Origin of the sequence: Mangrovimonas futianensis, from assembly GCF_021245805.1 — a bacterium.
Classification (GTDB): domain Bacteria; phylum Bacteroidota; class Bacteroidia; order Flavobacteriales; family Flavobacteriaceae; genus Mangrovimonas; species Mangrovimonas futianensis.
In genome coordinates this window covers 1-115,343 of the sequence record NZ_JAJJNF010000009.1, presented here as the reverse complement: position 1 = coordinate 115,343, position 115,343 = coordinate 1, and the positions used below count along the sequence as shown (strand labels likewise).

Sequence of the window (115,343 nt, the reverse complement as noted above, 5' to 3'; positions counted from 1 at the left end):
CATTTAAGCTTCAGTTTTTTGAAAATGAAAACCCATTTGATACTATCCAACGTTTAAATCACTATTCCATTATATGGATAAAAGATGGAACAGGACATGTGCATGCCGATTTTTTAAACTATACCATAACATCAGACACCTTATATTCCTTTTCCCTTTACCAACCTTATCAATTTAACTCAGAAACCAATTTAAGTGGTGTGGCACTTTATTTTCATCCTGACTTTTTTTGTATTCATAAACATCACAAAGAAGTGGCATGTAATGGCGTTTTATTTAACAACATTTACAATTCACCGTCCATAAAAATAGACAGTAAAACAGAGTTAAATTTTAACATGCTTATCGAACAGCTAAAACTAGAAATGCACAATCCTGCATTAGCGCAATATGAGTTGTTGGTTTCGTATTTAAAAATCTTGTTAATTACTGCTTCACGATTAAAAACAGAACAGCAAGAGGCAGAAGAAAGTGAAACCAGTAAAAATGATGAGCCATTCATTTTACAAAACTTAAAAAACTTCATAGAAACGCATTATAAGACTAAACACACCGCTAGCGACTATGCAAACATGTTAGCTATAAGCCCAAAAGCACTCACCAAATTAACCAAAACCCATTTCAATAAAACCTTAACTGAATTGATTGCTGAACGAATTGTCATTGAAGCCAAAAGAGAGCTTTATTTAACAAACAAAACCATCAAAGAAATTGCCTATGAATTAGGTTATAACGATGAATATTATTTCAGCAGATTCTTTAAAAAGCAAACAGATATATCACCTCAACTATTCAGGGAAACAATTGGTTTTGATTTGGGCCAATCTGCTTAGTACATTTACTCCATGCTATCTAAAAAGTAAATCCTAAAGAAAATGTAAATCTGTTACCATCTGCTCCGTGATACAGTCCCAAATTACCCGATAGAGCATTAAAGCCATTAATAAAAATAGAGCCTCCATAGTTGTTATGCCACACCTGAGACTGGTCATCTTCGACCCAAATCCGACCATAATCAAAACCTGCAGTAACCCCCATTCTTATTGGAATAAAATTGGTTCTAAACTTGGCTATTCCCACTCTTAAATCTGTACTTTGGTAGAAGGCTGTCTTTCCATTAAAACGTTCGTTTCGATACCCTCTAAGGCTAAAATTTCCACCTAAGGTCGCACCGTGATAAAACTCATAATTATCACCAAATACCATCTGGCTGCCTATTTTCGTTGCTAACACGGCTATGCCACTTTCATGAATGGGATAGTCAATGGATAGCGAAGGTTTTAAATACAGGAATTCATTATTAAATTCATCTATATTGGTTTTGTAACCCGTAGCCAAGTCAAACTGAAAACCCCGTCTTACAAAGGCTAATTGATTGCCCTTGTTTTTATATTGGAAAGATATTTCACCTCCAGCATACATTTGACTTTCAAATACATCGTTTTCTGGGTTGAAAAATTCTCCTGTGGCTTCCTGGGCATTGTAATCTACCTTATGAGATTCAACTATCGGTTTTATAGTAAACTTCATACCGTGCTCGTTTCTATAAATGAGGGAAGGTGCTACATACCATTGGGCAATCCCAATTCGATTGTATTGTTTGTCTACGGCATTATCATCATACGCACTTTCATTTCCATAGCCAAAAAAGTTCATGGCATAATTGGGACTGGTAAATCCGGCTTCAATACCAAAATTCCAATTGTGGAACACATGTGCAAATTCTCCAGAATATGTGAACTCATATCCCGAGGTTGCTGAAAAATAGGCAGCTCCAAAAGTATGCTGTGATTTAAAAGGATTGTTTGCTAGTCCATAGGTTGTAAAAGTATCTGAAAATCCTACCTTAAAGCCAGCATCTGGATCCCACCCTATGGCAGGAAAAACCGTATTGGTTGTATACTTCTTCTTTTCAGAATTGTAATTGTTAATATCATAATCGTCTACCAACCATTTTTTACTATGTCCTATGATGGTATTCTTTTTACTTTTATAATCATAAAGTTTCGCCTTACGATTGTTTTCAAAATTATATGTGTCATTATTTTCTCCTCCCATCAGTTTCAGCTTGATTAAATGATCCCCTTCTCCTACTATTTGAAACTCGTCTTTACCATCCAAACCATATAGCCATATTTCTTTGGTAAGGCCTTTGTCATAGGTATGCTCAAAAACCAATTTATCATCACTTTCAATTGAAACCTTTGTTTTACCTTCTGGCAGCCGCGTAATTAAAAACATATCATCATCCTCTGTTCCCGTAATGATTTGAACCCGATTCAAATACTCATAATATGCACGTGCCGGCTCAGCCAATTCATCTCGACGCTTTTTTAAAGCTATTTTAATGTCCTCTGTGTATTGGTCCTGAACCGCATTGGGCAAAACCTTAAAAGAATCTTCAATAACCTGATCGCTTAATCTATTTTGGATCAATTCTACCTGTTTGTTCCAATCCTCCCATGAGAGATTCTTTATAAAAGCCTGATCTAATGAATACCCATCAAAATTGAGCCATTTTATGTTTTTATATCCTTTTTCAAAATCTTGCATTTTTCTGAAGTCAACAATCACCAACTTGAGCAATTTAAGTAGCAGGCCGTCATATCTTGGAAAAGCTTGATCACGATCACGACGTATGGGCCTATATAACTTGATATCATTTTCTTGTTCAAACTCTGAAAAACGCCATTGGTCAGAATGTCGGTCCCAATCGCCAATTAACATATCCACCAATCGGGCTTTTATCCATTCAGATTCCATAATCTGATATTCTTTGGATTCGCTCATATCCTTCAGCAAGTCTGAAGTCGATACGATATCATCGGGAGCTCCAAATTTGGGATTATCTTTATTCTCATCACCTGCATGGGTTTCCATCATGTAAAGCTTATCACCATAATCTTCATTAAAAATGTTCAGGTTTTTTTGTTTAGGCAAGTAATAAATTTCAGGTTCAGCATTATAAATGTTGAGAGTGTCTAGCATAGGGTTAAGTGCAAAAGGGGCATACGGATGGGCGGTGGTATAAAAATCCTGAACCAGTCTTTCGGCCACCGTATTATCCATATAATCTTCTACATAATGATCTGTCACCACCGATTGAATAAACCGCACCGCGCTTTTACGAAGCTCTCTTAAGGTATATTCATGATCCTCTTCATCTTTAATGCGAACTGAACGGGATTGATTTCCACCTCCTTCTGAAATAGCTACTGGATTACCCGGTAATTTACTTAAATCCAATACAGGGACTTCCACTTCTTTACTGTAAACCTCTCGATAATGGGTGCCCCAAAAGAAATTGTAAAGCAAACTTTTAGAGGTCTCCTCTGAAGTGTAAATCGATGCTTTTTTGGTTGCTGGCCAGTCACTAATATCGTGGAAGGACACCTCATCCATGGTAGTTTGTTGTCTTCTTATGATGTTACTGAATACCTTTTGAGTGGTCCCTTTTTCAACCGAATAAAATGCTACCTCTGAGCTGTTATCGTTATAAACAGTCAGTTTGGCAAAGCCATGATCATGAGAAGCAAATTGTCCATCTTCCTCATCAGCTTTAGCCTTTCTTGTTTTTTTCCCTCCTGTACCACTAATAATTTGTGGAATACCGTCATCTGAAAGATATTGAAGATTTTCATCACTGGCTGAAACAAAAATCACATCTGGAAACATACTGGCCATGGTTTCTAAAGCACCTCGTAGTTTTTTACGCTGCTGACTGTAATAATCTTCCTTTTTGACACCTCCAATTTTTTCAAGGAATCCGCGTCTGGTATTACTCAATATTGGATGATGGATGGCTACAATAACCGTTTTGTTTTGTTCATCCTTTAGGTCGTCTTTAAATTTTGAAAAAAATTGCTCTCTGGTTTTAATATCACATTTATTGTTGATGTACAATTGTTCATCCCAATCTTCCAAAAACCACTGGGAATCAATCATAAGAAGTTCCACATTATCGGTATCCAAATCTTCTATTTCTCTCACACAACCATCATTTGGCCAAAATTCAGCTTTGCTATTATCTTGAATAAAAGACTCCATATCATCTATATTCTCATGGCCATTCTTGTTCCATTCATTTTTCCCAGGGGTATAAATGACGCGTCCATTAAAATTTTGCATGGGTTCCATCAAGGTTTTCTGTAAGAGCTCTTCCGCTCTTTTCCGGGCTTTCTTTTTAGGAGGGAATCCATTTTTACCCGTTATATTACCTATAGCCACAAAGGTAGCTTTGTCATCAGCTTGAGACATCTGGGAAATGGCAGAAAGAACTTCTTGAGTATAATGAGATTCATCTACCCCTGTATTCCCAGTGAAATAGAAAACTTGAGAAATTTTCCTAACTCCTTCCTGTGCATGGGAATGTGTAAAACTGAAGATAAGGATGAGACAAAATGGGAAATAAATTTTATGAGTATTTAAAAGACTTTGCAAAAACGTAAAAATATTTACCATAGACATGCTTTAATTTAATGCTCAGGGGGAGCTTGTTAACAGGAAATTTCAACAAAAAAAAAGAGATATGCATAAATTTTAACTATCTATAACATTTTTAAGACCTAAAAACAGATGCAATAGGGAGTGAAACCAATTAATCAATTACTTTTTTATTTTAAACAGAAAACAGATACTGTCTCCAAACAGAATTCAACAAGCCCCTTTTATAAACCAAAAATCCTACTTTGAAATTTTAAATAGTTTTGGTTTCTTCGTTTTACTGACCGACAATAATAATTTAGCCGATTCCATGTTTTCAAATTCCATTTACTTGTAGGTATTTCTTTATATTTGGGTACACCTATCAGAGAATAAACACAGCCGTGGGATTATATTGTTTTTACTTGCAAGCTAAAAAATGACATTCGAAGATTTTAAAATATTGCATCAAAAATTCACTTCTGACTTAAATGCGAATGTGAAATGGAATGACCCTAATTATATTAGATATATCGAAGAGATTAACGATAATATAGAATTTCAAGAATGGACTTTAGAGGAAAAATTCCGCAAAAATAAATTTGATTCGGAATCCATATGTTGCTTAAAAATGGCAGACCAAATATTCGAAAGTTTAGACAAAAAAGGAAATATAAAATATGGAGATGTCGATGTTGTGATTAATAAATGGACCGATGGAACTTACGGAATTCCTATTCACGATGGAGGAACTTCTATAATTGAAATTAACTTTTGTCCTTGGTGTGGACAGAATTTAACCGACAAAGAAGCCAACTGATGAAACGGTATATTTAGTGCAGAAACCGAAAGTAAGATATATAACCAGCTTGATTTCTCTTCGGATAATCTTGCGGATGATTCCATACCGAAATCATTAGAGACAAACCATTAGCAACAATAATGAAAAACCAAATGCAGAAAATTAAAACATTTACATTATTAATCTCGATTGCGACAATCGTTTCTTGCCAATTTAACCAATCAGTAGAAAAAGATTTGACTACAGGAGCTTATTCCAGAGGTGATGGAATTGGAGTTGATGATATTATTATAGAAATTAACGGAGAAACTGACAATAGAAATGAATTTGTGTTTGGAGAAAAAGTTAACCTTATATTTAATAATGTTACTGGACTAACTTATTCTGATGGGAAAACCTATCCAGAATTATCAATGTACATTGTAAAAAATGAGAAAGACACTGTTTTATCTAATCCAAACCTATTAAAAAGCTTGAAGAACAGGACCGAACTTTCGCCACTCCAATTACAAGCAAATTTCATAACTGCTTTACCAAATTACGATAATGAAAAATACAAAGTCTATGTAGAAATTACCGATAAAAAAGGAAATGGAGCATTTAGTTATGAACTGCCATTTACAGTTAAGAAAAACGACCTATTAGATATCAAAAGCAACGGTATAGAATATTCTACAATTTATCTATGGAATGAAACTTTAAAACAACCTGTTTTTGACAATGAAGTAAGCTCGGAACATCTATTTATCTTAATTCTTAATGAAATAGAAGGTTTGGAACTAACTAATGACAAGGTATTTCCTATTTTCTCAATTGACTTAAAAGACAACAATGGTAATGAAATACTTTCCAACCCTAACCTATTAAGTGCCTACGAAGAAGAAGGAGTGAATTTTAAGGACGTGAAAAGTCAAGTTACAGCTAAACTTACTTTTGCAAAAGGTCAAATTAACAACCCTTGCAAATTGACTGCAAAACTAAAAGATAAAAATTCAGAAAAAGAGGTTAATATTTCAACTATATTGAATATAAATTAAAGTTACTACCAATAACTGTAAGTAATTAAGCGTTCTTGACTACTTATTACAAGCCAACGGGTTTTGAATCAAAAAACCGGATACATACCGTTTTTGTACTTGCTAAAAAATGAACTACGAAAAGAATAAAATAGAACTAGAAGAAAATGGATTTTCCGTTTTAGATAACTTGTATTCCGACCATGAGATATACGGAATTTTAGCTTGTATCGAAAATGCAGAACAAGACGGGAATTCGTTTATGAAAACAAAGGATTTATTTGCGATTAGGCAATTAATCAAAAATATACCTGAATTGAGTGACTTGCTATTTAACGAAAAGCTGATTGAATTAATTTCTGACCTTTCTGAATCTGAATATTTTCTGACCAAAGCAATCTATTTTGACAAACCAAGCAAATCGAATTGGTTTGTTGCTTATCATCAAGATTTGAGCATTTCGGTTGACCAAAAAATGGAATTGGAAAATTATACAAATTGGACTTTTAAAAAAGGACAATACGGTGTTCAACCACCAATTGAGGTTTTGGAAGACACCATAACAATCCGAATTCATTTAGACAAAACAAATAGAAATAATGGCGCTTTAAAGGTAATCCCTAAATCTCACCTAAATGGAATTATTCGTGCTGAATCAAAAGATTGGAATTTAGACAAAGAGTATGTTTGTGAGGTGGAAAAAGGTGGAGCCATGTTAATGAAACCTTTGACTTTACACGCTTCAAATAGAACCACAAACGGCATGAAAAGACGAGTAATACATTTAGAATTTAATAAACATAATCTGACTGAACCGCTTGCTTGGTTAGAACGCTATGGAATAAAAAAAACAAGTAAATAAGATTGTATCATACTAATTTTCTTAACCACTCCATTAGCTTTGGTAATTAGTTTGGACTAAATCTGAATCTATCAGGAATACAAAGATCTTTACCAAAACCAAATATGAATCTCAAAAGAGAAATAAATAAATTTTAAAATAATGAAAAGAAACTTTAATGATTTAGCACTGTTAATTTTAAGAGTTGGATTTGGGGGCTTTATGCTAACCCATGGAATACCGAAAATGGGTATGTTATCAAATCCCTCCGATTTTGGTGATCCAATGGGGGTTGGCTCAACAATATCTTTAATTTTAGCGCTTATTGGAGAAGTAGTTGCCCCTATTTTGTTGATTATAGGATTCAAAACGAAATGGGCTGCAATTCCTGCTGCAATTACCATGGCAGTTGCTGCATTTGTTGTACATGCCAAAGACGATCTAGCAACCAAAGAACATGCTTTATTGTTTTTAATTGCTTTTGTTGTGATATTTCTAACAGGAGCTGGAAAATATTCATTTGACAAAGGCTAATGAGGTTTGTTCCTTCCAAACTCTAAATTGGGATGAACAAAGATTTGGTATATAAATGACAGTGAAAATATAACCTGATGCTAACATTGCCTGTTAGTAATGTTTATATTCAAAAAATACTTTTGGTATTAACCTTAAGTAATGAAGGGAATGAACATTGCTTGGTGAAAATGGAATCATGTTCGTACTTGTTACTGGTGTCTTTGGAATTTATTTTTGGTGGAAAGCCATCAACGAAAAAATGTAAAGTGAGAAACAATTTTACCAAAGTTAGGTTCCTGATTTCTGCTTTTACTACGGAAAATCCTCACAATTTTCATATCTTCGGTTTGCTGCGAAATTCTTAACAGATTTTGCTTGCTTGAAGAACTTCATCGACCTTGAAAAGTCACTTTTAAAATACACTATGAATAAATTCTTGTTAATTTTTGTTCTACTACCTTTTACAATGCTATTTAGTCAGACATTGAGGTTTGATATGATGGTTACATATGCTATTGACTACAAAAACTCAAATTATGAGTATAGCACCTACGGAATATCCACAAATGATAATTATCTAATGAATATTCACAATAATCATGACGGAAGTCAAGATGCAAGTGTTTATGATTTTAAATCTATGAAAATACATCACTATAAAGTAGCCCATAATACATCCAATAAAGCAGATAATATTGATAATTTTGATTTTGTCTACTCTTTTACAAACTCATTTAGCGACTATTTCCCCAAACAATCCTATGATAACAATATTCATTTTGATTTTAAAAAAGTTGCCACTGAGGAAGATAAAGAAACCGTTGATTTGATTTTCTATAAAAACAAAGCCAAAACTAGGTCAAAAAGCAAGTTGGAGTTACAAATATTAAATTCAGAACTTAATTTATTTCCCCTATTTCGCTTTACCTGTTTACATCCTATGGAGTGTATTCAAGACCTTAATTATGACAAATCAGGGTTAGTCCTCTCTGCCATATCAGAAAATGAAACAGAAAAATATACTTTAAAATCCTTTAAGGAGACAAGTTTAGAAATAGTATTACCAAAACAATAAAGACATGCTTGGTTTAAGAACAACAATTTATAAAGTAGGTGACATTCAAAAAGCAACCGAATGGTATACCAAAGCTTTTGAAACTCCCCCCTACTTCAATGAACCCTATTATGTTGGTTTCAATATTGGTGGCTACGAATTGGGACTTCAACCCGAAGAAAACCCCACCACAGATAAAATTGAGAGCGTTGTTTCCTATTGGGGAGTTGACAAAATTGAGGAAGTTTATGATCGCCTCATTCAAATAGGAGCCACAGCACATGAAAAACCATATAATGTGGGAGGTGAATTAATGACGGCTACAGTGAAAGACCCTTTCGGAAATATCATTGGGCTTATTTATAATCCGTATTTTAAAATTTAGAAGATCAAGAACCTCAGACTGAAAATCACTCACTAAATGAAATCTTTTTACTCTCTTCTTATCGTTTGCATTTTTGGCCTTCCTATTAATGCCCAAAATAGCAGTGTCGATTTTTCCTATTTAGACCAAAATCTGTCTTTTGAAAAACGGGTGGATATTTTGGTAAACCAAATGACCAACGAAGAAAAAATTAGTCAATTAGTGAATGAAGCTGACGCTATTCCTAGATTAAAAGTACCCGCATATAATTGGTGGAACGAATGTTTACACGGGGTTGCCAGAGCTGGTTATGCCACGGTATTTCCTCAATCTATTTCTGTAGCAGCTTCGTTTAATAAGTCACTTTTAAAAGAAATTGGCGATGTGATATCTGATGAAGCCAGAGCCAAACATCACGAATTTGTTAGAAACAATAAACGAGGAATCTATACGGGTTTGGATTTTTGGTCACCCAATATCAACATATTTCGTGATCCTCGTTGGGGACGCGGACATGAAACCTATGGAGAGGATCCTTTTTTAACAGGAGAGTTAGCTTCTCAGTTTATTCTAGGACTTCAAGGTGAAGATTCTAAATATTTAAAAACAATCGCTACTTCAAAGCATTTTGCGGTTCACTCGGGGCCGGAAGCATTAAGACATTCTTTTGATGTGGATGTAAGTGACAGAGATTTATACGAAACCTATCTACCGGCTTTCAGAAAAACAGTTATTGATGCTAAGGTATACTCCATCATGGGGGCTTACAACCGATTTAGAGGTGAATCGTGTAGCGGCAGTGATTTCTTATTAAACAAGATATTAAGAGACGATTGGGGCTTTGATGGTTATGTTGTCTCCGATTGTGGTGCTATTCGAGATATTCATACAGGCCACCATATTGCAAAAACCGAAGCGGAAGCTGCCTCCATTGGACTAAAAGGAGGTTGTGACCTAAACTGCGGAAGTTACTATAACTATTTAACAGAAGCTTTAGAGGAAGGTTTAGTAAGTGAAGAAGACATCAATATTGCAGTAAAGCGCACTTTGCTAGCGCGATTTAAACTGGGGATGTTTGATAGTGAAAATGACGTTGAATTTTCAAAAATCCCATATAGCATTGTTTGTTCCTATGCGAACAACAGTTTAGCTAAAAAAGCGGCACTGGAAAGTATTATCCTTTTAAAAAACAGCGATAATTTATTGCCGTTAGACAAAAATAAACTTAACAAAATTGCCATTATTGGTCCCAACGCAGACAATTGGGAATCGCTTTTAGGTAACTACCACGGTACTCCTAAAAATCCGGTTACCTTTTTAACAGGATTAAAAAATAAAGTGGAGCCTGTTATTGAAATATCATATACTGAAGGCTGTCACCTTTCTGAAGAAAAATTAAACTTGAAGCCCATTCCTTCTGTGTTTTTTGAAACTCTTGACGGTAAACAAGGTTTAGAGGCTTCATATTTTAATAATGTCAAATGGGATGGCTCACCTGTTTTACAACGTATAGATGATAATATTGATTTTTCATGGCAAAACGATCCGATCTCTGTTGAATTAGACGATAACTTCTCGGTACTTTGGAAAGGTTACTTGGTGCCACAAACATCAGGTTCTTATGAACTAGCAATTTTATCAAAACGAGGAATGTCCTTAAAAATTGAAGGGCAAGAAATAACTAATGGTAAAGGTTCTGCGCATCATCCTAAATACGCTACAAGTATTTTAAATTTAGAAGTAGGAAAGAAATATGAAATTGAGGTTAGATATTTTAGTGATGAAACCAATGCTTTGGCACAAATGCTTTGGGCTAGAACAGATACGAATAAAATTCAAGAAGCTGTTGAAATAGCGAATAATGCGGACCTTTCTGTTGTCGTATTAGGATTATCACAGCGCCTAGAAGGCGAAGGGGGTGATAAAAAAGACTTAGATTTACCACTACAACAAACCGAACTGCTTAAAACCATAAAAGCCACTGGTAAGCCTGTGATTTTAGTTATTAATGCGGGAAGCGCACTGGCTATTAATTGGGCAAAGGAACACGTAGATGCCATTATTAACGTGGGATATCCTGGTGAAGAAGGCGGAAATGCCTTAGCCGATGTCATTTTTGGAGATTACAACCCTGCTGGAAGATTACCCATTACCTATTATAATTCACTGGACGATTTACCGCCTTTTGAAAATTACAACATGAAAGGGAGAACCTATCGTTATTTTGAAGGCGAGCCGCTTTATCCTTTCGGATATGGGTTAAGTTATACGACGTTTAAATATTCTGACTTAATATTTCCAAAGCAAATCAAAGCTGGAGAAAACCTTGACGTATCTGTTACCGTTACAAACTCAGGAAACCGCTCTGGTGATGAAGTCATTCAAGTATATTTAACCGACGAGAAAGCATCAACTCCAAGACCAATTAGACAGCTAGTAGCATTCGACCGTATCCACCTAAAACCAAACGAATCTAAATCCATTAGTTTTACAATAACTCCACGACAGCTTTCATTAATAAATAAACAAACAAAACGAGTTATTGAGTCTGGTGATTTCACCCTTTTTGTTGGTGGTGAACAACCAGGTTTTAAAGGAACAAACCACGCAACCTCTACCGAAGTAATTTCTGGAATGTTTAAAGTTAAAGGCACATTAGAAATAGAAGGACTTTAGAAAATGACCTATTGAAAAACCAAAAGAAAACCATAAGGTCTTTCCCTTTTTATTATCTTTATACTAATAATTTCAAAAGCTCCTTCTTGGATTATATCCATTCCCTAACTTAACCAATCAAGGTTTCAATGAATAAATTATTTCACATATTTAAGGTTGATGTTGAGGAAGCCAACAGAATTGCTGAATTATCTGAAGAGCCGCACAACCATGATTTCGAAGAATTATTAATCGGAATAAAAGGGGAACTAGAGCATTTTATAGATTTCAACACAACACAAACACAAGCCCCATTTGTGAGTTTTGTATCCAAAGGGAAAGTACATAAACTTCTCCCTAAACCACTAAACGGAGATTGCGAAATTTGGGGTATTCGATTTAAAAGTGAATTTATTCCTGAGACCACTTTTCAACTGTATTCACTTTATCACAATCAAGCCAACTTATCTCTGGAGGAAGGCTTCTGTTTTCAAAGATTGGTCACTTTATGCCAAATGATATTTGATGAAACCCAACAGGAAATGGTTGACTACGCCATTATTAGACAGTTGTTAGGGGTATTACTTACTATGATTGAGACAGAGCGAAAAAAATTGACACCACCTGATCAAACCATTCAAAAAACACAACACATATCCTTTGGAAACTTTTTGAACATCCTAGAAGAAAACTTTAGGAGACCAGTGGGAGTTGAATTCTATGCCGAAAAACTCTTTATGTCCTCAAGAAACCTCAACTTGATCTGCCACAATATTATGGAACAAAGTGTTTCTGAAATTATAGAAACCCGTAAGTTGATAGAAGCCAAAAACCTCCTTATTTCTACTGATAAGACCATCTCAGAAATAGCTTATGAGTTAGGCTACAACGAAAACTCCTATTTCTCAAAAGTCTTCAAAAAGAAAGCTGGTCAATCACCAAATGAGTTTCGTGAAGAAATGAAAAGCACCCTTATTTCCTAAAATTACCATTCGTTTACCGAATTGTGTAAGACCACAGGCGCCTGTTGTTTCCATCTTTGCATTGTCAATTTAAAACAAGTAAAAGATGAAAAAAACAATTCTAATTTTAGTAGCCGTATTTTTAATTAATAACCTAACTGCAACAGCACAGTCTGAAAAGCAAATTTGGTCCAATGATCCTCCACACTCCCAATTATATTTTACAGTAACACATTTAGGGTTTAACGATATCAGTGGGACTTTTGACAATGCAACCATTAAGGTTAGCGCGTCAAAACCTGATTTTAGCGATGCCACTTTTGAGTTAACCGCCCAAACAAATTCCATTAATACCTTAGTGGAAGCTAGAAACAACCACTTGAAAAGTGCTGATTTTTTTGATGTTGAAAAATTTCCCACATTGACCTTTAAAACCACTGAATTAAAAGCAAAAGGAAAAGGAAAATTCAAATTAACAGGGGACCTTACCATGCACGGAGTAACCAAATCAGTTACTCTTGAGCTTATCTACAGAGGTCAAACTACCAACCCTATGAGTTCTAAACTTACCACCTCGTTTCAGGTGACTGGTGTTATCAAACGTTCAGATTTCTCAGTGGGTGACAAATTCCCTGAGGTAATTGTAAGTGATGAAGTAAGAATCAAATTCTCAGGAGAATTTATTCAACCTGACAAACAATAAATCGTCATGCTAGATTATTTATTAGAGATCTTAAAAGTAAATCAGAGTGCTACAAATATTGATGTGGCACTCTTGATCTTGAGAGTAGCAATTGGAATATTAATGCTTCAACATGGGATTCCAAAAGTTAAAAAGCTCATGTCTGGAGAATCCATCCAATTTTTTGCAACCTTTGGTTTAAGTGAGCGTAACTCCCTTAAAATGGCAGCTTTCGTGGAAGTATTTTTCTCAATCTGTGTCATTTTAGGCCTAGGCACCACCATTACCGTGATTCCGTTATTGTTCACCATGATTATAGCCGCTTTTCACACATTGAAATCTCAACCTTTTGACAAAAAAGAAGTACCTATTTTATATCTGTTAGTTTATGTGGCCTTATGTCTTTCAGGAAGCGGTACATTCTCATTGGATTACCTACTATTCGGACTGAGTTAACTCTAATTTCCTAAAATTACCATTCATTTACCGAAAAGTATAAGACACTAAACACCTAATATTCTGACCTTTGTAACATCAATTTAAAACACATTAAAAATGAAATCAACCTTAAAAACCTTAAGCAAAATAGCAACAGTAGCTTTCGTCTTCATGACTTTTCTTGCTAGCTGTTCAAATGACAAAACCACCGAATTGGAAGAAAAAATAGCCACTTTGGAAGCAGAACTACAAACATATAAGGATGCCGAAGCTATAACCCAAGAACGTTTGGTAGCGTTTGATTCTTTGGATTTTGAATTTTATACCAACCAAAAATGGGAAAACTTTAGCCACAGCCATACCGATGATATCGTAGTTTACAATGCTGATGGAAGTATTTCAAAAGGACTGTATCCAAACCACATCAATGACTTAAAACCCATGTTTGTTTTCGCACCAGATACCAAAATAAAAACACATCCAGTAAAATTTGGAACAGGTGACTGGACTGCTGTTATTGGTGAATTAGAAGGGACTTTCACAGAACCTATGCCTATTGGTGATGGAAAAACAATTCCTCCAACTGGAAAAACATTCAAATTAAGAATGGCTACAATCGGACACTGGGACGGTTCAAAAATGTCCGAAGAATACCTGTTCTATGATAATCTATCCTTTATGAAACAAATAGGATTGGCTGAATAAATTAAAAATTAATAAAAACATCAAATCATGGCAAATACAACATGGGCAATCGACCCAACACATAGTGAAATAGGTTTTAAAGTAAAACACCTAATGATTTCTAATGTCAAAGGGTTCTTTACAAATTATCAAGCTTCCATTGAGGGAGAAGATTTAACAAAATCACCTGTAAATGTGCAAATTGAATCTAGCTCTATAAGTACAAACAATACAGATAGAGACAACCACTTGAAAAGTGCAGATTTCTTTGACACCGAAAACTTCCCCACTATTACCTTTAAAAGTCAATCATTTACAAAAATAGATGATGACACATACAAACTTTCGGGAATCCTAACCATTAAGGATGTGAGCAAGGAAATTGAATTGGATGTTGAGTATGGTGGAACCAACAAGGATCCTTGGGGTAATGAAAAACTAGCTTTGGAAGTGACTGGAAAAATAAACCGTAAAGACTTCGGACTAAATTGGAATGCAGCTTTGGAAACAGGAGGCGTTTTGGTTGGTGATGACGTGAAGCTTCATGCAGAAGTTCAATTTGTTAAACAATAAAACCGAATTAAAATGAAAGTAGGAATAACAGGAGCTTCTGGAAAGCTAGGACAATGGGTCATTACCAAACTTAAGGAAAGAATGGCTCCAGAAGACATTGTTGCTTTGGTTCGTACACCAGAAAAAATGGAAGGTGAAGGTATTGAAGCTAGAACTTTTGATTATAACGAACCTGATCAATTGGCAAAAGCCTTAACAGGTATAGATAAACTCCTATTAATTTCTGGAAATGAAATAGGAAAACGCTTTGAACAACATGCAGCCGTTATCAAGGCAGCCCAGGAAGCTGGCGTTAAACATCTTGTCTACACCAGTTTGTTAAGAGCAGACGCTTCTACCCTAGTTTTGGCTCCAGAACATTTGGAGACCGAAAAAGCTATTAAAGATTCGGGTATAGAATATACTATTCTGCGAAACGGTTGGTACAATGAAAATTACACAGAGGCGGTAAAAGACACCATTTCTCAAGGCACGTTATATGGTAGTTCGGGAGATGGTAAAATCTCATCAGCTGCACGTGAAGATTTCGCAGAAGCTGCTGCCATTGTATTAAGTGAGGATAGTCATAAAAATAAAACTTATGAGCTTTCTGGAGACCAATCCTATACGATGACTGACTATGCTTCAGAGATTTCAAAATTAGTGAAAACGGATATTCCTTATGTGAATTTACCGGAAGCTGAGTTTGCCAACGCTTTAGAGCAAGCTGGACTACCTACCCCAGTGGCAGCCTTTTTTGCTGGAACACATACCGCAACCTTAAATGGTGACTTGTATGATAATGATAACCAACTTAGTAAGTTAATAGGTAGACCCACTACCTCGATTTCCGAATCACTTGCTAAGGAATTGTCATAAATCAAAAATCAACTAGGAGACCTCAAATGAAAAGAAAGCAATTTTTAAAATCACTAGCTTTATTGCCTTTAATCGGTTCGACAATGCACTTAAGAGATTTAAATAAAATGACCTCCAACATGAGTAATACAGGCAAAATGCCTGTATTATTCCTGGGTCATGGCAGTCCGATGAATGCCATCGAGGAGAACGAGTTTGTAGAAGGATTTAGAACAATAGGAAGAAGTCTCCAAAAGCCCAACGCTATTCTTTGCGTATCCGCACATTGGGAAACCCGTGGTACCTTCGTAACAGCCATGAACAATCCGAAAACCATCCATGATTTTGGTGGCTTTCCACAGGCTTTGTTTGATGTAGAATATCCCGCTCCTGGAAGTCCAGATTTAGCTTTGGAAACACAAAAACTCATTACCAAAACCCATGTGGAATTAGACCATAAATGGGGTCTAGATCATGGCGCATGGAGTGTAATTAAACATCTGTATCCAAATGCTGATGTACCTGTTATTCAAATGAGTATTGATTATTCCAAGCCAGGTCGTCACCACTATGAATTAGCTCAAGAGTTAAACAGTCTACGCCACAAAGGAGTATTGATTATTGGAAGTGGGAATATGGTGCATAATTTGCGAAAAGTAGCTTGGAACAAACTTCATGAAAACTATGCTTTTGAATGGGCAACTGAAGCCAATGAAACCATGAAAAAGCACATTTTGAATGGGGACCATCAAAAGCTCATCGATTTTAAATCACAAGGTACCGCCTTTGATCTTGCTATTCCAACTCCAGAACATTACATCCCCATGCTTTATGCCTTAGGGTTAAAAGACGAAAACGAAACCGTCAGGCTTTTTAATGATAAAGCCGTGGGAGGTTCTTTAACCATGACTTCGTTTATTGCAGGATAATTTGTCAAATCGATACCGCACTCAATAAGAAATCAGGCTACCTTAAATTAGGTTTTATTGTGGCTGAGCTGTTCTAAAATTAAATTGAAAATCGTATATTTACGGTCAATATGACCATAAGTCGTATTGCACACAGCTCACACAATACTAATTTAATAGACACTTTCATGAAGCGGATCATTTTATCATGGTTACTAGGCCTCGTAGCCTTGACTTTTCAGGCGCAAAATCAGAATTACAGACAAGACAATCCCAAAGGCACTTACACCAATCCTATCTTTCCCGGAGACTATCCAGACCCCAGTATTTTAAGGGATGGTGAAGACTTTTATATGGTACACTCATCCTTTGAGTACTATCCGGGATTACTAATTTGGCATTCCACCGATTTAATTAATTGGGAGCCTATTACGAATGCCTTAAATACCTATGTGGGCTCTGTCTGGGCACCAGACTTGGTAAAATATGAAGACAAATACTATATCTATTTTCCTGCCAGTGACACCAATTACGTCATAGTAGCTGATGATATTAAAGGACCTTGGAGCAAACCCAAGGAACTTAAAATTACTATGATTGATCCAGGTCATATAACCGATAAAGAAGGTAACAGATTTCTATATTTTAGCAGCGGTAGCTACGTACCTTTATCTAAGGACGGTCTTACGGTAACAGGGGAACCCAAACATGTTTATGATGGTTGGGAAATTCCTCGAGAATGGAGTATTGAATGTTTTTGTATGGAAGGTCCCAAGCTATTTAAGCGCGGGGAGTATTACTATTTAACAGTTGCCGAAGGAGGAACTGCTGGTCCCGCTACAGGACATATGGTTATTTCAGCCCGTTCCAAATCACCTTTGGGACCTTGGGAAAATGCCCCACATAATCCTATTTTAAGAACCCAATCTGTAGATGAACCTTGGTGGTCTATGGGACACGCCACCATTTTTGATGATGGTCAAGATAACTGGTACATGCTATTCCATGGCTATGAAAAGGACTTTTATAATATGGGTAGACAAACCATGCTGGTTCCCGTAGAATGGACCAAAGATGGCTGGTACCGCATTCCTGATAATATTTCGGTTAATAAACCTATAAAACTACCTAATCTTGAAAATAAGCTTAAGTCTTCGTTTTCACTTAGTGATTCTTTCCAAGGTCCCGATTTAAATCCCCAATGGAGTTTCTTTAAAGAAAGTAATAAAGAACGTTTTCAGTTTGCCAACCAAGGACTTGAAATTCAAGGCAAAGGTAATAGTGTAGCTGGATGCTCCCCACTATTAACCATGCCTTCCAACCATTCCTACACGGCGGATGTAGAATTGGAAATTGAGGGTGATGCGACAGGTGGTTTGGTGTTATTTTATAACGAACGAGCCTTTTCTGGTATTCTTGCAGATAAAAGCAATGTCTTGGCCAACTTAAGGGGGTGGCAATTTACAACCGAGGCCAATGTTATTAAAAGACATGTTTATTTACGTCTTAAAAACACCAATAATTTGGTGGATATGTATTATAGTTTGAATGGTACCGATTGGGTGAAAATCGAAAATTCCTTTGATGCTTCGGCATACCATCACAACGTACTAAGTGGTTTTATGGCACTACGCATTGGACTTTGCTCTATGGGTGAAGGTCAAGTGAGGTTTAAGAATTTTGTGTACACGCCTTTAGATTAAAATATTATAAGAAAAGCGTTATGTAAGAACATGACGCTTTTTTATCTTCTCATCTTTAAAAATTGCAATCTTCTTAGCATTTTAAGATATTGCACTTATATATCACAAACTAATTAATTCTCCTACGATGTTAAATTCATCCTTCAAACTAGTGTTGTTATTAACCATAATGATATGGACATTGGTTCCTCAAGCTCAAAACACCTTTATTTCAAATACTGAAAACCGAACTTTCACCAATCTCAATGGAAAATGGAACTATGTATTAGATCCGTACATGACTGGTGGTATGGGAGGTAGAGCCATAATGGACAATTATGAACCCACAGATAAAACTGGAAGAGTGGAATATGGCTTTACACCAGACAGAACCTTATATGTTCCTGGAGGTTGGAATACACAAAAGCCGGAACTAGCTTATTTTGAAGCTGCTATTTGGTACCGTAAAACTTTTGACAAGCCAGATTTTGATGCGAGCAAACGCTATTTTGTTTATATAGGAGCCGCCAACCAAACAGCGACGGTCACCTTTAACGGAAAAGAATTAGGAAAACATGAGGGAGGCTACACGCCTTTTAGTTTTGAAGTAACCGACTTAATAAAGAAACAAGACAACTTCTTAATCATTGGTGTGAACAATCAAAGAGACGCCAGTGATATTCCAGCCAAAGTTCACGATTGGTACAACCATGGCGGTATAACAAGAGATGTCAGACTGATTGAAGTGCCAAAAAACTTTATAAACAATTACTTCCTTTCGCTAGATCGCGAATCGTTAAATAAAAAGACCAAAACGATTAAAGGAAAGCTGGAACTTGCAGGTAACTCACTGCCAGAAAACGCTCAAATATTAATTCCTGAATTACAAATTGAGCAGAACATTGCCGTAAAACCTAAAGGAGCCACTGCGTTTGAAGTGACTGTAAAAAACTTGAAATTATGGTCACCAGACAGTCCGAAATTATATGACATCATCATCAAAGCTGGCGATGATGAAATACGTGACCAAATTGGGTTTAGAACCGTTGAAACCAAAGGCAAAGAAATTCTACTTAATGGCGAACCTATCTTTTTAAAGGGGATTTGCTTACATGATGAAAACCCTTTAAGAAAAGACCGAGGAAACTCAATTGAAGATGCCCAATTGCTTTTGGGATGGGCCCAAGAATTAGGATGTAATTTTATACGTTTGGCTCATTATCCGCATCAAGAAAAGTTAGTCAGACTAGCAGATAAATTAGGCATTCTTCTCTGGGAAGAACTGCCTTTATACTGGGGCATTCAATGGGAAAACCCAGAGGTGTTAAAAAAGGCCAAAGAACAATATACTGAATTAATTTATCGAGACTATAACCGTGCTAGTTCCATAGTGTGGTCCATTGCAAACGAAACAGCTCCAATTCCTTCTCGAAATGAATTTTTATCTGAAATGGCAGATCATGTAAGGTCTTTAGATCCTACCAGATTAATTTCTGCTGCCATTAAAAAAGATCAAGAATTGGATGGGCATCCAGATAGTGTTTATACCTACAACGACCCCTTGATAGAGAAACTAGACATCTTAAGCATTAATGAATACTTGGGATGGTATGGTGGATTACCAGACCAATGCCGAACTAAATCCTTTACCTCTGGTTTTGAAAAGCCCATAATCATCAGTGAATTTGGTGGTGGTGCCTTACAAGGTTTTCATGGGGATAAATTGACCCGTTGGAGTGAAGAGTTTCAAGCCTATTTGTATGAGGAAAGCATTGCTATGTTTGACAAGATTGACGGTATGGTAGGAATGACTCCATGGATTTTGGTAGATTTTATGTCGCCCTTGCGTCAATTGCCAGGTGTGCAGGATGGCTGGAACCGCAAAGGTCTCATTTCTGAAAAAGGAGTTAAGAAAAAGGCCTTTTATGTTCTAAAGGATTATTACAGTAAGAAGTAGAAGACTTACCTCTATCTGTTTTTTGGCTTTCCAGTCAAATAACTAACAGCATGTAAGACTTTATCACAAACGGCATAACTTTGTTTTAGCTAACAAGTTTATGCCGTTTTTAATTATACCCTAATCAGATTATCAAGTTCTAAAAACTTTTCTTTCATGAGACTTAGTGCAAAGGCTGCGGCAGAGGCTGTATATACCGAATAATCAAAGGCTCCTTTTATACCAGATGAAAACGTCATGGACAAGGCAAAGATTAAAAGAAGGAATCCGCTCCATTTTGCTGTTTGTTCCGTTTTAAAGCCAATTATCAAGAGGATGGCGAATATAATTTCAGCTCCTGTAGCCAAGATTCCAATGGTTGGGATGAGGGCCTCTGGAAGCCACGGATTGATGTACTGGGTATATTCTAGAAAGCTATCCCAATTTCCCCAAACTGTGCCGTCCTTGCTCCACATTCCAAATCGGTCTGCCACTGCAGATAAAAAGGCAGTGGATAGGGCTAGTCGTAAAAAGAGCTTAATGATTTTAGAATTCATGGTTGTATATCGTTTTAAGTCAATCTAATCACTTAATTCAATCGAGTCTCCAGTACCTTCCTGACTTCTTCTGCTGTCGGGTCTTTAGCCAAAATAATCCCTTGTTCATCAACAAGGAACATACCTCCTCCACCTCCATCTACACCATATTTCTGCCATATACCATTCTTTCTATCAAGCTCAACAAGGTTAAGCCACTCCCATTTTTCTTTATCAAGGAACTTGATGAGATTATCTGTATTTCTGAATTCTCCAGCGACTCCCACAATAGTAAATCCTTTATCCTTATAATCATTATAAACCGGAACCATCGTTCTACTTTTAGCAATACATGGTCCACACCAAGTAGCCCACAAATCCAAAAGCGCTATCTTTCCGTTTATTTTATCAGAAAGATTTATCGCGTTTCCATTTAAGTCAGGGGCTGAAAAGTCGGTAAATTCCTTACCTATTTTCACATTTTCTATGGCATTAATTAAATTGGAAGCAAGTTCATTGTAAGGATGGTTTGGATTGGCTTTTGATAGAATATGATAGGATTTTTTAGCCTCTTGGATATCTATTGTTTCTTTGTCGAAAATCAGACTTTCCAATAAAAAAGAATAAGAAACCAAGGTTGGATTTTCTCTTATATAATTTTGCTGAAATACCTTTTGCTCTTCATAAATGGGTTTTATTTTATCCTCTAAAGCTTGGGCTTGAGGACTTAAATATTGTCTCGATCTTTGCAAACCATCAATTTTTCTATAAATAGGCACTTTTTCATCTTGACTTTTGGCCACCCTTAGTTCCTCAAAAAGTAATTTGGCCTGATCACTTATGTACTGATCTCTATCAGAAAGAGCCATTAAACTGTCTTGAAGTGGTTTTAAACGTTGCTCAAATTTTTCATCCAGACTTTGTTTATAGGCCTTATATTGTGCATTCAACTCACCTCCCTCTACGAGGTTTTTATCAAACTCGTCTTGATCGTAAATGGTAAGATTCATTTTTTCATTCTCAAGAAACAATGGCATAAATCTTCCCAAATCTTTGGTTAGAAATAAGCTCACTGCCTCAGGATGCTCTAGTTTGGATTTATAATGAAACTTTCCATCTATGACAGGTATCTCAATAATAGAATCGAATCTAGTATCTTGATTGGGTTTTAATAAAATAATGGATGTGGTTTCTGTACCGATTGTTTTACCATCAATTTCCAGAATATGCTCCTTTTCTTGGGAACAATTAAAGAAAACCATAAAGGTTAAGAACAAGGTTAGTTTAAGAGTCCATCTCATGTTATACTTGGGGTTTTATTTTGACCTAATTATTTTACATATCTAAAATACAGGTTTAATAATAGTTGCAATAGAAAAAGGAGATATTTTTCTTACCCTTTATTGCGTAAAAAGAGATTCAACTATTTCCAAGCCGCTTGAGCCGTTTGAAAGATTTACTATCAGGACACAAATTTAAAAGGAGTCACTTTTATATATTCTCGGTAAAAGTCAAATTCAATTACTTCCTACCTTTCTTATGCTTTTTAATCTCCTCCTCAGACAATCCCAAAAATTCTGCAGCATTATCATAAAAGATATCTTCTTTTTGATCTAGAGTCAGAAAATCGGCTGAGTTGATTGTTTCAATACCAACATCTATGGTTTGAGGCCAAACCATTTGGTCACTTCCATACATGATGCGATTGCCAAAACCTGCATCTATAAGATCCTCTAAAAATTTATAGCATTCCTTTTTAGGTAAAATCCAATTAATTACCGCAATATCCAAGTATAGATTAGGATGTGCATACATCATAGCCTTTACATCTTCAATGTATGGCCATCCCCCATGCATCATATACAGTTTCAAATTTGGAAATCTTACAAAAACCTCCTCCAATTGCAACGGATTTGCATTATAAACACGCATTCCACCAAGCATTTCCGGCATCAGGTGGAACCCATAATTAGGGCCGCCTGGAAGCACGTGAAACCCTACTGGAATATTTAACTTTTGAGCCAGTTCAAAATAGGGCATCTGAGTGGAATCGGATGCCTTCATTCCGGCATAGAAAGGAGCCATCTCTGCTATAACTTTTAACTTTCCATCTCTAAACTGTTTTTCTAATGAATCAATTGGTTTATTAGCACCTCCCACTAGAATTCTATCAGAATCATCATTTAACCAAACTTCGCCATTTCCCACTACTGCTTTAACGATATGGTATTTTTCAAACCTCTTTAGCACCTCTTGTTTTAGTTCTTCGACAGTTTTTACACCTTCAAAGGTTTGACCTCTTAAGGTTGGTGGATGTGTTTGACCGAATAGTGGATTTTCATCTTTATAAGCATGTAAGTGCATATCTATAATAGGACCATTATAGGCTTGGTTTAAGTTTGCATGCAACTCTTTCTCATGATTGGTTTGATTACAACCTAGCATGAGCAGTATTATCAATAAATAAAATATTCGTAGTTGTGATTTCATAACTGTTTAAATTTTTGAATTCATCTATAAGCTTTCATACGTCTACACAAGACGCATCCATGAGAACTTTTAAATGGAAACCCTATTACATTAAAGATAATAAATTTAAAACAAGTCATTAAAAATCAGTTAATTGAAGTCAATTAAAACAATAATCACTTTATTTATTTTCATAAATGTTTGCTCATCTTTTAATAGAGTTGATGTGATTTTCACCAAAGGTTATAGATGTTTCTTCACCTTCAAAAAATTCTTTTAGAGAGGATAAGTATGCCAATTAACCAATCTATCATTGGGCCAGTATGGTAGTAATTTCTTCCTGAATGCTTCGCCCTAGCTGGTTAATAATTTCTATGGAGCCAAGGCGGTCTTTGTGTTTGTCAATCATTTCATAAAGCTGGGGGTTTAGGCTTTTATTTTCTCTGAATGCCTTTAGGTCATATTCTGCCTCGTATCCTTCTTCTATAGCTCCCGAGAAATTGGATACGTTTTGAGATTCCAATTCATTTGAGGGAATAATGATATAGTATTGAGACAACTCCAAAATTAAATGGTCTATGGTGCGATTACCTTCATCTGAATAGGTTTTAAGAAACTCGATTTGCCCGTAGTAATCGTTTAAATTTTCCTTGAGCGATTCTGATCTCAGTGTATTTAAAAGGCCCGATGTGGTTAACTCTGTGTAGGCATTTTTAGAAAACTTTATTGCTGGAGTAAAGGCGGACAGCCTAAAGGCCATTCCCAACATGGAATCGTTTTCAACCACATAATCTGGATCGGCATGCACCTTGAACAACAACTCTGCAGCTGTCAAGAAGTTCTCTTTTTCTACCTTGTAGACATTGTTGAAATAGAAGTTATCCTGCTTTAATTCTTCTGATAAATTTTCAAGTAGCGAAATGGCGCGTAACCGGTCTTTTTTTAAATCATTTTGATTATTAATCCCTAAAGCAATCAAAATACCAATTACTACCAGAATGATTTCACCTATGGCATACAGCATGTATTTACCAAACCTGTTTGAATAGGCGGAGTTCTGTCTTAATTTTCTAAAGAATTTTATCATATGGTATCACGGTATAATATGATGATGTTTTTTAATGGGTTCCCACTTAATAGATTTATCCAAAACTTGCCAATAGGTAGTTTAAAATTTAAGTAGCTAGGGGATTTGATTTCAAGAGATTGTAATTTAACAATTTAAAGTTGGTTTTTAAAATTCATTTGAAGTTTTATCTAACCATGTTCTTTGCAACCAAAATGGACGTTCCTTTATCCTTTTTTATTAGTTTACTATAAAACTGAAACAGTTCTAAATTTTACAAAAAATAGAATCTTAATGAAATAGTCTTGAATATTTTACTCAAGATTTTTGTTGCTTTTTCTCCTATAAGCTTAACTTTGTAAGACCTATTATTTTCTAACACATTACCCTTGAAATCAATTAATATCCTCCCCGCTTTCGCAATCGTATGTTTGTTCTTACTAGCTCTCACTCCAAGTGCAGCACAAGTATCATTTGGCAATCCCGAGTTGATTAATAACTCTTGGTTGTTCCAATTGGGAGACATACCAGATGCCTCCTCCCATTCCCTTGATGATTCTAAATGGCAAGCTGTTGACCTTCCTCATGATTGGAGCGTTCAAGCGCCTTTAAGTCCTTCTTTGGCCAGTGCCACCGGATATTTACCAGGTGGAATAGGCTGGTATCGAAAACACTTAAGCATTCCTACTGAGAAAAGCGGTGACAAGGTGTATCTCTATTTTGAGGGGATTTACAATCGAAGCGAAATCTTTGTGAACGGACAATCCTTGGGAAAGCATCCCAATGGATATGTATCATTCCTTTTGGATGCAACGCCTTACATACGATACGGTCAAGACAATCTCATCTCAGTCAGGGTGGATCACAGCCAATCTGTTGATTCCAGATGGTATACAGGATCTGGTATTTACCGCGATGCATGGGTGGTATATGCCAATCCCATTCATATTGCCGAATGGGGTGTCTACGCTTATCCTGAAAAACAGAATAAGAACTACCAATTACAAGTAGAGGTTGCTCTAACCAATGATACCGATAACAATCAAGAGGTTCAGGTAGAACATGAGCTGCTATCCCCAGAAGGTTCAGTAGTTGCAACTTCCTCCAAATCTATGAGCGTAGAAGCTCATGCAAATAGTCAAATCCAAACGTCATTAAAAGTGAAACGTCCAGAGTTATGGTCTATAGATTCCCCAAATCTTTATACTTTAAGAACTCGAGTTTTAAAAGGTTCTGAAGTACTAGATGAAACTATCACTACTACTGGTTTTAGAGATTTTACCTTTGATGCCAACCGAGGTTTTGCACTTAATGGGGAATGGATGAAAATAAAAGGCGTTTGTCTACATCATGATGGTGGCGTTTTAGGAGCAGCTGTACCTAGAGCCGTATGGAAACGACGTTTGCTTACTCTAAAAGAACTAGGGGTTAATGCCATAAGAACAAGTCACAATCCACAAGCACCAGATTTGTATGAGTTATGTGATGAATTGGGCCTTTTGGTATTGGATGAAGCTTTTGACGAATGGGAATATCCAAAACGAAAGTGGATTGAAGGATGGAATGTAGGTACTCCAGGATACCAAGGTTCTTATGATTTCTTTGACGAATGGGCTGAGAAAGACCTAGCCAATATGATAAAACGGGATAGAAATCATCCTTCCATTTTTGCATGGAGTATTGGTAACGAGGTCGATTATCCAAACGATCCTTACTCCCATCCTGTTTTGGATGGTGGTGAAAAAACAGGTTTTACACAACCCATTTTTGGTGGTTATAAAAAAGATGCTCCCGATGCCAAACGTCTTGGTGATATTGCCAAACGCCTCGTTGAAGTAGTCAAAACCTATGACCGCTCCCGACCAACCACAGCCGGACTGGCTGGAGTGGCTATGTCTAATCAAACCGAGTACCCCTTTGCTCTGGATATCACAGGATATAATTATACCGAAAGCTTATATGACCATGACCATGAGGCATATCCTAATCGCGTGATTTTTGGCAGCGAAAATGGCCATGATTACAGTGCTTGGGAAGCGGTTACTTCTCGTGATTTTGTATTCGGTCAATTTCTTTGGACAGGGATTGATTACCTTGGGGAATCTGGTTCTTGGCCTTCCCGCGGTTTTTATTCTGGTCTTTTGGATTTTGGTGGTTTTATTAAACCTAGGGGCTTTTTTAGACAATCATTGTGGAGTGACCAACCGATGGCTTACTTGGGAACTTATCCAACTCCGGGTAAGGGCAGTAAAAATCAGGCCGAAGATGTTTGGTCTCAACTGGATGCCGACAATGAGGATTATGAAGAAACCACCCCGTCAAAGGATGCTTGGGCCATTTGGAACTATTCAGAAGGGCAACTTATCAGAGTTGTATGCTATACCAATGCCGCACAAGCTGAACTTTATCTCAATGATGAACTAGTTGGAGAACGTAAGTCCTACGACTCTACCAATGGTATTATTTATTGGGATATACCCTATACCAAGGGCAAGCTAGAAGTTCTAGGACTTGATCAAGAAGGGAATACCATAAGTCAAGATGCGATTGTTTCATCTGATAGACCAGAAGCCTTGAAAATTATTTCAGAAATACCTGATAACCTTGAGCCTGGTGATGTGGCTCAAATCATACTACAGGTTGTTGACAAAGACGGCGTACCAGTCATGCTATCTGATAACGAAGTGACCTGTTCTATAACGGGAGATGCCTTTTTATTAGGCTTGGAGGCTAGCAATAACAAAGACATGAGTGATTATACGGATAACAAACATCGTGTTTACCACGGTCGACTAATTGCTTATGTGAAATTAGGCAGTGATCCTAAAGATGTGATTGTAAGATTCTCGTCACCTTGGCTAAAGCCCACCGAAGTTAAAATAAAATAAAAAAATAAAAGGCGCAGAATGCATTCTGCGCCTCATTTAAACTCCCCTTTTAGAAGTTAAGCTATTAATCAGTTAAGGGAGTTCATATTTTATTATATGCCATTTTTTTTCGCTTTCTTTTTGATTGTGTGGTCACCAAATACACACCAACGACCACCAAAATAACCGCTAAAGGCTTGTCCCATGTAAAACGATCTTGGCCTACTAACATGGCCACTATTGAAGCAATTATTGGTTGTAAGTTCATAAAGATACTTACAGTACTTGCTTCTAATCTTTTTAAGGCATAAGGCATTAAGAAAAAGGCCAATGTTGTTGAAAACAACAAAGCAAATGCTAAGAAAGCATAAGCTAAAACCGTGCCCTCACCTGAATAAATTCTTTGATTCTCAAGCCCTGAAAAACTAAATGGAATAGCCACCAAAGCTGAAATCAAAAACATCCATTTGGCAATGGTGACTGGTTGGTATGTCATGGATACCTTTCTCGTCATCACTAAATATCCAGCATAGCAGAGTACACATAAAACAGAAAACAAGATTCCTAAAAACTGATTTCCTGCTATCTCATTTCCCGTATTACTCAGCACAATTATAAGAATGGCTCCAGAAATACTGATAGCAATACCGATAATCTTTCTCAAAGAAACTCTTTCCTTTAGAAATAGCGATGATAGTACCAAAACCACTACCGGTGTAAGTGCCATGAGTAAAGAAAAAATAACGGGCGAGGTATATTGTAATGCTTTTGAAAAAAGGAATTGGGTCCCAACAAAACCCATAACACCTCCTAAGAAAATGATAGGAAAATCTTTTTTATGGACTTGCTCCCTTTTTAAAAACGATGCTATGACCCAAAAGATAAAGACGCCAAAGAACATTCTAGTTACCGTATAGCCAATGGGGGTCATCCATGATTCCATGAGCGCTTTGGTTACCGGTATATTAAGTCCGAAAATGGTATTAGCACCTAAAATGGCCCACAACCCTTGTTGTTTTTCCTTCATATTTTATCGAACTAAAACACTTTAACTGTAGCTGCTTTAGATCTTTCACTAATCATGGATCCCAAATACGGACTCCCCGAATACTTTAGTTTATAGGCTTCATCAATTTGATCATTTACAGCTCCCGAAACAGGCTCAAATTTTACTGCTCTTTCCAAACCAGCAGCTTTAATTTTTCCAGCTTTTTGTTGTATAGCTGCTTCATACCATCTAGAACGTGTACCATTGTAAGCCCTCACATACAACTCTCCCTGGACCTCAACAACCCAAATCCAAGTTAAGGTACCATAGGTTTCTCCGTCTTCGCGAAAGGGTGCAATGTGAAAATCGTTGCGTTCAGCAATAGTAGTAACGTCCTCTTGCGTTAAATGATTTAATTCTTTACTCATAAGTTCCTTTACATTTGATATCCTGGCTTCTTAACCAAGATGGTTTCATCACCCATAATTTTATTAGGGTAAACGTCTTCTTTCCATTGATCTAAGGTAAATTCTTCAATGGATACCGAATAGGAATCATCTCCCATTCCAATCGTTTTTTGAGCTGCTTTAATAACTTCGGTTACTAATGCTTGTTTCTGCTCTTCTGTTTTGCCTTCTAACAGATTAATTTGAAAATGTGGCATATTTTTTTTGTTATGTTTTTATTCTCTACTGTATGCTTCAAAGACTGCGAGCAATCTTTCCTGAAAAGCTTCATTATCTATAAGGGAATTTGGTATTTGCTGCTTTTTATGATAGAAGTATTTTCCTGAAACCAAAACTTCTCGATCCTGGCCAGTTGCCAACCAAACTTGCGTTTCATAACCTTTCTTCAAATCGTCTGGCGCACCACTCCCTCCCATTTTTGTAGGTACCCAACCTGGATCTACTGCATTAATATACAGCTCTGGATTTTGCTGAGCGAACACTCGCATCAAAGTTGTGAGATACAATTTTGAATCGGAATAATTTACCTTTTGGAGGTTTAATTCGGATTCAAATGCGTTTCCGTCTCTATGCATGCTAGAACTTAAGTAAACGAGACGTTCGGGTTTTTCAACCAATTTAGTCAACATGTAAGGAGCCAAAACATTTACTGTAAAGATTACTTCAGAAGGTACCGAAATAACTCCTGCATTGTGAATAATGGCATCATACGGTCCAAAATCATTCAGCTCTCGAGCCAACCTCCTGATTTGATTTATATCAGAAAGGTCGGCCGTAAGAACTGGAGCTTCTTTTTCAAGTTTCTGTCTTAAATCACTGGCACGTTTATCATTTCGAGCATGGAGATGCACTTCATGCCCTTCTTTAAGCAATTGCTTAGCTGCTAAGAAGCCTATACCGTCTGTCGATCCCGTTATAAAAATTTTTGACATCTATATTTTCAGTTTTAACTGGATAAAATTATTGGTTAAGCCTCCTATACCTTAAAAAACGTTATACTTTAGTACCCTTATTTTGAGTATTGCTCTTCTGACACCTTTTCCATCCAAGTCACAACTTCCCCGTTCACTTCTTCTTGAATAGCAATGTGACTCATGGCTTTATTGGCCGAAGCACCATGCCAGTGTTTTTCATTAGGTTCGAAATAAACGATATCCCCAGGTCTAATTTCTTCGATGGGTCCACCTTCTTTTTGAATCCAACCCAATCCCGATTGCACAATTAACGTTTGTCCGGCAGGGTGTGTATGCCAAGCTGTTCTTGCTCCTGGAGCAAAGGTTACTAGAGCTGCAGCCCCTTTGGTTACATTTTCAATATTTTGATATAAAGGGTCTACAATAACATCTCCTGTAAACCATTCATCTGGTCCTTTCATGGATGGGATTTCCCCGTTTTTATAAATTTTCATTTCTATGTTTTTATAATTCTATTTTTAAACTTATTTCGCAAATACTGGAAAATTACTAGCCTCTCCGTAATCTTTAATCTCTTCCATGTTATTTAATGTTTCCATGTCCTCTGCTGAAATTTCAAAATCAACCTCTGCGTTAGACTTCATGTGCGCCGGTGTTTGGGTTTTAGGCAACGGAAGTAAGCCCAATTGCAAATCATATCTAATTGCCAATTGAGGTACAGATACCCCGTATTTATCTGCTATCGCCTTAACTTCTTCATTCTTGAATAATTCGCCATGTCCTAATGGTGAAAATGCTTCAATTAAAATGTCTTTAGATTTAGCATACGCGATCATATCTGTTGGCACGTTTGTGATGTGCGCCAAAATTTGATTGACTTGAGGCCTTACTTTTGCATTTTCTAAAATGTTATCTAAATCTTCTTTTTTGAAGTTTGAAACTCCGATAGCTTTTAGTTTTCCTGCTTCGTAAGCTTCTTCTAAAGCTTTCCAAGCTTCTAGGTTTCCTTCAAAATATCGGTCTTCGTTTTGAAATTCTTGCCAAGGTTTTGGACTATGAATAATCATCATATCTATATAGTCCAAGCCCATGGTTTTTAAAGATTCGTCTATTGATTTTACAGCTTCGTCATAAGATTTTACCTCCGCCGCTAATTTTGTTGTTACAAACAAATCTTCTCTTGCAACATCACTTTCTTTAATTGCTTTACCAACACCTTCTTCGTTTTGGTATGCTTGAGCTGTATCGATATGCGTGTAACCAACGTTAATTGCAGTTTTTACAGCATCGACAACAGCATCATTATCTATCATCCAAGTCCCATAACCTATTTTAGGAATTTCTACTCCATTATTTAATTTATATGTTTCTTGTAAAATCATTTTTTCTCTTTTTTTATTGTTAATTAAAATGTTGAAGCGTCGATAACATATCTGTATCTTGCTTCTTTGTTAACCACTTTATCCCAAGCATTGTTAATCTGGTTTGCATCAATAATCTCAATACTTGGCTTAATACCATTATCGGCACAATAGTGAACGACTTCTTGAGTTTCTGGAATACCTCCAATTAAAGATGAATTGAAATTAACTCTTGCAAATGCTAACATTAAGTTGTTGATTGTGATTTCTGATCCTTCTGGCATACCAACAAACGTGAATGTTCCACCAGGTTTTAAACACATGACGTAAGGCGTCACATTAAATTGATACGGAATGGTAGAAATCATATAATCTAAAGTTTTGTTGTAAGCTTGCATGTTTTTAAACTCGTCATCTACTACAATAACTTCTTTTACACCCCAAGATTTAATGTCTTCCACTTTATCTGGTGTTGTTGTAAACGCATAAACTTCTGCACCTTTAGACACTGCAATTTTAACAGCTAAATGTCCTAAACCACCAATACCTGCAACACCAACTTTGTCTCCTACTTTAAATTGAGCTCTCATTAATGGCGAGTAAGTTGTGATACCAGCACATAAAAGTGGCGCAGCTTCTTCAAAAGTGATATGATCTGGAATATGAACAGCAAAATGGTCTCTAACAACTAACTTGTCTGAATAACCACCTTGAGTAATTCCTGTTGGTTCTGCATCAGTTTTGTTTCCATATGTGAATAATGTTTGACCTCTATCGCAAAAATGTTCTTCACCATGTGTACAGCTTTCACACTCCATACAGCTATCTACCATACAGCCAACACCTGCTCTATCTCCTACTTTAAATTTAGTGACGTTTTTACCAACTGCTGTAACTACACCAACAATTTCGTGACCAGGGACCTGAGGGTACTGTTGCTTTCCCCAATGTCCTTTTTCTTGGTGAATATCAGAATGGCAGATACTTGCAAACTTGATATCAATCAAAATATCATCATCCCCTACTGGTCTTCTTTCAAATTCCCATGGACTTAATTTCCCAGATTCGTCTTTGGCTGCGTAGCCTTTTGTTTTTATATTTTTACTCATATCTATAATCGTGTTTGTATCGTTTGATGTATTGGTGTTAAAGGCATTTCCTAAAAAAGGCATAGATCCCATTAACATGGCCCCAGCTCCTACGGTGCCAGATTGTTTGATAAAATTTCTTCTAGATTGTCCTTTACCTTCAGGTTTGTTCTGATCTTTCATATTCAAAATTTTACAGGTTATTATATTGCTCATCGGTTACCGGCTCCATCCATTCTACCACACCTTTTTCGATATTAGGCACGATGTACATTTGCTGTAAACCAATCTCTTTACTTGCTCCATGCCAATGTCTGGTATCTGGTGGACATGTTACGGCATCACCCTTTTTAATAACCTCAATAGGTTGTCCTTCAATCTGATGATATCCTACCCCATCGGTTATGACTAAAATTTGGCCTGCTGGATGTTTATGCCAATTACTTCTTGCTCCCGGTTCGAAATACACATTACCAACGATGGTAGTTAAGGTTGTATCCATCACTATCCCATAATTGTATGCGTTGCCTGTAAAATTTTTATCAGGCCCCTTTTGACCCTTAGGAAAAATAAAATTCAAATCAGAAACAGCCTGATCTGTAGTTACTGGCTTCTCTTCTGTTTGATTTGTCAATTCTTCTTGCTTTTCAGGTGCTTGTTTACAACTTTGGAAAAGACCTAAAAATCCAATCGATATGACTAATAAGGAAAACTTGAAATACTTCATATTTTTTAATGTTTAGTGTTATTGATTTATTTTAAGGCTATCTTAACTCAATCTTATAATTAAATTAAGATTTAAGAACATTGAAATAGTTTTGGAGCAACTACCTAAATTCTTAAAATGATTTTAAGGGACTCTCAATTGGAAAAAGAATATTCAATTACCCGCTTAAAATCAGTTGATTACTCAACTAAAAATGATATTACTAAGGTACAACTTAAATCATCCGTGGTTTTAATAAATTCAAACCGATACTTACGAAATTCAAACCAAAGCTCATTTTATCTGCATTTTTGACCCTAATTTGGTCGAACGTAATAAAAATGGCACCTCTATTCTAACTGGCTTAAGGCTTCTTGAATACTCAATTCTCCTTCACTCATTTCTATTATCCTTTGGGAAACTCGTGGGGCATCCAAAACAGCCAAAACGGTTTCTGCCACAGCTTCTCTTGGAATTTCTTCATTCAAAGTGAAAGGGTTTGATGTCATCTTAACCTTTCCTGCTTTCTCATCATCAGTCAAACGAACAGGTCTTAGGATTGTATAGTCCAATCCACTTCTCATGAGCTCTTTATCTGCTAAATGTTTAGCTATATAGTATGGTTTCATTCCCGGTTGTTTCCAGTATTCGGGAACATCTGAAAACGCGGCCCCTACCATAACAAACCGCTTCACATGATTTTTTTTGGAAGCTTCTATGATTTTTACAGCACCATAAAGGTCAATTTCTATTGTTTTATCATAACCCGTAGAACCACCTGAACCTGCTGAAAAAATGACTGCGTCAAAGCCTTCAATCACTTTCGAAAGGTGCTCCTCAGAATTTTCCAAACTATCAATAAGAACTGGAATCCCCAAGTTTTCAAAATAAGCTTTCTGATCTTCATTTCTAATAAAAGCCGTAGGTTTAAAGAAATTAGATTGACTCATTTTCTTTGCTATGAGTCTTCCTACTTTACCATTTGCTCCTATAAGTATCACTTTCATAATCTTCTATTTTAAATTAATTTTATTTTGTTTTATTGTCTTATTCACCAACATGACTCCAACACATATTACAAACAATCCAAAGATTTGGAGTATTGATACAAGTTCGTTTCCAATCCAAGATCCAAAAAAAACTGCTACAAGAGGATTTACATAAGCATGTGTTCCCACTTCGGTTGCAGGTCTTTTATTTAATAACCATATATAAGCTGAATAAGCCAAAACAGATCCTAAAACAATTAGATAAACCAATGAGAACCATGAACTAACAGGAACATTTTGAAAGTCTATCGAAACTGTCTCTCTCCTTCCTAAACTAAAGATCCCAAACATGAGAGAGGCAAAAATCATTTGCCATGCTGTACCGGAAAAGCCTTTGCTCTTTTCCTCATTTGAAGTAACATATTTGGTAAACAAAGTCCCTAATGCCCAAGAAATACATCCAAAAATCAAAATCGCGATTCCATAATTATGGGACGAATCTAACTTGTGACTAACATACTGCTCCACATAAAGCAAAAGCACCCCTATAAATCCTAAACTTATTCCCAGAATTACCCAGGTATTTTTAAAATTATTTTTCCACATGGGTACATCAAGTAAGGTAATCCATATGGCTGTTGAGGCAGAAATAATGGCCACTAAACTACTAGTCACATACTGTTCTGAAAGCATGATGACCGTCATATCAACAAAGAGTAACATAAAACCACTAATGGCTGATCTTATAATGAGTTTTTTATCAAACAACGCTTCACCACGTTGGCAACACCACATAAGCATTATAATACCCGCTACAGAAAAACGAAGTGTACCTAATAAAAATATGGGAAAGCCCTTTAAAGCTACATCTATAAAAAAGTAGGTAGAACCCCATACCACATAAATGAGAAAATAAGCTAAAATAATATCTAACTTAATTCTCTTTCCCATTACATAGTTCCAAATACGTTAAAAAGCTTATCAAGTCCTTCCTCAAGAGAGGCTCTGGTACAGGCAATATTCAACCTTATAAATCCTTCACCTGCTTCCCCATAAAGCGTGCCCTCATTTATCCAAAGATTTGCCTTTTCCAGTAAGGTTGAAGTTATTTCCTTTGAAGTTAAATTAAGATTTCTAACGTCTACCCAAACTAGATAAGTTCCTTCCAATGGTAATACCTTAAATTGAGGCAACTTCTTTTCAAAGAACGTTTTTAGATATGTGTAATTTCCCCAGAGGTATTGTTTAAGTTGTTCCAGCCATTCTTCCCCCTCATTGTAAGCTGCTATAAGCCCTTCAACCGCAAAAGGATTAATTTCGCAAACCTCATTAATGTTCAAGGCTTTGTCTATTTTTGCTTTAAATGTATCATCAGCAGCCAGAATATTTGCTACTTGTAACCCTGCCAGATTAAAGGTTTTGCTAGGAGCTGTACAAGTTACTGAATGCATTAAGAATTCATCACTAATTGATGCAAAAGGAATATGCTTACGCCCTTGATATACCAAGTCACAATGTATTTCATCAGCCACTACAATTACTTCATTACGAATGCAGATTTCACCAATTTTCTCTAATTCCTCTTTCTTCCACACCCTTCCTACCGGATTGTGGGGACTACAAAGCAGCATTAACTTAGCTTTCGGGTTACTGGTCTTTTCTTCCAAATCCTCAAAATCAATACTGTACTTACCATTTTCATACACAAGATCATTTGACACCATTTCACAATCGTTATTTCTTATGGATGAAAAAAAGCAATTGTAAACAGGGCCCTGTACTATTACTTGATCTCCAGCATGCGTTAATGCTTTAATAACGGCAGACAATCCTGGCACCACTCCTGTAGTAAATAGTAAGGATTTTGCACTAAACTTAAAATCATGTCTTCTCTCAAACCAATTAGTAACTGCTTGAAAATAAGCATCAGGTACTTTTGTATAACCAAAAACTCCATGTTGCACTCGTTTAGCAAGGGCATCAATTATGGGCTGAGCAGTACGAAAATCCATATCTGCCACCCACATAGGCAACACCTCACCATGAGGTGCCGTATCCCATTTATAAGAATTGCTGTGTATTCTGTTTACCGGTTCGTCAAAATTATACGTCATTATTTATGCCTCTACCTCTTCAATAGTTTCAATTTTACATGCTCCAGGGTTCCTATAATTTTCATCCAAAATAACCTTCCCAATACTTTTTGCTTTTATATGACCTCCTAATGGATTTTTTACACTAACAACATGATTCACTATATCAGCATTTACGGTGCTATATTCAAAAGCGAGATCGCAATCGTCCAAAAACTCGCAGTTTTCCAAAATCAAATTATCTACATAACAGAGTGGTTGCGTTCCTCCTATTTTACAATTCACAAATTTTAGGTTCTTGGAATTCCAACCTAAATATTCTCCTATAATCACAGAATCGTAAACTGTTACATTTTCAGTTTTCCAAAACGCATCTTTGGAATCTAAATATGAATTTCTTATTTCAACATTTTTAGCATCCTGAAATGAATAATCACCTTGTAATTTTAAATTTTCAATTTTAAGGTTGCTACTATTCATAAATATATAAGGAGCCTGCTTAGCCTCCACGTTTTTCAACTCCAGATTTCTGCAATTCCAAAAGGTTTCCCCTGCCTCAGTAAATTTGACATTCTCTACATAAAGTCCATCAATTTCACGAAACATTTTAGGTGCTTCGACTAAAGTATCGAACATGCGTAAATTTTTGGAATACCAAATGGCAGCTCTTGAAAACACTGTAAAATGGCTGTTTCGTATTTCAGAATTATTAGTATGCCAAAACGGATATTTCCCCATAAAATAGCAGTCATCAGCAACAATATTTTGCGCTTCTTTTAAGGCTGATTCTCCTGGATATATTTTCACATTTTCTAGACGCAAATCCTTTGCCGCATACAACGGTCTTTCTCCTTCGTAAAATGTATCTCTAATTATTTCCATAGTTTTCAACAATATCTCCCATAGTTTAATCTGAGATTAATTTATGAGACATGTATATATTTATTCAAATGAATCTATAATAGCTTGATTTCTTTTGATATAGCCTAAATCTCCACGAGCACTTTTCTTTGCCAATGCTATGGATTTCTCGGCTACATCTATAGCCTCATTTTTTCTATTCATCTTTGCTAATATTTGTACTTTTAAGTACATGTACCAAAAGTGGGTATCATGACCTTCCATTTCCAGATAGGTATTCACCCAAGTAAGCGCTTGTTCCAAATCTTTATCATACTCTAAATAATACCTTGCCGCCTTAATATAATTAATAGGCTCTACTACTGTTTTGGCTGCAATATCATCCATAACAACATCATCAAATACAACTTGAAACGGCACCTTAAACCCTACGTTTGCCCATGCAAATTCAATATTAGCTGAAGTGTTATCATCACTAATATTACTTATTTGAAAGCTTAAAGACTGTACTTCCTCTTTTGTTTTATATGCAGTTACTTTGGTCTTAAATGCCACCTCTTCTTCCTTGAAATTCCCACTTAAATTAGCACCATCGATATTGAGGTCTTTATATAAAATAAAAGTCCAGTCTTTATCGTCAGGGATGGTCAATATTAAATACTTACCTGCCTTTATTGATTGGTTTTTCATGGTCACATCAGTGGAAAAAGTAACCACTGCCCCATCTCCAGCACCTGTACGCCATAAAGCGCCATAAGCCAAAAGTGCGGCATCATCCGATCCAAAAATCTTACGTCCCCTAACCTTAGGTCTAAAATAATCAATGGTAACATCTGTTAAACCAACTCGGGTATAAACTGAAGCTGCTGGACTTGGTGATGGTACAGTAATTTGCGCAAAACCAACAGTTCCAAGCATAAAAGCAAATATTAATAGTAATTGTATTCTTTTCATGTGTATTATTGTTAATTCAATTTTAGTACAAAATCCTCTTTAGGTGTTCTTACTTTTTTTTGATTTACCATCCAATCGCCCTCTGATTCTCGGTACCCAAGTGCTAATAAATAAACACTCTTGAGTCCTTTTTCATTTAACCCCAACATATCATCCAAAGCGAATTTGTCAAAGCCTCCCATGGGAGTAGCATCTACCTTAAGCTCAGCAGCCTGTGCAATGGCTAGGCCAAATGCAATACACGCTTGTCTTTCAGTATCCCGGATGGTTTCCTCTGTTGACATTTTATAATGGGAATTCGCAATGTTATCGGTATTAGAACCAAAAGCCGACCCTTGAGGGATTTCTCTTTCATTGGTGGTCACATCAAACATATTGGTTACCCGTTCGGGTGTATAATTATCCCATGCAGCAAAAACCAACACATGAGAACAATCTGCTATAATTCTTTGATTCCAAGCCACGGGTACCATATATTTTTTAATTTCTTGATTACTCACGCAAACTACCCTTACAGGCTGAATCCCGTATGAAGAAGGCGCTAATCTGGCGGCTTCAATAATTTTATCTATTTTTTCTTCTGACACCCTTTTTGAAGGGTTATATTTTTTAGTAGCATAACGCCATTTCAAATCATCTAATAAAGCCATGATTATTTGTTATTATTTTGAGCAGATTGTTTGATAAATTCAATAAGTTCATGCCATTTCAAACCATCACAAAAATTTGGAGCCTTATGAGATCCTGTTAAAATGTCTTCTGCAATACGCTTATAAATGTGCCCGATATTACGAGCTCCGGGAAATTTTGGCCAACCCTCGTAAACTGCGTCGGATGGATGCATTGGTTTTAGCCCCTTCTCATCGGTAGATTTCGCTCCAGAAATTTTCAATTGTGCCATTTGCCCATGGCCACTATCGGCAGTTATTTGAATATCTCCTTCGGTTCCGTTAATTTCCCATAACAAATTGGTTCCCTTGGATACCCCTCCCCTGTAGTGAACTGAGAGAGCTGCTCCACTTTTTAAACGACCTTGAAGCATGATTTGATCCTCGGTTGTTTTCGGTTTTACTTCTCCTGTTTCAGTAATTTTAACTTGGTCAAAATTACTGAACATGTTGGCGGAGACCTTATCAATTCCACCTAAGACCTCTGTTAGTCCAACTAATGTATGGGTTAAAGGAATTTCCAACATAGAAGCCCCATTCTCTTTATCAAACAAATAATAATATTCTGAGAGTGTTTCATTTGCCCAGTTGCCACCTGTACCTATAAGTGTTGTGGATAGTACTTTACCAACAAAACCATCCTCTAACAGTTGTTTTAAATAAGTAATTTCAGGAGCATAACGCATTTGAGTTCCAATAGCGGCCACAACACCTTTATCTTTCGCCAAAGCCTCTAACTTTTGCGCTTCTTCCAATCCATTACCCAATGGCCATTCCGAATAAACATGTTTACCTGCTTCTAAAGCAGCTTGAATTAACTCAAAATGATAAGGCACCTTTACAGTAACCACTACCAAATCAATGTCAGGTGATTGGACTAATTTTTCATAATTTTCAAAGGCATATTTTAAATTTAGTGCTTCTGCGGTACGCTCTGCACTTTCCAAACTACTATTAGCCACACCTACTACCTCAAATGTGTTTGACAAGGCTTTTAATGCAGGAAGATGAGCCGTCGCAGCCCAATGACTCCCAGGATTCAACCCAATAAATCCAACTTTAATTTTTGTTTTGCTCATTTGTATTATTTATTAATTTTTCACCAACTCAAAAGTTACGGGTTCCTTTCCCACCTTCTTTAGCAAGTCAATACCATTACCATCTATCGTTCCTAAGCTAATAAGACCGCTAGCAGGACCAAAATCCTTATAAAATATGGCCACATCGCCCCAAGGTGCATAATAGGTTATATCACCTTTTGAAGGTTGATAGCCATTTGGAGCTCCCTCAGACGTTAGTTTTCTTTCAGGATAGAATATTTTCTCAGTATTGGCATAATCTTCTAATTCTATGGTTAAGGGAAGTAACGAGACAAAATCCCTAGCTGTGGGATTATCGTAAATCGTGGCCGATAACTCCGTATCTGAAAAAGTAATTTTCAACTTCATATCTTGTATGTTTATGTAATGAAAAGATGTCTTCTCTACTGGTTTTGTTCTAAAAAACCAAAATCCCAAACACCCCAAAAGGAATAGGACTAAAATCGTCTTCATAATGTTATTGATTGCTGACATCTTTCAATAGATATTAGAAAAACAAAGCCCATATGGGCCTTGTCATTTTATTTTAGATTTTCGGTAAAAAAGGATTCCAACTTGTCAAATGGAATCACATCCAATTGATCATATAAATCGGTGTGAACTTTACCTGGAATAATCATAAGTTCCTTAGGTTCACTAGCTGCTTTGTAGGCATCTTCACTGAAATATCTGGAGTGTGCATTTTCACCGGCAATTATCAAAATTGGTCTGGGTGAAATCTCTTTGATGTAGGTCAAAATTGGCATATTCATAAGAGAAAACCCATTGGTTTTTGTCCAAGAACTATTTGAATTAATAGAGCGAGGGTGAAAACCTCTTTCAGTTTTGTAGTAATTAAAGTAACCTTGTACAAATTCTGGTTCTTCACCAGTTATTTTCTCTGGCAATCCTAAACCTGATAATTCCGATGTTCCATTCTCAGCATCCACCCAACGTTGTTGGCTCATTTGCTCCAACATTTGACTGCGTTGTTCTGGTGTCATGGAATCAAAATATCCTTGCGCTGTAACCCTTGACATATCATACATACTAGTTGTTGCCACGGCTTTAACACGCTTGTCTACTGCTGTTGCATTAAGCGCAAATCCTCCAAAACCGCATATCCCGATGATCCCTATTTTTTCTCTATCAACTTGGTTTTGCAATCCTAGAAAATCAATAGCAGCACTAAAATCTTCTGTATTAATATCAGGTGATGCCACGTGACGAGGCTCTCCGCCACTTTCACCCGTATAGGACGGATCGAAAGCAAGAACCACGAATCCACGTTCTGCCATTTGATTGGCATATAATCCTGAAGCTTGCTCTTTGACAGCTCCGTAAGGACCACTAATGGCTAGGGCAGCTAATTTCCCTTCACTATTTTTTGGTGTGTATAAATCACCAGCTAATGTAATCCCGTAGCGATTTTTAAATGTTACTTTCTCTCTGGTTACGTTATCACTTAACGTAAACGTATAATGTTCTGCTGTTGCACTCATGTTTTTTAATTTTTTATTTGTTTGACCTATGGTTCCCGTTAAGGAAAACATCATGGCCATAGTTATTAATATGATATTTCTCATTTTGATTTGTTTTAGATTGTTTTAATTACTTTGGCTGGAACACCCCCAACAACGGTACGACTTGGAACATCCTTGGAAACCACTGCCCCAGCAGCCACAACGGCATGCTCTCCTACGGTAACCCCTGGAAGAATGGTAGCGCCTGCACCTATCCAAGCATGCTTTTTTATATGAATGGGTTTGCCAATCAATGCCTCTCTTTGTTCCGGTTCGACAGGGTGAGTTTCAGAAAGTAGATTCACACGCGGACCTATCATAACATCATCTTCTATAGTAATTCCCCCTAAATCCAACATTTGGCAATTTTGGTTGATAAAAATATTTTTACCAAGTTTTAGATTCTTGCCGTAATTAATACTGAATGGGGTGTAAATGGTAGTCGTATCATCTACCTTGCTCTCTGTAAGTTCACTTAGATTCTTTCTGATATCGTCTAGTGTTTTGGAAGCATTAAGAGCTACCAATAACCCTATTGCTCGCTCTGACTGTAAAGCGAGTTTATAAAAATCGGGGTCTGTGTATGATACCACTTCCCCAGATTTTATTCTATCAAAAATATCTTGCTTGTTTTCCGTATTCAATTTGCTCATAATTTCTACTTAAAAACTATGATACAAAGGTACAGGCGTTAACCGCTTAAGAGATAACGAAAATCAAATCAAAAATTATAATATTCAAACCTAATCGACTCTAACGGTCTTAGGAGTCACTCCGGTTTGCTTTTTAAAGAAGTTGTTAAAATAGGTAGGATACTCAAAACCAAGCGCATAGCCCACTTCACTAACATTCCAATTGGTATATTGTAAAAGTGCTTTGGCCTCACTAACAATACGCTCTGTGATATGTGTAGAAGTAGATTTACCTGTTATAGACTTTACTGCACGATTTAAATAATTGACATGAACCGAAAGTCTATCTGCATACTGCTGAGCCGTAGTGAGCTTTAATGGAGCATCTGCAGTTTCTATGGGAAACTGTCTCTCAAGAAGTTCTAAAAACACGGAAGTTAATCTGGATGCAGCATTGCCATGTTGCTCATAGTTGTCTGATGGTTCCATTTTCATGGCCTCATGAAGCATCAATTGAATATAATTCCTCATTAAGTCATCCTTAAAGGCATATTCTCCCTCTTGTTCCTCCATCATTTTTAAGAAGATACTATTAAGAAACAAGCGTTGCTCCTCTGAAATTTTTAAAATGGGAGTACCTCCAATCTTAAACAAAGGCGATTGTTGCAAGCTCTCAGAACGTTCAGAAAGTTTTAAAAACTCCTCAGAAAAAAGACAAGTATACCCTTCATATTTAGTTGAAATGGTTTCCCATGAGTATGGAATATGTGGGTTTCCGAAGAACAGTATGGTTCCCTCATGCTCATAGCTTTTGTCTGCATAGTGAATGATACTTTTACCCGTAGAAAGACAAATTTTATAAAAGTCCTTACGACTGTAGATTTTAGTAGCACTACTATCCTCTGCTATACTAAAAACATTAAAACCCTTGAGCTTAAGCTCACTATTAAAAGGGGATACTGAACGTTGTGTTTTTACTTCCATCTCACAAAGTTAAGAAAATCAAACCTAACCCTCCTAGTCTCCTTAACGCTATTTTAACAATATTAAAGCAAAATATTTATTGTCCAACATGTATTGGAAACGGGTTGAATGATACCCCTATATTAAAATACCCTGTAACATCTTGATCGTTTCTATAAATATAATCTTCCGTTTGTGTCGTTTTCTCGGTCAATCTATTACTGATATAATTTCTTATTCCTCCTTTAAATGTAGTTATGACATTTTTGGCAACTTGATATTCATAAATGATACCTGTATCTACCTTTAATTGACTATAAGAATAAGTATCTGGCAAATACGTATAATCGGAATTGACATAAAAAGCATCTGCCCCAAATGTCCCCCCTAAAGACAATCTACTTTTAGCCCCTATAGGTCGTTTCATTAAAATGCGTTGGGGCAAAATAACATCCAACTCCCATTTCGAGTTTTTGAATTTATGAAAATAGCTAAAAAGAGGAGAAAACGGAATTTGTGCCGAAGGATCCAAAACTGCCAATAGACCCAAAGTAATAGTCGTTTGAGCATTCCTTTTTAAAACAATAGATCCACTCACAAATCCTTTAATGCGTTCGAAACCTTTATTGGAACCATCTGCAATGAGGCGCCCAACATAAATAAAAGGTTTGTTGAACAGTGAACTGTAGTAGGTTGAACTTACTCCAACCGAATAATAATTATAGTCTCTTGTATTGGAGCTAAATGCTATAGGGTAATTATCAGACATGGAAACCAAATCCTGAAATTCAAACTGGAAATGCTGATAGTTTCCAAAAGCTAAAACTTGCCATTTGTTCTTACTAAATACAGAGATATTTGCAGTAAAATTAACCGACTGTTGATTCACAATAGCTCCTTCAGTAAAATCTTCATCAGCAAATTCAGACTCAAAATCTCGAGAAAATGAATGGTCATATTCCAAATTAAAATTTCTAGTTCTAGGAAACTCTGCCTGTATGGCTCTATTTACTTTCTGTTTTAATGAATCCTCTTCCACTTGCGCTATCCCTAAAAGTGGCGTTAACATTAGAAGCCATACTTTTAGGAGCGCCCCTAAAGAAGTACCTACTTGTGCATTTGTTTTTTGTTGGCTGATTTCAATAAGAGAGTATAATTGGTTTACAAAATTGTTAGCATAAATTTTCATAGACTATATTTATTTTTTTAAAGTTTAGGTATTTAGATTATTGTTTTAACCCTGCTCGTTCCCATAAAATATCATGAAATAGTTCAACCATAGTAGGATTCATGTATGGTTTCACTTCGCTTTGTATATCAATATGCATACTTTCACGATTTTCTTGAGTGTAAACAGGCCATTCAGAATCGCTTCCCAAAGATGGCTTTCCTGTTTTTGCAAATTCCACCCAGGCACTTGAAACAGTTTTTGCCAATTCATTAGCTTCTTCACCTCCACCAGTCATGATTATTCCTGCTTCAGTCTTTACATTATCAAATACAAAAGGGATTTCTATGGTATGTGGAGAGTATAGTTTGCCATCAGAAATAGGTGTTTGCCAATTAAAACGATAGGCATAAACTGGAGCTGCATCAGCAACTGATCGTACATCCATTATTTCTGAACTTAAAGCCCCCATAGCATAGTCTGAAAAAATTCTAAACCATAAGGCTGATGGTGAATATTCAGGAAAGTCATTTTTATAAGCTTGCAAAATTTTTGAAGCTAACAGCTCTCCAAACATGTTAATAATACGCGTCTTCAAACCTGAATCATCAAGCTCATATGCCGCCTTATCCCTTAACATAAATAAAGTGAATTCGGTACCTGTTTGCCCAATAAGCAACGGAACATCCTTACCACTTGGAGCAGCTTCTTGATCGTAAACATGTTCAGTAATAATGTCTCCATCTATTACTGGCCAGAATCCCGTAGGAAATCCTGGAGCTTGAAAGGACATTGGCATCTTTTTCATTACAGCCGCCTCAGCCTTTAATACATCTTGAAAAGAAATACTATTTAATGCTTCTGCATTTCCGGGTTTTATTTGAAGTTCTTCCAGAACACTCTTGGCTATTTCATCGGCCTCTTCTGGGGTTAAAAAGCGAGTTAGAGGACCACTTTCAACAATAGCGCGATGGAATAACCCTTTTGCTGATGGGACTCCTAATAGGGTATTTACTTTCCATCCGCCTCCAGATTCTCCAAAAATCGTCACTAGATTCTCATCACCTCCAAAGGCTGCAATGTTATCTTTTACCCATTCTAAAGCAGCTATGATATCCCGAATCCCCAGATTGGAAGAATTTTCAAAATCGCCTCCTATTACTCTTGAGAAATCTGTTAATCCAGAAGCTCCCAATCTATGATTTATGGTTACCACTATAACGTCTCCTCTTTTGGCAAGGTTCTCCCCATCATATATTTTACATGAGCCACTCCCGCTGGTCCAGCCTCCACCATGAAGCCATACCATAACTGGTAATTTTTCTTTTATCTCAATTGGCTTCCATATGTTTAAGGCCAAACAATGATCTCCTATTTTCACATAATTAGGCGCTTCAAAAGCTGGTGTCACTGGAGAACCACTAGTGGGATCTGCTGCTTGTTGTGGTGCTGTATCCGCATATTGTTTAACCGATAGAACACCCTCCCAAGGCTTTATGCGCTTTGGAGGAGCAAATCGATTAGCTCCCGAAATCTCTTGAGCATATGGAATCCCTAAAAATCGGACCACCGATCCAAACCGCTCTCCTTCTATTACACCCAAACCGGTTTGTACCAATTCAGGGGATTTTGTTTCCAAACCGAGGTTTTTACGTTCTTGATTCTTAACTCCTGAATCACAACTAAACAATAGAACGCAAAACAAGGACCCCAAAAACAAAAAAGACATATGAAACAGGAAATAACCCAATTGAGCCTTTACTCTAAAAGAATCCAAAACTTGAATATTTGTAACTGACCTCATTTTTATTGATTTATTTTGACATTATTTTAAATCCGTATTATCAAACAGTTAAACGATTTCCAACCATTTCATTTTAATCACTGTAAATATCCAAGTAACTCTTATAAAAAAAAGACCCGCATTCCTGATTGACCTACCAGAATTACGGCTTATATACACATGTCATATTGGATTTAAAAAATTGTGCTTTAATTTGCAGTACAATTTTCTATTGATATGAACAAGATCTATCAAATAAATTCAGTGACCGAGTACAATCACATTCTCGGTATTGAAACACTACACCCCTTAATAAGCTTTATAGATTTTTCGCAATTACCTGTTTTTGATTATTCTAAAGTTGAGCCAAACCGCTATACCAAAGCACAAATGAACATGTTCGCCATCTTTTTAAAGGATGCCAAATGTGGTAATATTACTTATGGTGTCAATAACTACGATTATGAGGAAGGCTCTCTGATTTTTATGGCTCCAGGTCAAGCTTTCGGTATAGAGGGAAAAGGAGAAAAAAAAGGCGAAGGCTTTGCTTTGGTATTTCATCCAGATTTGATTCTGGGAACACCCTTAAGTGATCAAATTAATAGCTATACCTTTTTCTCCTATGAAGTAAATGAAGCTTTAAATTTATCTGCTCGAGAAAGGGATATTATCAATAATTGTTTTTCGAATATTCAATATGAACTTGAGCATGCTATTGATTCACACAGTAAAACCTTAATTGTTTCCTACATTGATTTATTTCTCAACTATAGCAAGCGGTTTTACGAACGTCAATTCAACACGCGAAGCCATGTCAATAAAGATATTTTAGCGCGCTTTGAAAAAATTATTAGAGATTATTTTCAGTCTGGAGCACCTTCTGAACATGGCTTACCTTCAGTAAGCTATTGCGCCGACATTTTATGTGTATCTCCAAACTATTTAGGTGATTTATTAAAGAAAGAGACTGGTAAATCGGCCCAGGAACATATTCAATTAAAACTAATAGAAGTAGCCAAAACCAAAATGTTCGGATCGGAAAAATCCATCAGCGAAATTGCTTTTGAGTTAGGTTTCAAACATCCGCAACACTTTACTCGAATGTTTAAAAAAAATATGGGAATTTCTCCTTTAGAATATCGAAATTTAAACTAATCTAAAGATTTAAATTCAATAGAAGCTCTTTTCATCACTTCAAGTCTTTCCACCAAGAAGAAAATACTTGGGTACTATCGTTTAAGCTTACCAACTCTCCTACCATAGGAGTTACCAAAGCTATTTCAGATTCTTTATTTTCTAAAGCCTCATTCAAAGGTTCATACCACGGGTGACCAGAAAGCGCAAACTTGGAATTGTGCACAGGAAATACGCGCTGTACATTTAAGTCTTCGGCCACCTGAAACAATTGCTTGGGCAACAAATGAATTTGGTTCCAGTCTTCACTATATTGTCCCTGTTCAATAATTGCCAGATCAAAAGGACCATACTTAGCTCCAATTTCTTTGTAAAAGGAATCATACCCACTATCACCACCGATATAGAAATTATAACTTGGGGTTTTTAGCACATATGAAGCCCATAGGGTTTTATTTCGACGCAGACCTCTACCTGAAAAATGACGCGCTGGTGTTGCCGTAAAATTTACATCTCCAAAGGAGATGCCTTCATACCAATCCAATTCATGTATCATGGTAGTTTCATACCCCCAATACTCCAAATGTTGTCCCACACCCAAAGCACAAACCACTTGTTTGACTTTAGGCTTCAACTGCAAAATGGTTTCATAATCCAAATGATCCCAATGATCATGTGATATGATTAAATAATCAATATTAGGCAAGTCATCCACATGGTAATTATTGGTTCCTTTATAGGCTTTATTCATAAAAGAAAAAGGCGCTGCATAACCACAAAATACAGGATCTACCAAATAAGTGCTTCCATCTATTCTCATAAAGTAAGAGGAGTGTCCGAACCATACCAATATGTCCTCTTCTTGATTGAGGTTCTTAAGATTGGTTTTAACAAAAGGTAAGGAATCGGTAGGTGTTACATCCACCTTTTTGGAAAGCATAAAATCCAACATGGTCCGAAAGGTCCCTTTATCGGAGGTCATCACCTTGGTATCGCTAAGGTTTTTAAAGGCACCATCTTGATAGTTAGCAGATTTTTTGATGCGCTCTAAACGCTCTCCTTTTGGGTGCTGTCCGAATTTAAACTGATTGAGTATCCCCATAGTAATTAAAGATAAAAATAAAATTAAGCCCAATAAGACTTTTAAAATGCGCTTCATGCCAATAACAATTAAATAACCTGATTCAGGAAAAGCCTTTATAATTTTCTAATTGCAGGCAAAGGTAAGCAGATGATTCACAAACCCACTTATCTTGATTACAGAGAATACTACCCAAATTACAGATTGTCCAGATAATTTAAGTTAAAAACCTATTTTCTATAACATTAACCTATACTCTCTTAAAAGAAGATTGCAGAAGCAGGTCAATCAGCATATTTACTCGTTTGCCATATTTATCGCTAATTTCCCCTTCCTCATTAAACAATTCATTTCTCTGGATGGGAATACTCAAAGGTGCCGTCCAGGCGCGTAAGGCCTTAGCCACTGAATCCATCGCGTTAATTCCCTGCATAGCCTGAACCCCATCAGCCCAACACATCAACCCTACCAACTTCCCCGTCAAATATGGTTTTGGCATATTGGCACTGTATTGCAACCAATCCAAACAATTCTTCATGACTCCTGTCATACTTCCATGATAAAGAGGCGTTATCCAAATGTGAACATCTGCATCACGAAAAATATGATTCATGAGTTCTACTGATTTAGGCGTGTTCTGTAAGGAAACATCAAAAAGAGGAATCCCAGAATCTGCCATTTTAAAGACGGTGACCACAACCCCTTGTTTTTGAAGTTGTTCATATAAGTAACGTGTTAACCGCTCGGATGTCGCATTTTCTCTACGTTCTAAAGCGCCGTTAAATATTAATACTTTCATTCTAATTTTTTATTTTTTAAAATCACTTTCGGCAATCCAGCTTCTCCATACATTAAAGTTCTCACCAATGGTTTTAATTTACTTGTAATGGCAATGTATAACTCTGGTGGCACATGTTGACTTTGTCTGACAACAACTTTTTGATGGGATAGATGATTAAAATCCGTAGACAAAATATTAGTCCTCCAAAGATCGATATCCAATTGCTCTGGGGTAGAATAATCAAAACCTGAAGCCACCTCGCTTAATTTATCGGCTATAACCATATAAGCCCACATAGGAACAATAGCATCACTTGTGCAACCAATAGCTACATATTTATCTCTAAAGATTTCCCAATTAATTTCAGATAAAAAGGTTCGAAACTCCTTTTCTTTGAGAAGCAATTCCATAAACAACCCCTCTTTAATATCGAAAAGCAAGCTTTTTTCCTTTGGTTTAAAGTCAAGCAAATCGACCGTAACCATATCGTTGCTGTTGATTTTATTGATGAAAATTTCTTGAGACATGATAAAAAAAAGGCAAGGTTAACTTTACGCACCTTGCCCTTTTACAATGTATTTTAGTTATTAAAATGCGGCAAGCACCTCTTCATATTTCTTCTCAACAGCCGACCAATCCAAAACAGACCAGAAAGCATCCAAATAATCAGCTCTCTTATTTTGGTATTTTAAATAATACGCATGTTCCCAAACATCTACTCCTAGAATTGGGAAACCTTGATCAGTTAGATTGGTATCCATTAAAGGGTTATCTTGATTTGCCGTTCCTGAAACAGCAAGCGTACCGTTATGCTTTACATATAACCAAGCCCAACCAGAACCAAATTGTTTTAACCCTGCTTGAGTTAACTGTTCTTTCAAGCCATCTAAGCCTCCAAAAAACTTATTAATTTCATCTGCTAAAGGACCTTCGGGAGCGGTTTTAGGAGATGGTGATAAAATACTCCAAAACAAAGAGTGGTTAAAGTGACCGCCTCCATTATTTCTTACAGCCGTACTGTATTTACTTACATTACGTAAAAGGTCTTCTAAAGTTTCACCTTCCAATCCGCCATCTTTAACGGCTTGATTTAAATTATTTACATAGCCTTGGTGGTGGCGTTGGTGATGAATAGTCATTGTTTCTTTATCAAAATAGTTATCCAATGCATCATAGGCATATGGCAACTCTGGCAATACAAAACTCATATTTTTAAATTTTAAGGTTAATACTGGTACAAAATTAAAGAGACATAAACAATAAAACAAGTTTTTACTTGTTTTATTTGAGTTAAAATATTCACAAAGACCATTAAATTATAATTCAATACCTTTGTAGGACAAATAAAACAATGATTTTATTGTAAAATGAAGAAAACAGCAACAGACAAAATATTATTGATTCTCAAAATGCAAGGAGAAGTATCTCTAAATTCCCTAGCCTCAGAGTTGGGAATTACTAAAGAAGGAGCTCGCTTGCATTTAGTAAAACTTATTGATAAGAAGCTGGTAGAAACCAATTCGAGAAAAGAAGGTGTGGGTCGACCAGTCACTTATTATTCCTTAAGTAAAGAAAGTGCTTCTGAATTTCCTGATTCCCATGCTCAGGTTACTGTAGAATTGTTACAATCTGTAAAAAAACTATTAGGAAATAATGCCTTGGAATTGCTTATTAATGACCGTGAATCAAAAATATACAGCCACTACCAAAAAGCTTTAGAACATAGCAACTCGATTGAATGTCGATTGGAACAATTGAGTCAAATACGTTCTAAAGAAGGCTATTTAGCCGAATGGAAAAAGGAAAATGACGCCTACTATTTAATAGAAAACCACTGCCCTATTTGTGCAGCAGCCACTGAATGCCAAGGTTTTTGTAAAAGTGAATTAAAAAATTTCCAACAGTTATTGGGTGATGAATTTATTGTAGAGCGTATGGAACATATGGTATCTGGCGGACAACGATGCACCTATAGAATAAGCGCAAAGCAATAAACACAATGGCTATAAAAACAAAGAAGTTGCCTCCGTTTCATCGGAAACAACTTCCTTATTATTTAAATAGGTATCCTAACCCTTTTCCTTTGGCTCCCAAATAAGCCTGATAAAGGAGCTTAAACGCTCTTCTTCTCTATTTATAGGAATTCCGCCAACAATACCTACCAGTAGGTTTTCGGCCACCCCTACCCGCATTTGCGGACGGATGGTCATATCAAAATCAGCTCCATCAAAGGTCTTATTAAATTCGACCCCAATAAAATTCCTCGTTCCAGAAATCATATAATGGAAACTGGTATTCACATCATAAGTGGTGTGAAAATCATTGGTTTCAAAATGCTGAGAAACCATGGGACCGGTATAAACTAACGAGTGAAAATGAGTGCCCCAACGTTTAGCCACAACCAAAAATGGATTGTAAACATTTCCGGTTATTAAAGGAGAGCCAAAACTTCTAAAATCTGACAATTCAAATTCGTTGATATATCCTATAGCCATGGAAGTAGCCATACGCTCATTTACAAAAAATGACCATTGAGTCGCAATCTTGATACTGTTTAAGCGGTTTGATGGAATAGTTACATTTTGAGTTCCATCCACATGTGTATAAAACGTAAAAGGAAATTCCACTTCCAACCCAAGCCGATCAATGGGTGCCCACTCATATTCAATTAGAGCCTCATAAGAATCAAAGGTTAAATTATCGGTCATTCCCAATCCCAAGTTCCATTCCCTTTCGCCCTTTCTAGCACCTAAATCTCGAATGAGGTCGATATAAAGAGGTTCGGCATGGAATACCTTTACAGGTTGCTCATCCACCTCAGTTTGTTGAATGTAAATACTATCTAATTCGGTTTTTGTTTGTTGCGCTATAGCACTGCTTAGTTTTGCCAATACAACGACCAGCACAAATATTTTTTTTAAATACATGATTAATTTGTTGAAATAATGATACAATGCTCCGATACCCTAAAAACAGGTATGGATCTAATACATTCTAAAAACAAATTAAACTTTAGGAGGCGGTGTGTCTATTTCAAAATACCCCAATGGCAAAAAGGCATTTCGAAAACCAAAATGTTGATTTTGATCAATAAACTGAACATTTTCAAGGTAGTTTGAATGGGCGTAAGGTATTAACAAATTAATTTTAACTTGTTTGCCATTGCTGTGTTCTTCGGTATCATTGTCATCATATTCTTCGAATGCATTTTCAAACCCCAATACTTTTTCAATTACAATCTCAACAATGCTTTCTTGATCATTAAATGATAAGTCTTCTGGAATCCAATGAGGTTGGATATCGGATGGATCAACACTTATATTCAACAAATACAGGGCCATAAAACCCCATAACCATCTTGTTGATTTATTTTGTCTTAATGTTTTGAACACGATTGTAAATTAACTCAATATTTAAGAACTTAAAAAATCCATTTATTATAAATAATGTTAATCTTTTACAACTACATTTAAAAAAAAACCAGTTCAAAATGAACTGGTTTTTTTACTAACTAAAAGCCTATTAACACTTAGAAATTAACAATTTCACCGTTATAACATGCATTGTAAATATCTTTCAACTCTTCAACTGTTGGTTTTCTTGGATTGAAACCTGTACAAGGATCTAAGAATGCATTGTTAGCAATGTAATCTAAGTTTTTATCCCAGTCTTCTTGAGAGATTCCAAATTCTTTAATGGTTGCTTGGTTGTTTACATCAGCTCTTAAAGTTTCTACAGCCACCGCTAAATCTTCAGCAGTTTCCTTCCCTATAATTTTAGCTAAATCTGGGAAACGATTAGAAGCTTTTGAGTTAAAACGAATCACGTTTGGCAAGAAAATAGCATTTGATGCGCCGTGAGGAATTCCATAAAGTGCTCCTACTTGGTGAGACAATGAGTGAACAATACCTAACCAAGCATTGTTAAATGCCAAACCTCCCATAAACGATGCATCGTGCATGTTTTGACGTGCCTTCAAGTTATCAGGATTGGTTACAGCTTCTTTTAAATTATTAAATACAATCTCTAAACCTCCTTTTGATAACGCATCAGCATAGTTATCATCAATGTTTGAAACGTAAGCTTCAACACAGTGTGTTAAGGCATCTAAACCAGTGTTCGATGTTACGTGAGCAGGCATGGTTGAACATATTTCACCGTCAACAATAGCGATATCTGGTGTTAATTCGTAAGATACGATTGGATATTTAACTCCTTTTTCACGATCTGTTATTACAGCCAAACCAGTCGTTTCAGTTCCAGTTCCACTTGTAGAAGGAATAGCTACAAATTTTGCTTTCGTTCTTAGAGTTGGAACTGAAAATGGTTTTGTCATAGCATCAAAATCTGCATCTGGATACTCATAAAACACCCACATCATTTTTGCGGCATCAATGGCTGAACATCCACCAATACCAACAATCCAATCTGGTTGGAAGGCATTCATGACTTCAGCTCCTTTTAAACATGTAGCAGATGATGGATCTTCCTCTACACCTTCAAAAACTTTTGTTTCTATACCCGCTTCATTTAAGTATGAAACAGCCTTATCTAAAGCACCACTTTTTTTCATTGAACTTCCACCAGTCACAAGAACTGCTTTCTGCCCCTTAATATTTTTCAATTCTTCCAAGGTACCAACACCATGAAAAACTTCACTAGCAATAAATAATTTACTCATCTTTTATATTTTTTTGATGAGGCAAAATTAGATAAGCAAGGAAGGCTTTAGATTATAAAAATGATCCTAATACTTATAAATTTGAGACAAGGATTCTTTTAACTCACTTGGAGTCTCTTTAAGTTTGGCATAAACAAACTTATTTAAGGCAGATGGCGAATCGAAACCCAATTCAAAGGCAATTTCTTTATGGTTTTTTCCAGAGAACAGGAGCAAACGTTTTATTTCGGTAAGAATGCGTTCGTGAATAATATTTAATGCCGTATTGCCTGTTTTACTTTTACAAATTTCATTGAGTTTTTTTGAGGTGATTTGCAATTCATCTTTGTAATAAGCCACCGTTCGTTTTGATTTAAAATTCGCTTCAATTAAGGTTTTAAATCGTGCAAAAACATCAAGTTGATCAGGTGCTTGAAAACCTTGGTAATTTTGATGAGCAGCCTCAATAATTTCAAGCAGCATAATCTTTATATAAAACCGAATCTGCTCTTTTTTTATGGGTGATAAATTTTGAAACAACTCGAGAATTTGGATGGCATAGTTGTTAATTTTTGAAAACTCACCTGCATCCAAAATAACATGATTTAACTTATTCATCAAATCGTTATTATAGGAAATAAGCTCATTCTTTAACAAATCTGAGCAGAACAAAACCTCATCAAATTGTACGACAATCCCTTTGGCATTTTTAGTCAGTTCAAACGCATTAATTTGATGTGGAAACACCACCGAAATCTGATTATTTAATAATTGTAAACTTTGGTGCTCTATATGTTGATTTACTTCCCCTTCTTGCACAAGAATGACTTGAAAATAATCACTTCTATGTAATTGCTCATCCTTTTTGATATCATCATTTAAACTATAAACATTAAAAGAAAGACAGGGTGATTTTTTTTGATCAAAATATTCCTTGAGAGTATAATTCGCAATTTCCATCTACATCATAAATTTTAAGACGGCAAAGTTATGAAGAATTAATAGGTTCATCTCCAACAATTCCATTTATTAAATGCTCTGATACGATCATTTTCAGTCCATACCATATGACATGATTCAAGGAGATATGTCCGAATTTTTACACACTATTTTAGTATCTTTAACATCACCTTTTAAGCACATAAAAATCATGCTTTTTAATGTGCTTATCCTCAATATTATCTGATATAAAGAAGACAATTAGATCATGCTAAAATCAAAACAAATTGCCCTGATCATGATGGTTTTAATGACCTGGGTTTCTTTACCAGCTCAAAACGCACCAACAACTTTTGAAAACCCCATTTTACCGGGATACCATCCAGATCCCTCCATTTGCCGAGTTGGAGATGATTATTATTTGGTTAATTCTACGTTTGTATGGTTTCCGGGACTCCCCATTTATCACAGTAAAGATTTGGTTAATTGGGAACTTATAGGTCATGCCATTGACCGACCAGACCAAATGGATTTTGATGGCTTACCCGATATGCTCGGGTTGTTTGCCCCCACCATTAGATATCATGAAGGGACCTTTTACATTATTAATACCTGCGTAGGCTGTGGGATGAACTTCTATTTAACGGCAAAGAATCCTGCAGGTCCTTGGTCTGACCCCAATTGGTTACCAGAAGCCGATGGTATTGACCCTTCTATTATGTGGGATGACGATGGCACTTGTTACTACACGGGGGTTGTAGGTGCTGAAAACCCAGAATGGAAAGACCAAGGTGTTATTTACAATCAAGTTTTGGACTTGCAACAAAAGAAATTGGTTGGTGAGCGTCATAATGCTACTTATGGACATGCCAACAATGCCTCTTATTCGGAAGGACCGCATTTATATAAAATAAACGGTAAATATTTATTGATGATTTCAGAAGGAGGCACGGGTGTTTACCATGCCCTTACAGTACACCATAGTGACTCGGTATTTGGGCCTTACACCACAGATTATATTAACCCCGTATTAAGCCACCGTCAATTTGGTTTGGATTATCCCGTTCATGCCATAGGACATGGCGATTTGGTACAAACCCAAAATGGAGATTGGTGGTGTGTTATGTTGGGAAAACGACGCATTAATCGCTTAACAACACTCGCAAGAGAAACGTTTTTGGCTAAAGTAGAATTTGACGACCAAACTCCCGTTTTTAATCCGGGAGAGGGTAAAGTACTAATGACTCAAACTCGTCCAGATTTACCTTGGACTCCATTTGAAAAGAAACCAGCTAAAGACGAATTCAATGGTGATAAACTGGATTTAAAATGGTGTACCATACGTACCCCAAAAAAGCCTTTTTATCAAGTAAACCAAGGAGCCCTTCATTTAAACTTACAACAAGAGGTCATGGACAGTTTGGTACATTCCGCCACAGTCGTACAACGTATCGAACATCATAATTTTGAGGCTAGCACCAAAATGTCATTTAAAACATCAAAAAACAATGAACAAGCAGGCCTAACTATATACCGAACCAATGAAAACCATTTTAATCTGTTAAAGGATAAAAACTCTTTAGTTTTGATTAAAGCTTTTAAAGGCGAACAAACAGAAATAGCTAGAGTTCCTTATAAAAACAAAGACGTTTATTTTCATGTTGAAGGACATGGATTGGACATTCAATTTAGTTATGGCGAAAGCTTAGATGCTTTAAAACCTATCGGAGACAAACAAAACTTGATAGTCATTGCAGATCTTCAGGGCAACGCCATGTTTAATGGTCCTGGAATAGGAATGTATGCTACCAGCAATGGGAAAGACTCTAAAAATCAAGCAGTTTTTGATTGGTTTTATTATGACGAGAAATAAAAGTTAATAGATAGAAAACTTCTAGATGAAAAAAAGCACAGAACTTAATTTCTGTGCTTTTTTTATAGGGGTTGCTGTTAAAACATCTTTTGAAGGGTAAGAGAAATAGGAATTACTAGAAAACAGAACCAAATTTAAACTAACTTTAAAACTCTGTTTATTAAATTCTTATATACTCATGTTAGCACCTAGATTGATTTTCCTATACTTTCTAACCTTTTTCATTCTAATAAGTTGTAAAGATCATTCCACCAAATCAGAACTCAAGACTCTTGATACCAAAACAGCCAAAAAAATTGTGGATCTCACCCATGACTTTTCGCGAGAAACCATTTATTGGGTTACCGCAAAAGAATTTGAACTCGATACCGTCTTTGCTGGTCAAACCGATAACGGATATTATTACACAGCGAATAATTTTACAACAGCAGAACACGGCGGCACCCATATAGATGCTCCCATTCATTTTGCAAAGGGAAAACAAACCGTTGACCAAATCCCCTTGGAAAACTTGATGGGACCTGCCATCAAAATTGATGTTTCAGATCAAGCCTTTAACAACCCTGATTATCTCGTTTCCATTGACGATTTTAAATCCTGGGAAGCTCAGGAAAATATGCAAATTCCAGATGGAAGCATAATAGTCATCTATACCGGTTATGAAAGCTATTATCCTGACAAAAAGAAATATTTAGGGACCGACCAACGTGGGGAAGATGCCGTCAAACAACTTCACTTTCCGGGATTATCACCTGAAGCAGCAACATGGTTGGTAACTGAACGACATATCAAGGCTATCGGACTTGATACTGCCAGTATCGATTACGGTCAGTCCACAACTTTTGATAGTCATGTGACATTACTATCAGCCAATATTCCTGCCTTTGAAAACCTTACTAACCTTAAAGATTTACCTAATAGGGATTTTGAAATTATTGCATTGCCTATGAAAATAAAAGGTGGCAGCGGTGGTCCACTAAGGATTATCGCCTTGTTAGATTCCAATTAGCAGAAAGTTCATTCAGCAAGGAATAAAACAAGATATATCGCCATTAATCAATTCGTGACATTAAGAAATATCCTTCAAGCTCAATCGGAGGATTTCCTTAAAAATAGTATCTTTAGCCATCTGCTAAAAACACTATAATTACCAAACTAACCGATGAGAGTACTACTTTTCCTGAGTCTTTTTTTATTCAATTTATCAATCATTCAAGCCCAAGCTATTTTAGAAGATGAACGTTATGTTCCAGAAACCGATTCCTTGGTATTAAAAAAACTGGATCAATGGCAGGACCTTAAGTTTGGCCTACTAATGCATTGGGGACCCTACAGTCAGTGGGGAGTTGTTGAATCGTGGTCTATTTGTCCTGAAGATTACGGTTGGTGTGAACGAAAAAAAGGGCAACATCCGGATAATTATTACGAATACAAAAAAGAATATGAAGGCCTAAAAACAACATTCAATCCCGTAAAATTTGATCCAGAGAAATGGGCTCATGCTGCCCAAGAAGCAGGGATGCGCTATATGGTATTTACTACCAAACACCACGATGGTTTCTCGATGTTTGATTCTAAATACACCGATTATAAAGTAACAGACTCAGCTTGTGCCTTTAGCACCAACCCCAAAGCAAATATTACCAAAGAAGTCTTTGAAGCCTTTCGAGATAAAAACCTATGGGTAGGTGCTTATTTTTCAAAGCCAGATTGGCATCATGAAAACTACTGGTCACCATATTGGCCACCTCAAGACCGAAACGTGAATTATGATCCAACACTTTACCCTGAAAAGTGGGAAGATTTTGTGCAATTCACCCATAATCAATTGATGGAATTACTTACCGACTATGGAGATGTGGACATTATTTGGCTTGATGGCGGTTGGGTCAAAAAAAGAGACCATCAAAATATTGATGAAAACTATGAAGAAAAGTTTTCAGAAAACGAAGCTAAAAACGGGTTCATCAAACATCGCGTTGTTTCCCAAGATATTAGAATGGATGAATTGGTAAAAAAAGCTCGTGAAAAGCAACCTGGTTTGATTGTGGTAGATCGAGCGGTTTATGGAAAAAATCAAAATTATTTGACTCCAGAAAATAGAGTACCAGAAAAGGAACTTCCCTACCCTTGGGAATCCTGTATCATTTCAGGAGGAGGCTGGTCCTACACACCAGATGCCAAATACATGAGTGGCCATGAAGGGGTACAAATGTTAGTGGATATTGTGGCAAAAGGAGGAAATCTGTTGCTCAACATAGCGCCTTCCCCAGAAGGAGAATGGCAGGAAGGTGCCTACCGATTACTTAACGACTATAAGGATTGGATGGCCATAAACAGTGAAGCCATTTACAACAGTCATGCGTTGGCTCCTTATAAAGAAAACAATATTTGTATGACACAGCAGAAGAATGGTACTACCTATTTCTTCTATATGACGAACGAGGGTGAAACCCAAATGCCTTCATCCATTACCATCAATTCGCACGAGCCCATCGAGGGAGCTACGGTCACACTTTTAGGAAGTAAAAAACCTCTTGAATGGGAGAAATTGGGTTCGGGATTTAAAGTATTAATCCCAAAAAGCCTACAAAATAAACCACCTAGTGAATTTGTTTGGACTATTAAGGTTTCACAACTAAAACAATAACTTTCTCGTTAGGAATTATGATTTTTCAAAAGATACTTAAGTCCGTTTCATTAGTAACCCTTTGCCTTTTCTTAGTTGGATGCCATACGACACCAAACCAAAAAAAGGAAATAGAAACTGTGGAGCAGCCAGACCGGGGTGCAACCTTTGCCTTAGGCCAAAAGGAATTTCTTCTCAACGGAAGTCCTTTTCAAATCATTTCTGGAGAAATTCATTATGCCCGAGTGCCAAAAAAATATTGGCGTCATCGCATACAGATGGCCAAAGCGATGGGATGTAATACCATTGCCTCCTATGTATTTTGGAACTATCACGAAGTAGAAAAGGGTGTTTTTGATTTCACATCAGAAAACCGTGACCTAGAAGCGTTCATTCAGATTGTTAAAGAAGAAGGACTTTACATGCTTTTTAGACCAGGTCCTTATGTTTGCGGTGAATGGGATTTGGGTGGTATTCCCCCTTACCTATTGAGTATCCCAGATATCAAATTGCGATGTAGTGACTCTAGGTATATGGAAGCTGTAGAAAGATATATTAAAACCATATCTCAAATCGCTAAACCTCATCTGGTTATTAATGGAGGACCTATCATCATGCTTCAAATAGAAAATGAATATGGGAGTTATGGCAACGACAGAGCCTACTTAAAAACTATTAAAAACCTGTGGGATAGCCAAGGTATCGATGTGCCATATTATACCTCAGATGGACCAGCCGACTTTGCTTTGGAAGCCGGTACTTTACCTGGTGTGGCAGTTGGGCTTGATCCCGGTGCTAATGAACACAATTTTAATTTGGCGTATGATATGAATCCAGATGTTCCAGTCTTCAGTTCTGAAACTTATCCGGGTTGGTTAACCCATTGGAAAGAAAGCTGGATTAAACGCGATACCACTTATTTGCTCAATGAAGTCAAATATTTAATGGATAATAATCTGTCGTTTAACTTCTACGTACTTCACGGCGGCACTAATTTTGGTTTTACGGCTGGCGCCAATTCGGGAGGTACAGGATATGAACCAGATGTTACTAGCTACGATTATGATGCGCCCATTAACGAACAAGGACAACCAACTCTTAAATACCACGCCTTAAGAGATTTGATTGCATCTTATAAAAAGGATTCCACAAGCATTTCTCCTATTCCCAAAGAGATTGAAAGCATGACGGTGCCAGAAATAAAGATGGAAGCTTACTCTTCAATTTGGAATGAACTACCCGATCCTAATATTTCTGTTCAACCCAAACCCTTTGAAGCCTACAATCATTATTATGGATTTGCTATCTATAAAACAACTTTGGTGGGACGAAAACATGGGGAGTTAATGATAACAGACCTACATGATTATGCCACAGTATTTGTGGATGGAACCCTTATTGGTACTATTGATCGATCAAAAGGAGAAAAGACCATTACCATTCCACAAGTGGAAAATCAAAATCCAGTATTGGAAATTTTGGTTGAAGGAATGGGGCGTATCAATTTTGGTGAAAAGCTAATTGACCGAAAAGGAATTACAGAAAGGGTTTCTTTAGATGGCCGAACATTGATGAATTGGGAAGTCTATTGTTTACCTATGGATACACCGTATCTTACCAATTTAAAAAAGACTGCTAACACATCAAAACCAGGGCTTTTCTTTAAAGGGCAATTCCATTTAGATCAACCTGCCGACACTTATTTAGACCTATCAAATTACCAAAAAGGTATCATTTGGGTCAATGGTCACAATTTGGGTAGATACTGGAACGTGGGACCTCAATTTACCCTTTATTGCCCAGAACCATTCCTAAAACAAGGAGCAAATGAGATTCTAATTTTCGATTTACACCAACTTGAACCCAAGACGGTAAAAGGTGTCAAAACCCTCAATGACTAATCATGAAAATTTCTAAATCCCTATATATTTCTGTACCCTATATTACATCTTTCTTTCTTGGCATTTTACTAATAAGTTGCCATAACAGTGAAAAATCCCCTGAGGACATCACCCCTAATCAAGTGGTTCCTACCCAACTTCAAATGGATTATCAAAAAATGGAGGTCATTGGCTTTGTTCATTTTACTACCAATACTTTTACAGGCAAGGAATGGGGCTATGGAGATGAAAAGCCAACTATTTTTAATCCAACTCAGTTGGATGCCGAACAATGGGTATTGACTGCCAAGGAAGCTGGAATAAAAGAATTAATATTGACAGCAAAACACCATGATGGCTTTTGCCTTTGGCCTAGTAAGTTTACAGAACACAGCATCAAAAACAGTCCGTATAAAGATGGGAAAGGCGATATTGTAAAGGAGTTTGTCGAAGCCTGTAAAAAACATGGAATGAAAGCTGGCTTATATTTATCTCCTTGGGATAGAAATCATGCATCCTATGGAAAGTCAGAGTATATCGACTATTACAAAAAGCAATTGGAAGAACTTCTATCCGATTATGGAGAAATCAATGAGATTTGGTTTGATGGAGCCAATGGTGGAGATGGTTATTATGGGGGTGCTAATGAGATGAGAAAAATAGATAGCCAATCATATTATCCTTGGAAGGAGATTTTCTCTTTGGCAAAAACTCTTCAACCCCAAATAAAAATATTTTCTGATATGGGTCCTGATGTTCATTGGATTGGAAACGAACAGGGATTTGCTGGTGACCCATTTTGGTCTACCATATCTACAGACAAACTAGTTGTAGGGCATTCAGACACTTCTTATTTAAACACTGGAGATCCTGAAGGAAATCAATGGATCGTTGGGCAATGTGATGTTTCCATAAGACCCGGGTGGTTTTACCATCCAGAGGAAGACCAATCAATTAAGTCTCCTGAGGAGCTTATGGAAATCTATTATAAATCGGTAGGGCGAAATGCCATCCTCCTCTTAAACATCCCTCCAGACCAAAGAGGATTATTCCATGAAAATGACATTCAAACCCTTAAGTCCTGGAAGCATTTACTGGATACCACTTTTGAGACCAATTTAGCTCAGAATGCCTCCATTTCAGCATCAAATTATCGGCTTCACCATGAAAAATTTGAGCCAAACCATCTTATAGACTCAAACAAAACAAATTATTGGGCCACTGACGATAGTATTCAGAGTGCTGAATTAACTATTAAACTACCACAGAAAACTCGGTTTGATATGATCCAGGTGCAAGAACCGATTCAATTTGGTCAACGTATTGAAGAATTTGATATTCAAATTGAAAAAGATGGTACCTGGCAAACCATTTTCAAAGGCACAACCATTGGCTATAAAAGAATTGCTAAAGTAGAACCGACTGAAGCTTCTAAAATCAGATTACGCATCTTAAAATCAAACAACACCATAGCCCTTTCAAATATTGAGGTCTATCAATCGGGAACCAAATAAATAGCATAATGAACCAGAAACATTTCCTCTTTAAATTAATTGCCTTAGGAACCGTTTGTCTTGGACTTTTAACATGTCAAAAGGATAACCAAACATTGGTTTATAAAAACCCCAATGCGCCTATTGAAGAGCGAGTAGATGATTTGCTATCCAGAATGACTTTGGAGGAAAAATTCTGGCAACTTTTTATGATCCCTGGAGATTTGTCAGATGGAAAGGAAAAATACAAACACGGCATTTTTGGTTTCCAAGTGGCCACAAAAAGCACTACTTCCAATGAATCTGAGCAACTTTTAAATTATTCTGAAGGCGGGTCCGCCCTAAATACCGCTAAACTGATAAACGATATTCAAAAGTACTTTGTTGAAGAAACACGACTAGGCATCCCCATCATTCCTTTTGATGAAGCGTTACACGGTTTAATAAGAAAAGAAGCCACAGCATTTCCGCAAGCCATAGGACTTGCTGCCTCCTTCAACACCCAATTAATGGATACTGTTGCAGCTACCATAGCGACGGAAGTGCTGTCTAGGGGGATTCGCCAAAATTTATCTCCTGTAATTAATATAGCTAGAGATGTTCGCTGGGGTCGTGTGGAAGAAACTTATGGTGAAGACGCCTTTCTAACCTCCAAAATGGCCGTATCATACATTTCAGCTTTTGAAAAAAGAGGGGTTATTGCCACACCAAAACACTTTATTGCTAACGTAGGCGATGGCGGTAGGGACTCCTACCCCATTCATTATAACCAAAGGCTTTTAGAGGAAATTTACTTACCCGCTTTTAAGGCCAGTATTCAAGAGGCAGGTGCTAGTTCCATTATGACAGCATACAACTCTGTAGATGGTTCGCCAGCCACATCAAACAATTGGCTACTTCAAGAAAAATTAAAAACAGAATGGGGTTTTGATGGATTTGTCATTTCAGATGCTGGGGCTACGGGTGGAGCCAATGTGCTACATTTCACATCTAAAGACTACGCTGAATCCACTAAACAAGCCATTGAAGGTGGATTGGACGTGATTTTTCAAACCTCCTATGACCATTATCCGTTATTCTTTGAAGCCTTTGAAAAAGGTATGATCGATGAATCATCTATCGATAAGGCTGTAAAACGGGTTCTAAAGGCTAAATTCAAACTTGGTCTATTTGAAAATCCCTATGTGGATATAGAACCTTTGAAAAAAGATAGTGCCTTCTCGCAACATAGAGATTTAGCTAAATTAGCAGCTCAAGAATCCATCGTTTTACTTAAAAATGAATCTCAAGCAATTCCTCTCAGTAAAGATATTAAGTCCATTGCTGTCATCGGTCCCGAAGCTAAGGAAGCTCGTTTAGGCGGTTATTCTGGACCAGGAAATAAACCTGTAAGTATTTTAGAAGGAATACAACATGTAGCAAGTCAAAATATGACTATTAATTATTCCAAAGGAGTCGAAAGAATTTCAGAGTCGTTTGTAGCCATTCCAAAAGAAAATTTATCCCATGTCAAAAATGGAAAGCAAGCATCTGGTTTAGAAGCGGAGTATTTCAATAACATTACTCTAGAGGGCACTCCTGCCCTCTCTAGAACTGACGATAATATTGATTTTAGATGGACGCTTTTTTCTCCTGATCAACAAAAAATAAACCCAGACTATTATTCTGCTCGTTGGAAAGGCAATTTAATTGCTCCACAGTCGGGACCAATAGAGATTGGTTTCAAGGGAGATGACGGCTATCGTTTATATATCAATGATGAATTGGTTATTGACAACTGGAAAAAGCAAACAGTACAGCAAATAACAACACCTTACCATTTTGAAAAAGGTGAAAACTATGATCTTAAAGTTGAATTTTTCTCCTCCACTGGGAACGTCTGGTTTAAAATGATTTGGAATGCAGGAATAGATAATGATTGGGAAGATGGAATTTCCAAAGCAGTAGCCCAAGCTAAAAAATCGGATATTGCCTTAGTTTGTGTGGGTATAGAAGAAGGTGAGTTTCGTGATCGCGCCTTTTTATCTTTACCAGGCCACCAAGAAGAACTTATTAAACAAGTAGCAGCTACCGGTAAACCTACAATAGTTATTTTAGTTGGTGGCAGCGCTATCACCATGGAAAATTGGCAACATGAAGTTGATGCCATTTTGGATGTGTGGTATCCCGGAGATGAAGGTGGGAACGCCATCGCCGAAACTCTTTTTGGAAACTATAATCCAGCTGGAAGGCTTCCAATCACATTTCCTATTCATGAATCACAACTCCCCTTATATTACAACCACAAACCAACGGGACGGGGAGATGATTATTTGAATCTTACAGGAAAACCATTCTACCCCTTCGGATTTGGTTTGAGCTATACACAATTTGAATATAGCGATCTCCAATTTGACAAAGACGCTATTACTTCGTCTGAAAACTGCCTTGTTAAATTAAAGGTGACCAATACAGGTCCTTATGATGGTGATGAAGTCGTTCAGCTTTATATAAAAGACGAATATGCTTCTGTAGCCAGACCAATTATGGAACTAAAGGGCTTTCAACGTATTCACTTAAAAAAAGGAGAAACCAAGGAGGTTTCTTTTGAAATTACTCCGGATCTTTTATCGATGCTGGACAAAAACTTAAAATGGGTAGTAGAACCAGGCGATTTCAGGATCATGATTGGCTCATCAAGTCTTGATATCAAATTACGATCTATCCTAACAGTAAAATAAGACCTTGATATCGTGTTATTTAAAAATAGTATCTTGATCAAAATTCATTAACAACAAGATTATCAAGTAAACTCTAACCAACTATGAGAAAACTTTCTGTTATTGCCGGCATCAGCTATTTTATTATATTTTTCGCAGCCATTTTTGCTAATTTTTTTGTGTTAGAATCCATTTCCAAGGACCCATTGGTGGCCGTACAAGAAAATGATTTGATGGTTCGATTTGGAATCATGGCATTTATAATAACAGTAGTATTTGACGTGGTTGTAGCTTGGGCGCTTTATGAGCTATACAAAAATCATGTCCTTTCCAGGTTTGAGCACCTTATTTAGAATGATGCATGCCGCAGTAATGGGCGTAGCCATTTACGCGTTGGTATTGAGCTTAAAATCAAATAATGAAGCCGACATCCTATTTCAAGTATCCACCTTCAACACCATTTGGCTTATTGGACTTTTCTTTTTTGGAATCCACCTTATTCTATTATCGCGAATCCTTAAAAAACCAAAATTCATTGCTTGGTTGCTAATCATTGCTGGAATCATGTATATAATAGATACATCGGCCCATTTTTTACTAGCCAATTATGATTCCTACAGTCACATTTTTCTAATGTTGGTAGCCATACCAAGTATTATTGGTGAAATGTCTTTTGCTGTATGGCTACTAAGAAAGAAGTCGTTTTAAAAGATGTTTTGATATGGATATCTCTAAATAAGATTTTGAGCCTTTAAAGATTGTTTTAATTGCTCGTGGTTTTCCCAAAACCGCTTTTCAATCTTCTTTATCACAGCTTCATATTCTGGATGATATTGAAGGTTTTTCATTAAAGGGTCCTTTTCCAAAAATAACAAAATCCAATATTGAAAATGGTTCTTAGCGGCAAACTTATTGAGCTCGTCTATAGCTAATTCCATTTCTCCATCATGAATGTATCTCATAGCCAAACTGGCCGGCTGATAGATGGACTGGTCATTTTCACAATAGGATACATAGGATTCATAAAAGGCATCGGCTTGTTCTTTGTAGCCTAACTGCTCATAGACTTGACTAATCTTTAGATTTTCCTGCGGATAAATATCTAGACTTCTTATTGTTTTTTGATGAATGAATTTATCATAGTAATAATAGGCGCTATCATAATTCTCCCCGAAGTAATAAAACTTAGCTACCTCTTGCATGATGTCCAACCGACTGGTATCCTTTTTCCATTCATGAATCAAGGCATGAGTTGCCTTTTCTAAGTTTTGGTCTTTGGCGTATTCGATAAATACTTTTAAATAAGGAGCATATAAATTCTGAGGATTCTCTTCTAAGGACAACTCAATATATTTTTCAGCCTCATCCCTAAAACCTGTTTGAATCAACGCATTACTCAAATGCAGATAAATATAGCTCTTTGCCACTGAATCATTCGCTGCGATATCCAACTGTATTCCTTTTAGAGCATACTTTAGATATTTTTCAGTATTTGGAATGCTACGGGAATATAAATCACCCAACAATTGAACCACTGGAGATGAATTGGGATTATATTCCAAAGCCTTTTCTAGATGTGGTACCGCTAATCGAAACTCTTTATTATGGATATAATATAAAGCTTTAGCTATTAAACTTTCTGCAGACTTAGAATCATAGAGTAAGGCTTTATCTGCATAATTATTAATCTCATCAGTGTAATGCTTCTCAACTTGAAAAATATCCAAATAATAGTAAGAAATAGCCAATTTGGAATAAGCCAAAGCAAATTGTGGGTCTTTCTCAACAGCCTTTTTAAATAACGGTATGGCTGCCTCCAGACCTTCCTTGGTTTCTTCTTGATAGGGTCCCAAAGCCTGAAGATAATAGTCATAGGCTTCCATATTTTTAGTGGGAATCTTATCTATTTGAGCCAATTCAGCTGGGGTTACCGTAGCTTTTATGGCATCTGCTATTTTCTTTGCTACATCATTCTGCAGTGTAAAAACATCAACTACCTTGTGGTTATATTGTTCGGTCCAAACCGGAGCATCCTTTGCTGCTTCAATAAGCTGGATGTGCAGCAATACTTCATCTCCCTGACGTTGTCCGCTGCCCTCTACCACATAATTCACATGAAGTTCTTCAGCAATTTCCGAAATGGTTTTGTTTGTATTTCTATACTTTTCAACCGAAGTTCTACTAACCACCCTAAGATCTTCTATCTTCTGCAAGTTACTCAAGGTAGATTCCATCAATCCATTCACAAAATAAAAATTAGTAGAATCACTACTCATATTTTTAAAAGGGAGAACCGCAATGGACTTTTGAATGTTCAAATCTGTTTCATCTGGAGTGACTTCCGTTTTATTTTTGATAAATAATATAGAAAGGACAACTACCAAAACGGTTACTAAAAGCACCAATCCTCCAACCTTTATTTTTCTTGAAACAGGAACCTTGGTTGTTTCATGGTATTCTTTCGGCTCAATCTCTTCAACTTCAACCTGATTACCACTCTTTTTAATATCAATAGAACCCTTTTTAAGCTCTCCGGGTGAAAAGCCATATTGGTCTCTAAAACATTTGATAAAATAGGAGTTATTGCCAAAACCAACATGATAAGACACTTCAGAAACGGTCAGGTCCGTTTCCTTAAGCATCTCCATAGCCTTTTGAAGTCGGATTTGACGAATGAATTGACTGGCAGAAAGTTGCGTTTCCTTTTTGATTTTTCGCAACAAATTAGATCGACTCATATACATGAGATCGGCCAATTCTGAAACGCCAAATTGTTCGTTGGAAATATGCTCTAAAATTAGGGCTTCTGCCTGTTCAATAAATGTTCCTTGAAATGATGTACTTGACATGTTGTTTAGTCCTGCAACGAAATTAGATAATTTTATTCAATTGCTATTTGATTTTGAGGCAGAAAGAAAACTGTTTACGAATTCAAATGCGTCATAATTGATACTTCTGCATCATAATTTTCATGGTTTCTTCAAACTTGTCATATAAGGCGTCATTAGGATTTAGACCTGCATCAGCCTTTGACAGACCTTTGTATCATCAAATATTAATTAAATCACTATTAAAAAATTTAAATCATGAAAACTTTAAAAAATGTCACATCAAACAGGATCCTTTCAACAGCCATTTTGTTCCTTTTATTGCTAAATAGTTGTGCGCAATCTGACAAGAAAACAGCTAAAAACACTCCTGCAGAAGTTATAGAAAAAGTCGATAAACCTCATGTAGATATTCACACAGCCGTACTAACCGGAAATCTTGAAGCTGTCAAACAACATATTGATGCTGGAACCAATATCAATCAAAAAGAAGCCATGAGTGGCTCTACCCCTTTAATTTCTGCAGTGACCTTTAACAAACAAGACATTGCCAAAGCTTTAATTGATGCCAAAGCGGATATGTCTGTTAAAAACAATGATGGTTCCACTGCCCTACATACAGCTGCTTTTTTTGGACGTATTGAAATGGTTCAAATGCTTATAGATGCAAAAGCCGATAAGACTATCCGAAACAATTTTGGGGCGACCCCGAGAGAAACCGTTTTGGCCAATTTTGAAGAAGTTAAACCGATTTATGATATGTTGAAACTTCAATTGGAACCTTTAGGATTTGAACTTGATATGGAGGCACTTAAAAAAGCTCGTCCCGTAGTAGCCATGATGTTACAATAATTAAAAAATAGAACAAAATGACAACTGAAAGACGATATGATATTGATTGGTTACGAGTTATAGCTATTGGGTTATTACTTATTTACCACATTGCTGTGATTTTCCAACCATGGGCCCTTTTTATTGGGTTCATCAAAAGTGAGGATTCATTGGAGAATTTATGGACGCCCATGACCATGCTCAATGTATGGCGTATACCATTCCTATTTTACGTTTCAGGGATGGGACTGTATTTTGCCATGAGAAAAAGAAACTGGAAAGCCCTCCTTTTAGAGCGTAGCAAACGTATCCTTCTTCCCTTTGTGTTTGGTTTCTTTGCTATCTGCCCTTTGCATGTTTATATATTTCAGGATTATTACAACATGCCTTTGAGCTATTACCCAAGCAGAGGTCATTTATGGTTCTTGGGCAATATTTTTGCCTATGTCGTCTTACTGTCACCACTTTTTTTCTACCTTAAAAAACACAACCAAGGTCACTTTAAAAAGGTTTTAGCCAAATGGATGTCTTATGCCGTAGGTCCTTTATCTGTAAGCATTTTCTTTGTAATAGAAGTTGTATTGGTTCAACCCACCCTGTTTGAAATGTATGCCCTAACATGGCATGGTTTTTTTATAGGATTCCTCGCTTTCTTTTTTGGCTTTCTGTTTGTTTACAGCGGCATAACCTTTTGGCAAACGGTTACTAAATGGAAATGGTTTTACTTCGCGTTGGCAGCCTTTTTGTTTGCTTTAAGACATACAGGATTCGGAAATATTTCAAGTTTATCTCTTACTGCCATTGAGTCTAATTGTTGGATATTTGGGATTTTTGGACTGGGATACCAATACCTAAACAACCCAAGTACCATATTAAGTTATTTAAGTCAGGCCGCTTACCCCGTTTACATTATTCACATGTTTGTATTGTATGCTTGTGCCTGGGTTATATTACCTTTAAATTTAAACCCTTGGATCCAATTTATTGGCGTAACCGGTTTTACATTTTTGATTTGCTATCTCATCTATGAATTTATACTAAGAAGGATTCCGATTCTAAGACCATTTTTTGGTCTCAAATGGAGTTTAAAAACAAAGCATCAAGACAATCAAATTCCGGAAAAAGAAGTCAAACCACATTCCATATAAACATGATATATTTGAATCATCCTATCAACTTAAAATTTGTATTCAAACCATGAATAAAAAACAAAGACTAAACATCTTTAGGGTTTTCCTTTTCGCTGGAACCATCATCTCCCTATACTTTGTTCCCTGGATTTTAGTAAAAGCGTGGATACTTCCCTTACCTAAAACAATTGATGAGCAAATAAACCAATCTATTGACCTCGGATTTGAAGGTATGATAGTCTATGTTAACGAAGCAGGAAAGCAGCCTGTAACCTATACAGGAGGTTTTAAGAATAGAGAACAACAAGTACCAACTGATCCAGATGCTTTGTTTAAAATTGCTAGTATCAGCAAGTTATATGATGCTGTTGCTGTGACGAAATTGGTAGGTAAAGGTCGGTTATCTTTAGATACAACATTGGCAGAGTTTCTACCAGAGCTTGTTGGTAAAATAGAACATGCAGAAACAATCACTTTACGATTGATGATCCAACACCGAAGTGGCATTCCTAATTTTACAGATACACCTGACTTTTGGGCACATCCAACAACCTCTTTTGAAGAAAGTTTAGCATTAATTGAAGGAAAACCTGCAAATTTTAAACCTGGTAATAAGTATGAATATTGCAATACAAATTACTTGTTAATCAATAAGATTATGGATGATGTGTTGGGATATCCTAATTTTCAATTTATCCAAGATGAAATTCTAAACCCATTACAATTGCATAATACATTTAGTTCAGTGAATGAGGTAAATATTAACAACGTAATGGGTGGTTATCATGTTGGGTATCCTCATGACTTAAAAAACAATGATTTCGGAATGCATGCAACTGCAGAAGATGTAGGTAAGTTTATCAGAGCCTTAAATGAGGGTACTGTTTTTAAAAATGATGAAAAAGAAATATACGCTTCTATTTATGAATTTGAACATTCAGGTTGGGTGCCGGGTTACCAAAGTTTTGCTCACTATTATGAAGATATAGATACGGTTGTGGTTTGTTTTTATAACACCACCGACCCCAAGCTACTCTATTGGAACCTATCAGAAATTAATAATAAAAGAATATTTAAGATCCTTGAAAAGAAAAACAAAACCAATCGGAACAACTAAATAGGGAATTCAATAAAAACACCTTTAAATTTGAAGGATTCAACTGGAATCTATCGGAAATATTTAATAATCGAATCGTCAAGATTTTAAAGAAAAGCTAATTGTGGTAAACATAGCGCTTAATACTTTTTAAGCATAAACTCGATATACCTAACAAGAGAGACTATGAGGTTATTTCTACCTGTCCCTTCTTCCTGAAACTTATTGAGAGTTGATTCATCCAGCATTCTTCCCTTGATAAAAACGATTGAAGGTTGTTTTAATGCGCTTAAGTCATTTAATGGATTGTCCTTTAGCAGTAATATGTTAGCCGTTTTCCCTGTTTCGATTGTTCCTAAATTTCTCATAAAATCATGGGTCTTAGCAGGGTTGATAGTGGCTGTTTCAAGCACTTCAAAATTAGACAATCCAGCTTCTGAATAAAACTGAAGTTCTTGATGGATAGAAGACCCTGGGACTGTTACTCCGATGCCTGCATCTGTGCCACAAATGATATTAACCCCAGCACGATTCAGTTTGTTTAAAGCCAGGAGATGAAAGTTATGCTGCGCCTCAATTTTACCAACTATGGAATCATTTCTATTTTTTTCTGAAGCCCATCTGTCATATTGAGCTTGACTATCTACTTTTCTTATCAATGGATTCACCCCATTTAAATCCTGAGATTCCAAAATTTCATCATCTTGTAACATTCTATGAATATTATGATAAACCGTCAATGTTGGACAAAAAGATGTGTTTTCAGCTTCTTTAAATGATGCAACCACCTCATTCAATTTTAAAGTATCCAAGGTATAGTTTAAAGGCTGCTGTACAATATCTTCAGCATGCTCTATGGAAACTATAGGTGATTTAAAATGATACCTATAATCAACTAGATTAGAGGGATGGGCGACGATATCCAAATCATTCAGCTCTGCTTCCTCCATAATGATATCAAAGTAATCTTGAGGTAAACCATAATAGGTCTTTATAAAATCATATCCTTTTTCTTTTGTACTTCTTACCACTTCTCGCGCTTCTTCAGCACTAAACAATTGGTAATTATCATCACCTATAAATTCTGGTCCTGTCAGTTTAGGACCACTAGTAAAAAACAACGGACTATATATCTCATCATACTCTATGGCCTCCTTCATTCTTAGGTGCATGGGTTGCCCCCATAGGTTTCTGACCGTAGTAATACCATTTGCTAAATACAATCCGAGCTCATATTCATCCCAAACGTGTACATGCATATCTATCAAACCAGGCATTAAAAATTGATTTGTTCCATCTATAATGGTCACTTCATCAAGGTATATGTCATCTTCTATTTGGGTAATAATTCCTTTCTGTACTAAAACTGATTTATTGTTCATGACTGTATCCATGGTCATGGGAATGAGGTTGACATTTTTGATAAGAATTTTTTGGTCACTTTCTACGACATCTTTAGGTATGAGTAAATAGGATGTTTTTTGCCCATCAATTAAAAAAACACCTAAAATAATTAGAAATAAAATACCGATAATGACACCTATAACTTGGAAGATTCTTTTGATGAACCTCATAACTTTTAAAGAATTTGGGATTACCTTTTAAACCAAACAACCATTGATCCTTTGGACCTAGCTTTCAGAAAAAATAATCATAAGTTGAAGTAAATTTAGCACATACTTTAGTAACTTGAAACTCAATACACCATATTTATTTTTACCTCACTAAAAAGATATCCATGGGAAAAAAGGGACCGATGCCCACCTATAAAACGGTGGACGATTATATAGCACACCAACCACAAGAAGTCCAACAGGTTTTGGAAGAACTTAGAGCTATTATTAAGGAAGCTGCTCCAGAAGTGGTTGAAATATTAAATTACAAGATTCCTTGTTTTTCCTTCATTCCCAATGCCAAAAGAGACCAACAGATCATGATTGCAGGTTATGCTAAATTTGTTGGGTTTTACCCTTTCCCTACTACGATAGAAAAGTTTTCAGAAGCCTTGAAGGAATTTAAAAAAGGAAAAGGATCGGTTCAATTCCCTCTTGACAAACCTTTACCTAAGGATTTAATCAAAGAAATGGTTCAATACCGAAGGAAAGAACTTTTAAATGACGGTATTTAATCCTTTTGTTTAAAGCCAATAATTGGTGGCATAGTTTAAATATTCAGGAATTAAACAGAGGTCACTTTCCTTTCAAAAATTAAATTGGGTGATTTTAATAGATAGACAACCCAATTAAGGGGTGATTTGACCTTGTCACTTCAAAAGAGCCTATCTATTTTTGATTTGATAATCAACCATATAATCGATGACCTCTTTAGAAACCATACTTCTTATTGTTATTACCATTCTGCCTTTTATAAAGCGTTGGATTTTCAAATTTGTAAAACCCCTTTATGGTTCCATTTGTATAGGTATAATAATGGGCCTTCATTTATTGATTGATGGCTATCGTTGGCAAATGATTCCGGCATATGTAATAGCTCTCATTGTAGTTTGGAGGATTCAAACCTTAAACCTACAAAAGCCCAAACGTTTATCGTTCCTTAAAATTTTAGGGTTTACTTCATTGCTAATAATAGCAACTTTAGTTTGGTCCATTCCGAAGATACTACCAGTCTTCTCGTTACCAGAACCTAGAGGAAACTATCAGGTTGGAACACAAGATATTCACATCACCACAGATAGAAATGAACCTATTACAAAGGATTTGACTGATAAACGCTCATTTATGTGTAAGATTTGGTATCCTAGCGATCAAGATGTTTCCTCAAAGAAAAGCGAGCCTTATATTGATGAAGCCAGTCGGGAAGGCTTTGCTACAAAATATGGACTGCCAGCCTCGGCATTGAATTATTTGGACCATATTAAAACTTTTGTGTATCCGCACATAGCTGTAGCTAATAAAAAATTTCCTGTTCTAATTTTTTCTCATGGCTACGGATCAAAGGCGACGGGGTACTATGCTTTGTTGACCGAAATAGCAAGTCAAGGGTACATCGTTGTCAACATGAACCATACCTATGAGAGTCTGGGTACAACCTATCCTGATAGCAGGAAAGCTTTTTTTGATTATGATTTCCAAAGATCCATATCTGCCGATGCGATGTCAACTATAGAGCCAATTGCTAAAGCATTCAGAAGCAACCTGAGTTATGAACAAAGGCATCCCATCGTTAAAAAGGCGATTGCTCATTATTTTGAAGGAGACATACAAAACAGGTGGGCAGAAGATATTATTAGTGTCTTAGACCTACTCGAAAGCTGGAATGCAGAAGGTATCTTTAAAGATCATTTAGACCTCGATAAAATAGGTGTTTTAGGGCATTCTGTTGGGGGTGGAACAGCTGGTAATGTTGCCATGAAAGATTCCCGGATAAAAGCTGCAGCCAATTTAGATGGCATTCAGTGGGGAACTATGATTGATAGCACTTACCAAATTCCCTATCTATACATTTCTGCTGATTGGCCTGCCGACCATGAAGACATAAATTCACACATTTACATCAACAAAAGCCATGACTATTTCTATGAAGCAAAGCTTTTGAATTCAGGACATCCCAATTTTATGGATATCCCATTTATGATTCCCGTTCCTGATTTGGCAGGAACGGGAACTATTGATCCCTATCTGGGAATGGAAATCGTTACTAAAACAATCCTTGCCTTTTTTGACAAACATTTAAAAAATCAAGTTGATGCTAATCCTCAAGACTTAGCGAACCAATATGAGCTTTTAGAGATGCAAACATTTAAAGGGGACTCTATTCGTTAGACTATAATGTTTCAGGAAATTCATGTGCACCTATATCTTGTGAGCTACCCACCAAATGTGGATTTCCAAAATAATCCTGCACATTGACGTCCAAATCTAAATTGACACCAGCATCTATTAGTGGTGAATTTGAATCTAATTGGTAATTGAACAAGTTAGGATTTTCATAGGAATTTCCTTCAAACTGAATTTTGTTATGGGCGTCAATACCACCATACAAAATGTTATTCTTTACTTGTACTACATTTTGATTCCAATTATTATAAGACATAAACGCCAAATTTTCGTTTTGAATCACTGTATTGTTGAAGAAATAAATACCTGAAATCGAGTTTGGTGAAGCCATATTGAAAATAAATAAACTACCACTATAACCATTGGCATCATTATCTGAAATATTATATCTCACCATGATGTTAGACATATCTCTGGCACCTTCAAATTGTCCTACCTGAAATCCAGCTCCAAAATTATCATGAGAATAGTTGTACTGCATAGTTCCATTAACAACTCCTCCATCCAAATCAAAGGCTGCTCCATCACAACCTTGACTCATGATATTATAGACCTCATTGTGCTCTATAAGCACATCTTTAGCATCCCAATACCAGATACCGCAGTTACCACCACAATGGGTATTATCGTAACCACTGTCATGTACTTCACTACTGGAGATTGATGAATATTGAACATCAGATAATACAATACCATTTCCACTATGGCTCCAAGCATTATCCCATCCACTTATGTTGTAAACATGGCAATCTGAAACATGAATATTTTCATGAGAGTATCCCACTTTACTTTGACTGAAAAATCCCTTTGATTGAATACCACTTTCCATACAGTCAAAAACCGTACAATCTGTTATTAGAACCTCAGAAAATCCAGAAGTATCATTAACTCCTTCGATTTGAATCCCCGTATAGGCACCACTAACATTTAAATTGGCTAATGAAATATCTTCCAATTTGGTATTTCCTTGTAAGTCATTTAGTAGGTTAATTCCATTTCTTGGAAATTCACCAGGTGCAACCGATGGTACAGCCACATTAAAACCTATTAATTCCAAACCAGAAGTATTAATAACGTCTACCCCTTGTAAGGTAGCTGTTCCTGATCCATAAGAACTAACCATAATTTTATTGTTTGGGTCTCCCCCATCATTAGAATCCAAAGTTAGGACGCCATAAGTGGCACCTCCTTGGAACATGATTGAAAATCCTGGATTCACATGTTCTTCACTAGCTCTTTCACTAGTTTTCCAAGCCGTTTCAGGGCTTAACCCATCATTGGCGTCATTACCTGTGGGTGAAATAAAAAAGGTATTAGTAACTGCAGGTGTATCCTCAGAAGATTCACTGACATCTTCCTGGTTTTCTGCAAGTACCTCTTCGGTTTCTAAACCTTGCTCAACAAGATCCTCTGTTTCTGAAGTACACCCAAAGAACATGGGTACTAACATAATGATTCCGAACTTGACAGTTGTTCTATAAGAACTAACTAATTGCTGGGTTAACCATGCTCGGGTACTGGAGTGATTTTTTTTGGGGCTAATCATTCTCTAATCCGTTTAAAAATTAATATGTCTCTTAAATGATTTCTTAAAAACCTAGAAAAGAAATACGATTCTACACGGTTTAGAATAAAACAATTGAACTTCAGTGCTTATTAAATTACATCTTATCATTATGGGATTGAACTTTCAACCTTGAATGCTATTGATAAATCCTATAAGACAAAGAACCATTGTTAATTACTAAAAGGTGCTCCCCAATTGGGAAAAAATTTAGGGAGTGGTCGCTATTAATTAATCATTTCTTGTTGCCAAATGTATTTATATATTTTAAAAAAACAAACAAAAAAGTGTATTTTATCGTCAAAAAAGTGTTTTTAATCGATATTTAAGGAATTTTCTTACCGATATAACGTTTCTTGTTCGATCAAGAATATGATATCACCCCTATTTATGTATTTCAGTGGCTATATCACCCATTAATTCTTTGGTAGTTTGTCTTATATTTTGATACCATACAAGAAGTCAATTTTGCTAACGAATGCCATAGTTATGATTTCTACATCTACACTCGGAAAGCAATTGTATTAAGTTATTCTTACATTGAATGTGCTTTCAATTGGAAAAACCTCCAACTTATTCTAAAAGGGAAATTGTTTTACACCACAATTGAAAAGAATGAGTTGGTTTTAGTAAATCTGAAATTTCTACCAACCATTTTTGGGATCTCTTATTCTGTTTTTTCTTTAATCCAGTCAAGCACAATAGTCATTGCTTGTGGAGAAAAAGTTTGCTTGATGGTTCCATATTCATTTGGTAAGCCTGTTTCACTTTCTTGAAATAAATGGTTCAATTTTTCAAGCTCCAAAACCGTCACATTCTTATTGCCATTCTCATGGAGGATTTTCTCAATAGCTGCTAGATTTTCTTTGGGTGGCACTTGTAAATCATTTGATCCATTAAGAGCCAAAACAGGGCAAGTGGTTTTACTCAAAACTGTTTGCGGGTCAAACTTTATAAAGTCGGTTAACCATGGCCATGACATCTGCTTTGAAAGGATATTGATTTGATTTTCTGGCAACATGGCTCCAAACACTTTTGTGAAGTAATCTTTTAGTTCTCCTTGTAATTGCACTCTATCCTCTGATTTTAAAATAAGGTCATAAGCCCCCTTCATATTATTTTGTCCCTGTGCAATTCCAAATTGTGGAACACCCGCTTTTCTCTCAATTAATTCTTTTTGCAATAACATCAATTGATCACCCCTTATACCAGAGCCAGCAAGAAGTACAATAAAAGCAACCTCTTTATTTTCACTTGCCACAATGGGTGCAATGACGCCTCCTAAACTATGTCCTATCAAGCCTATTTGGGAGTGATTCAGTTCTTTTCTGGATTTTAAATATTGAAAAGCACTTTCAGTATCGTTTACAAAGCCATCCAAACCTGTGTCGTTGTAACTACCCTGTGATTCACCTGTCTCTCTATCATCTACGCGTAAGACAGCTATACCATTATTAGTCAAATAATCAGAAATGACCAGAAATGGTTTATGTTTTAAGAGCTCTGAATTTCTATCTTGAGGCCCGCTTCCACTTATCAGAATAACTGCAGGGAAGTTGGAACCCTTTTTTGGATATGTTAAGGTCCCAGCCAAAGAAATATGATCCACCTTGTTTTCAAAAACGACATTTTCAGAAACATAATCAAATGGCTCTTTGGGCTCCTGTGGTCTATTGGTTTGTGCAAATAGACATAGGGAGGTCGATATTAACAACAAAAACATGGAGATGGTTTTCTTATTTAAATTCATACCTTAAAAGATTTTGAAAACTAATACTTAAATGATTGAAACGGGTCCTCTCAAAGATAGATAAAGAAGCTATTTAACTCTTGGAATTCTTAAAGAAATCAAGGAACCAAACCTTATATACTTCTGCTTCAAAAAGTAAAAAATCAAAAAAAGGATAATACTTTCCATAGGAAAGAAATTTTAAAAAATAGAATTACTTGTCAAATAAAAATCTATTTTTAAGTTCATAACAAAAATCCTTATGACCATGAAAATCAAATTTTTATACTTAATGATCATTACAGTATCTACTATCATTTTATCATGTAGTGATGATGATGCTGATAGCTTTTTCAGTTGCCTTGGAGAAACATCGATAACTCACATAGTACATAATATTGACTCAAATAATGCCCTACAAGTAAATTTTGAGATTGAATACAATGGGGACTATAGTTTATCAAATGTTCAATGGGATTTTGGAGATGGTTCATCAGGATCAGGAGCAACTACTTCTCATACCTACAATTCGGCTGGAACCTACTTAATAAAAGCAAGTGTGTCTGTAAATGAAGAAGGTAACAACTGTTCTTTCACGAAAGACAAGTCAATTACGGTAGATTAGAAAATCTCCTTTAATCCTATTGTATTAAAAGAATTCTATAGACATAACTTTTTTCTAAGCACTATTTAATCTTTAAAACAAAAAAGCTACCAAATTTAAATTTGGTAGCTTTTTTTTAAGTTCACGTATTCCTCTATTTCAAATCTGAAATCATATAAGATTCTTTTGCTGTGGACAATTCCCAATCATCTGTTCTAAAAGGCTCCATAGGGAATCCTGCCTTATTATATACATTACACGCGCTAGCATCATCTGCCCAACCATATCTAACGGCAACCGGATTTGATATGCTATCATTGGAAATCAGAAGTTTTCCGTTTTTAATTTCAACTTGTGCTGTCACAAATTTTTTGTCAGCTCCTGCCACCTCAAATCCTTTTGGAATACCTTGTTCATCTTTCACCTTGAACCCATCCTTGACATGCTCAAAGGATAAAACCACTTGATTTCCTTTAATGGTGTGCGATTTAAAAGTTGGTCCCTGATAAGTGACTTTCTTTTCATAATCCTTATTTAAGGCAATGGCTGCCAAACGTAAACCAACATCCTGTTTGTTTCTTGGATGTATGTCCTTAGGATTACCAATATCAACTGTTACACACATTTCTGTGTTCTTTACATTCTCAACGGTGTAGGCTTGTGCTTCCCTTAATTCGGCCCATTTACTTCCCACATTGCTATTTCCATTAAATTCATTAAAACTGGACAATTGCACAAAATAGAATGGAAAAGCACCTTCCCCCCATTTATTTCTCCAATTTTCAATCATCAAAGGAAAAGACTTTTTGTATTCTACTGCTCTATGAACATTGGCTTCTCCCTGATACCAAATCACCCCTTTAACCGCATATGGAATTAATGGGTTTACCATGGCATTATAGAGTAAAGAAGGAAAACTATTGGGAGAAAATTGGGTTACTACTTCAGCAACGTTAAATTTCCATAAGCCTGCTAGGGAAATATCAGAACCTTCAACGGTTAACTTCAAGTCAGATGGAGATCCATAAATTCCGCCTCCGCCAATGTAATCGGTCACTTTTACGGTGATGGTATTTTCACCTGATTTTAAAATACCGGTTGGAATTTTATACACTCTGCTTACATCATAACCAGAGGTTGTTCCTACTTCTATGCCATTCAAATAAGTGATATCATCGTCATCAATTTTTGACAAGTGCAATAGCGCCTCTTTTCCGGCCAAGTCAGAATCAATATTAAAAGTTTTTCTAAACCATACTTCTCCATCCAAATTAGGAAGCATTCTATTTTCCCATAGCTCAGGTAAATTCATCTCTGGCCAGCTTGAGTCATCATAAACGGACTTAATCACTTCTGAAGGATTGTCATTTAACAGTTTCTGACCTTGCAACATTTCTACAGTGCCTATCAACTTTTGTTTTTGGATTTTAAGCATACTGTCAATATCCAAGTTCGGCAGATTTGACATGAAATGTGCAAACTCAGGTACTTCTTCCAAAGCATCTTTACTGGTCCAAGTTTCTACACAAGTACCACCCCAAGTGGTGTTAATGATACCTATTGGCACTCCCAATTCTTGATAAAGCTTTTTGGCAAACATAAATCCAACTGCAGTAAACTCACCAATATTTTCAGGATTACTCTCTTTCCATTGTCCTTCAGTCAAACGATCTTTTGGTACGGTGCTCATTTCACTTGGAACCAAGAATTGTCTGATTTCTGGATAGTTGGAATCCTTCTGTTCGACATCGGCATTCTGAATATTACTCATTGCCCATTCCATATTGGATTGACCACTTGCAATCCAAACTTCACCTACTAAGACATTTTCAATTTTAATGGTATTGTTCCCTTTAACGGTAAGTGTAAAAGGACCTCCATGTTTTTCGGGATTCAAGGTCACACGCCATTTACCATGTTCATCTGCCTGGGTTTTTATGTTTTGTGCTTTGAAATGGACTTCAATATTCTCTCCTGGTTTAGCCCAACCCCAAACAGGAATTGCTTGGTCTCTTTGCATAACCATTCCGTTTGAGAACATAAGCGGAAGTTCCACATCTGCCAAAGCATTTAAGGAAATTAGCCCAATTAAGAGTGTTAAAATATGTTTTATCATGGCATTTATTTATCTATTGCAATTTTAATGACAAAAGCTTTGTCATCTATCATTTGATTAGGGGTTTGAATATGTAATCCATCTGGTTTTAATTCAAAAGACACTTCTTTATCATATCCCAAAATAGAAACATTTGATACCTGACGATTTGTATTTGAAAAAGATTCAAGGACCACTTCTACATCATTCCCGGGCCACCCTAGGACAATAGCATAGATATGATTGTCTTTTCTAGTATATCGAACATCTTGAGCGGTATATGACAGTTTATCCAAAAACATCCCTGATTTTTCCTGTCTCGTGGGACCTTCACCAAAAACATCCCAAGTTGAAGAAGCATAGATGGCTTCTCCATTTACTTTGAGCCATTCCCCAATAGACAATAAAATTTCTTGTTGATCTTGAGGAATTTCCCCACTAGGTTTGGGTGATACATTTAGCATCATAGCCCCATTTTTACTAACAATATCGGCCAGCAAATCAACAATTTCATCGGCTGTTTTTAATCCCAAATTATTTACATAACTCCAGCTACCTACTGATACGGTCTCGTCTGTTAACCAATAATCCTTTGTGATTTTATTCATTCTCCCCTTCTCAAAATCTTCCACGCTAACAGATTTTGGCAATTCCCCTTCTTTGTGGGTTATCACTACTTCTTGTCCTCTCGCTAAAGATTCATTGATATAATAAGCAGCAAAATCACGTTTATAGGCGTCTGGAATTTTATCCAATTTGCTATCGAAATAAATTAAATCGGGATGGTAACCGTCAATGACTTCTTTAAGTTCGCCCAACCAGTTTTTGTAGAACTGTTCCTTCGGAATATTTCCATACATAACACTAATTATAGAGTCTTCCGAAGAAGTTGCCATATTAGGATTGTAGGGAAAATATGAAGTATCTTCTAACCACTTGGTAGAGTCATTTTTAAAAATTTGAAGATTCCTTGCTTTATGAAAAGATGTAACAAACTTCATTCCCTTACTGTGAATTGCCTCTCCTAGCTCTCCTAAAATATCTCTATGAGGTCCTTTATCCATGGAATTCCACGGATTGATTTTGCTATCCCAATTGGACCATCCGTCATGATGGATGGCTACAATACCACCAAACTTAGCGCCTGCCTTTTCAAAAAGATCAGCCCATTCTTGAGCATTAAAGTTTTCTGCCTTAAACATGGGCACAAAGTCATGATAACCAAATTCTGATAAAGGTCCGTAAGTTTCTACTTGGTGTCTGTTTTCGTCAGTGCCTTCTATATGCATGTTTCTAGGATACCAATCATTGGCATAAGACGGAACAGATAACAATCCCCAGTGGGCATAAATTCCGAATTTAGCCTCTTTGAACCACTTTGGAGCTTCCTCATAAGAAGCCAATGAATCCCAATTGGAAGCATAATGAGGAACACTAACCTCATTATGCTTTTCATTGGGTTTACAACTAAAAAAAAGACTAACTACAAATAAAATGTAAACGTAATGTTGTAATATGTTTGATGTCCTAGACATACTATACTATTAAAGATTAGAGGTAATCGCATCAATGATTACTGGAAAATATTCCTCTCCATTAGCGCGATTAAACAAGCCCATTTGGTGATCATCTGGATATCCATTATCCCAAATGATTGGAACCAATTGATGCTGTAATGCGGATTCTGTTGTTTTTTGATAATAATATTCACGGTAAACTTCAGCATCGTCAACATTGGCTCTATAACTAGCGCCATATTCCCCTAAAATCACACCGATGCCTTGACTCACATAATTGTCATACATTTTTTGGAATTGCGTATCTAACCAATCTTCATTTCCCCAACCAGCAGTTGCAGATGGATCGGTAGCAATAGCGCCCCATTGCCAAGTATCATCATTGCTAACGTTTAATGTATAATCATAAGGGTCATAGTAATGAACTTCCATCAACATACGGTTTTCAGTTGGATCAGTAGGAATGGTTGCAAAATTCACGGTATGATCAATATTGGTATTGAATCCTTGTACCGTTAAATAACGGTAAGCATTGCGTCCACCAGTTTCTCTCACTGTAGATATAAAAGTTTGGTTGAAACTATTTTGAACCGTATAATATTCCTCAGTAGGGGTTCCGTAATCTCCTTCTACCATGACTTCATTGGTTCCAGCAAAAAGAAGGTGGTAATCATAATCTCTAAAATGGATAGCTATTTGTTGCCACATTTTGCTCAATCGGTCATTAACATAGTCTTGATCTTCATATGTTGGTTGCATCCAACCGCCATCCCAATGGATATTTAAAACGACATACATATCGTTATCCAATACATAATTAACGACTTCTTCCACTCTATTCAAGCCTTCCAAACTAATGGTATAATTAGCATCTCCTTCTTGAATGTAGTTACTCCAAGCTACTGGAATTCTCACGGTGTTAAAGCCTGCTGCCTTCACACCGTCCATTAACTGTTGGTTAATCGCTGGATTTCCCCAAGAAGTTTCTCCTCCAACGGCATCCAATGAATTTCCAACATTCCATCCAACTCCCATCAATGAAGTCAATTCAACAGCTGTATAATCACTCATACCACTTGAATCTGGAGGCAAGGTTGTTATTGATGCCAACTGTGTTACTTGAATCGTCAAAGTTTTTTCTGAAGTAGTCACGTTGATAACAGCAGATCTTCCTTGTGCAGCTGGATTAGCCTCAGCGACAACTTCAATGGTTGCGCTTGCCAAACCAGAGGTTTGAGAGAAACTCAACCATTCGGCGTTAGAACTCACTCCCCAAGCGATGCTCATAGAAGCATTAATTTCAAAAGAGTCAGTTCCTCCATTGGATACAAACTCTATGGGTCTACTATCGATTGAAATATCACTTTTAGCAATATCCCCATCATCATCGTTACAGGACATAACCCCTAAAAGCAATGCTACTAGCCATGTCATTTTTAATAATTGATTAAAAGCCTTCATTTGAAAATTTTTTATTTAATAGTTATTTGAACCTTTGATAATATGTTTCTTGATGAGTTACCCACTTGAATGGTATAAGCTCCTTTTTCCACTTCCCAAGATTTGGTGTCGACATTGTAAAAAGCCAATTCCTTTACAGGAATTTCAACAGTTGTATTCTTTGTACTTCCAGCATCAACTTCTACTTTACTAAACCCTTTTAATTCTTGAGCTGCACGCTCCACCTTAGATTCTGGTTTAGAAACATATACTTGAACCACTTCTTTACCTGAAACTACTCCTGTATTTTCAACAGAAACTTCTACGGTAATGGTGTCATTCAAACCATAATCAGATTTATCTGTTTTTAGATTAGAAAGTGAAAAATTAGTGTATGATAACCCATATCCGAAAGGATAAAGTGGTTCAACATTTTTAGTGTCAAACCAACGGTATCCTACCAAAATACCTTCGTCATAAGAAACAGTTTGATCTCCAGGGAAGCTATTGGTAGCATGTGCTGGAGAATCTTCTAATCTCAATGGCATGGTCCATGGTAATTTACCAGAAGGATTCACGGTTCCTAAAATAACATCAGCCAAGGCATTTCCACCTTCAGAACCATTAAACCAAGACCAGATAACAGCTTTTGATTGATCTGCCACCTTTTTGATGTCAAATGGAGCCCCAGCAATAAAAACCACTATGGTATTAGGATTTACTGCCAATACTTTTTCGATTAATTCTTCTTGACCAAAAGGAAGCGCTAAAGTAGCTCTATCTGAAGCTTCTGTCTCATAATCACGGTTGGATCCAGCAAAAACAATCGCCATGTCAGAATTTTTAGCAGCCTCTAAAGCTTCTTCCAACATTTTTGGGTCTAATTCATTAATAGTTACTGGACCGTTTAGGGTAATATCTCCTAATTTGGCCTTTTCATTATTGGAATAGCGCTCCAAATAGCCTTCTGCATAATTGATCGTGATGTCTGATGGCAATCTATTTTGAAGCCCTTCCAAAGGTGTTACTTCTCTTTTTGTTTTTACACCAGCCCCAAATCCGCCAAGAGCATTTTTCTTTTTGGCGTTATTACCTATAACGGCAATACTTTTAACTCCTTCTGTCTTTAATGGCAATAAGTTGTTTTCATTTTTCAAAAGCACCACACTTTCAGCTGCAATGGCATAAGCATCTTGGAAATGTGCCTCGGTGCTGATACTTCCCTTAGCGCGACCTTTATCGTCAACACTTTTTAGAGTGTACATCATTCTTAAGATGCGCTTCACGGACTTATCAACTTGTTTTTCATCAATTTTTCCATCTTTAACAGCTTGAATCAAAGCATCGGCGAAATAAAACTCGTTGAATGGTTTTGGGGTACCCATTTCAATATCGGTTCCACTTTCCAAAGCTTTTTTAGTATCGTGAACTGCTGCCCAATCGGAAATAACGATTCCCTCAAATCCCCATTCGTTTCTCAACACTTGATTAAGCATGTAGTCATTCTCACATAAATAGTCTCCCCTAAACTTGTTGTAAGCTCCCATAAAGCTATAAGCATGGGCTTCTTCAACCGCTGCTTTAAATGCAGGCAAATAGATTTCTCTTAAAGTTCTTTCGTCTATTTGAACATCCACAAAGTCCCGATGGGTTTCTTGGTTATTGGCAGCAAAGTGCTTCACGCAAGCGGCCACATCATTTTCTTGAAGACCAACAATAAATGGCACTGTTAGCTTTTTATTTAGGAAAGGGTCTTCTGTAAAGTATTCATAAGTTCTTCCTCCTAACGGTGTTCTAATGATATTGATAGCTGGAGATAACAACACGTCTTTGTCCCTTGCTATCGTTTCTTCCCCTACACTGTTTCCAAAAACATAAGCTAAATCTGTGTTCCAGGTTGCTGCTACGCCACCAGCTGCTGGATAATAGGTAGCAAAATCATTATCCCAACCTGCAGGAGCCCAAGAATCTAATGAAATCTCTTCTCTAACACCTAGTGGTCCGTCTGCCATAGTTAACTCAGGAATTCCCAATCTTTCCACTGCCGCTGTTGCAAACATGGTACTACCATGCAACATACCAGCTTTTTCCTCTAAAGTCATGGCCGAAACCAAACTGTCAATTTTAGAATCAAATTCCTTGGAAATCGGTGTACCCTGATAGGCCTTTGATTTCTCAACCTGAACCGAAGCGGTTTCTTCAGTCTTTTGTTCATTTTTACAGGATGTAAAAACCATGGCTACAGCCATTACAGAACTATATATAAGTTTGTTATTCATTATAGTGTGTTTTTTAATACTTCTTCTCTAACTTTTTTTATTGCAATTGAATGGTCTGAGACGCTCCATCATATTCGACAGTTTGTCCTTGATTATCAAAGGTCATCCCTACTGGATGCTCCTTGTCAACTGATACTATGGTAAACTTTCTATTGGCCAACATGCCTTCAAATGCCCCTTCTCTTTTACCAATGGTCAAAGTGCCTTCAGCGTCATTGTATTCAAATGGAATGTTGGTGTACTTCCCTTTTTCATAATTGTAGTTAACCGCTTCGTCTTCATACAAATTGAATGTCCCATCAGCACCTCTATATACATAAATCACTAAGTGATCTGCTGGTTTTTCATCAGTATATTGAATTTGTGGTCCTGTAGGAATAATGGCTCCTTCACGAACATAAAGCGGAATTCTTCCATAAGGCGCTTCTGCAGTTTTGGTTTGACCACCCTGGATCCAAGTTCCTGTGTAAAAATCATACCAATTGCTTGTGCTTGGGAAGTATACCTCACGACTACGAGCTTCGTACTCATATACTGGATTCACCATAAGCGACGGACCAAACATAAATTGGTCACTGATATTTTCTACTTTTCTATCTTGAGCGAAATCCATAACCAATGGACGCATGATGGTGTAATCATCAAAATAGGTTTTACCTGCCAATGTGTAGATGTAAGGCATTAATCTATATCTCAAATTGGTGTAGTACAAGATAGATTCATAAGCTGGATGCCCTTCCGGAGCAATGTTCCAAGCTTCTCTAAATGGATATTGACCATGAGCACGATATAATGGTGCAAAGGCACCAAATTGATACCAACGGGCATTTAATTCTCTCCATTCTTTGTAATCGGCATTTTCCTTTCCATTCCCATTATAAGCTATTTGAGCGGCTACATAACGATCTTCTACACAAAATCCACCTATATCCATAGTCCAGTATGGAATTCCAGAAACAGCAAAGTTCAATCCTGCAGAAATTTGGGCTTTCATATCTTCCCATCTGGTGGCGATGTCCCCACTCCATGTAGCGGTAGAGTAACGTTGTAATCCTGCGAAACCAGATCTTGTCAACAAGAATACACGCTTGTTTGGTGCCACACTTCTTTGACCATCATAAATGGCTTCAGCATTCATTAAGGCATAGGTATTAAAATATTCGGTTGAAGGCCCTAAAGCTGTTGGTCCTTGTAAAGCCTTACGGTACTCCATATCGGTACAATCCAAAACATTTGGCTCACTAGCATCCATCCACCACGCATCTATATTTAATGGGTAGTAATGCTCATAAATTTGATTCCAGAACAATTTTCTAGCTCCAGCTGAATAGGCATCATAAAAAGATCCTATGTAACCAGGTCCTACCCAGTCACGAATACTATCCTTTATAGCCTGTTGATACATCCATCCTTTTTCATCAAATTCTTTAAAGTGTTCGGTATTTTTGTAGAATTTAGGCCAAACTGAAATCATCATTTTTCCATTCATTTGGTGAATGGAATCGACCATTCCTTGAGGGTCTGGAAAACGAGCTTTATCAAATTCATGGCTTCCCCATTGGTCTTCCTCCCAGTGGTTCCAATCCAATACGATATTATCAATCGGAATGTTTCTTTCTCTAAATTCCTTTAGGGTGCCTAAAATCTCATCTTGGGTTTTATAACGTTCTCTACTTTGCCAGTAACCCATTGCCCATTTAGGCATGACTTGAGATTTTCCAGTTAACGTGCGGTAACCTTTAATGATTTCGTCCATATTGCTTCCATAAACAAAATAATAGTCCATTTTTTTGTTCATTTCGCTCCACCATACTTGATTCCCTTTTTCTTCTTCCAATTGTGGCTTTCTCACGCGAAGCCCACAATAGGAACTTCCTCCATCAGGTTTCCATTCAATTCGCAATGGAATACGCTTTCCTGCCTCCATATTGAAATTGAATTTATAGCTGTTAGGATTCCAAGCGGTTCTCCAACGTTCTGGAACCATCAATTCGTCATTTAAATAGACTTTTATGTATCCTGCATAGTAAAGGATAAATTTAAATTCACCACTTTGAAAAGCTTCAATATCACCTTCATAAAGCACATTGGCCTTTTTCAAAGGAAAGTTTTGTGGTAAATTCTTGATACTTTTTACATCTTCAAAGAAAATAGAAGGCTCGTCCCTAACAATGGTTTGACCTCCATTTTCTGGAGTTTTGTAGGTTCCTGTCAAGGCATTTTCCTTTCCTTCCTTATCATAAAGTTTGAACACTTCATTAAGTTGCTCATAGGGTCTGCTGTCTCCAAAACGGCTTAAGGCATAGCTATCCCAAAGCAACCCATAATTTTTATTTGAAACAATGAAAGGTACAGACACCTTGGTGTTATACTGAAATAGTTCTTCACTTTTATCCTTATAATTAAATTCATCAGACTGATGTTGCCCTAAACCATAAAACGCTTCATCCTCTGGAGAATCAAATATTTGACGAACAGAATATCCATCAGTACCTTCTACTTGTATGGGCTCAAAAGTTTTCCCGCCTCCTTCTTGTTCAGACAAAATGACTTTGCCTTCTTTATCCTTAAAAGTAATCCCTCCATCTACCGAAGAAACCAAAACATTCAAGACTTTAGTAGAAACCGAAATAGAATCCCCTTGTTGGGACACATCAAAAGAAGCTGGTTTTAAACCAGGAAGTATAATTAAGCTAGAATCCTTAGGAAATTCCTTTTGAGGTGTTGCTGACACATGTACCAAACCATCACCTAATACCTGCAAGCTTAATGTTGATGCTCCATGCTCCTGTGGTTGGCTGAGATTGACCACAATCCCATCATCTGTTTTTTGATATGGTGCTTGTTCCTTATTACAAGAAGCTAAAAGCACTCCTGTCAACAAACCTAGATATAATCTACTTCTTTTCATTTTTTTTATATTTTCTTCCTTTTACGTTTTATTTTTTTGTTGTTACCAATATGCTTGCATCCTTTAATCCCTCGGATGACACATTGATTTTAATCTCACCTTCTTTTTTAGTTGCTTGAACTACCACTAAGCACTTTCCGTTTAATGCTTTATGTGAAGTTCCCTTAAACGATTCATGGTTGGTAGGATCTCCATTAGCTACCCCAACAATAGCTCCTTCTCCTTCAATTGAGAAATTCAACTGATTTTGAGCCGTTGGAACAAAATTGCCTTCAGCATCCACCACATCTACTGTAATAAATGATAAATCCTTACCGTCTGCCGAAATGCTGGTTCTATCTGCCGTCAATTTTACCGTAGCTGGTTCTCCAGCTGTTTTAATTTCTTTTTCTAAAACAACCTGACCATCTTTTCTTGAAACCACTTTTAGAGTTCCTGCTTCAAAAGGAACGCGCCACATAACATGCAAGTCATCCCCTTCTTTTTTCTTAACACCCTTAGATGTTCCATTAACGAACAATTCCACCTCATCGGCATGGTTGTAATATGCCCAGACATCTACCGAATCTCCTTCTGTATAATTCCAATGCGGAAAAATGTGAAGCACATCGTTATCGGTCCACTCGCTTTGGTACATGTAATACACGTCTTTTGGAAAACCGGCCAAATCCACAATTCCGAAGTAAGAACTTCTGGATGGCCACACATAAGGTGTTGGTTCACCTATGTAATCAAAACCTGTCCAGATATACAATCCTGAAAGGAAATCGTATTTTTTCATGATTTTCCAAGTTTCCTCATGGGTTGAGCCCCAAGGCGTGCTTACTTGATCGTAGGCCGAAACCGTATTTCCTGGATTTCCACTATCAAATGGAATATCCCAGCGAACGGGCCACCTTTTTAAGGTATCAGATTTGGCATCATAATATCCTCTTGTCTGCAAACCAGAAGTCGTTTCTGTTGCAATAAAGGGCGTGTTCGGGAAATTTTGTTGGTGATATGGAAATGTGTTGTGTGCATAATTATATCCAATTAAATCCAAGACACCAGAAGCTGCTAAGGGATTTAAACTGGCCTTTTCCACATCAAATTGAGTCGTTACATTAGCATTGGGCATGTTTACCGGAGGATTCATAGCTACGGTAATAGGTCTCGTGGTATCCAAAGATTGCACAATTGCCTTTAGCTCCTTGGCTGTAGCAACCCCTTGTTCGTTCCATTGCTCCTGAATCTCATTACCTACACTCCACATAAAAATACTAGGATGGTTACGGTCACGAGTGATAAAATCTTCCAAATCCTTTTTATGCCACTCTTTCCAAACGCTTGCATAGTCATGCTCTGTTTTGTTATTGTTCCACATATCAAATGATTCATCCATGACGATAAAGCCCATTTGATCACATAAATCCAATAATTCAGGAGTGGGTGGATTGTGAGCCGTTCTGATACCATTAACGCCCATCTCTTTCATAATTTGAAGTTGGCGCTCAATGGCTCTATAATTGATGGCGGCACCAAGAGGTCCTAAATCGTGGTGCATACATACGCCTTTAATTTTCACTTGTTCTCCATTCAAAATAAACCCTCTTTCTAGGTCAAATTGGAATGATCTTATTCCGAAGGGTGTTTTATAAGTATCTATAACAGCACCGTCTACCTTAATGTCGGTAACGGCTGTGTAAAGTGTTGGTTGGTCTACAGACCAGAATTTTGGTTTCTCAACGGTTAAGTCTTGAGAAATACTTTTGTTTTCGTTTTGATTGATTGTTAATTCTGAAGTATTAGAAGTTACCTCTTGACCACCGTGCATAATGGTGGTAGTAATTGTAGCCGTTTTTGACTCCTTGTATTGATTGGCAACTTTAATTTCTAAAGCCACCTTAGCTGATTCCTGACTTACCTCAGGAGTTGTAATATAAGTTCCCCATGATGCTACATGGAGTTTATCTAAAGATTTTAACCATACGTTCCTGTATATACCCGATCCAGAATACCATCTAGAATTGGGTTGGTTAGAATTATTGGCTTTTACCAATATCTCGTTGGTTTCCCCTTCTGGATTTAAAAATGGCGTTAATTCATATTCAAAAGAAATATATCCATTTGGTCTGTTACCTAAAAAATGGCCGTTGATCCAAACGTCACTATCCATGTAAACACCATCAAATTGTATGAATAACTGTTTGTTGGTGCTTTCTGTTTTAAATGATTTTTTATACCATCCCATGCCTCCCGGAAGATAACCTCCTCCTAAATCGGCAGGATTGTCTTGGCTAAATGCCCCTTCAATGCTCCAATCATGAGGAAGGTCTAATTTTCTCCAATCTTTTGATTGGGCTGCCTTTAAAGAATCACCTAAGTAAAAAGACCATCCATCAGAAAACGGAATATTTCTTTCTGAAACTTGATGTAAATCTTGCTTTTCAGTACATGAAATAAACAGAAATAAACCGCTTAAAATCATGTAAAATTTAATATAAGAAAAGGAGCTAGACACTATAAAAATCTTAGTTTTTTCATTTTTTTAAATAGGTAAGAAGCAGTTTTGAGGCTGCTTCTTACCAAAATATTTAACCATATAACCTCATTCATTAAGAGGCTTAAAATTCTTTAATTAATACACGGTTATACTTTCCACAGTAGCAGAAACAGCTTCTAAATCTGTTATATCTGTTGCCATACCGGCAACATCTATTACAAATACAATCACCCCCTCTACTAAAGTACCTGGATCATAAGAAACAGTATAAGTTCCATCTCCGTTAACTGTAATTGCACTTCCATTTCCATTTGGATTCCAATCAGAATCCGCATAATACATGGAAGCATTATAAGAACCTACAGCTCCTGCATTCAAAGTAATTCCACTCAATGTAAAAGTTACTTCAACTGATTCAAAGGAAGCCAAGTCTGCAGTGTTTAGTCCTGGATCATTAAAGGTGGAACCAAATTCATTGTAAATTTCCAATCTTAAGTTTCCATTTCCTTCCAAATCACCATAGACAAGCTTGGAATTATCGAAGGGTACATCTGTACCTTCATTTCCACCGCCACCACCTGAAGAGTTGCCAACATTTGGCACTAGGTGGTAAGCCATATATTCTGTTCCTTCGGCATTGATAGCTCCAAGCCACATATCAGAAATATTTCCGCTGGCATCTGTTGAAATATCAAGAATTCTTAACTGATTATTAGCATCAGCTGAAAAACTTGCCCAATTAATTACTGTAAAAGTTGGTACACCCACACTGAAAGAATAGATACCAGAACCATTAATTGAATAGGTTCCTTCAGTTACAGATCCATCAGGTGTTAAGAAAATTACTGAGTTGTCTTGTGAGTCCATAATCATGGAAAAATCTCCATAAACTTCAGGATCTGGTGTTCCTAACCAATCTGGATAATCCTCTGGTGTTTGCCATCCATTTAGCATGGAACCATTTAATCCTGCCCAATCAAGTGGATTACTTTCAGATAATTTCCATTCAATAGCTGTAGTAGTAATTTGAGAAATAATATCCTCCCATCCATCAGGAAGTGTTGGTTCTTCAGGACCTGTTTCTTCAGGAACCCAGTTATCACTATACTCTTGAGAAATAAAATTGAACGATAGCATTGCTGGGTCACAGTCTCTAATTACACCTAACTGCATTGTATCTTCAGTAAGTGACAGAATAACCAATGAGTTCCAATTACTTACACACTCTTCATAAATAGCATCATGCAGAATGGTAGCGTTTGAAGTTGTTAAAGTATGATTATCCTTATCTAAATAATATGTTCCTGATTGTTCTCCATATTGAGGCAGTGTAAGATGGTTTACAGTCATGTACGGTCCTCCTTCTAGACTGAATGTCATCTCACCAAAATCTGCTGGTCCAGAGAATCCCCATCCTTGAATACTATTTAGGTCTGGAGACCAATTCCAACAATCATCTCCATAACAACCGTCTTCTCCTCCTTCTAACCATCCATTATCGGTGCCATAGAAGAACATTGGACCAACAAAATACTTAGATACCCCTTCTGCATCAACATCCAATAACCATGTTTTAGAATTTCCAACTCCTCCAGAGAGCATGGTCCATAATGGATCGTTAACATAATTCAGGTTATCTTCTGTAACTGTTATAACAATAGGTTCAGCCTCTACGATACCACCATCGGTTACGGCAGAAAATTGAATGGTGTAATCTCCTGCAAAAGCATAATGAATTGTATCGATTGCTCTGTTTGAAATTCCTGTTTCATAATCCCAAACAGGAACAGTCTCTGGAGTATTGTTCCTTAAAATAACAGTATTACCCCCTGCATCTATAGAATAGTCTTGAACTACAGAGAAGTTAAGTTCTGAAGGATCTAGTTTCCTTCCCAGCTCGTGATCGTCTTCACTACAAGAGGCAAAGGAAACCAGGACCCCGATTAACATAAATATTTTAAAAATTCTTTTCATAATTCTAATCTTTAATTAGTTAATTACCATCCAGCATTTTGCTGTAATACATTACCTGACAATGTAATTTGTGTGTTCGGAATTTGAGAAAGCCCTTGTGTTGCTTGGAAATTAGCGCCAGAAATAATTTTTGTTTCTTCAATACTACCCGTTAAAACGGTTGTATTTTCTTCAAGTTCTGATGCCGCAACGCCCAGACCTTGACGCATTAAATCCCAATATCTTATTCCCTCAAGAGCAAATTCTAAATGTCTTTCTTTTAATAAATTTTCAGCAGTTACTGCAAGTGGTGTAAAGTTATTACCGTAAGCACGTTGTCTTACTTGATCAAAGTAACTTTGAGCACTTCCACTACCTAATTCGGCAGCCATCAATAAAACATCTGAATATCTAATTGCAAAGTAATCTTGGAACTGTTCAATTTGGAAATCTCCAGTTGCTACAATTTGCGTCGTACTTACCAAGTTTCCTGATTCATCATAGGCAGACATAGGTGTATATTTCTTGTTATAATAACCTGTATACTCTCTTTGTCCTTCTTGATTATCAAATGGAATTTCCTCTTCATCTACACCTATAACGGTAGCAAAACGTCTAGAATCTCCTTCATTGTATAAGTCATACAATTTTTGGGTGGCGGTTATTCCCCAACCATTCCCGTAAGGGAAACTCATAAACTCACGCATCCCAAATAAAACCATCCAATGGTTACCGTCTGTATTTCCGTTATAATCACTAGTATAAGTATATTTAATAGAAAATACAATTTCCTCATTACTTTCACCTGCATAGGTAGATCCGTCTTCCGTTGTACTAGCAGCAGGCCATAGATTTGCAAAATCAGAAACCAAACCATGTCCGCTAGATGCAATAACATCTTCCATATGTTGTAAAGCTTCACTTTGAGAAACTAATCCCACTAAATCAGACTGTCCATAATATCCAGTATAATATAAATAAACGCGACCTAACATGGCTTTAGCCGCCCATCTTGTAACGCGACCATTAGGTACTGAATTATAACTTTCCGCTGGAATATTTTCTGCAGCATAAAGTAAATCCTCAGCGATTACAGCATAAACTTCATCTGGGTCTGCTTGAGGTAGATTCTCTGTTGAAGGCTCTGTCAATAAAGGAATGTGACCCCATAGGCGTACCATGTCAAAATAAAGGTAGGCTCTAATAAAACGGGCTTCACCTACATAACGATTTCTTAAGGCTTCATTATCAGTCCAATCTATTTGATCGATTCTTTGTATTAACACATTACAACGATATAGCGCTTGATAGTATTTGATCCAAGTATCATTGTACAAATCCTGATAGGCAGGAGCCACACTCATATCAAACTCATCAATAGCTTGATAATCTGGGTTATCAGAATATCCCAGTCCACTAAAACAGTCATCAGACATCACTTCTGATGCCGTATAAAATGTTCTGCCAGAAGCACCAGTAACCACTTGTAGGCCATCATAACATCCTATCAATGCAGAATATGCATGCTCAGGAATTTGGTAAAAGCTTTCGTCTGTTGTATCGGTAATTGGCGCTGTATCTAAAAAGTCATCGCCGCATCCCCATACAAGCATTCCTAAAGCAACTAAATATAAATTAATTCTTTTCATGATTCAATTTTTAAAATTTAAAGTTTACCCCTAACATATAGGTTCTAGGTCTTGGGTAATACCCAACATCCACTCCAGATGAAAAGTTGTAATTTCCATCTGAAATTCCAAATCCTACTTCTGGATCCATACCATCGTAACTAGTGAAGGTGTAAAGATTCAAAACAGAAGCATAGATTCTTAATTGTTCTGCAAAGAAAGTCTTGCTCTTAATACCCTTTGCTATGTCATAACCAAGAGTAACAGTACTAATTCTTAAAAAATCACCATCGTGTACAAAAATATCTGAGAACTGGTTATAATTTCTATTATCAACAGTTACTCGGGGTAAGGTATTAGAAGACCCCGGTCCATGCCAACGGTCTAAAATAGCTCCTGTCCAGTTTTGATTTGCTCCCGTATTTCGATACGACTGTACAATTTGGTTTCCTGCTACGCCGTTTGCTTGCATTGCAAAGTCAAAGGCCTTATAATTGAATCCAAGAGAGAATCCATAAGTGAAATCAGGATTAGGATCTCCTATTTCTGTTCTATCATCTCCATTAATAACACCGTCACCATTGTGATCTACATAAATTAAATCTCCTGGTTGCGCATCTGGCAATAATAATTCACCATTAGAATTCACATAGTTATTCACATCTGCTTCTGTTTGGAAGACACCTGCAGTTTCATATCCCCAAAAATATCCTAAAGGATGTCCGTCCTCAGCTCTATAAAATTCCTGAGAATTATCCCAAAGTTGGTTATTTAACCCGTGAATAATGCCATCCTCGGTTGGAATTTCACCAACTTCATTTTTGTTGTAAGCACCGTTAAAACTAAAGTTATAACTAAAGTCGTCACCTATATCACCATTGTAACCTAATACGACTTCAACACCAGAGTTAACTACACTTCCTCCATTGATATATGGTGCCTCAGCACCTGCGATTGCAGGAATTGGAGCCAATACTAACCAATCTTTCTGTTCTTTACGGTACCAATCGAAAGCAAGGGTTAATTTAGAATTGAAGAATCTGGCATCAAAACCAAAATCCAATTCTTCTGCTGTTTCCCATTGCAATTCAGAGTTTGGTAATCTGTAGGGATACGCTCCTGGAGTTAATACGCCTTCTTCATCTCCAAAACTGTAATTGGTATTTTGAGTTCTTACTAAACCAAGGAATTGGAAATTACCTACATTTTGGTTACCCACTTGTCCCCAACTTCCTCTAAGTTTCAAATAATTCATCCAATTTTCTACACCTCCCATAAAATCTTCTCTAGAAATAACCCAACCGGCTGAAACTGATGGGAAATAACCCCAACGATTCCCTCTAGCAAATTGAGAAGAACCATCCGCTCTAAAAGTGGCATTTAAAAGAAGTTTTCCTTTATAGTTATAATTTAAACGGCCAAAATAAGACATTCTTTTACTAATTGGATTTGGTCCACCTGAAAGTGAAATTTGAGTACCGTCTGCATTCGTTGCATTGCTTAACCAAGCATGATTTAAATCATCATAGATTAAATCCACATTTGAACCAGACATAAAGTGACCATCATATTTAAAGGCCTCAGTACCTAACATGGTTTCGAAGTGGTGATCTTCTCCCAAATCAAAATTATAGGTCAATAAATTAGTCCATATCATGCTTTTACCTTTACTCATGTTTTGGTTTACACTTCTTAAGTTACTAAATGCATAGATGGATAATTCATAAATAGGTGAAAAACTGTGTCCTTGACTCGCATAATAGTCAATACCTAAATTGGTTCTGAAATTCAATCCTTTAGCTAGTTCAAAATCGAAATACACATTACCAATCAATTTCTGGGTATCACTTTCGTTTTGATTGGAATAAACCATTTGAGCATATGGATTAGACACACCTTGCAACCAAGGTTCACTATATCCTGTTGAATTAAAATATGCGCCATTGGCATCATACATTGGGAATAATGGGTTTGTCTGGAAAGCACCTCTCAAAGAGTTGTTATACTGATTACCAACACCTATACCATTATTGTTAATCCAAGCGAAGCTAAAGTTTTCACCAAACTTTATTTTGTCTTTATACAATTTGTGCTCAGAGTTAAACCTAAAATTGTATCTCTCATAATAGGAGTAATCTTTTCCTCCAACAATACCAGCTTGATTTAAGTAAGAAAGTGATGACGAATAAGTAGACATTTCATTTCCTCCTGTAACACCCAAGGTATAGTTTTCTGTTGGTGCAGTTGTAAACATTTCGTCCATCCAATCGGTACCAGCTCCAGCATTGGCAATATCCTCATCTGAAAACTGTCTTGCTAATCCAGAATTGATTCTCGACTCATTAATAATCGTCATATACTCAGGAGCATTAAGCATGTCAATTTTTTTAGCTAAAGTCTGAACCCCATAAAACTGATCAAAAGTGATTTGGGTTTTTCCTTCTTTACCCTTTTTAGTAGTTACCAAAACCACACCATTGGCAGCCTGTGAACCATAAATAGCTGCAGAAGCAGCATCCTTTAACACCGAGATGCTTTCAATGTCTGCGTTATTAAGATACGAAATATCTCCCGTTTGCACTCCATCAACAACATACAAAGGTGCATTGCTCCCTGCAGAACCCAATCCACGTATCACAACGTTCATAGATTCTCCTGGCTGACCAGAGGTTGAAGTAATTTGCACCCCTGCTGCTTGCCCTTGCATTGCTTGAAGTGCGTTAGTCGTACTTTGCTTTTGAAGAGCCGCTCCCTCAACTTGAAGATTGGCACCCGTAGTTAGTTCTTTCTTTTGAACACCATATCCAACAACCACTACTTCACCAAGTGCTTCAACACTAGCTTCAATTTGAATGGTTAAAGTTGTTTGGCCATTGACTTCCACATCGAGTGTTGAATACCCTATGTAGCTTACCTGCAAAACAGCATTAGATGGTACTTCTAAAACGAAGTTTCCATCAAAATCTGTTGAAGTTCCCTTGGTTTGATCTCCCCTTAAGATTACCGAAGCACCTGGGACTGGCATGCCATCAGAGGCATCTGTCACTGTACCCGAAACCGTAATATTTTCTTGCGCAAAACCCGTTTGAGAGCCGAGGACAAAAAAGAATACTACAGCAAAAAAGGTGAAAAACCTTGTAGATTCATAAAATTTACTTCTCATAATGAAAAAAGTTAGTTAAATACTTATTGTTTGAGTTTGAAATAGTCTAATAAGCGTTTGCAATGATTTGCTCATACAATTCTTGCTTACCACTTATAATTTTTGGTTCTCCATTGGCTCTGGCAATTTTACTTAAGTCTTCTAAAGAAAGGTCTCCTTTTTCAAACTTGGCTCCATTACCTGAGTCAAAAGATTCATATCGTTCTTTTCTTAATTTTAAATAGTCTGTATTCTTAAGAATTTCGTCAGCACAAATTAATCCTCGAGCAAATACATCCATTCCTGCTATGTGTGCGATAAATTTATCTTCTAAATCGGTTGAATTTCTTCTCACTTTAGCATCAAAATTGATACCTCCGCCTTGAATACCTCCACCTTCTAATATGACTAACATAGCTTGGGTGATTTCATAAACATTGATTGGGAATTGATCGGTATCCCATCCGTTTTGATAGTCACCTCTATTAGCATCAATACTTCCTAAAAGACCAGCATCAACAGCTACTTGAAGTTCATGTTGGAAGGTATGACCTGCCAAAGTCGCATGGTTTACTTCCAAGTTTAACTTGAAGTCTTCCTGCAATCCATATTTATTAATGAAGCCAATAGAAGTAGCTGCGTCAAAATCATATTGATGCTTCGTAGGCTCCATAGGTTTTGGCTCAATCAAGAAAGTTCCGTTAAAACCTTCCTTACGTGCATAATCTCTACACATAGTTAGAAATCTAGCCAAATGGTCTTGCTCACGCTTCATATCGGTATTCAAAAGGCTCATGTACCCTTCTCTACCTCCCCAGAACACATAGTTCTGTCCGCCTAGTGCAATGGTAGCATCTATAGCCAATTTTGCTTGTCCACCAGCATAAGCAACCACGTCAAAGTTTGGATTGGTAGAAGCACCGTTCATAAATCTCGGATTTGAAAAAAGGTTTGAAGTACCCCATAATAATTCAATTCCGGTATCCGCTTGTTTTTGTTTCGCATAATCAACCATATGCTGAATTCTGGTTTCAAACTCAGCTAAAGTTGGAGCTTCATCTACTAAATCGACATCATGAAAACAATAAAATGGAATACCCAGTTTGCTCATAAATTCAAACCCTGCATCCATTTTTAATCGTGCTCTTTCTAAAACGTTTTCGGAATTGTCCCAAGAAAAAGTTTCAGTTTGCTTACCAAAAGGATCATCTCCTTTATTACATAGTGTATGCCAATAAGCCATTGCAAATCGCAAATGCTCCTTTAAAGTCTTACCAGCCACTACGCGGTTTTCATCATACCACTTAAAGGCCAAAGGGTTATCGCTCTCTCTGCCTTCATACTTTACAGCATCGATTCCCTTAAAAAAACTTTGTAACGTTGTTGTATTCATAATCTTAATCTTGAATTTTAATTTGTTCTTTCCAATGTTGATAAACATCTTGATATTGATTCACCAAATTTCTATTTGGCTCTAACTCTTCCATTAATTTAATATTCCCAAAAGCTTCCTTTAAGGAGTTATAATAGCCCCAACCATAAGCTGCTCCTCTTGCTGCACCATCAGCACCTGAAGTTTCATATAGGTTTAAAACGGTATTGGTTGTGTTTACAAAAATCTCCCGGAATAAAGGGCTTAAAAACAGATTGGCATAAGAAGCCTTAACTGAATTTCCAGATGCACCAATGGATTTCATTACATCAAAGCCATAATTCATGGCAAAAACAATCCCTTCACAGGCAGCTCTTACCACATGTTCTGGTTGATGAATATTGAAGTTTAAGAATTCAATACCTGAATTCACTTCCTTATTATCAAAAATGCGCTCTACGCCATTTCCAAATGGATAAAATCTCAATCCCTCACTACCTAACGGTGCTTTGGTAGCTAGATCGTTAAGTAGGTCATAAGGTATCGGAGCTGTGGCTCCAACGGACATCAATTTTCTTAGCCATTGGTATAGAATACCAGACCCATTGATACATAAAAGCACACCATTACGTTTATGCTCTTTTGTGTTGTTCACATGAAGAAATGTATTGACTCTATTGTTTTTATCGAAGGCATCTTGATCGGTTACCGAATAAATAACTGCAGAAGTACCAGCATTGGCACCTACCTCACCAGGATTTAAAACCTGCAAAGACAAGGCATTATTAGGTTGGTCTCCTGCTCTATAAGTTACTTTAACTTGCGTGTTCAATCCTAATTCTGAAGCTACCTTGGAGTCAATAATTGCTTGATGTCCAAATGTGGGCACAACCTCAGGAATTAGTTTTTCAGATAGTCCCATCCCATTCAAAATATCATTAGCTAGACCGCCTTCCTTGAAATTCCATAAGGCGGCTTCAGAAAGTCCAGAAGTACTAGTCTGGGCAACACCGGTAAACTTAGCTGCAATAAAATCACCAGGAAGCATCATATAAGCAGCCTTTTCAAAAATTTCAGGTTGATTTTCTTGAACCCATTTTAATTTGGATGCTGTGAAATTTCCAGGGCTTCCTAATATTTGATTTTGACAGGCATCAACACCAATGGTTTGATACCATTGCCTTCCAATTTCAGCCGCACGTCCATCACACCATATAATTGAAGATCTTACAGGCTCTAAATTTTCATCCACCAAAACCAATCCATGCATTTGATAACCAATGCCAATTCCCTGAATTTTACTGATATCAATTCCTTCCTGATGCTTTAACTTTAAAATGCCATCTTTAATGTATTGCCACCATAAATTAGGGTCTTGTTCTGCCCACCCAGATTGAGGTGAAAGAATAGGTGTTTCAAAATCAGGAACCGTAATTGCTTTTATTTCCAATCCAATTTCAGCATTGAAAACTGATAGTTTAATGGATGAACTGCCTATATCGACACCTAAAAAATACATTCTTAACTATTTATTGTTTTTATCCCACAATTGCTCCATTTCCTCCAGGGTTTTCCCTTTTGTCTCTGGCACAAACTTCCAAATGAAGAGTGCCGATAAAATGGCCATAAATCCATAAATCCAATATGAAAAGCCATTATGGAACAATTCGGTTAATTTTATATTATTATTCATCATAGGGAAGGTCCATGAGACCACTAAATTGGCCAACCACTGTGCAGCCACAGCAACGGCAAGCACTCCCTTAATTTTATTAGGGAAAATTTCTGAAAGCAACACCCAGGTTACAGGCCCCCAAGACATGGCAAAAGCGGCTATATAACCCAACATAAATAAAAGTGAAGCGATACCGGTAGATTGCATAAACAAAGAGAAACCAAGACCTATCATACTAATGGCCATAACCACACTTCCTATCAACATCAATTTCTTTCTTCCAAAATTATCTACCGTAAAAATGGCTAACACTGTAAACAACAAATTAATAGCTCCTACAATGATGGTTTGAAGCATGGAAGCATCGGTCTCCATACCCATGCCCTTAAAGATTTCAGGAGCATAATACAACACCACATTAATACCAACAAACTGTTGGAATACCGACAACAAGATTCCGATGATTACTATACCCCAACCATAGGTAAGCCAATGCGCTTTCTTCTGATTAAATGAATTTTTAATTTCCTGAATGATTTTCAAGGCTTTTTCCTTACCATTCAACTTGGTAAGAACCTCTACCGCGTCTTCGTCATGACCTTTCATCACTTGGAACCTTGGCGTTTTTGGCACCAAAAACAAACAAACTAGAAACAGTATCGCTGGAACATTTTCTGAGAGGAACATGTTTCTCCAACCGATAGTATTAATCCACTCAGCCGTTTGACCTTTAACGATAAAATAATTTACAAAATAGACGATAAGCATCCCACCTACTATGGCAAACTGATTAAAGGAAACCAATTTCCCTCTTATATTGGCTGGCGCCATTTCTGCTATATATAAAGGAGATAGCATACTAGCTAATCCCACTCCAATTCCTCCAATAATTCTAAAAATTATAAAAGAGGTAAGGGCGTTACCCCCAAAGACATTCAAACTATCTGGATATCCAGACCCGCAGGCTGAAATAATAAATAAAACCGCAGCTATTAACAAGCCATTTCGACGACCGATTGAGTTGGCTATTTTGTCTCCCATTGATGCCCCTATGATACACCCTACAAGGGCACTACTTACCATAAAGCCAAAAATCGAGTTCTTTAAATTATCAGTTAATCCATCTGAAGAATTCAAAAACCCGAAATAATAAAAGGCACCAACAATGAAGAAAAACAATACGACAATTATGGTTGCTGTCTTTTTATTATAAAACTTATAGATAAAAGAGCTGAGTAACCCAAAAATAGTCAGCAAACATAATGTCAAGATAATTTTAAAATGAAAAATAGATTGTGTTGCCATTTCAACACTGGAATCCAAGGCTTTTACAAAAAATGTTTCAAGCGCCCCTACAGCTCCAGAAATAACTGCTGTATCATACCCAAATAACAATCCCCCCAAACTTGCTACAATGGTAATTAGGTAGGTAGATTTTAAACTTTGAGAGGTAGCATTCATATTTATTGTCATTTAAACCATATCTTATGGTTAATTTGACTACAAGTTTACGAAGGATTTTTCATTTTGACAATTATTTCAATTGTTTTTTTAAGATTTCTTTAAATAATTCTATAGTTTTTATTAACACCATAAATTTCAACTACCTTTTTCTTACAATCTCAACATAATCCTTGTTAATAATTAAACAATTATCGACCTTTGAATGATTTTTAAAAAGGGTTTTTCTGCATGAAGTGAGCACTTAAATCTTATAAGTCTATATTTACCTTTATTTAATAAAATGATTTTCAAGAAATTTTTTGATGAGGAATCTGGTAAGATCATAGAAAGTTCTGTGATGAATGCCATAACAATTGACTGTGTGATTTTCGGATTTGACAAGGGATCCTTAAAGGTTTTGTTAATTGAACATGCTGAAGGGATTAGTAAAGGAAAATGGGCTCTGCCTGGTGGATGGATAAAAGAAGAAGAAAGTATTGATCATGCAGCACAACGCTTGTTAAAAGAACTAACAGGATTAAGCAACATCTACCTAGAACAATTAAAAGCCTTTGGAGAACCAGATCGTTTCCCCTTAGGCAGAGTTATTACTATAGGTTATTATGCCCTCATTAAAATTGACGATTTTGATATTAAAGCTGGTTTCACAGCATCTGATGTCAAATGGTATAACATTAAAGATGTTCCTGAGCTTATTTACGACCACAACACGATTTTAAATTACAGCCTCAAACACTTAAGGAATAGAGTAAAACAGGCTCCTATCGGGTTTAATCTTCTCCCTAAAAAATTCACGCTCCTGGAACTCATGCAGCTGTATGAAGAAATACTAGGTATTGAATTAGATAAATCAAATTTTAGAAGAAAAATACTAAGAATGAAGTTGTTGCAAGTGTTGGATGAAAAACAAAAGGACGTTTCTCATCGGGCCGCTAAATTGTATCGATTTGATTATGATATTTACAAAAAATTGACCCAAAAAGGATTCAATTTTGAAGTTTAAGTTTAATTGCTTCTAATTTTCGCCTTTGAGTGATTTTAAAGACGAATTCTAAATTCTCTTTTGGCAAACAAATTTTATCTCCATTCACAAAAATTCTATTTCTACTATTCGGTTAAAACCTCTAAACCATGAAGCTAAAAAAAGTAGAGACTGAATGTTTATGGTTTTTTTAAAGTAGTTCACTTTAAAAAAAATAAGAAAAGAGACTCCTTGTTATTTATCTTTTAAAAAACTAGAGTAACGCTTAAGTCCTTTTTACCGCTTGATTTAATGGATTTTCAAAAAGCCAGCAATTAGAAATGGAGCAGTCCTTCCCTTTTACGTATCTTTATATTATGTAGACTATAACTTTTAACGATTAAATCTTTAGCCATGACAAAAACTAAAATAGCATTGGTAACTGGAGGAAGTAGAGGCCTAGGCGAAAACATGGCCCTATCCCTAGCCCAAAAGGGACTGGATGTAATTCTTACCTTTAATCAAAATTCAGAAAAAGCGGATGACGTTGTTAACCGAATCAAACAACTAGGACAAAAGGCAGCTGCCATTCAATTAAACGTTAGTGCTCCCTCTTCATTCAACAAATTCTTTGATCAAGTACAAGAACATTTGAAAGTGACATTCCATTCTGAGAAATTTGACTTTCTAATTAACAATGCCGGTGTTGGCACTTACAGTTCCTTTATGGAGACTACGGAAGAACAACTTGACCACATGTATCAAATTCATTTTAAGAGCGTATTTATGCTTACTCAAGCAGCACTTCCCATAATGAATAATGGTGGTGGCATTGTTAATATTTCTTCCGGTTTAACGCGATTTGCCATTAGTGGATATGCAGCCTATTCCTCCATGAAAACAGCCATCGAAACCTTAAGTAAATATCAAGCAAAGGAATTAGGAGAAAGAAAAATCAGATGCAACGTAGTGGCCCCTGGGGCCATCGAAACCGATTTTGGTGGTGGCGCTGTAAGAGACAATCAAGATTTGAATGCCTTTATCGCATCAAATACAGCTTTAGGACGCGTGGGTTTGCCAGATGACATAGGAAGCGTTGTGGCATTTCTTTGCACCGAAGACGCCAAATGGATTACCGCACAACGAATAGAAGTCTCTGGCGGACAGATGATTTAGTTGGTTGAAAATTTAAAAAAATAAAGTTTTAGGTCCTTTAACAATAACCGGTCATTAATTACGGTATAAGCAAAAATCAAAAGCTTAAATATCAATTTGTTAATAACATATTGATAATTACTTATAAAATGCATAAATCATATCGATAATTTAGTACTTTTATACTTACAAAAACTCCCTTTTAGTAAAAACGAGAAGATTTCACTTATGAATAGAATCCTATGCCTATGTGTGATGTTGCTTTTGGGTATCCAATGGTCATATTCTCAAGAACCAGAAAGAAAGCATATTGTAAAAAAAGGGGAAAGTATTTTAGAAATAGCCAACACTTATTATGTCACTCCCTATGACATATTTCAATTGAATCCAGGCGCTTCTGATGGCATTAAGGAGGGCATGGAACTCAAAATACCTAAATCCAAAGTCAATAAAACTGAAATTGCAACTCCTGAGATTCAAGAACTCAAAAAGATAACTTATAAAGTAAAATCAGGAGATACAAAATATAGCTTAGCAAAGAATTTTGGAATCAGTATTGCTGAATTAGAATCGCAAAATCCACAGATTGTTCCAACGCTGATTGCTGGACAAACTTTAACCGTTCAAACTGACAAAGCAATTTCTTCTCCAAGCAAACCTAAATCAACAACCTATGTTGTTAAAACCGGTGATACCAAATTTAGTCTTGCTGAGAAATTTGGGATGACCATTGAACAATTGGAAACCTTAAATCCTCAAACTAAAAAATCGTTAAAGGTAGGTCAAGTTTTAACTTTTGACCAAACCAAATTAAAAGAATCTGATACAAACACAGCTTCCTCAGTTGTAAATCAACCTACCAAAACTGCTCCTACACAAGTTGAGCAACCACAGAAATATATCTCATACACCGTTAAACCAAAAGAAACGCTCTATGGCTTATCAAAAGCGGCCGAGATGAGTATTCCAGAATTTTTAAAGTTGAATCCTTCTCTTTCAAATGGTGTGAAAATTGGTGAGGTCATTAAAATGCCAGCTCATATTCAGGTCGGTGGCAATACCACTTATGAAACAGATCCTGAATATGTTAATCCTAACATTAAATACACTGATTTAACCAAAAATCTGGATAAGAATCAAAAGAAAAAGGTAGCATTTGTACTTCCTTTTTCCAAAGGCGAATTTAAAAATTTAAGTAAATCTGGATCAACTTCTACAGCAGACTCATTAACAAAAAACAATGTTGCCTTCTATGAGGGTGCTTCCATAGCTTTGGATTCTCTGAAGAATTTAGGTTTGTCATTAGATTATGAATTGGTGACCTCCATTAAGGATACGGATTCTAAAAGCATCAAAGCTTTCATTAAAAAATCTGATTTAGAAGATTATCAATTGGTTTTCCTTCCTTATTTTGATGACCAGTTTGTCACTACTCTGGATGAGTACCTGAATGACTCACCCATTGTAACTTTAACAAATTCCAACGCATTCCAAAATAAATCAATAATTGAATCCGTACCATCCGAAGAAACCCAAGCCAAAGTATTATTAAAATACATCAACTCATTAAACGCTAATGTTTTGGTTATTCATGATTCCGATAGGGTATCTAACAAAACATTAATTTCCTCGGAGTTATCAAACCCTACTTATTTTGAAATATCGGGTAATGGATTAGTCGATAATAACAAACTAATTGCATCCTTAAAGAAAGATGTAAAAAACATTATTTTACTCAATACCAACCAAACAAAGGTATACTTAAACGTTACGACACCTTTGCTAGCCGAATCATCAAAGAATTTCATTCAACTTGCTGTTCTGACACAAAAAGATTTGCCAAATGAGGTAGAAGTTTCTAAAATGCGTTATAAGGTCTTGAATTTATTATACCCCTCATTGGAACCCTCGGAACCCAATTATGCCGAAAGAATTTTTGAATTAAAATACAAACAGGTTTTTGGATCAACTCCTACCCTTGTCTCTAAGTACGGCTTTGATACCACCTTCGATACCCTTTTGCGCTATTTTCAAAAGGAAAATCAACCCAACATGAAGGATGTCTCGGAGCATAGCGCTTTAAAGTTTGAATACGAAAAGAATTCAGGGGAAAATTATAAAAATAATGGTGTATATATTCTTAAATTTGACTCAAATTCGGACCGAAGCAAAGTGAAATAAGGTTTCAGAATTAAATCAAAAACCAACTAAATAAAAAATCTTTACTATAATTGTAATAAAGATTTAGCGCTAACTAGCTAAGATCAATGAAAAAAAGTACGCACCCATTCTTTTATAACCACCTACTTTTTTCTTTAGGACTGATCTTCCTATGGAGCAGTATCGCATTTTCCCAATGCCCAACTATTAACGATAATTCCCAGTCCTTTTGTGATATCGATTCACCAACCATAGCCGATTTGGTTGCTGTAGATAATGGTTCAGGTATCAATTGGTTTGACTCACCAACTTCAACTACACCATTAGCCTCTGATTTAGGATTAGAAAATGCCACGGTCTACTATGTTGATAATACAAACGGTGATTGCGGCAGTAGACAAGAAGTTACTATAACAATATATGGTGCACCAACAGGCTTAAATTTTCAAGGGGTTTGCGTCGATGACCTTTCAGAAGCAACAATCTCAGATTTGTTTGCAGTTGGAAATAATGTTCAATGGTATGCGGTTCCTAACGGAGGAGCTGCTTTAGCTCCTACGACCATTTTATCAGACAATACACTTTACTACGCAGATCAAGAAAATCCAGATACGGGCTGCAGAACCTCCCGACTATCTGTTTTGGTCAATGTAGGTTATGTACCTGTACCCTCAGGTGACGGCCTTCAATTCTTTTGTGGTACTCAGGACCCACCGCCTACAGTGGCGGACTTGGTGGCTTCGGGAAACAATAATTGGTATGCCACCAATTCTTCAGCTGTACCATTAGATTTAAATACACCATTAGTAGCTGGCGAAACCTATTATGCCACCACAGTGGACCCTCCTTGTGAAAGTGAAGATCGTTTAGAAGTAATTATTCAATTCGTACCACCCAATAATGCTGGTGAAAGCAATTCGTTGGAATTTTGTAACAATGGATTAAATACCATTGGCTCCATAGATCTTTTCACCTATTTAGGAGGCAATCCAGACACTAATGGGGAATGGAGTGGACCTGTTACAACCACTAACGATCACTTAGGAACCTTAAGTATGAATGGGTTAAACATTGGTAACAGCCCATATGTATTTACATATAATATTGATGATAATAATCCGTGTGGAACAACATCTGCGACTATCACAATAAGTATTTTACCCCCTCCAAATGCAGGAAATGATGGAGACATTACGGTTTGTTCTGATGGAACACCAGTAGATCTGTTTGATTATATTAATGGTAATCCAGATCTAGGAGGTACTTGGTCTCCACCTTTGAATAGTGGATCAAGTATTTTTGACCCGCAATTTGATTCCGCCGGAGATTATACATATACTGTTTCTTTGTTCCCTTGTGATGATGATACAGCAGTTATTTCTGTAACTATGACTCTGGAACCAAATGCTGGGAATAGCGCTTCTGTAGATATATGTTCTAATGATGACCCTATAGACTTGTTTACTGTTTTGGGCGGTACGCCAGATTTAGGAGGTACTTGGTCTCCAGCTCTTAACAGTGGTTCGGGATTATTTGATCCTACAATCGATGCTGAAGGAACTTATACTTATACTGTAGACGGTGCCCCTCCTTGCGGTTCGGCGTCGGCTTCGGTTACCATAGGTATCATTCCACCACCAGATGCTGGAACTAATGGTAGTGCCAATATCTGTGGAAATGATGACCCAATAGACTTGTTTACCCTTCTTGGAGGTACTCCAGATACTGGTGGTACATGGTCTCCCGTTCTTGCAAGTGGCACAGGACTTTTTGATCCAACCGTGGATGCTGAAGGAACATATACATACACCGTGGAAGGAACGGATCCTTGTGGACCCACTTCGGCTACTGTCACTATTTCTTTGGAAACACCTCCAAATGCTGGAACTAACGGCAGCGTTGACATTTGTCAAAATGATAGCCCAATTGACCTATTTACCGTTTTAGGTGGTACACCTGATCTAGGTGGTACATGGTCTCCAGCTCTTAACAGTGGTTCGGGATTGTTTGATCCTACAATCGATGCTGAAGGAACTTATACTTATACTGTAGGTGGAACAGATCCGTGTGGACCTGCCTCTGCTACTGTGACCGTCACTATCATTCCACCACCAAATGCTGGAACTGATGGTAGTGCTAATATCTGTGGAAATGATGACCCAATAGACTTGTTTACCCTTCTTGGAGGTACTCCAGATACTGGTGGTACATGGTCACCAGCACTTAACAGTGGTTCGGGATTGTTTGATCCAACGGTGGATGCTGAAGGAACCTACGCATACACCGTGGAAGGAACGGATCCTTGTGGTCCCACCTCGGCTACTGTGACTATTTCTTTGGAAACACCTCCAAATGCTGGAACTAACGGCAGCATTGACATTTGTCAAAATGATAGCCCAATTGACCTATTTACTGTTTTGGGTGGTACACCTGATGTAGGTGGCTCATGGTCACCGGCACTTAACAGCGGTTCAGGTTTGTTTGATCCTACAATCGATGCTGAAGGAACTTATACATATACTGTAGACGGAACAGATCCTTGTGGACCTGCCTCTGCTACTGTGACGGTTGCTCTTATTCCGCCACCAAATGCCGGAACTGATGGTAGTGCCAATATCTGTGGAAATGATGACCCGATAGACTTGTTTACCCTTCTAGGAGGTACTCCAGATACTGGTGGTACATGGTCTCCAGCTCTTAACAGTGGTTCGGGATTATTTGATCCTACAATCGATGCTGAAGGAACTTATACCTATACCGTGGAAGGAACTGATGCTTGTGGACCTGCTTCGGCTACTGTGACTATTTCTTTGGAAACACCTCCAAATGCTGGAACTAACGGCAGCGTTGACATTTGTCAAAATGATAGCCCAATTGACCTATTTACCGTTTTAGATGGTACACCTGATGTAGGTGGCACATGGTCTCCAGCACTTAACAGTGGTTCGGGATTGTTTGATCCTACAATCGATGCCGAAGGAACCTATACCTATACTGTAGTTGGAACAGACCCATGTGGTCCTGCCTCTGCTACTGTTACCGTCACCATCATTCCACCACCAAATGCTGGAACTGATGGTAGTGCTAATATCTGTGGAAATGATGACCCAATAGACTTGTTTACCCTTCTTGGAGGTACTCCAGATACTGGTGGTACATGGTCACCAGCACTTAACAGTGGTTCGGGATTGTTTGATCCAACGGTGGATGCTGAAGGAACTTATACCTATACAGTGGAAGGAACTGACACTTGTGGACCCGCTTCGGCTACTGTGACTATTTCTTTGGAAACACCTCCAAATGCTGGAACTAACGGCAGCGTTGACATTTGTCAAAATGATAACCCAATTGACCTATTTACCGTTTTAGGTGGTACACCTGATGTAGGTGGCACCTGGTCTCCAGCACTTAACAGCGGTTCAGGTTTGTTTGATCCTACAATCGATGCTGAAGGAACTTATTCATATACTATAGACGGAACAGATCCTTGTGGACCTGCCTCTGCTAATGTGACCGTCACTATCATTCCACCACCAAATGCCGGAACTGATGGTAGTGCCAATATCTGTGGAAATGATGACCCGATAGACTTGTTTACCCTTCTTGGAGGTACTCCAGATACTGGTGGTACATGGTCTCCCCTTCTTGCCAGTGGCGCTGGGTTGTTTGATCCAACAGTGGATGCTGAAGGAACTTATACCTATACCGTGGAAGGAACTGACGCTTGTGGACCTGCTTCTGCTTCGGTAACCATTTCGGTGGAAACGCCTGCTAATCCAGGTACAGATGCTTCCATAAATCTTTGTGAGCTTGATAATCCTATTGATCTATTTACAGTTTTGGGCGGTACACCTGATGTAGGTGGTACATGGTCACCAGCTCTTAACAGCGGTTCGGGATTGTTTGATCCCACAATCGACGCTGAAGGAACTTATACTTATACCGTAGCTGGAACAGACCCTTGTGGTCCTGCCTCTGCTACTGTGACAGTAACTATTATTCCGCCACCAAATGCCGGAACTGATGGTAGTGCCAATATCTGTGGAAATGATGACCCGATAGACTTGTTTACCCTTCTCGGAGGTACTCCAGATACTGGCGGCACATGGTCTCCCGTTCTTGCCAGTGGCACTGGATTGTTTGATCCAACGGTGGATGCTGAGGGGACTTACACGTACACTGTTTCTAACTCTTGCGGCACAGAAACCTCTGACGTTAACATAATCATTCAACCTATTCCTGATATTTCTGGAATGGTTTTATCTGCAGCTGATATTTGTTTAAATGATTCCAATACTGTTTTTATTTCGAATGCTGAATTTTTGGAAGATGGACCATATCAAATAAACTACACCTTATCAGGAGCCAATAATTCCAACGAGACAACTGATGTTGACATTTCTGATGGAAACGGAGAAATTATTATTCCTAATGACATTCTTATTAACTCAGGATCAACAGCATTTACGATTATCTATTTTATTCGCTCTACCGATGATTGTTCGGGTGATGTTACTTTAGTGGAGTCGGTAACTTTTAATATTGAAAATACCGCTACTCCAACTCTAGTTGACGGCGGGGATTATTTTTGTTCGGAAGATTCTCCTACTATTGAAGATTTAACATCCTTTGTTAACGAAAGTCCGATTGTTTGGTACGACGCACCAGACGGAGGAAACGTTATAACTAGCGAAACCCAATTAGAAGATGGAGAAACCTATTATGCTGCTATCTCATCACAAATGGGATGTGAAAGTAGATTGAGACTTGAGGTCACAGTTACCATTGAAAAATGCACTGAGGATTTGATTATTCCTGATGGATTTTCACCTAATGGGGACGGTATTAATGATACTTTTGATCTTGTAAACATAAGGGAACTATATCCCAATTTCGATATAGAAATTTATAACAGATACGGCAATCTATTATTTAAAGGAAATAGTAGCACTCCTAACTGGGATGGAACTTCAAAGGAAGGAACAACTTTAGGAAATGGAGAACTTCCAAATGGTGTTTATTTCTATATTTTAAATTTTAATGATGGTCAGACAGATAGTATTCAAGGTCGAGTCTATCTTAACAGATAACATTTTTATGGTTAAATCCTTAAAAAGACATATAATTTTCATCCTTTTTGCCTTAGTAGGTTTTCAGATGCTAGCGCAACAAGATCCACAATTCACACAATACATGTATAACATGAGTGTGATTAATCCGGCTTATGCAAAAGATGCTTCAGACGAAATCAGTTTAGGGGTATTCTATCGCAATCAATGGACGGGTTCTGTGGGTGGCCCAACAACTGGAACCTTATTTGGACATACAACACTTTATAAAAACATAGAAGGAGGTCTCTCCATAGTCCACGATCAAATTGGAGATGTAGTTAAGGAAACCAATGTCTATGCGGATGTTGCATATGTTTTACAAACCGGTAAAACTTCCAAACTCTCTTTGGGAATAAAATTTGGAGCTACTTTTTTTAGCACCAATTTTGATGGGTTTGTATATTCCGATCCATTACCCGATCCTGCATTTGCTGAAAATATTTCCAGAACGTACCCCAATGTAGGTGTAGGAGCCTTTTTCTTCGGAAAAAATTATTATATCGGTTTCTCTGCTCCAAACCTTTTAAAAAGTAAACATTTAGAAAACAATGATGGTGTTGTGGCCAACGGAGTTGAGGAAATACACATGTTTTTGACTGGAGGTTATGTGTTTGAACTCAACGATCAGTTAAAGTTCAAACCTGCCTTTATGACAAAGGCAGTTTCAGGAGCTCCCCTTTCGTTTGACCTAACAGCCAATTTCCTTTGGAGAGAACGTTTGGAATTGGGTGCTGGTTACCGGTTTGATGATGCCATATCTGGTCTTATAAATTTTAGGGTGTTAAGTAACCTCAGAATAGGTTATGCCTATGACTATACCCTTTCTAATTTAGGAAAGTTCAATAATGGTTCACACGAGATAATGATATTATTTGATATAAGTACACTTGGCAAGGGCTATGATAAATCTCCAAGGTTCTTTTAAAAAAAGTATGATGAAAAATTGGATGCTGTTCATATTATTAGTTTTCGGGCAAACCATACTGTGGGCCCAAAAACCAAGTTTGAAAAAGGCTAACAACCTTTTTGAAAACAGATCCTATGTGGAAGCTGCCAATATGTACAAACAGTTAGAGGCTACCCCAGAAATTTTGGAAAGATTGGGAGACTGCTTTTACTATAACGGTAGAATGGAACAAGCCCGAACTCCCTACACCAATCTTTATGTGGAATATAGAGATTCCATGCCCGAAGAAGCACTTTTTAAATATGCACAAGTATTAAAAGGACTCAAAGATTATGAAAATGGAGATCAAGTCATGGGAGAATATTTGGGTTACCCTGTAGATACACCTAAATTCTCTGAAAATCTGAATGGTATTGTCCCCTATAATTACATGATCAAAAGAGTATCACGTAATTCTTCCACTGGGGATTTTGGGGTATCATATTATTTCAATAAAATTATTTTTTCTTCAGTAAGGAATTCAGACAATCCAAAATATGGATGGAATGACCGGCCATATTTAGATCTTTACAAAGCTGATATGACCGAAGATTTTGAATTGGAGCATATCGAACCTTTTTCAGATGAAATCAATACCGAAACCCATGAAAGCAATGCCGCCTTCAGTCCAGATGGGTTAACCATGTATTTTTCTCGAACCAATGAAAAAAGAGTCAAAATTGATGGCATCAAAATTGCCACGGTCAAATTATTTAAAGCTGAAAGAGTTGAAGATGAATGGACCAATGTAACTGAATTGCCATTTTCCAGTGACACCTACTCCACCATGCACCCAGCGGTTAGTCCAGATGGAAAAACCCTTTACTTTTCAAGTGATATGCCAGGTTCTTTAGGATCTTTTGATATCTATTCAGTAGAAATCTTAGATGATGGATTTGGAACGCCGGTTAATCTTGGAGAGACCATCAACACTAAACAACGAGACCAATTTCCTTTTATGGACAAGGATAATATGCTTTATTTCACTTCAGATGGGCACGAAGGATTGGGTAATTTAGATCTTTTCATGAGTCAAAAAATTGATAATGCCTATACTAAACCGCTCAATTTAGGTGAAACGATCAATTCGGAAATGGATGATTTTGCTTTTGTACTTCATGAAAACCAAACTAAAGGATTTTTCTCTTCAAACCGTGAAGGGGGCGATAATTTATATTCTTTTGTTAGAATGTCTAATACCAGAAAATTTGCAGTTGAAGGAGAAGTTACTGATAAGCACTCCAAAGAACTACTTCCTGGCACAACCGTAACGCTTTTTGATGAAAATGGTGAATTAGTAGGACAAATGGTAACTGGATCTGATGCTACCTATATTTTCAATACTAGACCAAACACCACTTACACCATCGAAGCTCATAAAGATTTTTATATACCAAGTAGTCAATCTTTCACAACCAATGAGGATGGTAGAGTCTTTTTTGATATTCAATTAGAAATTGAATCTTATGATGATGCCGAAGACATTGTTGTAACAAAAGATGACGGATATGTTTATATTGAATTAGAGAACATTTATTTTGACCTTAATAAATGGGAAATCAAGCCACAGGCAGCCCAAGTATTGGATGTTTTAGTTAACCTTCTAAAAAAATACCCTAGAATGGAAGTACAGCTAGGAGCACACACCGACAATAGGGCATCAGACCTATATAACTTACGTTTGTCAAGAAACAGAGCTGAAGCTACTTTGGAATATATTGTTTCACAAGGTATTGATAGAAACCGTTTAAAATCTAAAGGATATGGAGAAAGAAAACCTTTAGTAGATTGCGGCACTGAATGTACTGAAGCTGAACACTCCATAAACAGAAGATGTGAGTTTTTAATTTTAAAGTAAGCCACCACCTACCAAACAACAAATTCCTTACATAAGAAGGTGGATTAAATGCATTTTGTCGATTTTTTTATACACTTCATGGATTTTTTTCGAATTTTTATATATATTGCATTTGTAAATAGCTATTAATCGATTATTAACCCATTAAATAAAGCATTTTTGGTATTCTGTAGTATTTAAAAGCTTTTCATTGAATTATATAGACTAATAAAGTATTTCAACGAATATATTTTTCAACTGAAAATCAACCGAATACTTTTGATCTAACTCCCTCAGATTTTAGTAGTTAACAGACAATAACCGGCCCCAACCTATTGACGTTGTCACGGTATATTTTTATAATTAAAAATATCAACACTATGAGGAAATTTTACGTTCTGCTTTTTGCAGTTTTACTTTCTACCATAAGTTTTGCTGCAATCCCTAAACATACCAATTCCCACATTTTAAAAAATAGCGGGAACGATTCTATTTGTACCTATGATGAGTATTTAGAAATAGTAAATAGTTCTTCTTTTAGCAGTACTAATCTACTTCCTCCCTGCCAAGACATCACTGTAGATCTAGACGACACAGGTAGTGTTACTATTACACCCAACCAATTGGAGGATGGAACATATGGAGGCAACTCAGCCTATTCTATTAGTCTTGATCAAGATACTTTCGATTGTAATGATATTGGATCACCTGTTACAGTTACTTTAACTGTAATTCAAATAAGTACTTCATCAATTATTGACTCTTGTACTGCACAGGTTACTGTGCAGGATACTACAGACCCTACCATTACAGCACCTGATGACGTAACCGTAAGTGCCAATGCTTCCTGTGAAGCAACTGGTGTGGCTCTTGGAACACCGACTACAGCTGATAACTGTGGGGCGAATCCTGCAACCAAT

General features: G+C 36.8%; 91 protein-coding genes (1 of these 91 running past the window's edge). 41 read left to right on the top strand and 50 right to left on the bottom strand.

The features are described from left to right. A protein-coding gene (locus LOK78_RS14675; RefSeq protein WP_232635431.1) for a helix-turn-helix domain-containing protein crosses the window boundary here: on the top strand, positions 1–833 show its 3' portion. The gene continues 52 nt to the left of window position 1, outside the view; 833 of the gene's 885 nt are visible here — the last part of the coding sequence; the start codon falls outside the window, past its left edge; it ends in the stop codon at positions 831–833. Between the two features lie 19 nt (positions 834–852). On the opposite strand, the gene LOK78_RS14670 is transcribed toward LOK78_RS14675, so the two are convergent. Then, on the bottom strand, positions 853–4,461 hold the full coding sequence (locus LOK78_RS14670) for a BamA/TamA family outer membrane protein (protein WP_232635430.1): 3,609 nt from the start codon (positions 4,459–4,461) through the stop codon (positions 853–855). A 400-nt stretch (positions 4,462–4,861) separates the two neighbouring features. Here LOK78_RS14670 and LOK78_RS14665 point away from each other — a divergent pair, with 400 nt between their 5' ends. The 16 genes from LOK78_RS14665 to LOK78_RS14590 all read left to right on the top strand — a co-directional run bounded on the left by LOK78_RS14665 (position 4,862) and on the right by LOK78_RS14590 (position 20,393). Next, positions 4,862–5,242 carry a DUF6980 family protein gene (locus tag LOK78_RS14665; protein WP_232635429.1) on the top strand — a complete coding sequence of 127 codons (381 nt, stop codon included), beginning with the start codon at positions 4,862–4,864 and terminating at the stop codon, positions 5,240–5,242. Between the two features lie 134 nt (positions 5,243–5,376). Then, a complete protein-coding gene (locus LOK78_RS14660; RefSeq protein WP_232635428.1) occupies positions 5,377–6,261 on the top strand; it encodes a hypothetical protein in 885 nt (294 codons plus the stop codon). A gap of 109 nt (positions 6,262–6,370) precedes the next feature. Continuing rightward, complete coding sequence (locus tag LOK78_RS14655; protein WP_232635427.1) at positions 6,371–7,102, top strand: phytanoyl-CoA dioxygenase family protein; 732 nt, start codon at positions 6,371–6,373, stop codon at positions 7,100–7,102. A gap of 141 nt (positions 7,103–7,243) precedes the next feature. After that, positions 7,244–7,615, top strand: a complete 372-nt coding sequence (locus LOK78_RS14650; protein WP_232635426.1) for a DoxX family protein — start codon at positions 7,244–7,246, stop codon at positions 7,613–7,615. Positions 7,616–8,021: 406 nt separating this feature from the next. Then, positions 8,022–8,672 (top strand): hypothetical protein, encoded by a 651-nt coding sequence (locus LOK78_RS14645; protein ID WP_232635425.1) that lies wholly within the window; start codon positions 8,022–8,024, stop codon positions 8,670–8,672. 4 nt (positions 8,673–8,676) lie between these two features. Further along, complete coding sequence (locus tag LOK78_RS14640) at positions 8,677–9,036, top strand: VOC family protein (protein ID WP_166961525.1); 360 nt, start codon at positions 8,677–8,679, stop codon at positions 9,034–9,036. Between the two features lie 36 nt (positions 9,037–9,072). After that, positions 9,073–11,691 (top strand): glycoside hydrolase family 3 C-terminal domain-containing protein, encoded by a 2,619-nt coding sequence (locus tag LOK78_RS14635; protein WP_232635424.1) that lies wholly within the window; start codon positions 9,073–9,075, stop codon positions 11,689–11,691. Positions 11,692–11,819: 128 nt separating this feature from the next. Next, a complete protein-coding gene (locus tag LOK78_RS14630; protein ID WP_232635423.1) occupies positions 11,820–12,653 on the top strand; it encodes a helix-turn-helix transcriptional regulator in 834 nt (277 codons plus the stop codon). 85 nt (positions 12,654–12,738) lie between these two features. Beyond that, positions 12,739–13,335 (top strand): YceI family protein, encoded by a 597-nt coding sequence (locus tag LOK78_RS14625; RefSeq protein WP_232635422.1) that lies wholly within the window; start codon positions 12,739–12,741, stop codon positions 13,333–13,335. Positions 13,336–13,341: 6 nt separating this feature from the next. After that, positions 13,342–13,770 (top strand): DoxX family protein, encoded by a 429-nt coding sequence (locus LOK78_RS14620; protein ID WP_166961534.1) that lies wholly within the window; start codon positions 13,342–13,344, stop codon positions 13,768–13,770. A gap of 99 nt (positions 13,771–13,869) precedes the next feature. Continuing rightward, positions 13,870–14,457 carry an ester cyclase gene (locus tag LOK78_RS14615; protein ID WP_232635421.1) on the top strand — a complete coding sequence of 196 codons (588 nt, stop codon included), beginning with the start codon at positions 13,870–13,872 and terminating at the stop codon, positions 14,455–14,457. Between the two features lie 27 nt (positions 14,458–14,484). Further along, on the top strand, positions 14,485–15,009 hold the full coding sequence (locus LOK78_RS14610) for a YceI family protein (RefSeq protein ID WP_166961538.1): 525 nt from the start codon (positions 14,485–14,487) through the stop codon (positions 15,007–15,009). A gap of 12 nt (positions 15,010–15,021) precedes the next feature. After that, positions 15,022–15,867 (top strand): SDR family oxidoreductase, encoded by an 846-nt coding sequence (locus LOK78_RS14605; RefSeq protein WP_232635420.1) that lies wholly within the window; start codon positions 15,022–15,024, stop codon positions 15,865–15,867. Between the two features lie 83 nt (positions 15,868–15,950). Continuing rightward, complete coding sequence (gene ygiD, locus LOK78_RS14600) at positions 15,951–16,775, top strand: 4,5-DOPA-extradiol-dioxygenase (RefSeq protein ID WP_502243834.1); 825 nt, start codon at positions 15,951–15,953, stop codon at positions 16,773–16,775. Positions 16,776–16,942: 167 nt separating this feature from the next. Then, positions 16,943–18,457, top strand: coding sequence for a family 43 glycosylhydrolase (locus tag LOK78_RS14595; RefSeq protein WP_232635418.1), 1,515 nt, complete (start codon positions 16,943–16,945; stop codon positions 18,455–18,457). Between the two features lie 169 nt (positions 18,458–18,626). After that, entirely contained in the window at positions 18,627–20,393 is a 1,767-nt protein-coding gene (locus LOK78_RS14590; RefSeq protein ID WP_232635417.1) for a glycoside hydrolase family 2 protein, read from the top strand. Between the two features lie 113 nt (positions 20,394–20,506). Here LOK78_RS14590 and LOK78_RS14585 read toward each other — a convergent pair whose 3' ends face one another. The 4 genes from LOK78_RS14585 to LOK78_RS14570 form a co-directional block, all read right to left on the bottom strand. Next, on the bottom strand, positions 20,507–20,929 hold the full coding sequence (locus LOK78_RS14585) for a DoxX family protein (protein ID WP_232635416.1): 423 nt from the start codon (positions 20,927–20,929) through the stop codon (positions 20,507–20,509). A gap of 32 nt (positions 20,930–20,961) precedes the next feature. Then, positions 20,962–22,209: a redoxin domain-containing protein gene (locus tag LOK78_RS14580; RefSeq protein ID WP_232635415.1), complete on the bottom strand. Its 1,248-nt coding sequence runs from the start codon at positions 22,207–22,209 to the stop codon at positions 20,962–20,964. Positions 22,210–22,429: 220 nt separating this feature from the next. Then, entirely contained in the window at positions 22,430–23,398 is a 969-nt protein-coding gene (locus LOK78_RS14575) for an amidohydrolase family protein (protein ID WP_166961557.1), read from the bottom strand. A gap of 289 nt (positions 23,399–23,687) precedes the next feature. Next, positions 23,688–24,464 (bottom strand): DUF6090 family protein, encoded by a 777-nt coding sequence (locus tag LOK78_RS14570; RefSeq protein WP_232635414.1) that lies wholly within the window; start codon positions 24,462–24,464, stop codon positions 23,688–23,690. 368 nt (positions 24,465–24,832) lie between these two features. On the opposite strand from LOK78_RS14570, the gene LOK78_RS14565 reads away from it, so the two are divergent. Continuing rightward, on the top strand, positions 24,833–27,331 hold the full coding sequence (locus LOK78_RS14565; RefSeq protein WP_232635413.1) for a glycoside hydrolase family 2 TIM barrel-domain containing protein: 2,499 nt from the start codon (positions 24,833–24,835) through the stop codon (positions 27,329–27,331). 82 nt (positions 27,332–27,413) lie between these two features. Here the strand turns inward: LOK78_RS14565 and LOK78_RS14560 are convergent, their stop codons facing one another. The 21 genes from LOK78_RS14560 to LOK78_RS14460 all read right to left on the bottom strand — a co-directional run bounded on the left by LOK78_RS14560 (position 27,414) and on the right by LOK78_RS14460 (position 45,568). Then, positions 27,414–28,337, bottom strand: a complete 924-nt coding sequence (locus LOK78_RS14560; RefSeq protein ID WP_232635412.1) for a DMT family transporter — start codon at positions 28,335–28,337, stop codon at positions 27,414–27,416. 11 nt (positions 28,338–28,348) lie between these two features. Continuing rightward, a complete protein-coding gene (locus LOK78_RS14555) occupies positions 28,349–28,726 on the bottom strand; it encodes a DUF2255 family protein (RefSeq protein ID WP_232635411.1) in 378 nt (125 codons plus the stop codon). An 8-nt stretch (positions 28,727–28,734) separates the two neighbouring features. Continuing rightward, entirely contained in the window at positions 28,735–28,962 is a 228-nt protein-coding gene (locus LOK78_RS14550; RefSeq protein ID WP_232635410.1) for a tautomerase family protein, read from the bottom strand. An 18-nt stretch (positions 28,963–28,980) separates the two neighbouring features. Continuing rightward, positions 28,981–29,697: an SDR family NAD(P)-dependent oxidoreductase gene (locus LOK78_RS14545; protein ID WP_232635409.1), complete on the bottom strand. Its 717-nt coding sequence runs from the start codon at positions 29,695–29,697 to the stop codon at positions 28,981–28,983. A gap of 77 nt (positions 29,698–29,774) precedes the next feature. After that, entirely contained in the window at positions 29,775–30,173 is a 399-nt protein-coding gene (locus LOK78_RS14540; RefSeq protein WP_232635408.1) for a (R)-mandelonitrile lyase, read from the bottom strand. A gap of 30 nt (positions 30,174–30,203) precedes the next feature. Next, entirely contained in the window at positions 30,204–31,061 is an 858-nt protein-coding gene (locus LOK78_RS14535) for an aldo/keto reductase (protein WP_232635407.1), read from the bottom strand. Between the two features lie 23 nt (positions 31,062–31,084). After that, positions 31,085–32,311, bottom strand: coding sequence for an NAD(P)-dependent alcohol dehydrogenase (locus LOK78_RS14530; protein WP_232635406.1), 1,227 nt, complete (start codon positions 32,309–32,311; stop codon positions 31,085–31,087). Between the two features lie 10 nt (positions 32,312–32,321). Then, positions 32,322–32,855 (bottom strand): cupin domain-containing protein, encoded by a 534-nt coding sequence (locus LOK78_RS14525; protein ID WP_232635405.1) that lies wholly within the window; start codon positions 32,853–32,855, stop codon positions 32,322–32,324. A 329-nt stretch (positions 32,856–33,184) separates the two neighbouring features. Further along, the gene (locus LOK78_RS14520; RefSeq protein WP_232635404.1) at positions 33,185–33,841 is read right to left on the bottom strand and encodes an SDR family oxidoreductase; all 657 of its coding nucleotides are present in this window, start codon (positions 33,839–33,841) and stop codon (positions 33,185–33,187) included. A 6-nt stretch (positions 33,842–33,847) separates the two neighbouring features. After that, positions 33,848–34,774: an EamA family transporter gene (locus LOK78_RS14515; protein ID WP_232635403.1), complete on the bottom strand. Its 927-nt coding sequence runs from the start codon at positions 34,772–34,774 to the stop codon at positions 33,848–33,850. Beyond that, a complete protein-coding gene (locus LOK78_RS14510) occupies positions 34,774–35,937 on the bottom strand; it encodes a MalY/PatB family protein (protein WP_232635402.1) in 1,164 nt (387 codons plus the stop codon). Before LOK78_RS14510 ends, LOK78_RS14515 begins: the two co-directional genes overlap by 1 nt. Positions 35,938–35,940: 3 nt before the next feature. After that, positions 35,941–36,798, bottom strand: a complete 858-nt coding sequence (locus LOK78_RS14505; protein ID WP_232635401.1) for a DUF3737 family protein — start codon at positions 36,796–36,798, stop codon at positions 35,941–35,943. A gap of 60 nt (positions 36,799–36,858) precedes the next feature. Then, positions 36,859–37,731: a DUF2911 domain-containing protein gene (locus tag LOK78_RS14500; protein WP_232635400.1), complete on the bottom strand. Its 873-nt coding sequence runs from the start codon at positions 37,729–37,731 to the stop codon at positions 36,859–36,861. An 11-nt stretch (positions 37,732–37,742) separates the two neighbouring features. Beyond that, a complete protein-coding gene (locus tag LOK78_RS14495) occupies positions 37,743–38,381 on the bottom strand; it encodes an NAD(P)H-dependent oxidoreductase (protein WP_232635399.1) in 639 nt (212 codons plus the stop codon). A 2-nt stretch (positions 38,382–38,383) separates the two neighbouring features. Then, positions 38,384–39,478 (bottom strand): Gfo/Idh/MocA family protein, encoded by a 1,095-nt coding sequence (locus LOK78_RS14490; RefSeq protein WP_232635398.1) that lies wholly within the window; start codon positions 39,476–39,478, stop codon positions 38,384–38,386. A gap of 12 nt (positions 39,479–39,490) precedes the next feature. Further along, complete coding sequence (locus tag LOK78_RS14485; protein WP_232635397.1) at positions 39,491–39,952, bottom strand: cyclophilin-like fold protein; 462 nt, start codon at positions 39,950–39,952, stop codon at positions 39,491–39,493. A gap of 68 nt (positions 39,953–40,020) precedes the next feature. Beyond that, positions 40,021–41,064: an alpha/beta hydrolase gene (locus LOK78_RS14480; protein WP_370465577.1), complete on the bottom strand. Its 1,044-nt coding sequence runs from the start codon at positions 41,062–41,064 to the stop codon at positions 40,021–40,023. Between the two features lie 11 nt (positions 41,065–41,075). Then, positions 41,076–41,654: a DapH/DapD/GlmU-related protein gene (locus tag LOK78_RS14475; RefSeq protein ID WP_232635396.1), complete on the bottom strand. Its 579-nt coding sequence runs from the start codon at positions 41,652–41,654 to the stop codon at positions 41,076–41,078. A gap of 90 nt (positions 41,655–41,744) precedes the next feature. After that, the gene (locus LOK78_RS14470; protein WP_232635395.1) at positions 41,745–42,617 is read right to left on the bottom strand and encodes a helix-turn-helix domain-containing protein; all 873 of its coding nucleotides are present in this window, start codon (positions 42,615–42,617) and stop codon (positions 41,745–41,747) included. Positions 42,618–42,693: 76 nt separating this feature from the next. Then, positions 42,694–43,785, bottom strand: coding sequence for a DUF6268 family outer membrane beta-barrel protein (locus LOK78_RS14465; protein WP_232635394.1), 1,092 nt, complete (start codon positions 43,783–43,785; stop codon positions 42,694–42,696). A 37-nt stretch (positions 43,786–43,822) separates the two neighbouring features. Next, complete coding sequence (locus tag LOK78_RS14460; RefSeq protein ID WP_232635393.1) at positions 43,823–45,568, bottom strand: carboxylesterase/lipase family protein; 1,746 nt, start codon at positions 45,566–45,568, stop codon at positions 43,823–43,825. 216 nt (positions 45,569–45,784) lie between these two features. Here LOK78_RS14460 and LOK78_RS14455 point away from each other — a divergent pair, with 216 nt between their 5' ends. Beyond that, positions 45,785–46,702 carry a helix-turn-helix domain-containing protein gene (locus LOK78_RS14455; protein WP_232635392.1) on the top strand — a complete coding sequence of 306 codons (918 nt, stop codon included), beginning with the start codon at positions 45,785–45,787 and terminating at the stop codon, positions 46,700–46,702. A 34-nt stretch (positions 46,703–46,736) separates the two neighbouring features. Here the strand turns inward: LOK78_RS14455 and LOK78_RS14450 are convergent, their stop codons facing one another. The 4 genes from LOK78_RS14450 to LOK78_RS14435 all read right to left on the bottom strand — a co-directional run bounded on the left by LOK78_RS14450 (position 46,737) and on the right by LOK78_RS14435 (position 49,751). Beyond that, positions 46,737–47,840 carry an MBL fold metallo-hydrolase gene (locus LOK78_RS14450; protein ID WP_232635391.1) on the bottom strand — a complete coding sequence of 368 codons (1,104 nt, stop codon included), beginning with the start codon at positions 47,838–47,840 and terminating at the stop codon, positions 46,737–46,739. Between the two features lie 172 nt (positions 47,841–48,012). Then, complete coding sequence (locus tag LOK78_RS14445; RefSeq protein WP_232635390.1) at positions 48,013–48,561, bottom strand: NADPH-dependent FMN reductase; 549 nt, start codon at positions 48,559–48,561, stop codon at positions 48,013–48,015. Further along, the gene (locus LOK78_RS14440; protein WP_232635389.1) at positions 48,558–49,070 is read right to left on the bottom strand and encodes a DUF2480 family protein; all 513 of its coding nucleotides are present in this window, start codon (positions 49,068–49,070) and stop codon (positions 48,558–48,560) included. Before LOK78_RS14440 ends, LOK78_RS14445 begins: the two co-directional genes overlap by 4 nt. A 60-nt stretch (positions 49,071–49,130) precedes the next feature. Next, positions 49,131–49,751 (bottom strand): superoxide dismutase, encoded by a 621-nt coding sequence (locus tag LOK78_RS14435; RefSeq protein ID WP_232395045.1) that lies wholly within the window; start codon positions 49,749–49,751, stop codon positions 49,131–49,133. A gap of 159 nt (positions 49,752–49,910) precedes the next feature. Between LOK78_RS14435 and LOK78_RS14430 the strand changes: the two genes are divergently transcribed. Beyond that, complete coding sequence (locus tag LOK78_RS14430) at positions 49,911–50,537, top strand: helix-turn-helix transcriptional regulator (protein WP_232635388.1); 627 nt, start codon at positions 49,911–49,913, stop codon at positions 50,535–50,537. Between the two features lie 75 nt (positions 50,538–50,612). On the opposite strand, the gene LOK78_RS14425 is transcribed toward LOK78_RS14430, so the two are convergent. The 4 genes from LOK78_RS14425 to LOK78_RS14410 form a co-directional block, all read right to left on the bottom strand. Continuing rightward, complete coding sequence (locus LOK78_RS14425) at positions 50,613–51,470, bottom strand: HAEPLYID family protein (protein ID WP_232635387.1); 858 nt, start codon at positions 51,468–51,470, stop codon at positions 50,613–50,615. A 78-nt stretch (positions 51,471–51,548) separates the two neighbouring features. Beyond that, the gene (locus tag LOK78_RS14420) at positions 51,549–51,935 is read right to left on the bottom strand and encodes a hypothetical protein (protein WP_232635386.1); all 387 of its coding nucleotides are present in this window, start codon (positions 51,933–51,935) and stop codon (positions 51,549–51,551) included. Between the two features lie 137 nt (positions 51,936–52,072). Then, on the bottom strand, positions 52,073–53,224 hold the full coding sequence (locus tag LOK78_RS14415) for an iron-containing alcohol dehydrogenase (RefSeq protein WP_232635385.1): 1,152 nt from the start codon (positions 53,222–53,224) through the stop codon (positions 52,073–52,075). 66 nt (positions 53,225–53,290) lie between these two features. Beyond that, positions 53,291–54,163, bottom strand: coding sequence for a helix-turn-helix domain-containing protein (locus tag LOK78_RS14410; protein WP_232635384.1), 873 nt, complete (start codon positions 54,161–54,163; stop codon positions 53,291–53,293). 247 nt (positions 54,164–54,410) lie between these two features. Here LOK78_RS14410 and LOK78_RS14405 point away from each other — a divergent pair, with 247 nt between their 5' ends. The 8 genes from LOK78_RS14405 (at position 54,411) to LOK78_RS14370 (ending at position 65,424) form a co-directional block, all read left to right on the top strand. Further along, entirely contained in the window at positions 54,411–56,015 is a 1,605-nt protein-coding gene (locus LOK78_RS14405; RefSeq protein ID WP_232635383.1) for a glycoside hydrolase family 43 protein, read from the top strand. Between the two features lie 178 nt (positions 56,016–56,193). Next, entirely contained in the window at positions 56,194–57,024 is an 831-nt protein-coding gene (locus LOK78_RS14400; protein WP_232635382.1) for a cyclase family protein, read from the top strand. Between the two features lie 153 nt (positions 57,025–57,177). Then, complete coding sequence (locus tag LOK78_RS14395; RefSeq protein WP_232635381.1) at positions 57,178–58,665, top strand: alpha-L-fucosidase; 1,488 nt, start codon at positions 57,178–57,180, stop codon at positions 58,663–58,665. Positions 58,666–58,682: 17 nt separating this feature from the next. Next, positions 58,683–60,545: a glycoside hydrolase family 35 protein gene (locus LOK78_RS14390; protein WP_232635380.1), complete on the top strand. Its 1,863-nt coding sequence runs from the start codon at positions 58,683–58,685 to the stop codon at positions 60,543–60,545. 2 nt (positions 60,546–60,547) lie between these two features. Further along, positions 60,548–62,038, top strand: coding sequence for an alpha-L-fucosidase (locus LOK78_RS14385; protein WP_232635379.1), 1,491 nt, complete (start codon positions 60,548–60,550; stop codon positions 62,036–62,038). A gap of 8 nt (positions 62,039–62,046) precedes the next feature. Beyond that, a complete protein-coding gene (locus tag LOK78_RS14380; RefSeq protein ID WP_232635378.1) occupies positions 62,047–64,737 on the top strand; it encodes a glycoside hydrolase family 3 protein in 2,691 nt (896 codons plus the stop codon). Between the two features lie 83 nt (positions 64,738–64,820). Next, on the top strand, positions 64,821–65,069 hold the full coding sequence (locus LOK78_RS14375; RefSeq protein ID WP_232635377.1) for a DUF4386 family protein: 249 nt from the start codon (positions 64,821–64,823) through the stop codon (positions 65,067–65,069). Further along, on the top strand, positions 65,038–65,424 hold the full coding sequence (locus tag LOK78_RS14370) for a DUF4386 domain-containing protein (RefSeq protein WP_232635376.1): 387 nt from the start codon (positions 65,038–65,040) through the stop codon (positions 65,422–65,424). Before LOK78_RS14375 ends, LOK78_RS14370 begins: the two co-directional genes overlap by 32 nt. 23 nt (positions 65,425–65,447) lie before the next feature. On the opposite strand, the gene LOK78_RS14365 is transcribed toward LOK78_RS14370, so the two are convergent. Next, positions 65,448–67,565, bottom strand: a complete 2,118-nt coding sequence (locus LOK78_RS14365; protein WP_232635375.1) for a helix-turn-helix domain-containing protein — start codon at positions 67,563–67,565, stop codon at positions 65,448–65,450. Positions 67,566–67,802: 237 nt separating this feature from the next. Here LOK78_RS14365 and LOK78_RS14360 point away from each other — a divergent pair, with 237 nt between their 5' ends. The 3 genes from LOK78_RS14360 to LOK78_RS14350 are packed head-to-tail and all read left to right on the top strand — an operon-like array spanning position 67,803 to position 70,622. Continuing rightward, a complete protein-coding gene (locus tag LOK78_RS14360; protein ID WP_232635374.1) occupies positions 67,803–68,396 on the top strand; it encodes an ankyrin repeat domain-containing protein in 594 nt (197 codons plus the stop codon). Positions 68,397–68,413: 17 nt separating this feature from the next. Beyond that, positions 68,414–69,523 carry an acyltransferase family protein gene (locus tag LOK78_RS14355; RefSeq protein ID WP_232635373.1) on the top strand — a complete coding sequence of 370 codons (1,110 nt, stop codon included), beginning with the start codon at positions 68,414–68,416 and terminating at the stop codon, positions 69,521–69,523. A gap of 49 nt (positions 69,524–69,572) precedes the next feature. After that, positions 69,573–70,622, top strand: a complete 1,050-nt coding sequence (locus LOK78_RS14350; RefSeq protein ID WP_232635372.1) for a serine hydrolase domain-containing protein — start codon at positions 69,573–69,575, stop codon at positions 70,620–70,622. A gap of 119 nt (positions 70,623–70,741) precedes the next feature. Here LOK78_RS14350 and LOK78_RS14345 read toward each other — a convergent pair whose 3' ends face one another. Beyond that, complete coding sequence (locus LOK78_RS14345; RefSeq protein ID WP_232635371.1) at positions 70,742–72,175, bottom strand: amidohydrolase family protein; 1,434 nt, start codon at positions 72,173–72,175, stop codon at positions 70,742–70,744. 164 nt (positions 72,176–72,339) lie between these two features. Between LOK78_RS14345 and LOK78_RS14340 the strand changes: the two genes are divergently transcribed. Both LOK78_RS14340 and LOK78_RS14335 read left to right on the top strand, forming a co-directional pair. Further along, complete coding sequence (locus tag LOK78_RS14340) at positions 72,340–72,729, top strand: iron chaperone (RefSeq protein ID WP_232635370.1); 390 nt, start codon at positions 72,340–72,342, stop codon at positions 72,727–72,729. Positions 72,730–72,916: 187 nt separating this feature from the next. Beyond that, positions 72,917–74,383: an alpha/beta hydrolase family protein gene (locus tag LOK78_RS14335; RefSeq protein ID WP_232635369.1), complete on the top strand. Its 1,467-nt coding sequence runs from the start codon at positions 72,917–72,919 to the stop codon at positions 74,381–74,383. Between the two features lies 1 nt (position 74,384). On the opposite strand, the gene LOK78_RS14330 is transcribed toward LOK78_RS14335, so the two are convergent. Further along, positions 74,385–75,944, bottom strand: a complete 1,560-nt coding sequence (locus LOK78_RS14330; protein ID WP_232635368.1) for a right-handed parallel beta-helix repeat-containing protein — start codon at positions 75,942–75,944, stop codon at positions 74,385–74,387. 685 nt (positions 75,945–76,629) lie between these two features. Next, on the bottom strand, positions 76,630–77,712 hold the full coding sequence (locus tag LOK78_RS14325) for an alpha/beta hydrolase family protein (RefSeq protein ID WP_232635367.1): 1,083 nt from the start codon (positions 77,710–77,712) through the stop codon (positions 76,630–76,632). Between the two features lie 247 nt (positions 77,713–77,959). On the opposite strand from LOK78_RS14325, the gene LOK78_RS14320 reads away from it, so the two are divergent. Continuing rightward, positions 77,960–78,316, top strand: a complete 357-nt coding sequence (locus LOK78_RS14320) for a PKD domain-containing protein (protein ID WP_197276738.1) — start codon at positions 77,960–77,962, stop codon at positions 78,314–78,316. Positions 78,317–78,449: 133 nt separating this feature from the next. Here the strand turns inward: LOK78_RS14320 and LOK78_RS14315 are convergent, their stop codons facing one another. The 12 genes from LOK78_RS14315 to xylE all read right to left on the bottom strand — a co-directional run bounded on the left by LOK78_RS14315 (position 78,450) and on the right by xylE (position 102,250). After that, complete coding sequence (locus tag LOK78_RS14315; RefSeq protein WP_232635366.1) at positions 78,450–80,411, bottom strand: sialate O-acetylesterase; 1,962 nt, start codon at positions 80,409–80,411, stop codon at positions 78,450–78,452. A gap of 5 nt (positions 80,412–80,416) precedes the next feature. Further along, a complete protein-coding gene (locus tag LOK78_RS14310; RefSeq protein ID WP_232635365.1) occupies positions 80,417–81,925 on the bottom strand; it encodes an alpha-L-fucosidase in 1,509 nt (502 codons plus the stop codon). 9 nt (positions 81,926–81,934) lie between these two features. Further along, positions 81,935–83,368 (bottom strand): cellulase family glycosylhydrolase, encoded by a 1,434-nt coding sequence (locus LOK78_RS14305; protein ID WP_232635364.1) that lies wholly within the window; start codon positions 83,366–83,368, stop codon positions 81,935–81,937. Between the two features lie 11 nt (positions 83,369–83,379). Next, positions 83,380–85,626: a beta-glucosidase family protein gene (locus LOK78_RS14300; RefSeq protein ID WP_232635363.1), complete on the bottom strand. Its 2,247-nt coding sequence runs from the start codon at positions 85,624–85,626 to the stop codon at positions 83,380–83,382. Positions 85,627–85,663: 37 nt separating this feature from the next. After that, on the bottom strand, positions 85,664–88,537 hold the full coding sequence (locus tag LOK78_RS14295; protein WP_232635362.1) for a TIM-barrel domain-containing protein: 2,874 nt from the start codon (positions 88,535–88,537) through the stop codon (positions 85,664–85,666). Between the two features lie 28 nt (positions 88,538–88,565). Continuing rightward, positions 88,566–91,004 carry a beta-galactosidase GalB gene (gene galB / locus LOK78_RS14290; RefSeq protein WP_232635361.1) on the bottom strand — a complete coding sequence of 813 codons (2,439 nt, stop codon included), beginning with the start codon at positions 91,002–91,004 and terminating at the stop codon, positions 88,566–88,568. Positions 91,005–91,154: 150 nt separating this feature from the next. Beyond that, complete coding sequence (locus LOK78_RS14285; protein WP_232635360.1) at positions 91,155–92,993, bottom strand: hypothetical protein; 1,839 nt, start codon at positions 92,991–92,993, stop codon at positions 91,155–91,157. Positions 92,994–93,016: 23 nt separating this feature from the next. Next, positions 93,017–94,621 (bottom strand): RagB/SusD family nutrient uptake outer membrane protein, encoded by a 1,605-nt coding sequence (locus tag LOK78_RS14280; protein ID WP_166961707.1) that lies wholly within the window; start codon positions 94,619–94,621, stop codon positions 93,017–93,019. Positions 94,622–94,631: 10 nt separating this feature from the next. Further along, positions 94,632–97,763, bottom strand: a complete 3,132-nt coding sequence (locus LOK78_RS14275) for a SusC/RagA family TonB-linked outer membrane protein (RefSeq protein ID WP_166961710.1) — start codon at positions 97,761–97,763, stop codon at positions 94,632–94,634. Positions 97,764–97,809: 46 nt separating this feature from the next. Then, positions 97,810–99,135, bottom strand: a complete 1,326-nt coding sequence (gene xylA, locus LOK78_RS14270; RefSeq protein WP_232635359.1) for a xylose isomerase — start codon at positions 99,133–99,135, stop codon at positions 97,810–97,812. A gap of 4 nt (positions 99,136–99,139) precedes the next feature. Next, entirely contained in the window at positions 99,140–100,633 is a 1,494-nt protein-coding gene (locus LOK78_RS14265) for an FGGY family carbohydrate kinase (RefSeq protein ID WP_232635358.1), read from the bottom strand. Positions 100,634–100,639: 6 nt separating this feature from the next. Further along, the gene (gene xylE, locus LOK78_RS14260; RefSeq protein ID WP_232635357.1) at positions 100,640–102,250 is read right to left on the bottom strand and encodes a D-xylose transporter XylE; all 1,611 of its coding nucleotides are present in this window, start codon (positions 102,248–102,250) and stop codon (positions 100,640–100,642) included. A 283-nt stretch (positions 102,251–102,533) separates the two neighbouring features. On the opposite strand from xylE, the gene LOK78_RS14255 reads away from it, so the two are divergent. The 7 genes from LOK78_RS14255 to LOK78_RS14225 form a co-directional block, all read left to right on the top strand. Beyond that, positions 102,534–103,256 carry an NUDIX hydrolase gene (locus LOK78_RS14255; RefSeq protein WP_082316605.1) on the top strand — a complete coding sequence of 241 codons (723 nt, stop codon included), beginning with the start codon at positions 102,534–102,536 and terminating at the stop codon, positions 103,254–103,256. 372 nt (positions 103,257–103,628) lie between these two features. Further along, positions 103,629–104,390, top strand: a complete 762-nt coding sequence (locus LOK78_RS14250) for an SDR family NAD(P)-dependent oxidoreductase (RefSeq protein ID WP_232635356.1) — start codon at positions 103,629–103,631, stop codon at positions 104,388–104,390. Between the two features lie 207 nt (positions 104,391–104,597). Then, positions 104,598–106,550: a LysM peptidoglycan-binding domain-containing protein gene (locus LOK78_RS14245; RefSeq protein ID WP_232635355.1), complete on the top strand. Its 1,953-nt coding sequence runs from the start codon at positions 104,598–104,600 to the stop codon at positions 106,548–106,550. An 86-nt stretch (positions 106,551–106,636) separates the two neighbouring features. Continuing rightward, entirely contained in the window at positions 106,637–111,619 is a 4,983-nt protein-coding gene (locus tag LOK78_RS14240) for a gliding motility-associated C-terminal domain-containing protein (RefSeq protein WP_232635354.1), read from the top strand. 7 nt (positions 111,620–111,626) lie between these two features. Next, on the top strand, positions 111,627–112,565 hold the full coding sequence (locus tag LOK78_RS14235; protein ID WP_053972208.1) for a PorP/SprF family type IX secretion system membrane protein: 939 nt from the start codon (positions 111,627–111,629) through the stop codon (positions 112,563–112,565). A gap of 7 nt (positions 112,566–112,572) precedes the next feature. Continuing rightward, positions 112,573–114,444: an OmpA family protein gene (locus tag LOK78_RS14230; protein WP_232635353.1), complete on the top strand. Its 1,872-nt coding sequence runs from the start codon at positions 112,573–112,575 to the stop codon at positions 114,442–114,444. Between the two features lie 359 nt (positions 114,445–114,803). After that, a partial coding sequence (locus LOK78_RS14225; RefSeq protein WP_232635352.1) for a hypothetical protein occupies positions 114,804–115,343 on the top strand: 540 nt, incomplete at its 3' end.

Excerpts from the sequence above, each read along its gene's own strand:
- LOK78_RS14670 (WP_232635430.1), bottom strand. The coding sequence starts at position 4,461 with ATGGTAAATATTTTTACGTTTTTGCAAAGTCTTTTAAATACTCATAAA.
- LOK78_RS14665 (WP_232635429.1), top strand. The coding sequence starts at position 4,862 with ATGACATTCGAAGATTTTAAAATATTGCATCAAAAATTCACTTCTGAC.
- LOK78_RS14660 (WP_232635428.1), top strand. The coding sequence starts at position 5,377 with ATGCAGAAAATTAAAACATTTACATTATTAATCTCGATTGCGACAATC.
- LOK78_RS14655 (WP_232635427.1), top strand. The coding sequence starts at position 6,371 with ATGAACTACGAAAAGAATAAAATAGAACTAGAAGAAAATGGATTTTCC.
- LOK78_RS14650 (WP_232635426.1), top strand. The coding sequence starts at position 7,244 with ATGAAAAGAAACTTTAATGATTTAGCACTGTTAATTTTAAGAGTTGGA.
- LOK78_RS14645 (WP_232635425.1), top strand. The coding sequence starts at position 8,022 with ATGAATAAATTCTTGTTAATTTTTGTTCTACTACCTTTTACAATGCTA.
- LOK78_RS14640 (WP_166961525.1), top strand. The coding sequence starts at position 8,677 with ATGCTTGGTTTAAGAACAACAATTTATAAAGTAGGTGACATTCAAAAA.
- LOK78_RS14635 (WP_232635424.1), top strand. The coding sequence starts at position 9,073 with ATGAAATCTTTTTACTCTCTTCTTATCGTTTGCATTTTTGGCCTTCCT.
- LOK78_RS14630 (WP_232635423.1), top strand. The coding sequence starts at position 11,820 with ATGAATAAATTATTTCACATATTTAAGGTTGATGTTGAGGAAGCCAAC.
- LOK78_RS14625 (WP_232635422.1), top strand. The coding sequence starts at position 12,739 with ATGAAAAAAACAATTCTAATTTTAGTAGCCGTATTTTTAATTAATAAC.
- LOK78_RS14620 (WP_166961534.1), top strand. The coding sequence starts at position 13,342 with ATGCTAGATTATTTATTAGAGATCTTAAAAGTAAATCAGAGTGCTACA.
- LOK78_RS14615 (WP_232635421.1), top strand. The coding sequence starts at position 13,870 with ATGAAATCAACCTTAAAAACCTTAAGCAAAATAGCAACAGTAGCTTTC.
- LOK78_RS14610 (WP_166961538.1), top strand. The coding sequence starts at position 14,485 with ATGGCAAATACAACATGGGCAATCGACCCAACACATAGTGAAATAGGT.
- LOK78_RS14605 (WP_232635420.1), top strand. The coding sequence starts at position 15,022 with ATGAAAGTAGGAATAACAGGAGCTTCTGGAAAGCTAGGACAATGGGTC.
- ygiD (WP_502243834.1), top strand. The coding sequence starts at position 15,951 with ATGCACTTAAGAGATTTAAATAAAATGACCTCCAACATGAGTAATACA.
- LOK78_RS14595 (WP_232635418.1), top strand. The coding sequence starts at position 16,943 with ATGAAGCGGATCATTTTATCATGGTTACTAGGCCTCGTAGCCTTGACT.
- LOK78_RS14590 (WP_232635417.1), top strand. The coding sequence starts at position 18,627 with ATGATATGGACATTGGTTCCTCAAGCTCAAAACACCTTTATTTCAAAT.
- LOK78_RS14585 (WP_232635416.1), bottom strand. The coding sequence starts at position 20,929 with ATGAATTCTAAAATCATTAAGCTCTTTTTACGACTAGCCCTATCCACT.
- LOK78_RS14580 (WP_232635415.1), bottom strand. The coding sequence starts at position 22,209 with ATGAGATGGACTCTTAAACTAACCTTGTTCTTAACCTTTATGGTTTTC.
- LOK78_RS14575 (WP_166961557.1), bottom strand. The coding sequence starts at position 23,398 with ATGAAATCACAACTACGAATATTTTATTTATTGATAATACTGCTCATG.
- LOK78_RS14570 (WP_232635414.1), bottom strand. The coding sequence starts at position 24,464 with ATGATAAAATTCTTTAGAAAATTAAGACAGAACTCCGCCTATTCAAAC.
- LOK78_RS14560 (WP_232635412.1), bottom strand. The coding sequence starts at position 28,337 with ATGAAGGAAAAACAACAAGGGTTGTGGGCCATTTTAGGTGCTAATACC.
- LOK78_RS14555 (WP_232635411.1), bottom strand. The coding sequence starts at position 28,726 with ATGAGTAAAGAATTAAATCATTTAACGCAAGAGGACGTTACTACTATT.
- LOK78_RS14550 (WP_232635410.1), bottom strand. The coding sequence starts at position 28,962 with ATGCCACATTTTCAAATTAATCTGTTAGAAGGCAAAACAGAAGAGCAG.
- LOK78_RS14545 (WP_232635409.1), bottom strand. The coding sequence starts at position 29,697 with ATGTCAAAAATTTTTATAACGGGATCGACAGACGGTATAGGCTTCTTA.
- LOK78_RS14540 (WP_232635408.1), bottom strand. The coding sequence starts at position 30,173 with ATGAAAATTTATAAAAACGGGGAAATCCCATCCATGAAAGGACCAGAT.
- LOK78_RS14535 (WP_232635407.1), bottom strand. The coding sequence starts at position 31,061 with ATGATTTTACAAGAAACATATAAATTAAATAATGGAGTAGAAATTCCT.
- LOK78_RS14530 (WP_232635406.1), bottom strand. The coding sequence starts at position 32,311 with ATGAAAGATCAGAACAAACCTGAAGGTAAAGGACAATCTAGAAGAAAT.
- LOK78_RS14525 (WP_232635405.1), bottom strand. The coding sequence starts at position 32,855 with ATGAAGTATTTCAAGTTTTCCTTATTAGTCATATCGATTGGATTTTTA.
- LOK78_RS14520 (WP_232635404.1), bottom strand. The coding sequence starts at position 33,841 with ATGAAAGTGATACTTATAGGAGCAAATGGTAAAGTAGGAAGACTCATA.
- LOK78_RS14515 (WP_232635403.1), bottom strand. The coding sequence starts at position 34,774 with ATGGGAAAGAGAATTAAGTTAGATATTATTTTAGCTTATTTTCTCATT.
- LOK78_RS14510 (WP_232635402.1), bottom strand. The coding sequence starts at position 35,937 with ATGACGTATAATTTTGACGAACCGGTAAACAGAATACACAGCAATTCT.
- LOK78_RS14505 (WP_232635401.1), bottom strand. The coding sequence starts at position 36,798 with ATGGAAATAATTAGAGATACATTTTACGAAGGAGAAAGACCGTTGTAT.
- LOK78_RS14500 (WP_232635400.1), bottom strand. The coding sequence starts at position 37,731 with ATGAAAAGAATACAATTACTATTAATATTTGCTTTTATGCTTGGAACT.
- LOK78_RS14495 (WP_232635399.1), bottom strand. The coding sequence starts at position 38,381 with ATGGCTTTATTAGATGATTTGAAATGGCGTTATGCTACTAAAAAATAT.
- LOK78_RS14490 (WP_232635398.1), bottom strand. The coding sequence starts at position 39,478 with ATGAGCAAAACAAAAATTAAAGTTGGATTTATTGGGTTGAATCCTGGG.
- LOK78_RS14485 (WP_232635397.1), bottom strand. The coding sequence starts at position 39,952 with ATGAAGACGATTTTAGTCCTATTCCTTTTGGGGTGTTTGGGATTTTGG.
- LOK78_RS14480 (WP_370465577.1), bottom strand. The coding sequence starts at position 41,064 with ATGAGAAATATCATATTAATAACTATGGCCATGATGTTTTCCTTAACG.
- LOK78_RS14475 (WP_232635396.1), bottom strand. The coding sequence starts at position 41,654 with ATGAGCAAATTGAATACGGAAAACAAGCAAGATATTTTTGATAGAATA.
- LOK78_RS14470 (WP_232635395.1), bottom strand. The coding sequence starts at position 42,617 with ATGGAAGTAAAAACACAACGTTCAGTATCCCCTTTTAATAGTGAGCTT.
- LOK78_RS14465 (WP_232635394.1), bottom strand. The coding sequence starts at position 43,785 with ATGAAAATTTATGCTAACAATTTTGTAAACCAATTATACTCTCTTATT.
- LOK78_RS14460 (WP_232635393.1), bottom strand. The coding sequence starts at position 45,568 with ATGAGGTCAGTTACAAATATTCAAGTTTTGGATTCTTTTAGAGTAAAG.
- LOK78_RS14455 (WP_232635392.1), top strand. The coding sequence starts at position 45,785 with ATGAACAAGATCTATCAAATAAATTCAGTGACCGAGTACAATCACATT.
- LOK78_RS14450 (WP_232635391.1), bottom strand. The coding sequence starts at position 47,840 with ATGAAGCGCATTTTAAAAGTCTTATTGGGCTTAATTTTATTTTTATCT.
- LOK78_RS14445 (WP_232635390.1), bottom strand. The coding sequence starts at position 48,561 with ATGAAAGTATTAATATTTAACGGCGCTTTAGAACGTAGAGAAAATGCG.
- LOK78_RS14440 (WP_232635389.1), bottom strand. The coding sequence starts at position 49,070 with ATGTCTCAAGAAATTTTCATCAATAAAATCAACAGCAACGATATGGTT.
- LOK78_RS14435 (WP_232395045.1), bottom strand. The coding sequence starts at position 49,751 with ATGAGTTTTGTATTGCCAGAGTTGCCATATGCCTATGATGCATTGGAT.
- LOK78_RS14430 (WP_232635388.1), top strand. The coding sequence starts at position 49,911 with ATGAAGAAAACAGCAACAGACAAAATATTATTGATTCTCAAAATGCAA.
- LOK78_RS14425 (WP_232635387.1), bottom strand. The coding sequence starts at position 51,470 with ATGTATTTAAAAAAAATATTTGTGCTGGTCGTTGTATTGGCAAAACTA.
- LOK78_RS14415 (WP_232635385.1), bottom strand. The coding sequence starts at position 53,224 with ATGAGTAAATTATTTATTGCTAGTGAAGTTTTTCATGGTGTTGGTACC.
- LOK78_RS14410 (WP_232635384.1), bottom strand. The coding sequence starts at position 54,163 with ATGGAAATTGCGAATTATACTCTCAAGGAATATTTTGATCAAAAAAAA.
- LOK78_RS14405 (WP_232635383.1), top strand. The coding sequence starts at position 54,411 with ATGCTAAAATCAAAACAAATTGCCCTGATCATGATGGTTTTAATGACC.
- LOK78_RS14400 (WP_232635382.1), top strand. The coding sequence starts at position 56,194 with ATGTTAGCACCTAGATTGATTTTCCTATACTTTCTAACCTTTTTCATT.
- LOK78_RS14395 (WP_232635381.1), top strand. The coding sequence starts at position 57,178 with ATGAGAGTACTACTTTTCCTGAGTCTTTTTTTATTCAATTTATCAATC.
- LOK78_RS14390 (WP_232635380.1), top strand. The coding sequence starts at position 58,683 with ATGATTTTTCAAAAGATACTTAAGTCCGTTTCATTAGTAACCCTTTGC.
- LOK78_RS14385 (WP_232635379.1), top strand. The coding sequence starts at position 60,548 with ATGAAAATTTCTAAATCCCTATATATTTCTGTACCCTATATTACATCT.
- LOK78_RS14380 (WP_232635378.1), top strand. The coding sequence starts at position 62,047 with ATGAACCAGAAACATTTCCTCTTTAAATTAATTGCCTTAGGAACCGTT.
- LOK78_RS14375 (WP_232635377.1), top strand. The coding sequence starts at position 64,821 with ATGAGAAAACTTTCTGTTATTGCCGGCATCAGCTATTTTATTATATTT.
- LOK78_RS14370 (WP_232635376.1), top strand. The coding sequence starts at position 65,038 with ATGTCCTTTCCAGGTTTGAGCACCTTATTTAGAATGATGCATGCCGCA.
- LOK78_RS14365 (WP_232635375.1), bottom strand. The coding sequence starts at position 67,565 with ATGTCAAGTACATCATTTCAAGGAACATTTATTGAACAGGCAGAAGCC.
- LOK78_RS14360 (WP_232635374.1), top strand. The coding sequence starts at position 67,803 with ATGAAAACTTTAAAAAATGTCACATCAAACAGGATCCTTTCAACAGCC.
- LOK78_RS14355 (WP_232635373.1), top strand. The coding sequence starts at position 68,414 with ATGACAACTGAAAGACGATATGATATTGATTGGTTACGAGTTATAGCT.
- LOK78_RS14350 (WP_232635372.1), top strand. The coding sequence starts at position 69,573 with ATGAATAAAAAACAAAGACTAAACATCTTTAGGGTTTTCCTTTTCGCT.
- LOK78_RS14345 (WP_232635371.1), bottom strand. The coding sequence starts at position 72,175 with ATGAGGTTCATCAAAAGAATCTTCCAAGTTATAGGTGTCATTATCGGT.
- LOK78_RS14340 (WP_232635370.1), top strand. The coding sequence starts at position 72,340 with ATGGGAAAAAAGGGACCGATGCCCACCTATAAAACGGTGGACGATTAT.
- LOK78_RS14335 (WP_232635369.1), top strand. The coding sequence starts at position 72,917 with ATGACCTCTTTAGAAACCATACTTCTTATTGTTATTACCATTCTGCCT.
- LOK78_RS14330 (WP_232635368.1), bottom strand. The coding sequence starts at position 75,944 with ATGATTAGCCCCAAAAAAAATCACTCCAGTACCCGAGCATGGTTAACC.
- LOK78_RS14325 (WP_232635367.1), bottom strand. The coding sequence starts at position 77,712 with ATGAATTTAAATAAGAAAACCATCTCCATGTTTTTGTTGTTAATATCG.
- LOK78_RS14320 (WP_197276738.1), top strand. The coding sequence starts at position 77,960 with ATGAAAATCAAATTTTTATACTTAATGATCATTACAGTATCTACTATC.
- LOK78_RS14315 (WP_232635366.1), bottom strand. The coding sequence starts at position 80,411 with ATGATAAAACATATTTTAACACTCTTAATTGGGCTAATTTCCTTAAAT.
- LOK78_RS14310 (WP_232635365.1), bottom strand. The coding sequence starts at position 81,925 with ATGTCTAGGACATCAAACATATTACAACATTACGTTTACATTTTATTT.
- LOK78_RS14305 (WP_232635364.1), bottom strand. The coding sequence starts at position 83,368 with ATGAAGGCTTTTAATCAATTATTAAAAATGACATGGCTAGTAGCATTG.
- LOK78_RS14300 (WP_232635363.1), bottom strand. The coding sequence starts at position 85,626 with ATGAATAACAAACTTATATATAGTTCTGTAATGGCTGTAGCCATGGTT.
- LOK78_RS14295 (WP_232635362.1), bottom strand. The coding sequence starts at position 88,537 with ATGAAAAGAAGTAGATTATATCTAGGTTTGTTGACAGGAGTGCTTTTA.
- galB (WP_232635361.1), bottom strand. The coding sequence starts at position 91,004 with ATGATTTTAAGCGGTTTATTTCTGTTTATTTCATGTACTGAAAAGCAA.
- LOK78_RS14285 (WP_232635360.1), bottom strand. The coding sequence starts at position 92,993 with ATGAAAAGAATTTTTAAAATATTTATGTTAATCGGGGTCCTGGTTTCC.
- LOK78_RS14280 (WP_166961707.1), bottom strand. The coding sequence starts at position 94,621 with ATGAAAAGAATTAATTTATATTTAGTTGCTTTAGGAATGCTTGTATGG.
- LOK78_RS14275 (WP_166961710.1), bottom strand. The coding sequence starts at position 97,763 with ATGAGAAGTAAATTTTATGAATCTACAAGGTTTTTCACCTTTTTTGCT.
- xylA (WP_232635359.1), bottom strand. The coding sequence starts at position 99,135 with ATGAATACAACAACGTTACAAAGTTTTTTTAAGGGAATCGATGCTGTA.
- LOK78_RS14265 (WP_232635358.1), bottom strand. The coding sequence starts at position 100,633 with ATGTATTTTTTAGGTGTCGATATAGGCAGTTCATCCATTAAACTATCA.
- xylE (WP_232635357.1), bottom strand. The coding sequence starts at position 102,250 with ATGAATGCTACCTCTCAAAGTTTAAAATCTACCTACCTAATTACCATT.
- LOK78_RS14255 (WP_082316605.1), top strand. The coding sequence starts at position 102,534 with ATGATTTTCAAGAAATTTTTTGATGAGGAATCTGGTAAGATCATAGAA.
- LOK78_RS14250 (WP_232635356.1), top strand. The coding sequence starts at position 103,629 with ATGACAAAAACTAAAATAGCATTGGTAACTGGAGGAAGTAGAGGCCTA.
- LOK78_RS14245 (WP_232635355.1), top strand. The coding sequence starts at position 104,598 with ATGAATAGAATCCTATGCCTATGTGTGATGTTGCTTTTGGGTATCCAA.
- LOK78_RS14240 (WP_232635354.1), top strand. The coding sequence starts at position 106,637 with ATGAAAAAAAGTACGCACCCATTCTTTTATAACCACCTACTTTTTTCT.
- LOK78_RS14235 (WP_053972208.1), top strand. The coding sequence starts at position 111,627 with ATGGTTAAATCCTTAAAAAGACATATAATTTTCATCCTTTTTGCCTTA.
- LOK78_RS14230 (WP_232635353.1), top strand. The coding sequence starts at position 112,573 with ATGATGAAAAATTGGATGCTGTTCATATTATTAGTTTTCGGGCAAACC.